This window comes from Streptomyces sp. NPDC056169 (assembly GCF_042268445.1).
Taxonomy (GTDB): domain Bacteria; phylum Actinomycetota; class Actinomycetes; order Streptomycetales; family Streptomycetaceae; genus Streptomyces.
The window spans coordinates 1-111,283 of the sequence record NZ_JBHJUO010000026.1 but is presented as its reverse complement, the minus strand read 5'-3'; the positions used below and the strand labels follow the sequence as shown (position 1 = coordinate 111,283).

The following is a 111,283-nucleotide window of genomic DNA, read 5'->3' as shown; positions in this document are numbered from 1 at the left end:
AGTGGTCGGTGTACTCGCCGACCTCGAAGGCGTCGAGTCCGGGGCCTCCCAGGACGACCCGCACCATGTGCGGAGTGATCCGCTCGGTGCGCACCACACGCGCTTCGGTGGCCTTCGGTGCCTTGCGGGCCGGCTGCTCTGCCACGAGGGGCTCTCCTGACTCGACGAACTTAGGTATGCCTAAGCTAGCATCCCGGTGCGCTGTCGCCCAAGGAATATCCGGGTGATCAGCGTGCGAGCACCGGAAGCAGGCGCCCCACCGCCCCGCCCAGACCCCACCGCTTCACCAGCGCCTCCAGCGCCGCCGGGTCACGCGGCCCCGACGGCAGGGCCGGGTCGAACTCCGGCAGCGGTGCGTCGCCGGCGACCCGCACCACGGTCGGCGCCACGTCCAGGTACGCGGCCGCCTCCACGATCCCGCGCCGCTTGGCCGGCGTCAGCTTCGACGTCCGGTCCTCCGCCGCCGCCCGCACCCCGGCCAGATCCCCGTACTCCGTGATCAGCTGCGCGGCCGTCTTCTCGCCGATGCCCTTCACCCCGGGCAGCCCGTCGCTCGCGTCCCCGCGCAGCGCCGCGAAGTCCGCGTACTGGTCGGGGCGCACGCCGTACTTCGTACGGATCAGCTCCGCGTCCACCAGGTCGCAGTCGCCGACGCCCTTGCGCGGGTACAGCACGCGCACCCCGCGCGCGTCGTCCACCAGCTGGAACAGGTCCCGGTCACCCGTGACGATGTCCACAGGACCGGCGGCGCGCCCCGCCAGCGTCCCGATGACGTCGTCCGCCTCGTACCCCGCGGACCCGACCCGGGCGATCCCGAGCGCCGCGAGGACCTCCTCGATCACCGGCACCTGCGGGGAGAGCGTGTCGGGGATCTCCTCCTCGTCCGGGCCGGTCTCCGTCTCGGCCGCCACCCGGTGCGCCTTGTACGAAGGGATCAGGTCCACCCGCCACTGCGGCCGCCAGTCCTCGTCCCAGCAGGCCACCAGGTCGTCGGGGTGGTGGTCCTGGACGAGCCGGGTGATGAAGTCGAGAAGTCCGCGGACGGCGTTCACCGGAGTGCCGTCGGGTGCCCGGACGGAGTCCGGCACGCCGAAGTAGGCGCGGAAGTAGAGGCTGGCGGTGTCGAGGAGCATCAAACGTCGCGTCACCCGCCTGATTTTAGGGCTCGGTTCGCCTCCGGGGCGCTTCAGCCGTGCTCACAGCCCCGACCGTGCGCGCCTCTTTTTGGGGCTCGGTTCGCCTCCGGGGCGCTCAAGCCGTGCTCACAGACCCGACCGTGCTCGCCCCCTCCTTCGTCGGGGGCTCCGCGCGCTCGGGGCTGTTCCCCCGGCCGCGCCCCTTCGGCTCACTCGCCCGCCCCGCCCGCCCCGCCCGCCCTGCAAGTCCCACACGTCCCACACGTGACCCCCGTCACCTTTGCGTTTGCACCCGGTGAAGCCGGGCAGGCGCGAGCCCGGAGCGGAGCCCGGTACGGGATTCAACAACGGAATCCCCGTACGCGACGGGTCGCGGGCGGATCCCGCGCCGCTCCACGGCCCGGCCGCGCGGGGGTGGCGGGCCGTTCTCATTGCTACCCGTGAGGTCTATGTGTCCAGGCTCCAGGCCGACCACCTGTACAAGGTGTTCGGCAGACGACCCGATGAAGCCGTCCGGCGCCTCGCCGACGGCGCCGACCGCGACGAACTGCGGGCCGAAGGCACGACGGCCGCCGTCGTCGACGCCGGCTTCGTCGTCGAACCCGGTCAGATCTTCGTCGTGATGGGCCTGTCCGGCTCCGGGAAGTCCACCCTCCTGCGCATGCTCAACGGCCTTCTCGAACCCACCGCGGGCCGGGTCCTCTTCGACGGCCGCGACCTCACCGCGCTCTCCCCCCGCGAGCTCCGCGCCGTCCGGGCCACCAAGATCAGCATGGTCTTCCAGCACTTCGCGCTCTTCCCGCACCGAAACGTCCTGGAGAACGCCGCCTACGGCCTGGAGGTCCAGGGCGTCCCGCGCGCCGAGCGCGAGACCCGCGCCGCCGAGGCCCTCGAACTCTGCGGGCTCGCCGGCTGGGAGAAGTCCTGGCCCGACGAGCTCTCCGGTGGCATGCAGCAGCGCGTCGGCCTCGCCCGCGCCCTCGCCACCGACGCCGACCTGCTCCTCATGGACGAGTCCTTCAGCGCGCTCGACCCGCTCATCCGCCGCGACATGCAGGACCAGCTCCTCGTGCTCCAGCAGCGGCTGAACAAGACCATCGTCTTCATCACCCACGACCTCAACGAGGCCATGCGCATCGGCGACCGGATCGCCGTCATGCGGGACGGCCGGATCGTCCAGCTCGGCACCGCCGAGGACATCCTCGTCCGCCCCGCCGACGACTACGTCGCCTCCTTCATCCAGGACGTCGACCGCTCGCGGGTCCTCACCGCCTCCGCCGTCATGACGGCGGGCGCCACCCCGGCCGACTGCCCCGCCGACTGCGCCTGCCGGGCCGTCGGACCCGACACCCTCGTCGCCGACCTGTGCGCCGTCGCCGCCCTGGCCCCGCACCCCGTGACCGTCGAGGACTCCGACGGCACCGTCCTCGGAGTCGTACCGGCCGATCGCCTCCTCGGCGTCATGGGCGGGCTCTCCGCGCAGGACATGCAGAAGAAGGAGGTGACCGCCCGTGCCTAGGCTCCCCCTCGGCGAGTGGGTCGACAGTTCCGTCGACTGGCTCCAGGCCCAGTTCTCCTGGCTCTTCGACGCCGTCAGCACCGGTGTCACCGGCCTCTACGACGGCATCGACGCCGTCCTGTCCGCACCCCAGCCGCTGCTCTTCGCCGGCATCCTCGCCGTGGTCGCCTGGTGGCTGCGCGGCCTCGCCGCCGGTGTCCTCGCCTTCGCGGGCTTCGCGCTCGTCGACTCGGTGGACCTGTGGGACGAGGCGATGGCGACGCTCTCCCTCGTCCTCGTCGCCACCCTCGTCACCCTGGTGATCGCCGTCCCCCTCGGCATCTGGGCGGCGCGCTCGAAGACCGTCAGCGCCGTGCTCCGGCCCGTCCTCGACTTCATGCAGACCATGCCGGCGATGGTCTACCTGATCCCCGGCATCATCTTCTTCGGCGTCGGCGTCGTCCCCGGCATCATCGCCACCATCGTCTTCGCGCTGCCCCCGGGCGTCCGGATGACCGAGCTCGGCATCCGTCAGGTCGACGGCGAACTCGTCGAGGCCGCCGAGGCCTTCGGCACCACCCCGCGCGACACCCTCCTGCGCGTGCAGCTCCCGCTCGCCCTGCCGACGATCATGGCGGGCGTCAACCAGGTCATCATGCTCGGCCTCTCCATGGTCGTCATCGCGGGCATGGTCGGCGGCGGCGGCCTCGGCGGCGCCGTCTACCGCGCCATCGGCAACGTCGACATCGGCCTCGGCTTCGAGGCCGGCGTCTCCATCGTCGTCCTCGCCATGTACCTGGACCGGATGACCGGCGCCCTCGGCCGCCAGGTCTCCCCGCTGGGCCGCCGCGCCGCCGCCAAGGCCCGCGCCGCGAGCGCCAAGCGGCCCGGCGCGAAGCTCTGGGCCCACCGCCCGCAGCCCGTCGCCGCCCTCGTAGGCGTCGTCGTCCTCGCCCTCGTCGCCGGCGGCATGGGCTTCCTCGGCTCCGGCGGCGCGACCTCCACCGCCGCCGCGGGCAAGAACAGCGGCCACGGCAAGAAGATCAGCATCGGCTACATCCCCTGGGACGAGGGCATCGCCTCCACGTACCTGTGGAAGGAACTGCTGGAGCGCCGCGGTTACGAGGTCGACACCAAGCAGCTGGAGGCGGGCGCGCTCTACACCGGCCTCGCCGGCGGGCAGCTCGACTTCCAGACCGACGCCTGGCTCCCCGTCACGCACGAGCAGTACTGGGAGAAGTACAAGAACGAGCTCGAAGACCTCGGCTCCTGGTACGGCCCCACCTCCCTGGAGCTCGCCGTCCCCTCCTACGTGAAGGGCGTCGACTCCCTCGCCGACCTCAAGGGCAAGGCGGGACAGTTCAAGGGCCGCATCGTCGGCATCGAGCCCAGCGCCGGAATGATGGGCATCCTCAAGGACAAGGTGCTCAAGGAGTACGGCCTGGAGGGCGAGTACAAGGTCGTCGACGGCTCCACCCCCGGCATGCTCGCCGAACTGAAGCGCGCGTACGAGCGCAAGGAGCCCGTCGTCGTCACCCTCTGGTCCCCGCACTGGGCCTACTCCGCCCACGACCTGAAGAAGCTCACCGACCCCAAGGGCAGCTGGGGCAAGGGCGACGGCGTCCACACCCTCGCCCGCAAGGGCTTCGCCGCCGAGAACCCCGAGGTCGGCGCCTGGCTGAAGAACTTCGAGCTCACCGAGAAGCAGCTCACGGACCTCGAAGCCGTCATCCAGGAGACCGGCAAGGGCAAGGAGCAGCAGGCCGTCCGCGTCTGGCTGGACCGCAACCCCGGCCTCGCGGAGAAGCTCGCCCCGCAGTAGCACCCGGCGGACCGGGATTCGTTCCTGTCCGGAAAGGGGTGGTCGCCGAACGTGTTCGGCGACCACCCCTTTTCGTCACGACGCGAAACCCGGAGCCAAAGCTGCGTAAGGTTCAGGTAACCGACCGGTACGCGGTCCGAGGGAACGCGACGCGCACGAGGCACACGAGGCACGAGGGAGGGAGCCGACATGGACGAGAAGGAAACACCCCGCGTGGGCGCGGCCGTCAAGAGACGGCGCAGAGCGCTCCACCTCACCCTGGCCGTCGTCGCCTCCCGCAGCGGCCTCTCCGTGCCCTTCCTCAGCCAGGTCGAGAACGAGCGCGCCCGGCCCAGCCGCCGCTCCCTCGAACTCGTCGCCGATGCCCTGGAGACCACCGCCGGCGAGCTCCTCGCCGCCGCCGAGGCCGCCCGCACCGTCGACGTCGTCCGGGCGGAGGAGCGCTCCGCGGCACTGCCCAGCGGCGTCCGCCGGCTCGTCCGCGACCGCCACCAGCTGCACGCCCTGGAGTTCACCGGCGAACAGGACGCGGGCCGCGAATTCCAGCACCGGAACGACGAGTTGCTGTACGTGGCCGACGGTGCCGCCGAGGTCGAGGCCGAGGGCCGCGCCCACCGGCTGGGCCGCGGCGACACGCTCTACCTCTCCGGAGGCGTACGGCACCGCTGGCGCGCCACCGAGCCCGGCACCCGCCTCCTCGTCGTCGCCGTCGCCGAGCACGTCGAGGTCGAGGAGGAGTGAGGGCCGCCGGCGCCGGACCGCGAGTCGTCTCCCTCGTCCCCTCCCTGACGGAGGCCGTCGCCGTCTCCGCGCCCGGCGTCCTCGTCGGCGCGACGGAGTGGTGCAGCCACCCCGCCGACCTCGACGTCGTACGGATCGGCGGCACCAAGAACCCCGACGTCGCCGCGATCACCGCGCTCCGGCCCGACCTCGTCCTCGCCAACGAGGAGGAGAACCGCGCCCCCGACCTCGCCGCCCTGCGGGCCGCCGGGCTCGACGTCCTCGTCACCGAGATCCGCACCCTCGACCAGGGCCTGCGCGAGCTGGAGCGGGTCCTCGCCGCCTGCGGCGCGCCCCGGCGGCCCCGCTGGCTGGAGGAGGCCGAAGCCGCCTGGGAGGCCGTGACCCCCCTGGAGCCCGCGCCGGACGGAACGCCGCTGACCGCCGTCGTGCCGATCTGGCGCCGCCCCTGGATGGTCCTCGGTAGCGACACCTTCGCCGGCGACCTGCTCGGCCGCCTCGGCGTCCGCAACGCGTACGAAGGCCATCCCGAGCGCTATCCGCGGATCCCGATCGACGAGCTCCGCGCCATTGCCCCCGACCTCGTCGTCCTGCCCGACGAGCCCTACCGCTTCACGGCGGACGACGGCCCCGAGGCCTTCCCCGGGACCGCCGCCGCCCTCGTCGACGGACGCCTGCTCACCTGGTACGGGCCGTCGCTGGCACAGGCGCCGCAGGTGCTGTCCCGGGCCCTGCGAGCAGCGCGCCGCTGAGCAGCCCGCGCACCGTGTGGACACCCGCCACCAGCCAGGCCGCCACGAGGAGCACGTACAGACCGACGGCGAGCCACCGGAAGGCGGCCAGACCGGTGTGCTGGGCGAGCCCCTCGGCACCGGTCACACAGGTCCCGACGGGGAAGGTGAACGCCCAGAAGGTCATCGCGAAGCCCATGCCCCGCCGCCGCGCCCGCAGCACCATCGCCCCGGCGAGCGCCAGCCACAGCAGCGCGAACCCCATCACGGGCACCCCGTAGAGGACGGCGAAGGCGGCGAAGCCGTGCGCGTACGGGTCGGGCAGCACGCCGGGGGCCGCGTCGGCGAACTTGTTCGCGGCGGTCGTCGACTGGCCCAGCGGGCCGAGGACCAGGAACAGCGTGGGGGTGAGCGCGAGCGGCAGCGGGCCGCCGGTCACGAGCCGGCCGAAGACCAGCGGCAGCATGACCAGGGTGGCGAGCAGGCTGAGACCGAACATCGCGTAGCAGGCGAGGAGCAGCGTCTGCTGGGCCTGCCCGGCGGGCAGATGGGGCACGAGCAGCGGGCCGAGCGCGGCGGACACCATGGGGGCGACGACCGGGAGCAGCCACACCGGGGACGCGCTCTCGATCCGGTGGTGCACCACCATGAGGTACGGCACGGCCACCGCGGCCGCCAGCCCGATCGCCGTGCCGAGGGTGAAGAGTACGGTGTCGAGCGCCAGGGCCGCGGGGAGCCCGATCCAGTCCCGGCCCACGATCATCGCGCCGCCGCCGACGGCGAGCAGCGCCATCGACAGACAGCCGTAGAACGGCGCCATCGCCGGGTCCATGAGATGGGCGCGGGCCTGGTCGCGGTGGTGGATCCAGTGCAGCGCACGGGCGGAGACGAGGACCAGCAGCATCGCGAGCGACAGGGCCCACACCGCCGCGCAGAGCGTACGGAGACCGGGGACGTCCACCGGGAGGGCCGCGCCCGCGTTGGCGACGATGGCCGTCCCCATGACGGAGGCGTACCAGTTGGGTCCGAGGTGACGGACGGAACGGGCCGGGGAGAGCGGCCGTGCGCCGGGGGTGGTGGCGCGGGGGGCCGGACGGGGGGCCGAGCGGGGTGTTGCGAGGCTTGCCATGACCCCACCGTCGCGCCCTTTCGATGCACCCACCAGGGATCTTGGGACTATGACGTCATAAGCTGGCTTTATGAGCAGTGAGATACCAGAGCGGCACGGCACGCACGGCGGAGAGCCGAGGCCGCACCTCTCCCACCGGGTCCCGGACCTCGGCGCCCTCGAACTGCTCATCGCCGTCGCCCGGCACGGCAGCCTCGGCGCGGCCGCCCGCGAGGTCGGGATCACCCAGCCCGCCGCGAGCAGCCGGATCCGCTCGATGGAGCGCCAGCTCGGGGTCGCCCTCGTCGACCGCTCGCCGCGCGGCTCGCGGCTCACCGACGCGGGCGCGCTCGTGACGGACTGGGCACGGCGGATCGTCGAGGCCGCGGAGGCCTTCGACGCGGGCGCGCAGGCCCTGCGCGGGCGGCGCGACTCGCGGCTGCGGGTCGCCGCGTCCATGACCATCGCCGAGTACCTGCTCCCGGGCTGGCTGATCGCGCTGCGCGCCGAGCGCCCCGACACGGCCGTGTCGCTCCAGGCCGGGAACTCCGCGGCGGTCGCGCAGCGGCTCTTCACGGGCGAGGCCGACGTCGGCTTCGTGGAGGGGCTCGCCGTGCCGGACGGCCTCGACGGGGTCGTCGTCGCGCACGACCGGCTCGCGATCGTCGCCGCGCCCTCGCACCCCTGGGCCCGCCGCCGCGGCGCCCTGGACCCGGCGGAGCTGGCCGCGACCCCGCTGATCCTGCGGGAGCGCGGTTCGGGCACCCGGCAGGTCCTGGACGCGGCGCTCGCCGGCCACGGCGGGCTCGCCGAGCCGCTCCTCGAACTCGCCTCCACGACGGCCGTGAAGGCCGCCGCCGTCAGCGGGGCGGGTCCGGCCGTCCTCAGCGAACTCGCCATCACCGAGGAGCTGGCCTCCCGCCGGCTGGTCGCCATCCCCGTCGAGGGCGTGACGCTCCGCCGTGACCTGCGCGCGGTCTGGCCCGCGGGACACCGCCCGACGGGCCCGGCCCGCGATCTCCTCTCGCTGACCCGCGCCCGCCCGGCGGGCTAGGGGGTGTCCGGCGGACGGGCTAGACCCCCGCCGCCCGGTGGGTGATCCGGCCGTCCAGGACCGTGAGGAGGACCGGCAGGTCCGGCAGCTCGACCGCCGGCGTGGTGACCGGACTGTCCGCGAAGACCGCGAGGTCGGCGCGGTGGCCGAGCGCGAGCCGGCCCGCCTCGTGCTCCTCGCCCGCCGCGTACGCCGGTCCCGTCGTCATGCCCCGCAGCGCCTCCAGCGCCGTCAGCGCCTGCTCGGGCCCGTGCGGGGCCTGCCCGAGGTCGCGGCTCGGGCGGCGGTGCCGGGCCCCGGCCAGCACGCCGAGCGGCGGGAACGGCGCGATGGGCCAGTCGGACCCCAGGACGACGGTCGCCCCGGAGTCCACCAGATCGCGGCAGCGCCAGGCGCGCGAGGCACGCTCCTCGCCGAGGCGCCGCGACCAGTTGTCGGTGTGGTCGGCCCGGGTGAAGTCGCAGCAGTGGGTGGGCTGCATGGACGCGACGACGCCGAGCTCCGCGAAGCGGCGCAGCGTGTCGTCCGGCACCGTCTCGATGTGCTCCACCCGGTGGCGTACCCGGACCGACGCGGAGGCCTGGGCCTTCTCGACGGAGTCGAGGACGTGCCGTACGGCCGCGTCGCCGATCGCGTGCGTCGCGGTGGCCACGCCCGCCCGGTGCAGTTCCCCGACGATGTCGGTGTACGCGGCGGGATCCGGCCAGAACGCGGCCGTGGACTCGCCGTGGCGGTCGGGCCGCTCCAGCCACGCGGTGCCGTTGTCGATGGTCCCGTCCATGAAGAGCTTGACGCCCGCGACCCGCCACAGCGCGCCGCCCGTGCCCTGCTGCGCGATCAGGGCCCGTACCCCGTCCGCGTCGGTGCCGGGCTGGCACCAGGGCGCGACGCGGAGCCGCAGCGGCAGCTCACCTGCGGCGTCGAGCTCCCCGTACAGCGCGAGGCTCTCGCCGTTGGCGTCCATGACGTGCCCGCCGGTCAGACCGGCCGCCGCCATGGACCGCAGGGCGGTCGCGAGCCCCTCCCGGCGCTCCGCGCGCGTCGGCCGCGGGGCGACCCGCTCGACCAGCGCGCAGGCCGCGTCCTCCTGGAGCAGGCCGGTCGGGCGGCCGTCCGCGTCACAGACGACCTCGGCGGAGGCCTGCGCGAAGGTCCGCGGCCCGTCGACCCCGGCGAGTTCGAGCGCCCGGCGGCTGGCCAGCGCCGAGTGGGCGTCGAAGAGCAGCAGGAAGGCGGGCACCCCGTCGAGCACGGCGTCGAAGGGGGCGATGCCGACGGGCCGGTCGCCGAAGACGTTCGGGTCGAGGCCCCAGGCGAACAGCCACTCCCCGCGGCCGGGGCGGCGCACCTCCCGGGCGAGCGCCTCCCGTACGTCGTCGAGGCCGGCGCAGCCCGACAGGTCGAGGCCGCCGGTCAGCTCGGCGCCGGTGACCGGGTGGACGTGGCCGTCGACGAGACCGGGTGTGACGACGGCGCCCTTGAGGTCGACGACGGTGGTGGCGGGCCCGGCGAGGGCGCGGATCTCGCGGTCGTCGCCGAGGGCCGAGATCCGGCCGTCGTCGGAGACGGCGAGCGCGGTCTGCGGCAGGAACGCCCCCGTGCCGGGGTCGAGCAGTCGGGCGGAGAGCAGGACGAGTCGGGTGGTGCGCACGGGGGCTCCAGGGGAGGGCGAAGGGCGGTACGAGGGGTGCTGCGGGTCGCGGTGGTCAGTGGGGAGCGGCCGGGGCGGCGGGCTTCGGGGCCTGGGGCTCCGTCGGTTCCCTGAGAGGTGCCGCCTCGGTCAGGGTGCCGTGCGCCAGGCCGAGTTCCCGCTCCGCCGTGGTGACGGCCATCCGGGTCACGGCCTCCGGCCGGTTGCTGCGGTCGGTGTTGGCGTGGGCGCCGAGGCCGTCGAGGACGACCAGGATCTGGATGGCCGCCGTCCGCGGGTCGTCCGTGCGGAACTCGCCCCGCTCGACGCCCTCGCGGATGAGCCTCTCGAGACGGTCGTCGGAGGCGAGCTCCTGCTCGGCGACCCGGTCGCGCAGGACGGGCCGGTAGCGGCTGAGGTGCCGGGCGTTGATCCAGAGACGGCTGATGTCGTCGTACGCGTCCCCGGCCGAGAGGGCGAAGTAGCGCGCGAGGTACTGCGTGGGGGTCCCGTGCGGCCGGTCCGCGGGCAGCAGGGCGTCGAGCTCACCGGTGGAGGCGACGCTGAAGGCCTCGCCCACCAGATCCTCCGCCGAAGGGAAGTAGTGGCTGATCAGACCGGGCCGGACGGCGAGCTCCTCGGCGATCCGCCGCAGGGTGACGCACTCGAGCCCCTCGGTCAGGGCGACCCGGGCCGCGGTCTGCACGATCTCCGCCCGCCGGGCCTCTGGGGTTTTCCGAACTCGCTTGCGCTGGACGCTTGACGACATACCCGCGATGCTATTGAGTGTGCGACCAATAAGCAATCAGGCGGGCGGCGAACGAGCGCCTGGTGGGCACCGCCAGCATCCGGAGGGCCGCATGGCTTCCACGATCCCCGATCCGATCCCCCGCTCCCAGGGCGACCGGGTCACCCCGTCGGCCGCCGCCGACAGGCCCGGCCGCATCGAGGCCCACGGCATCGATCACATCCCCGACAGCGAACGCCACGGACACCCCCGCGAGCTCTTCTCGGTCTGGGCGGCGGCCAACGTCAACTACCTCAGCCTCGTCATCGGCGGCGCCCTCGTCCTCATGGGCCTGACCCTCTGGCAGGCCGTCGCCGTGATCGTCGTGGGCAACCTCTTCTGGCTGCTCACCGGCCTCCTCGCCACCTCGGGCCCCGCCGCGGGCGCGCCCAGCGAGGTGATCACCCGCGCCGTCTACGGCGTCCTGGGCAACCGCGTGAACAACGCGGTCGGCGGCTGGCTCGTCTCCGTCTGCTACTTCGCCCTCAACCTCGCCGCCGCGGCGACCGCCGCCTTCGCCCTCGTCGAGAAGACCGGCATCACGGCCGGCACCCCCGTCAAGGTGGCCGTGATCGTGGTCATCGCCGCGCTCACCCTGGCCATCAGCGTCTACGGGCACGCCCTGATCATCAAGCTGTACCTGCCGATCACCCTCGCCCTGACCGCGACCTTCGGCGTCGTCGCGTACGCCGTCCTGCGCCACGCCGACTTCTCGTACGCCCCCGCCGAACGGCTCAGCGGCGCCCCGCTCTGGACCCTCCTCGTCGCGGGCACCACGCTGATCGCCTCGGGTCCGCTCTCGTACACGACGAGCGCCGACTTCTCCCGCTACCTGCCCCGCACGGCCTCGAAGAAGGCGATCGTCGCCTGGACCGCCCTCGGCGCCTTCCTGCCCAGCGTCGTCGTCTGCTCGCTCGGCGCGTTCGCCGCGACCGCCGTCGACATGACCGACCCGCAGAACGCGCTCCAGACGATCCTGCCCGGCTGGTTCACCCCCGTCTTCCTGCTCGCGCTGGTCCTCGGCACGATCTCCATCAACGCCCTGACCGCCTACAGCGCCGGCCTCGCCCTCCAGGCCGTCGGCCTCCGCATCCGCCGTACCGTCAGCGTCCTCTTCGACGGCGCCGTCGCCGTGGCCCTGACCCTCTACGGGCTGCTCGTCTCCAACTTCCTCGACACCGTCAGCAACGCCCTCCAGGTGATCGGGGTCCTCATCGGCCCCCTCATGGCGGTCTACGCCACCGACGTCGTGTTGCGCCGCTGCCGCTACGACGGCCCCGCGCTGTCGGACGAGACCCCCGGCGGCCCCTTCTGGTACACGGGCGGCGTCAACCTCGCGGGGGCCCTCGCCGTCGTGGCGGGCGTGGCCTCGGCCGCGCTCTGCGTCAACACCCTCTACACGGGTCCCGTCGCCGGAGCCCTGGGCGGCATGGACCTCTCCCTCCCCGTCGGCATGACGGTCGCCGCGGCCCTCTACGCCCTCCTGATGCGGAACGACTCCACCGTGCTCGCCGCCCGGGCACGCGCGTGAACGGCCGTACGCCCCTCCGGGTCGGCGGGGACGCGGGCAGACGGCGCTACGTTCCGGACACGGCCCGCCAGTGACGCGAGGCCCGGCTCCTCGACGAGGCCCGGCTCCTCAGCGAGGCCCGGCTCCTCACCGCCCGACGGCCGCCGCCGCTTCGACGAGTCCCCGCATCACCCGCAGGTCCTCGCCCATCTCCGGGTGCCACTGCACGCCGAGGGCCCAGACGGGGGCGGCCAGTTCCACCGCCTCCACCGTGCCGTCCTCCGCGTGGGCCGAGACCGTGAGCCCGGCGCCGAGCCGGTCCACGGCCTGATGGTGATAGGTCGGGACCTCGGTCAGCTCGGGCACCAGGGAGGCGTACCGCGTGCCCGGCACCGGCTTGACCGCGTGCCGGCCGATCACCCCGACCGCCTCCACGTGCCCGTCCAGGTGCTGGATCAGCGTCCCGCCGAGCGCGACGTTCAGCAGTTGCATGCCCCGGCAGATCCCGAGCAGCGGGGTGCCGGAGGCCAGCGCCGCGTCGATCAGGGCCAGTTCCCAGGAGTCACGGGCGCGGGCCGGCGGTCCGGTACGGGGGTCGGGCTCGGCCCCGTACCGTACGGGCTCGACGTCCGCCCCGCCCGCGACGACCAGGCCGTCGAGCCGGGCGACGAGCGCCGCCGCGGCGGCCGGCTCGTCCGGCGGCAGCATCACGGCGAGCCCGCCGCTCTCCCGGACGAGTCGCGGGTACGGCGCGGGGAGCAAGGCGGCCTGCATGTCCCACACCCCCCAACGGGCCTGGTCCAGATAGGTGGTCACGCCGATGAGCGGCTGGGACACGTGCTTCCTCCAGGAGCGTCGGTGAGTCGATGCGTCAGTCGCGTGCGAGCTCGGCCTCGGCCGCGGCGAGCGCCGCGAACTCCTCCTCCGGCGCGCCGGCCACCAGGTGGTGCCGACTGTAGAACGCGAAGTAGGCGAGAGCGATCACGTACACCCCGAGTGCCATGAACGCCGCCGTCCGGTCCACCAGGAAGGTCGCGACGAGCGCCGAGAGGGCCAGGACGAAGGCGACGGACGAGGTCACGATCCCGCCGGGCGTCCGGTACGGCCGGTGCAGGCCGGGCTCGCGGCGCCGCAGCACGATGTGGGAGAGCGCCATGAGGGCGTACGAGATGGTGGCGCCGAAGACCGCGATGTTCAGCATCCGCGCCCCGTTCCCGGTCCCGGCGGCGAGCGCGAAGCCGATCGCGCCCGGGATGAGCAGCCCCAGGTACGGCGACTTGCGGCGGCTGGTGAGGGAGAGGAAGCGGGGCAGGTAGCCGGCCCGGGAGAGGGCGAACAGCTGGCGCGATCCGGCGTAGATGAGGGAGAAGAAGGAGGCGACCAGGCCCGCGAGGCCCGCGTAGTTCACGAACCGGCTGAGCGCCGTCGGCTCCCCGTCGCCCTGGAGCGCCACGACGAGCGGGTTGCCCGCCTCCTGGACGGCGGTCGAGCCGCGCGCGCCGGTGGCGGCGAGGAAGGTCACGACGGCGAGTAGCACCAGGATCCCCATGGAGAGGGAGAGGGCCCTCGGCATCGACCGCACCGGGTCCTTCGCCTCCTCGGCGGCGAGCGGCACGCCCTCCACGCCGAGGAAGAACCACATGCCGAAGGGGAACGCGGCCCAGATCCCGAGGAGTCCGAAGGGCAGCCAGGAGTTCGACCCGAAGGCCTCGGCGTCGACCGGGATGTCGTTCAGGCCGTCGACGTGGAAGTCGGTGAAGGCGCCGAGTGCGAAGACGACGAGCGCGGCGACCGCGATCGCCGTCACGATCAGGCTGAAGCGCAGCGCCTCGCCCACGCCCCACAGGTGGATCCCGATGAAGAGCGCGAAGCAGACGAGGTAGACCGGCCAGCCGGACTCCAGGCCGAAGAGGCCGAGGGACTCGACGTAGTCGCCGATGAAGATGGAGATCGCGGCGGGCGCCAGGATGTACTCGATGAGGATCGCGGTGCCGGTGAGGAACCCGCCCCAGGTGCCGAGCGCCCGGCGGGCGAAGCCGTAGCCGCCGCCCGCCGTGGGCAGGATGGCGGAGAGCTCGGCCAGCGCGAAGACCAGACACGCGTACATCGCGCCCATGAGGACGGTGGCGACGGCGAGTCCGCCGAAGCCGCCCTTCGACAGACCGATGTTCCAGCCGGAGAAGTCCCCGGAGACGACGTAGGCGACGCCGAGGCCGGTGAGCAGCAGCCAGCCGGCGCTGCCGCGGCGCAGCGCGCGGCGCTCCAGATAGTCGTCCTTCGGTGGGGTGGTGCCGCCGGAGGTGTTTCCGGTGGTGTCTTCGAGCGTCATGGCAGCGTCAGCTCCCCGCAACGGGCCCAATGGATTGGAGCCATACCTTTGCGGCGCCCGTACGGGATGCGCAACCCCCGTGCGTTACTTTCGGGTTACGCGTACCCCTTCCCTACGTCAGGAACCCCCGCAGCAGCGCGGCCGTGCCCGCGCAGTGCTCCCGCATCACCTCGCGAGCCGCGTCCGCGTCCCCGTCGAGGACCGCCTCCGCCAGTGCGGTGTGCTGGTGCTGGGAGTGCTCCAGATTGCGGACGAGCAGGGGGATGCAGTCCAGCAGGTCGTTCACCGTCGCCCGTACGGCGGCGTACTGGGCGGTCAGCGTCGGCGAGCCGGAGAGCTCGGCGAGCGTGAGGTGGAGCAGGGTGTCCTGGCGCCGGTATTCGGCCAAAGGTGCGTCGTGGGTCGCCGCCACGGCGGCCCGCAGCCGCTCGGCGCCCGCCGCGTCGAGCCCGTGGGCCGCGCAGAGCCCGGCGGCCCCCACCTCCAGCACCTCACGGAAGCGCAGGGTGTCCTCCATGTCGACCGAGGCGATCCGGCGGCGCAGCTCGTCCTCGTCGGCGGTCTGCACGCGGGGCAGGACGAACGTCCCGCCGTACCGGCCGCGCCGGCTCTCGACGAGCCCCTGCTCCTGGAGGACCTTGAGCACCTCGCGCAGGGTCACCCGGCTGATCCCCATCCGGTCGGCCAGCTCCCGCTCGGCGGGCAGCCGCTCCCCGCCCGGCACGAGGCCGAGCCGCACGACCTGGAGGATCTGCTGCAGCGCCTCCTCGAAGCCGTTGCCCGCCCGCACCGGCCGCAGCACGGGCGTCAGCCGGTCCGCCGATTCACTCGTACTGGCCACGTTCCTCGTTTCCCCTTCTCCAGCACTTCCCAAGCAATGGTCTTCGGCAATACCTTATGGCTCCCGGCAGGCCGAAGGAGGAGCAATCCCGTGGCAGACCGCACACCCCCGCTCACCGTCGAGGAGCTGCGCTCCCTCGTCGCGAGCGGCGAGATCGACACCGTCGTCCTGGCCTTCCCCGACATGCAGGGACGGCTCCAGGGCAAGCGGTTCGCCGCGCAGTTCTTCCTGGACGACGTCCTCGGCCACGGCACCGAGGGCTGCAACTATCTTCTGGCCGTCGACACCGAGATGAACACCGTCGAGGGCTACGAGATGTCCTCCTGGGACCGCGGCTACGGCGACTTCGCGATGCACCCCGACCTCACCACCCTCCGCCGCCTCCCCTGGAACGAGGCCACCGCCATGGTGACGGCCGACCTCGCCTGGGCCGACGGCACCCCGGTCGTCGCGGCCCCCCGCCAGATCCTCCGCCGCCAGCTGGAGCGCCTCGCCGAGCACGGCTTCACGGCCCACGTCGGCACCGAGCTCGAGTTCATCGTCTTCCAGGACAGCTACGAGCAGGCCTGGGACGCGAACTACCGCGGCCTCACCCCCGCCAACCAGTACAACATCGACTACTCCGTGCTCGGTACCGGTCGCATCGAACCCCTCCTGCGCCGCATCCGCAACGAGATGACCGCCGCCGGACTCACCGTCGAGTCCGCCAAGGGCGAGTGCAACCCCGGCCAGCACGAGATCGCCTTCAAGTACGACGAGGCCCTCGTCACCTGCGACCAGCACGCCGTCTACAAGACGGGCGCCAAGGAGATCGCCGCCCAGGAGGGCTACTCGCTCACCTTCATGGCGAAGTACAACGAGCGCGAGGGCAACTCCTGCCACATCCACCTCTCCCTCCAGAACGCCGACGGAGAGAACGTGATGGCCGGGGACGACCGGCACGGCATGTCGGAGACCATGCGGCACTTCCTCGCCGGGCAGCTCGCCGCCCTCCGCGACTTCTCCCTCCTCTACGCCCCGAACATCAACTCCTACAAGCGGTTCCAGCCCGGCTCCTTCGCCCCCACCGCGGTCGCCTGGGGCCACGACAACCGCACCTGCTCCCTCCGGGTCGTCGGCCACGGCCGCTCCACCCGCTTCGAGAACCGCCTCCCCGGCGGCGACGTCAACCCCCACCTCGCCGTCGCCGGCCTGGTCGCCGCCGGCCTGTACGGGATCGAGCAGCGCCTCGAACTGCCCGAGCCCTGCACCGGGAACGCCTACACCGCCGAGTACGCGCACGTCCCCACCACCCTGCGCGAGGCCGCCGAACTCTGGGAGACCAGCGAGATCGCCAAGGCCGCCTTCGGCGCCGAGGTCGTCGCCCACTACCGCAACATGGCCCGCGTCGAACTCGACGCCTTCGACGCCGCGGTGACCGACTGGGAACTGCGCCGCTCCTTCGAACGCCTCTGACCGGCACGTGCGACAAGAGAGAAGAACGAGTTGCTCCAGGTACTGAACCCGGCGACGGAGGAGCTGGTCGCCACCGTCCCCGCCGCCACCCCCGCCGACGTCGACGCCGCCGTCGCGCGCGCCACCGCCGCCCAGCGCGGCTGGGCCGCCGCCGCGCCGGCCGACCGCGCCCGGCTGCTCCGCCGCTTCGCCGCCGTCGTCGACGAGCACGTCGAGGAACTCGCCCGCCTGGAGGTCACCGAGGCCGGGCACACCCTCGGCAACGCCCGCTGGGAGGCCGGCAACGTCCGCGACCTGCTCGACTTCGCCGCCGGGGGAGTGGAGCGCCTCAACGGGCGTCAGATCCCGGTGGCCGGCGGCCTCGACGTCACGATCCTCGAACCCCTCGGGGTCGTCGGCGTCATCGCGCCCTGGAACTTCCCCATGCCGATCGCCGCCTGGGCCACCGCACCCGCCCTCGCCGCCGGCAACGCGGTGATCCTGAAGCCCGCCGAGACCACCCCCCTCACCGCGCTCCGCCTCGCCGAACTCGCCCTGGAGGCCGGCCTGCCCGAGGGCCTCTTCCAGGTCCTCCCCGGCACGGGCCCGGTCGCGGGCAACGCCCTCGTCGAGCACCCCGGCATCGCGAAGATCGTCTTCACCGGCTCCACCAGGGTCGGAAAATCGATCATGGCCAAGTGCGCCGACCAGGTGAAGCGGCTCACCCTCGAACTCGGCGGCAAGAGCCCCAACATCGTCTTCGCCGACGCCGACATCGAGGCCGCCGCCGCGGCCGCCCCGATGGCCTTCCTCGACAACAGCGGCCAGGACTGCTGCGCCCGCACCCGCATCCTCGTCGAGCGGAGCGCGTACGACCGCTTCCTGGAGCTCCTCACCCCCGCGATCGAGGAGATCGTCGTCGGCGACCCGCTCGACGAGCGCACCCAGATGGGCCCCCTCATCTCCCGCGCCCAGCTCGACCGCGTCCGCTCGTACGTCACCGAGGACCTCCAGGGCATCCGCGGCAAGGCCCCCGAAGGCCCCGGCTTCTGGTTCCCGCCGACCGTCCTCACCGGCGTACCCGAGGACGCCCCCTGCTCCGTCGAGGAGATCTTCGGCCCGGTCGCCGTCGTCCTGCCCTTCGACGACGAGGCCGACGCGATCCGCCTCGCCAACGCCACCGAGTACGGCCTCTCCGGCTCGATCTGGACCCGGGACGTCGGCCGCGCCCTGCGCGCCTCCCGCGCCGTCCGGGCCGGCAACCTCTCCGTCAACTCCCACTCCAGCGTCCGCTACTGGACTCCGTTCGGCGGCTACCGACAGTCCGGCCTCGGCCGCGAACTGGGCCCCGACGCCCTGACCGCCTTCACCGAAACCAAGAACGTCTTCATCAGCACGGAGGCCTGAGCACCCATGACCAGCACCGAAGAGATCGTCTGCCGCCGCCTGGTCGGCCGTACCGCCGTCATCACCGGAGCCGGCAGCGGCATCGGACTCGCCACCGCCCGGCGGCTCGCCTCCGAGGGCGCGAACGTCGTCTGCGGCGACATCGACGAGACCGCAGGAAAGGCCGCGGCGGAGGAGGTCGGCGGCACCTTCGTCCAGGTCGACGTCACCGACCCCGAGCAGGTCGAGGCGCTCTTCAAGACCGCCTTCGACACGTACGGCTCCGTCGACATCGCCTTCAACAACGCCGGCATCTCGCCGCCCGACGACGACTCCATCCTGGAGACCGGCCTGGAGGCCTGGAAGCGCGTCCAGGACGTCAACCTCACCTCCGTCTTCCTGTGCTGCAAGGCGGCCCTCCCCTACATGCGCCGCCAGGGCAGGGGCTCCATCATCAACACCGCCTCCTTCGTCGCGATCATGGGCGCGGCCACCAGCCAGATCTCGTACACGGCCTCCAAGGGCGGCGTCCTCGCCATGTCCCGCGAACTGGGCGTCCAGTTCGCCCGCGAGGGCATCCGGGTCAACGCCCTCTGCCCCGGGCCGGTCAACACCCCGCTCCTCCGGGAGCTGTTCGCCAAGGACCCCGAGCGGGCCGCGCGCCGCCTCGTGCACATCCCGGTCGGCCGCTTCGCCGAGGCCGACGAGATCGCGGCCGCCGTCGCGTTCCTCGCGAGCGACGACTCGTCGTTCGTCAACGCCAGCGACTTCGTCGTCGACGGCGGCATCTCCGGCGCGTACGTCACTCCGCTCTAGACCCCACCCGCCCCACCTCCCCCCCACCCGGCAGCCGGGCGTCGCAAGGCGCCCGGCTGTTCCGCGTACCGACCTGGAGAGTGACCGTGCAGCACCGACTCCGTACGTCCACGGCCGCCGCCGCCCTCGTCCTCGCGACGACCGGCCTCGTCTCCGCCACCCAGGCCGAGGCGAAGCCCGCGGGCTGCCCCACCCTGAAGATCTCCGAGGGCTGGTACGGCGAGAACAAGGCGCGCGTCGACGCGCTGATCGCCGACCACTGCCACGACAGAGGAAAGAACCCCGTCGCGGTCTTCGACTGGGACAACACCGTCATCAAGAACGACGTCGGCGACGCCACCTTCTACTGGCTCCTCCGCAACGACCGCATCCGCCCGCCCCGGAACGGCGACTGGTCCACCACCAGCCGCCACCTCACCCCCGAGGCCGCGACCGCCCTCGGCGAGGCCTGTCCCACCGGCGTCCGCACCCTCCCCACGGCCACCGACACCCGCTGCGCCGACGAGCTCCTCGCCGTCTACGGCTCGGGCACCACCACCGGCGGGAAGACCGCCTTCGCCGGCTACGACCACCGCCGCATGGAACCCCAGTACGCCTGGCTCGCCCAGCTCCTGCGCGGCTGGACCACCCGCCAGGCCGAGTCCTTCGCCGCCGCGGCCCGCGCCGAGAACCTCGCCGCCCCACAGGGCGCCACCCAGCAGGTCGGCACGGCCCGGGTCACCGGCTGGGTCCGCTACTACGAGCAGCAGCGCGACCTCATCCGCACCCTCCGGGCCGCCGGCTTCGACGTCTGGATCGTCTCCGCCTCACCCGAACCCGTCGTCGACGTCTGGGCGAAGGGCGTCGGCGTCGACCCCTCCCACACCCTCGGCATCCGCAACACCACCGAACACGGCCGCCTCACAGCCCACCTCAAGGGCTGCGGAACGGTCCGGGACGGCGAGGACGAGATGATCACCTACGTCGACGGCAAGCGCTGCTGGATCAACCAGGAGATCCTCGGCGTGCGCGGACCCGCCGCCGAACGCGTCCAGCCGGCCTCCCGGCGCCAGGTGTTCGCCGCCGGGGACTCCGACACGGACATCTCGTTCCTGCGGGACGCGACCGGCCTGCGGCTGGTCCTCAACCGCAACAAGAACGAACTCATGTGCCGGGCTTACGAGAACGGCGACGGCCGCTGGCTCGTCAACCCCATGTTCATCGAGCCCAAGCGACAGAAGGCCACCCCGTACCCCTGCGCCACGACCGGCTACACGGCGGGCGACGGCGCGGCGGAACCGGTCCGCCGCACCGACGGCACGGTGATCCCGGACCAGCGGGACACCGTCTTCTAGACGCTGCCGGCCGCGGGCCAGGGGACGTCGGTCTCGACGGCGGCGGTGTAGTCGACGCCGGGGACGGAGAAACCGTAGAGGCGCCGCACCTCGTCGCCGAACCAGCCGAGGTCGGCGAGCCCGGTGATGGTGTCGCTGGTGGCGGTGGACCAGCGCGCGGCGACGGCGTCCTGCACGGCGGGGTCGAGTTCCCACGTGTCGAGACGGACCCGGCCCTCGTCGTCGAGGTCGAGGGGGCGGGCGCCGGTCAGCCGGTCCCACAGCTCCACCAGCTGACCGATCGGGGCCACCATGCCGTCGCCGAGGACACCGCGCAGCAGCCCCACGTACAGGGCGATGCCGGGGATGGCGGTCGAGGACTGGGTGACGGCTGCGGCGTTGACCGAGGTCACGGCCCGGCCGCCCACGGTCTTGCCGAGGCGCTCGTCCAACGTGCGCGCGGTGGCCTCCAGGTGGGCCTTCGCGGCGCCGATGGTGCCCTGCCGGTAGATCGCCGCGGTGAGCGGCGAACCGATGTAGGACAGGGCGGCGGTGGTGAAGCCGTCGGCGAGCAGGGACCGGTCGGCCAGGAACGTGATCCACCGCTCCCAGTCGGCGCCGCCCATCACGGCCACGGTCTGCTCGATGTCGTCACCCTCGGCCGGCGCGGTCGTGACCTCCTTCACCTCCGGGGCACCGGAGTCGTCGAAGACGAGGGTCTTGGTGGTGTACGGCTCGGCGATCGGCTTGAGCACCGAGGCGTACACGTCGCCGGTGTCCGGGTCGGTGCGGCGCGGGGCGGCCACCGAGTAGATCAGGTAGTCGAGCCGCCCGCCGAACCGCTCGGCCAAGAGGTCGGCGACCTGCTCCTTCATCGCGTCGCCGAACGCGTCGCCGTTGAGGAAGACCATGTCCCGCCCGTGCTGCCGGGCGAGCCGGGCGGTGGCGGCGGTGCGGTACCAGCCGGCCGTGCCGGTGCGCCGCGCGGGCGCCTTCTCGAAGCACACGCCGATGCCGCGGATGCCGACCCGGGCCAGGCCCGCGATCGTGGCGGCCAGGCCGTACCCGGCGGAGGAGCCGATGACCAGAGCCACCGGCCGCTCGGCCTCGGCATCGACCGCGGCGGGGACGGCCTGCCACATCTCGTCCACCAGCCGGGCGCAGCCGTCGGGGTGGGAATCGAGGAACAGGAAGCCCCGGCTCTTGGGCGCGATGACGCGTTCGCTCACGGTGTGGTCCCCCAGGTGTGTCGTCACGACAAGGACGAGGCGGCCGCCTCGGCCACCCCGTCCCGCCAGTCTGCGGCCGTCGGGACACACGTGGTGATCTTGACCGGCACAAGGATCCCCGGCCGGACTTTGGAGGGATTCACCAGCCGCACTCCGCCGCCGGAGAGGCTAGGGGGTGTCTTGTCGATCAGGCCGGATCATGGCCGGGGTCGCGGGGCCTGATTCGCCGGACAGGCCCTAGAGGAAGGTCTGCCCTTCCCCCCGGTAGGTCGGCACGGTGGCCGTGATGCGGTCGCCCTCGACCAGGCTCAGCCGGTCGAACCGCTCGCACAGTTCACCGGCCTTCGCGTGCCGGAACCACACCTTGTCGCCGATCCGCAGGTCGTCGGCCGGCGAGCCGAGCAGCGGGGTCTGGACCTCGCCCGGACCCTCCTGAGGGTCGTAGCGCAGCCCCTCCGGCAGATACGGCACGGGCAGTCGGTCCGGGCCCGCCACCCCGGACGCGGGATAGCCGCCCCCGAGCACGGTCACCACGCCCACGCCGGGGCGCCGGACGACGGGCTGCGCGAAGAGCGCGGCCGGACGCCCGCTGAAGGACGTGTAGTTGTCGAAGAGACGCGGCACGAAGAGCCCCGAACCGGCGGCGATCTCCGTCACCGCGTCCTCGGCGGCCGTGTGCTGGACGCTTCCGGTGCCGCCGCCGTTCACGAACTCCAGGTCCGGCGCCACCGCCCGTACGGCACGGACGACGGCCGCCCGGCGCTCCGCCAGCTCCCGGCGGGCGGCGGACTGCATCAGCCGGATCGCCCGCGAACGCAGCGGCCTGCCCGCGACCGCGTCGCCGACGCCGGCGACGTGCCCCTCGTACGCCATGATCCCGACCAGCCGGAAACCCGGGCGCCGCACCACGGAACGGGCCAGCTCGGCCAGGTCGGCGGGGGTGCGCAGCGGCGAACGCCGAGCCCCGACCCGTACCCGCCCGCCGAAGAGCTCCAGCGCCGTGTCCATCTCCAGACAGACCCGGACCTCCTCCGCCCCACCCGCGCGGGCGGCGTCGATGAGATCGAGCTGCGCGACGTCGTCGACCATCACGGTCACGGCGGCGGCGAGCTTCGGGTCCCGCGCGAGCTCCGCGAAGCCGGCGCGGTCCGCCGACGGATACGCGAGCAGCACGTCCTCGAACCCGGCACGCGCCAGCCACAGCGACTCGTCGAGCGTGAACGACATGATCCCGGCGAACCCGTCCTGCGCGAGCACCCGCTCCAGGAGCGCGCGGCAGCGCACGGACTTGCTCGCGACACGGATCGGCTTGCCGGCGGCCCGGCGGACGAGATCCGCGGCGTTGTCGTCGAAGGCCTCCAGGTCGACGATCGCCACGGGCGCGTCGAGATGAGCGGTGGCACGGTCGTAACGGGCCCGGTCGGCGGCGCGGGGAGTCATGGCCCGAGCTTGCCAGACAGGTATACGGGTGGGTAGCCCCCGGCCGCGGTCCGCCCGGGTTCCCGTACGGCGGGGAACAGCCCGTAGAGTGACGGGCATTGTCGACACGAGCGGGGGACGGGGATGACCAGCGAACACCCGCGCCCCACGTCCCGCATCACCGACGCCCTCCTGCCGACCCCACCCGCACCCCCGGCACCGCCGGGCCCCAAGGCACCGACGACGACGGGCACCCCGGCACCGACACCGCCGGCGACCACCCGCCGCCCGGCCTCCCCGGAGCCCCCCGAGCGCCCCACGGCGAGCAGGGCCCCGGCCCCCGCGCCGCAGGTGGCCCCGCGCCGCCCGGCCTCCCCGGAGACCCCCGCCGCGAGCAGGGCCCCGGCACCCGCGCCCCTTGCGGCGCCGCAGCGCCCGGCCCCTCCGGCCTCCCCGGCCTCTCCGGTGGCCCCCGAGCGCCCCACGGCGAGCAGGGCCCCGGCCCCCGCGTCGCTTCCGGCGCCGGCCGTTCAGGGCGGGTCCGAGCGCCCCACGGCGACCGGTCGCCCACAGCCCATGCCGCGCCCCGCGACGGCAGCGGCGCCGAAGGCGCCCACGGCGACGGGTACCCCGGCGCCCGCGTACCCCCCGACCCCGCCCCGCCCGGCCGCCCCCACGCCCCCCAAGCCGACCGCGGCCCCGCCGCGCCCCCGTACGGGCGCAGGCTCGGCCTCCGCGCCGCTGTCGCCCCGTCAGGCGCCCGCGCCCGCCCGCGACTGGGCGGCGCCGCACGGAGCGGGCGACCTGCCCGAGGTGGAGACCACCACCCGGCTCCGGCCGATCCGTGACACGGCCCGCTCGCCTCACCTGTCGAGGCCCGCGTACGGGAACGGGCTCGCGGGTGCCCTGCCGCCCGAGGCGCCCGTCGAGACGACCACCCGGCTGCGGCCCGTACGCGAGCGCCGCACCGGGCGCGTCCTCGCCGTCACGGCCTGTGTCGTCCTCGGCGTCGGCCTCATCGGCGGGGCCCTCGCCGGGATATGGCTGGCCTCCACCGACCCCGCGGGGCCCGCCGAACCCGCCGGGTACACCGACGCGAAGGACCTCTGGCACAACGCCCCCGTCGACACCCTCTTCCCCCGCACCCTCGCCGGCCCCGGCGCGGGGCCCGGCGCCGCCGACCGCACCTGGACCCGGATCGTCGTCGCCCCGGACACCCGCTGCTCGCCCGCCGTCCTGGCCAAGGGCCTCCTCGCCACCCTCACGCCGCTCGGCTGCGAGCGCGTCCTGCGCGCCACGTACACCGACGCCACCGCCAGCAGCGTGGTCACCGTCGGCCTCGTCTTCACCCGCGCCGACGCCGACGCGCAGCGCACCCTCGGCCAGGGCGGCCTCACCGCTCGTCTCGGCGAGGACGTCCCCCCGGCCCTCTCCGGACCCTCCACCGTCGCGGCCCGCTTCGGCGCTCGGCAGCGCGCGAGCTGGTGGCTGAGCGCCCCCGCCGACCTCCCCGTCGTCGTCACCGCCGTCTCCGGCTTCGCCGACGGCCGGGCCGTCGACCGCCCGCAGCCCGCCGACCGGGCCATGACCCGGGGCCGTACCGACGCCACCGCCCAGTCCGGCCTCGGCCACGAGGCCAAGGGCATCACGGGACGCTTCGAAGCGCTGCTGCGCAAGACCGTCGCCGCGGCGGTCAAGGAGAAGGAGAACGCCCGGTGACCCGCCCCACCCCGGCCCGGGCGACCACTCCCGCCCCGGCGACCACTCCCGCCCCGGCGACCACTCCCGCCCCGGCGACCACTCCCGCGCGGACGGCCACCCCCGCCCGCGCGACCACCGCCGTGCTCCTCGCCGCCGCCTTCTCCGTACTCCCCGCGACCACCGCCCCAGCCCACGCGGACACCATCCGCGCCCGCCAGTGGGGCCTGGAGGCCCTGCACACCACGGACGCCTGGAGCACCACCAAGGGCAAGGGCATCACGGTCGCCGTCCTCGACACGGGCGTCGACGCGAGCCACCCGGACCTCGCCGGCTCCGTCCTCCCCGGCCACGACCTCATCGGCTTCGGCGCCTCCAAGGGCGACCGTGCCTGGGCCCGCCACGGCACCGCCATGGCCGGCATCATCGCCGGACACGGCCACGGCCCCGGTGACGAGAGCGGCGTCCTCGGCATCGCCCCCGACGTCAGGATCCTGCCCGTCCGGGTCATCCTCGAAAGCGCCGACAAGTCCCGCGACAAGGCCCGCAAGACCCGCGGCACCGCCCTCGCCGAGGGCATCCGCTGGGCCGCCGACCACGGCGCCGACGTCATCAACCTCTCCCTCGGCGACGACTCCAAGTCCGCCCACGCCGACGCGGGCGAGGACGCCGCCGTCCAGTACGCCCTCGCCAAGGGCGTCTCCGTCGTCGCCTCCGCCGGCAACGGCGGCGAGAAGGGCGACCACATCTCGTACCCCGCGGCCTACCCCGGCGTCATCGCCGTCACCGCCGTCGACCGCTACGGCACCCACGCCTCGTTCTCCACCCGCCGCTGGTACGCCACGGTCAGCGCCCCCGGCGACGACATCGTCATCGCCGACCCCGACCGCCGCTACTACGAGGGCTGGGGCACCAGCGCCGCCGCCGCGTTCGTCTCCGGCGCCGTCGCCCTCGTCAGGTCCGCCCACCCCGACCTCACCCCGGCCCAGATCAAGCAGCTCCTCATCGACACCGCCCGCAACCGCCCCAAGGGCGGCCGCAGCGACTCCAAGGGGTACGGGACGGTCGACCCGGCCGCCGCCATCGAGGCCGGCGCCGCGCGCAAGGGCGGCGACCCCAAGAACGCCACCACCGGCTACCGGGGCCGGTACTTCGGCCCCGGTCCGACCACCCCCGTCGAGGCGAGCCGCCCCCTCGGCCTGCTCGCCCCCGCCGCCGGTGGACTCGGCGCCCTGCTGCTCCTGACCGCCGTCGCGCTCGGACGCACCCGGCGCACCCGCTGACGTCCCACGCAGACGCCGACGCCGACGCATACGCATACTCATACGCAGTCACAGGCGTCGACGTCGACGTCGAGGACCCGGCGGACGGGACGGCCGCCGCCGACGGTTAGGCTCGGTGCGTGGCGCTCAAGAACATCCCGGACCCCGGTTTCTCCGACGACGACGGCACCGCCGACCCGCGGCTCGCCGCGGCCCTCGCGGCCTGGGCGGAGGACAGGACCGCGCACGGCCCGGTCCTCGACGCGCTCAAGGGCGCGCGGCTGCTCGTCCCCGTGGTCGCCGTCCTCGGCGAGGTCGAGACCGACGAGAACGGCCTGCGCCGCGAGAAGACCAGCGACATGGCGGTCCCCACCCTCACCGCCGGCGACCGCCGGGCCCTGCCCGCGTTCACCTCGATCGCCTCGCTCGCCCTGTGGGACCCGGAGGCCCGGCCCGTGGCCGTCCCGCTCCACCAGGCGCTCCAGGCCGCCGCGCACGAGAAGGCCGACACCGTCGTCCTGGACCTCGCGGGCCCCGTGTCGTACCAGCTGACGGGACCGGCGCTGCTCGCCCTCGCCGAGGGCCGTTCCAGCGCCGACCCGCTCGACGACCCGGCCGTACGGGAGGCCGTACGGGCCGCCGTCGCGGCCGAGCCCGCGGTCCTCCGCGCGCACCTGGGCCCGGGCACCGCCGACGGCACGCTCGCCCTGGTCCTCGACGGCGACACCACCGCGGTGGAGGCCGCCCAGCGCGTCGCCCGCGCCCTGGCCGCCGACGAAACACTGAGGGCCCGCCTGGTGCGGGGCCTCGACCTGGCACTGCTGCCGGCCTCGGCCACGCCTCCGGGCGAGCCCTTCTACGTGAAGCGTTGAAGCGTTGAAGTACTGAAAGCAAGTCCGAGCCGTACACCGGTCCGGTGACTGCTCTCTTCCGGGGGCGACCCCGTACTTCCGGACTAGCCGTACACAGGCCCCGTGTACTTCTCGCCCGGCCCCTGGCCCGGCTCGTCCGGGATCAGGGACGCCTCGCGGAAGGCGAGCTGGAGGGACTTCAGGCCGTCCCGCAGGGGAGCGGCGTGGAAGGAGGAGACCTCCGTCGCGCCGGCGTCCAGCAGGCCCGCGAGCGCGTGCACCAGCTTGCGGGCCTCGTCGAGGTCCTTGTACTTGTCGCCCTCCTCGGTGAGCCCGAGCTTCACCGCGGCGGCGCTCATCAGGTTGACGGCGACCGTCACGATCACCTCGACCGCGGGGACCTCCGCGATGTCGCGGGTCATGGCGTCGAAGTCGGGGGATTCGGGGGAGTCCGCGGACTGGTTCTGGGGCGTCTCGCTCATGCCTCACACGATAAGCCGACCGGCGCGTCTTCCCGTCGCCGCCGTCCCCGTTCGCGTACGGGCTCGGGTCCTGCTAACCTTGTGTAACGACCGGCCGGACACCTATGTGCCCGGCCCACAAGTGGAGGCTCCGTACTCCCACCTGACCACCCTCACGGGTGGCGGGTCACCGGTCAGGTGGTCCCCATCGTTCCGTACGGACGATGGAACCGCCCGAGTTTGCGCCCCGCGGTTGATCGCGACGGTGCTCCGGTATTTCCGTGGAGCCCCGCCTGTGTCCCGTCCGGGGCGTTTTTTATGCGCCGGCTCGGTTGGTCTCACTGAAACAGACGTTGCGCGTCCGTCCGCCAGGCGGTCGCGTGGTGCTACCTAGGAGGATCCATCAGCGCCGAGCCCCGCATCAACGACAGGATTCGCGTTCCCGAGGTGCGACTTGTCGGACCCAGCGGCGAGCAGGTCGGGATTGTTCCGCTTGCCAAGGCCCTGGAGCTCGCACAGGAGTACGACCTCGACCTGGTCGAGGTAGCGGCGACCGCCCGTCCGCCCGTGTGCAAGCTCATGGACTACGGGAAGTTCAAGTACGAGTCGGCCATGAAGGCCCGTGAGGCGCGCAAGAACCAGGCGCACACGGTCATCAAGGAGATGAAGCTCCGGCCGAAGATCGACCCGCACGACTACGACACCAAGAAGGGTCACGTCGTCCGGTTCCTCAAGCAGGGCGACAAGGTCAAGATCACGATCATGTTCCGTGGTCGTGAGCAGTCCCGCCCCGAGCTTGGTTTCCGGCTGCTTCAGCGGCTGGCGTCGGACGTCGAGGAGCTTGGCTTCATCGAGTCCAACCCGAAGCAGGACGGCCGGAACATGATCATGGTTCTCGGCCCGCACAAGAAGAAGACCGAGGCCATGGCCGAGGCGCGTGAGGCCCAGGCCGCACGCAAGGCCGAGCGCCAGGGCGTCGCCGCCGACGAGGCGGCCGACGAGGTCGAGGCGGACGAGGCTCCGGTCGAGGAGGCTCCGGCCACCGACGCTCCGGTCGCCGAGGCTCCGGTCGCCGAGGCTCCGGCCGACGCTCCGGTCGAGAACCCCGAGGCGTGACCCGACGGGCTGCCACCCAGGCAGCCCAGGGACCCGCCCGGAACCACCAAAACTAAGAATTGACGCTCCCGCAGTCCGGTGTCCGCACCGGGGGAGCGCCACTGACGAGGAGATACGGCGCGATGCCGAAGAACAAGACGCACTCCGGTGCCAAGAAGCGCTTCAAGGTCACCGGCACCGGCAAGATCATGCGCGAGCGCGCCGGCAAGCGCCACCTGCTCGAGCACAAGTCGTCCAAGCTGACGCGTCGCCTCACCGGCAACGCCGAGATGGCCCCGGGTGACGCCGCCAAGATCAAGAAGATGCTGGGCATCTGATCTTGATCTCCCGCCCTCGGCGACGGGGGCATCCGGCTCAGACCGGGATCCATTCGTTTTTCGGGTCGTGTGAGGACCACCACGACCCCGCTACAAGGAGTTAACAAGTGGCACGCGTCAAGCGGGCAGTCAACGCCCACAAGAAGCGCCGGGCGATCCTCGAGGCGGCCTCCGGCTACCGCGGTCAGCGTTCGCGCCTGTACCGCAAGGCCAAGGAGCAGGTCACCCACTCCCTGGTCTACAACTACAACGACCGCAAGAAGCGCAAGGGCGACTTCCGCCGTCTGTGGATCCAGCGCATCAACGCCGCTGCCCGTCAGAACGGCATGACGTACAACCGCCTCATCCAGGGTCTGAACGCCGCCAACATCGAGGTGGACCGCAAGATCCTCGCCGAGCTGGCCGTCAACGACATCAACGCGTTCGCCGCGCTGGTCGAGGTCGCGCAGAAGGCTCTGCCGGCCGACGTCAACGCCCCGAAGGCCGCCGCCTGATCTTCCAGGCCGCAGTACCTCTGCCCGGACCCGCAGGCGCGTGCGCCTGCGGGTCCGGGTGCGTCGGCCCCCGAAGTCGCCGTCCCCCTCGAAGAGAGAACCGCCGCACCTCATGGTCACCCCCGAGCTGATCTCCCCGCGTTCCCCGCGCGTCGTCGCCGCCCGGCGGCTCGCCAAGCGCAACTTCCGGGGCAAGGACCGCCTCTTCATCGCCGAGGGCCCGCAGGCCGTCCGTGAGGCCGTCGAGCACCGCGGGGCCGGCGGCGAACCCACCCTCGTCGAGCTCTTCACCACCGTCGAGGCCGCCGAGCGGTACGCCCCGATCATCGAGGCCGCCCTCGCCTCCGGAGCCCGCGTCCACCACGCCTCCGACGCCGTCCTCGCCGAGGTCTCCCAGACCGTCACCCCGCAGGGCATCGTCGGCGTCTGCCGCTTCCTGGACTCGCCCTTCGAGGAGATCGTCGCGGCCAAGCCCAAGCTGGTCGCCGTCCTCGCCCACGTCCGCGACCCCGGGAACGCCGGCACCGTGCTGCGCTGCGCCGACGCCGCCGGAGCCGACGCCGTCGTCCTCACCGACGCCTCCGTCGACCTCTACAACCCCAAGTCCGTCCGGGCCTCCGTCGGCTCGCTCTTCCACCTGCCGGTCGCCGTCGGCGTCCCCGTGGAACAGGCCGTCGCCGGGCTCAAGAGCGCGGGCGTACGGATCCTCGCCGCCGACGGAGCGGGCCAGGACGACCTCGACGACGAACTGGACGCCGGCACCATGGGCGGGCCCACCGCCTGGATCTTCGGCAACGAGGCCTGGGGCCTGCCCGAGGAGACCAGGGCCCTCGCCGACGCCGTCGTCCGCGTCCCCATCCACGGCAAGGCCGAGAGCCTCAACCTCGCCACCGCCGCCGCCGTCTGCCTGTACGCCTCCGCCCGCGCGCAGCGCCCCCGAACCTCCGCCTGAGGGGTCCATTCCGGCATCTGCGCCCAGTAGAGTGACGCACTCGGGGGCCCACTGCGCTACACGGAGAGGTGGGGTACGGGGATGACGCTCGGCACGGACAGTCCCGCACAGGCACGGAGCGACGCGCCGCACGCCCCGGAGCGGCCCGAGGCCGCCCGTACACCCGCCGACGAGCCCCGCGCCACCGGTACCGACTCCGGTCCCCGTACCGCTGTCGCTGTCGCTGTCGCTGTCGCTGTCGATGCCGATGTCGAAGCCGGTTCCGGTTCCGATTCCGCCTTCGCGGGAGTCCACCCCGACGACCTGCCCGACGGCCTCGTCGTCGCCGACGAGACCGGCCGGGTCGTGTGCTTCAACGCCGCGGCCGGCCGCATCACCGCCGTACCCGCCGACCGGGCCCTCGGCCTCCCCCTCGACCAGGCCCTCCCTCTGGAGGACCTCAAGGGGCGCCGCTGGTGGACCCTGACGGACCCGTACGGCGGACTCGCCACCCGCCGCGGCCAGCCCGAGCGCAATCTGCTGCTCCCCGGCGGCCGCGAGGTCCTCGTCTCCGCCCGGTACGTCCGCGAGTACCCCACCGGCCCCGTCCGCCGCGTCGTGGTCTCGCTGCGCGGCACCGACGCCCGCCGCCGCACCGAGCGCAGCCACGCCGAGCTCATCGCCACCGTCGCCCACGAGCTGCGCTCCCCGCTCACCTCCGTCAAGGGCTTCACCGCCACGCTCCTCGACAAGTGGGAGCGGTTCACCGACGAGCAGAAGCGGCTCATGCTGGAGACCGTCGACGCCGACGCGGGCCGCATCAAGCGCCTCATCGCCGAACTCCTCGACATCTCCCGGATCGACTCCGGCCGCCTGGAGGTGCGCCGCCAGCCCGTCGACCTCGCCGCCGCCATCGGCCGCCACATCCAGGTCCACACCACCGGCGGCCAGTCCCCGGACCGCTTCTTCGTACGGATCAGGCCACAGCTGCCCGCGCTCTGGGCCGACCCCGACAAGATCGACCAGATCCTCGGCAACCTCCTGGAAAACGCGGTGCGCCACGGCGAAGGAACCGTCACCATCGAGGTGAGACCCGGTACGGCGGGCGACGACGGAGAAGTGGGGACGGAGGTCACCGTGAGCGACGAGGGCCCCGGCATCCCCGAAGCGTCGATGAGCCGCGTCTTCACCCGCTTCTGGCGGGGCAGCAAACGCGGCGGCACCGGCCTCGGCCTCTACATCGTCAAGGGCATCGTCGAGGCCCACGGCGGCACCATCACCGTCGGACGGGGCCCCCGCGGCGGGGCCGAGTTCCGATTTACCTTGCCCGTCGGCACGCCGGCCCATCTCATCTGACGAGATCAGAGGCCGCCCCGCCTGCCCACGGGCTCATGACCGTCCGAGCGCCCCGTTAGACTCGACCTTTGGCACGTTTGCGCCCTTGTCGTCGAGCGGGGCCGCGCCCAGCCAGCCAAACGGAAGCACGGGAAGAGATGTCGGCACCGAATAAGTCGTACGACCCGGTCGAGGTCGAGGCCTTGAAACCGGAAGAGATCGAGCGCATGCGGGACGAGGCGCTCGCCGCCTTCGCGGCCGCTGGCGACCTCGACGCACTCGCGCACGCGAAGACCGCGCACACCGGCGGCACCTCGCCGCTGGCGCTCGCCAACCGCGAGATCGGCGCCCTGCCCCCGCAGGCCAAGGCCGCCGCCGGAAAGGTCGTGGGCCAGGCCCGCGGCGCCGTCTCCAAGGCGCTCGCGGCCCGCCAGACCGAGCTGGAGGCCGAGCGGGACGCCCGCGTCCTCGTCGAGGAGGCCGTCGACGTCACCCTGCCGTACGACCGTGTCCCGGCCGGCGCCCGGCACCCGCTGACCACGCTCATGGAGCGCGTCGCGGACGTCTTCGTCTCCATGGGGTACGAGGTCGCCGAGGGCCCTGAGGTCGAGGCGGAGTGGTTCAACTTCGACGCCCTCAACTTCGTCCCGGACCACCCGGCGCGCCAGATGCAGGACACGTTCTTCATCCAGGGCCCTGAGGGCACCACGGGTGACGAGTCCGGTGTCGTCCTGCGCACGCACACCTCGCCGGTCCAGGCCCGCACGCTCCTCGACCGGGAGCCCCCGGTCTACGTCGTGTGCCCCGGCCGCGTCTACCGCACCGACGAGCTCGACGCCACGCACACCCCGGTCTTCCACCAGATCGAGCTGCTCGCCGTCGACGAGGGCCTGACCATGGCCGACCTCAAGGGCACCCTGGACCACATGGTCCAGGCGCTCTTCGGCCCGGACATGAAGACCCGGCTCCGCCCGAACTTCTTCCCCTTCACCGAGCCGTCCGCCGAGATGGACATGCTCTGCTACGTCTGCCGCGGCGAGTCCGTCGGCAACCCGGACCGCCCCTGCCGCACCTGCGGCAGCGAGGGCTGGATCGAGCTCGGCGGCTGCGGCATGGTCAACCCGAAGGTGCTCGTCGCCTGCGGTGTGGACCCCGAGAAGTACAGCGGATTCGCCTTCGGGTTCGGCATCGAGCGGATGCTGATGTTCCGCCACAACGTCGACGACATGCGAGACATGGTCGAGGGTGACGTCCGGTTCACCCGACCGTTCGGGATGGAGATCTGATGCGGGTCCCGCTTTCTTGGCTGCGGGAGTACGTCGACCTGCCGGCGACGGAGACCGGCCGAGACGTCCAGGCCAAACTCATTTCGGCAGGCCTCGAGGTCGAGACCGTCGAGCAGCTCGGCACCGGCCTGACCGGTCCCCTGGTGGTCGGCAAGGTCCTCACCATCGAGGAACTGACGGAGTTCAAGAAGCCCATCCGCTTCTGCACCGTCGACGTCGGCCAGGCCAACGGCACCGGCGAGCCCCAGGAGATCATCTGCGGCGCCCGGAACTTCGCCGTCGGCGACAAGGTCGTCGTGGCCCTGCCCGGCGCCGTCCTCCCCGGTGACTTCCGGATCGCCGAGCGCAAGACGTACGGCCGGGTCTCCCGCGGCATGATCTGCTCCGGCGACGAGCTGGGCATGGGCGACGACGGCACGCACGGCATCATCGTGCTCCCGCCGGAGTACGAGATCGGCATCGACGCCACGGTCCTCCTGGAGCTGTACGACGAGGTCCTCGACATCGCCGTCACCCCGGACCGCGGCTACTGCCTTTCGATGCGCGGCGTCGCCCGCGAGACGGCCACCGCGTACGGCCTGCCGCTGCGCGACCCGGCGCTCCTCGACGTGCCCGCGCCGAACGCGTACGGCTACCCGGTCCAGGTCTCCGACCCGATCGGCTGCGACCGCTTCACCGCCCGCACCGTCGTCGGTGTGGCCCCGGAGGCCCGCACCCCGATCTGGATGCAGCGCCGCCTCCAGAAGGCCGGCATGCGCACCGTCTCGCTCGCCGTCGACATCACCAACTACGTGATGATGGAGCTGGGCACCCCGCTGCACGCCTACGACCGCACCCGGCTCGACGGTCCCATCGGGGTCCGCCGTGCCGCCCTCGGAGAGACGATCACCACGCTCGACGGAGTCAAGCGCGTCCTCGACTCCGGGGACCTGCTGATCACCGACAACAGCGGCCCGATCGCGCTGGCCGGCGTGATGGGCGGCGCCCACACGGAGATCGCCGACCCGGTGACCGACCCCGAGACGGGCATCGTCACGGGCACCACCGAGGTCGTCATCGAGGCGGCCCACTTCGATGCGATCACCATCGCCCGGACCTCGCGCCGCCACAAGCTGTCGACCGAGGGTTCCAAGCGCTGGGAGCGTGGCGTGGACCCGAAGGCGCCCAGCGCCGCCGCGCAGCGCTGCGTCGACCTGCTCGTGCTGCTCGCGGGCGGCACCGCCGAGGCCGGCGTCACCGAGATCAGCGCCCCGTCCGCGCCGCGCACGATCACCATGCCGGCGAACCACCCGGACAAGGTCGGGGGCGTCGACTACGGCCGCGAGACCGTCGTCCGCCGCCTCCAGGAGGTCGGCTGCGACGTCTACGGCCAGGACGAGCTCGTCGTCACCGTGCCCTCGTGGCGCCCCGACCTCAACGAGCCGAACGACCTCGCCGAAGAGGTCATCCGCCTGGAGGGCTACGAGAACCTGCCCTCCACGCTGCCGAAGCCCCCGGCCGGCCGCGGGCTCACCGAGCGCCAGCGCACCCACCGCCGCGTGGGCCGCGCCCTGGCAGGCGCCGGTTACGTCGAGGCGCTGAACTACCCGTTCATCGGCGAGCAGGCCCTCGACAACCTCGGCCTCGACGCGGACGACGCCCGTCGCCGGCTCGTGACCCTGGTCAACCCGCTCTCGGACGAGGAGCCCGCGCTCCGTACGACGCTGCTCCCGGGCCTGCTCGGTGCGCTCCGCCGCAACGACAGCCGGGGCAGTCACGACCTGGCGCTCTTCGAGACCGGTCTCGTCTTCCGGCCCGAGGGACAGCCCGGCGTCGCCGTCCGGCTGCCCGTCGACCGCCGTCCCACCGCCGAGGAGGTCGCCGAGGTCAACGCCGCGCTGCCCGCGCAGCCGCGCCGCGCCGCGGTCGTCCTCGCCGGTGCGCGCGAGCAGGCCGGCTGGTGGGGCAAGGGCCGTCCGTCCGACTGGGCCGACGCGGTCGAGGCAGGCCGGAGCGTGGCCGCCGAGGCCGGGGTCGAGCTGATCATCAGCGCCGACCAGCACGCCCCGTGGCACCCGGGCCGCTGCGCCGCGTTCCACGTCGAGGTCGACGGCGAGAAGGTCCTCGTCGGCCACGCCGGCGAGCTCCACCCGCGCGTCGTGAAGGCCTTCGGTCTTCCGGCCCGCAGCTGCGCGATGGAGATCGACCTGGACCTCCTGGAGAAGGCGAACGAGGGCCCCCTGAAGGCCCCTCGTATCTCCTCCTTCCCGGTCGCCACCCAGGACGTCGCCCTGGTCGTCGCCACGGAGGTCCCGTCCGCCGACGTCGAGGCCGCCCTCACCGAGGGCGCGGGTGAACTCCTGGAGTCCATCCGCCTGTTCGACGTCTACACCGGCGACCAGCTCGACGAGGGCACCAAGTCCCTGGCGTACGCCCTGAAGTTCCGCGCCACGGACCGCACCCTCACGGTCGACGAGGCCACCGCGGCCCGCGACGCGGCGGTCGCCCTGGCCGCCGAGCGCACGGGCGCCGTCCTGCGCGGCGCCTGAGCGACACGGCAGAGCAGCACGAGGAGGGCCGCCCCGGGGATTCCCGGGGCGGCCCTCCGCCGTTCTCCGGCTGCCGGGGGCGATGCCTAGCCCGGGGGCTTCGCGCAATAGTGGAAGTAGTAGGAGAAGGCCAGCGCGTCCGTCGAGGTGAACTGGCCGCCCTTGACGAACTCCGCCACCGCGAAGGCCTTCACCTGGATGCCCTGCGCGTACGTGAGCCAACGGACGGCCCTGTCAAGGAATTCGGGATTCCAGCTCGTGGCCAGGTTCGCCCGAGTCTTCTCCCCGATCGTCCCCAGCGCGCTGTCCAGGTGGTCGTGCCCTTCGACGGGTACGCCGAGCCGCTCCTTCTGGTCGTTGGAGAGCAGGGCCCACACCTCGCCGCACGCCACGTCCTCGATCGTTTCTTTCGCCACCCTCCTCATGTCGAGCTGCAGCTGCACCCATGTGCGAAGAGGGGTGCCCTCGACGGGGACGACGGCGGCGTACGCCACGTTGATCGCATCCAGCTCGACCGCCAGCCGCTGTCCTCGGACGACGGCCGCCACGACCGCCTCCGGCGGGTCTGCGGGGACCGCCGACAAGAGTTCGTCCAGTCTCGTCTTCTGCGAGGTCAGCTCGGTCAGCACGGTCGTCTCCCCGGGGCGGTACGTCTCCACGAGTCTCGTGCCCCGGCTGAAGACGTCGTCGAAACTCCTCATCCACGCAACGGGGTTCGGCACGGGCGGGGGCGGGAGGGCGGCGCCGCCCAGAGCGAGCACGCAGAGAACGGCTGCCACGACGACGGCGAGGAAGCGGAGTGAGCGGAACACGAGGCCTCCCTCCGAAGGGCCCCCACGCGCACCGGGTCGCTCTAGGGAGTGAGCGGACCGACCACGATGTGTCCGGAGCGGGACTCGCACGCCCGGAGAATTCCGCCGCACGTGAGGTCGTCCGCCGTGCTGGACGTCCAACTCTGCTCGCCCAGAACGCGACCGGGTGCACTCGTCGGGCTCCAGCCGAAACTGAACACGATCCGGTACGTGCCCTCGCTCGTGGGCGGTTGGATCCAGACCATGGGCAGGGGGATCTCGTTCTCGCCGGGGAGGATCTGACCTCGGTGCATCTGGTGGGCGACATCGACCCATTGAGAGCCGTTCCACCGCTGGAGGTCATAGGCGGCCACGACGTTCTGCGCGTCCGTGGCCGGAACGGCAGCAGAGCGGAACACCCGAGGCACGGCGCCGGCGTGGAACGTGAGTCGCTGGTCCTGCGCGGTGTTGCCGACGTCGGACACCTGGACCTGGGGCAGTACCACCTGACCGGGCTGCCCGGCCGTCGTGTCGGGAGCATAGGCGGAGGCCGGAGCCGCGGTGCCCAGCGATCCGAACACGAACGCGGCGGTGAGCGCGACCGACGTGGCCAGCACACGGGGGGAGTTGAGGAACTTCATCATGAGCGGCCTCACATGTGACGATCACGGGGCCTCTTCAAGACTTCCTCCTTCAGATTATGCCCGCGCTCCTCATCTCGCTCGCTCAGCCGCCCAGCGACCCTCGGGTCGCACGCCGGACGGGTATTCGGCCACGCGTGCGCGTGGCGGAGCCCTGGCGAAAGGCGGCGCGCCGGGGGTGCTCACTCCTTCGGGTGAGATCGCCGGGGGGTGTTCCCCCGTGGCCCGTACGGTCGGCAGAATCGACGCGGCCGCAGGGGCGGACCTGTGGGCCGCAGGGCCTTCGGGCGCTGTCGGGGCTCGGGAAGGGCCGTGCATGATCCGTTCCAGGTCGTTGGTCTCCGCTGGCTCCCGGCTCCGCCGGCTGGCCCCGCTCGCTCTTCCCACCGCCTGGGGTGCGGTGGCCGTGGTGTGGAAGTTCGGCTGTCCGCTGGCCCGGCAGCCGGGGCTGCCCATGCGGATCGCCACCAGCGTCGTCTTCCTCACCGTCGGTACCGGGCTCGTCCTCGGTGTCCGGCGGGGGTTCGTGCGCGAGTTGGCCCGGGTGCGGGCCGTCGCCGATGCCACGCAGCAGGTGCTGCTCAGGCCGCCCCCGGCGCGGCTCGACGGACTGGCGCTCGCCGCCGGGCAGTTGTCGGCCTCGCGGGGCGCGTCCGTCGGCGGGGATCTGTACGAGGCGGTGGCCACCCCGTACGGCGTGCGGATCGTCGTCGGGGACGTGCGGGGCCACGGCCTCGCCGCGCTCGGTGCCGTGGTCGCCGTGCTGGGGAGCGTTCGCGAGGCCGCCCATGACGAAGCGGAACTCGGCGGTGTCCTGCGGCGGTTGGAGCGGGCGCTCGAACGGCATCTGCGGGAGCGGGCGCGTGACGAGCACCCGGCGCGGAGCGGGGTGGAGCCGGAGCATCCGGTGGCCGAGGAGTTCGTGACCCTGCTGCTCCTGGAGGTCGCGGCCGACGGGCGGCTCTCCGTGCTCAACTGCGGTCACCCCGGCCCGTACCGCATCGGAGGGCGGGTGGAGCGGCTGCCGCTCGGCGACCCGCTTCCGCCGCTGGGGGTCCTTCCGCTGCCCGCCGTGCTCGCGCCGTACGCCGGTTCCCGGCTGCTTCCCGGCGAGACGATGGTCCTGTACACCGACGGGGCGGAGGAGGCCCGCGACCATCGCGGCCGGTTCTTCGCGCTCGACGCGGCCCTGGCCGGTGCGGCCGGCGAGACGCCCGCGGCGCTGGTCCGCCGGGTCCACTCGGAGCTCCTCGACCACACGGGCGGCCGGCTCGCGGACGACATCGCGCTCCTCGTCGTCCGCAACGACCGTGTCCGGGTGCCGGCGCAGCCCGCCGAACCCGGGCTGCGCCGCCCCCGGCCCGCCCCCTCCTCCCACTGTTGAGCGGAGGGGCCGGCGCCGGCGTCGCCCGCCCCGCCACGGAGTGTCGGGCAGATCAGCGGAGCGGGCGACGCGGACCGGGCGGCCGCACTGTACGAGGGGGGAGCCGGCGGCCCGGTCTTCGCCTTGCGGCGAGAAGCACAGTCAAGCGGTACGGGTCCGGGCCGGGCAGAGTGCGCGGACCGGAAGAACGGGTACTTCGTTCACACCCCGTGCGAAATCACCCGTAGGGAATCGGCCACGGGCCGGGTCCGGCACCCCCTAGGCTGAGTTCACCGAGCGACCGGAGGGGGCATGCAGCCCAACACCCTGCTCGACGCCCTGCTCGACGAAGCGGGCGTCTCCCACGCCGGGCTCGCCGCCCGCGTGAACCGGGCCGGCCGGGCCCGGGGCATTCCCCTGCGGTACGAACACACCGCCGTGGCCCGCTGGTTGAAGGGGCAGCGGCCGCGCGGCCAGGTGCCCGACCTGATCTGCGAGGTGCTCGCCGCCCGGCTGCACCGGCAGGTGACGCTGGACGACATCGGCCTCGGGGTGCCGGGCGGGCCGCCGCCCGCCTTCGGGACGCCGCTCTCCGGCTTCGTCGAGCGCGCCGCGGCCCTGTGGCGCTCCGACGAGCAGCAGCGCCCGCACATAGTCGGAGCGCAGGCCGTGACGGGTACGCCCGCGGTGATGCCGGTGTGGGAGTGGGAGAACCCGCCGGAGGACGTGGACGTCTCCCGCGACGGCCGGGGCACCACGGTGTCGGCCGCCGACATCGCCGTACTGAGCGCCGCCAGGTCCCACTACGAGCAGATGTACCGGAAGGCCGGGGGCATCGCGACGCGGGCCCGGATCGTCGGCTTCCTCACCACCGAGACCGCGCCGCTGCTGCGGGGCGCGTACAGCGACGCGCTCGGCCGGCGGCTGCACCGGGCCACCGGCGGGCTGGTGGCGGTGGCCGGGATCTGCGCGTACGACGCGGACGCGCACGGTCTCGCCCAGCGCTACTTCCACCAGGCGTTGCGGCTCGCGAAGGCCAGCGGGGACCGGGGGCTCGGCGCCTATGTGATCGCGCTCCTGGTCAACCAGTCGCTGTTCATGGGGGAGTACCGGCAGGCGGTGGCCTTCGCGGAGGCGGCGCTGCGGGCCGCCGGCCGGCAGATCACCCCGGCGCTCGCCGCCGATCTGACGGCGATGCAGGCGAAGGCGTACGCGCATCTGGGCGACGGGGCGGCCGCGCTGGCCTGCATCCGCCGGGCGGAGGCGGAGGCGGAGCGGATCAGTCCGGGGGCGGAACCGGCGGAGACCGGGTACGTCCAGCCGGGGTTCGTCAACGTGCAGGTCGCGGAGGCCCTGCTCAGTCTGGGTGATCTTCCTGCGGCCCACGAGCACGCCTCGGCGGCGGTCCGGACGCCTTCGCACGACCGGGGCCGGGTGCACCGGCTGGCCATGCTGTGCCAGATCGAGCTGCGGCGGGGCGAGGCCGACGGGGCGGCGCGCACGGCGGTGGAGATGACCGAGCGGGCCCGGGGGATGGAGTCGCGGCGGCTGCGGGACCGGCTGCGGCAGGTGCGGGAGCATCTCCTCGCGAGCGGCGGAGTCGACGCCCGGGACGCGGCGGCTCTCATCGACGGAGCGTTGCGCGTTCCCCTGTAGACCGCCAACTGCTGCGATATTGCCACCAAACAAGCACCGACCAGTCGGAAGGTGGCAAGAACGTGCAGTGGACGAAACTGAGCGAACGCTCTGTCTATGAGAATCGCTGGTTCCAGGTGAACCTCGCGGACGTCGAACTCCCGGACGGCCGCCACCTCGACCACTATCTGATCCGGCTCCGCCCGGTCGCCGTCGCGACCGTCGTCAACGAGGCCGACGAAGTCCTGATGCTCTGGCGCCACCGCTTCATCACCGACAGCTGGGGCTGGGAGCTGGCCGCCGGCGTCGTCGAGGACGGGGAGGACATCGAGAAGGCCGCCGCCCGCGAGATGGAGGAGGAGACCGGCTGGCGGCCGGGGCCGCTGCGCCATCTCCTCACCGTCGAGCCGTCGAACGGCCTCACCGATGCCCGCCACCACCTCTACTGGGCGGAACGGGCCACGTACACCGGTCCGCCCGAGGACGCGTTCGAGTCCTCACGGCGGGCGTGGATCCCGCTCAAACAGGTGCCCGACATGATCCGCCGCGGCGAGATCCCGGCCGCCAACATGGCCGCCGGGCTGCTCATGCTCCACCATCTGCGCCTCGGCTGACGCCCGGGGAAGGAGTGTCGCCGTGACATGCCGGACGGCCCGTACCTGTGCGTGTGTACGGGCCGTCCGGTGTTCGGGGGAGATCAGGAGTACGGGTAGAAGCCCGAGCCCGTCTTCCGGCCGAGCCGGCCCGCGTCCACCATGCGCTGGAGCAGCGGGGGAGCGGCGTACAGCGGCTCCTTGAACTCGGCGTACATCGAGTCGGCGATCGAGGCGATCGTGTCCAGACCGATGAGGTCGGAGAGCTTCAGCGGGCCCATCGGGTGGGCGCAGCCGAACTCCATGCCGTTGTCGATGTCGTCGCGGCTCGCGATGCCCGACTCGAACATCCGGATCGCGGAGAGCAGGTACGGCACGAGCAGGGCGTTGACGACGAAGCCGGAGCGGTCCTGCGCGCGGATCGCGTGCTTGCCCAGCGCCTTCTCGGCGAAGGCCTGCGCACGGCTGATCGTGCCCTCGGAGGTGGTGAGGGCCGGGATCAGCTCGACGAGCTTCTGCACCGGGGCCGGGTTGAAGAAGTGGATGCCGATGACATGGTCGGGGCGGGAGGTCGCCACGGCCAGCTTGACCAGCGGGATGGAGGAGGTGTTCGAGGCCAGGATGGCGTCGGGCCGGGTCATCACCTGGTCGAGCACCTGGAAGATCTCGGTCTTGACCTGCTCGTTCTCCACGACCGCCTCGATCACGAGGTCGCGGTCGGCGAACTCGCCCAGGTCGGTGGTGAAGCTGAGGCGCGCGAGCGTCGCGTCCCGCTCCTCCTCGCTGATCTTGCCGCGTTCGGCGGCCTTCGACAACGAGTTGTAGAGCCGTGTGCGGCCGAGCTCCAGCGCTTCGCCGGTGGTCTCGGCGACCTTCACCTCAAGGCCGCTCCGGGCACACACCTCTGCGATGCCCGCGCCCATCTGGCCGCAACCCACCACTCCGACGCGCTCAATGTCGGCCATGGAGTCCGTCACCTCGTGCCTTTCGCTCTTCTCTGGCGGCGGGCCCCCGTGTGATTCCGGTGCGTCCGCCTCGACCCCACGACGTTACCGCTCATTAACCGATGATCGATCGTCCGGGCCGGGCATGCTGTCCGGGTGCGTGTGACGTATCCGACAGAGGAGGGGTACAAGTGCGGCCTATCGGCAGAAGAGGGTTCGTGGCCGGTGCCACCGGGGCGGCGCTCGCGGTGACGGGAGCGACAGCGGGGGAGACGGCGGTGGCGACGGGGGAGACGGCGGTGGCCGCCGCCGCGGCCCCGAGCCGGAAGCGGCCGCACCGGCGGCGCGAGTTCCGCGGCATGTGGGTGGCCACGGTCGCCAACCGCGACTGGCCCTCCCGGTCCGGCCTCACCGCCGGGGAACAGCGCGCCGAGCTCCTCACCCACCTCGACACGGCCGTCGAGCGCCGCCTCAACACGGTGGTCCTCCAGGTCCGGCCGACCGCCGACGCCCTGTGGCCCTCGCCGTACGAGCCGTGGGCACAGTGCCTGACCGGTACGCAGGGCCGCGACCCGGGCTGGGACCCGCTGGGCACGGCCGTCGAGGAGGCCCACGCGCGGGAGCTCGAACTGCACGCCTGGTTCAACCCGTACCGCGTGGCGAATCACACGGATCCGACCCGGCTCGTCGCCGACCACCCGGCCCGGATACATCCCGATTGGGTGCTGCCGTACGGCGGGAAGCTGTACTACAACCCGGGCCTGCCGGAGGTCCGCAGCTTCGTCCAGGACGCGATGCTGGACGCGCTGAGCCGGTACGACATCGACGCCGTGCACTGGGACGACTACTTCTACCCGTACCCGGTGGCCGGGCAGGTCTTCGCCGACGACGAGGCGTACGCGCGGTACGGCGGTGATTTTCCCGACAAGGCGTCCTGGCGGCGGAACAACATCGATCTGCTGGTCTCCGAGATGTCCGCCCGGATCAGGGAGACCAGGAAGCGGAAGCCCGTGGCCTTCGGGATCAGCCCCTTCGGCGTGTGGCGGAACATCGCCACGGACCCGGAGGGCTCGGACACCCGCGCCGGAGTCCAGACGTACGACGACCTGTACGCCGACACCCGCACCTGGATCCGGGAGGGCTGGATCGACCACGTCGTCCCGCAGCTGTACTGGAACATCGGGCTGCCCGCCGCCGACTACGCGAAGCTGCTGCCCTGGTGGGACGCGGTCGTCCGCGGGACAGGCGTCGGCCTGTACATCGGCGAGGCGCTCTACAAGGCGGGCGACCCCGCCCAGCCGCCGCCCTGGCAGGACCCGAAGGAGCTGTCACGCCACCTGGAACTCGCCGCCGGGTACGGGTCGGTCGGCGGGCACTGCTTCTTCGCGGCGAAGGAGGTCGCCACGGACCGGGCCGGGGCGATGGCCGCCGTGGTGGCCGATCACTACCCGACCAGGGTCCGTCCGCCGAAGGAGAGGGCTCAGCGGGCCTCCGCCTCCGGGTGATGGCGTACGACGGTGTCGGGGCCCGGCGACATCAGGGCCTCGTGACCGTCGTCGTCGAATTTCACGCGGTACGGGGGAGTGCCGTTCTCCCCCAGTACCTGCAGAACCTCGGCCGTACGGTCGTGATGACCGACGGTGCGGCCGTGCACCAGCAGCTTGTCGCCCACACTCGCCTGCATCGGGGTGACCTCCTCGCGAACGCGCCAGTCCTACTCGGGGCCTCTGTCTGCCATTGTGACCCGGATCACCCTGATCCGTCGCGTCAGCCCTTCGCCCGCTGGGTGACCGCGATGCAGACGAGCACCCCGACGGCGGCGAGCGGGGCGGCGAGCGGCAGGCTCTCGCCGAGCAGGAAGACCGACCAGATCAGCGTGAGGAGCGGCTGGGCGAGCTGGAGCTGGCTGGCCTTGGGGATGCCGATCTCGGCCATGCCCCGGTACCAGACGTACAGGCCGAAGAACGTGGAGCCGACGGCCACCCACACCAGGCCGATGACGCCGTGGGCGGTGAGGTGGACCGGCTCGACGGACAGCGATACGGCCGAGGCGACCGCCATCAGCGGCAGGCAGAGGACCAGGGCCCAGCCGATGACCTGCCAGCCCGGCATGAGCGAAGCGAGCCGGCCGCCCTCCGTGTAGCCGGCGGCGCACACGAGCAGCGCCCCGAAGAGGTACAGGTCGCCCGTGGACACCGCGCCGCCGCTCTGCTGGAGCGTGAAGGCGATCACCACGACGGCCCCCGAGATCGCGGCGGACCAGAAGGTGCGGGACGGGCGCCGCCCGGTCCGGATCGCGGCGAACGTCGCCGTGGTGAGCGGCAGCAGGCCCACGACGACGGCGGCGTGCGAGGTGGTGGAGGTCTGCAGGGCGAGCGTGGTCAGGAGCGGGAAGCCGATCACGACACCGCCGGCGACGACGGCCAGGCCGGCCCAGTGGCGGCGCTCCGGCAGCGGCACCCGGCCGACGAGGAGGAACGTACCGGCGATGAGCGCGGCGAGCGTGGAGCGCACGGCCACCAGCGACCAGGGGCCGAAGCTCTCCAGGCCCCAGACGGTCGACGGGAAGGTCAGCGAGAAGGAGACCACGCCGAGGAGGGCGAGCAGGGTGCCGCTGCTCCGGGGAGCGAGGGCGGTCCGGCCGGTGACCGCCGCGTCCGGGGCGCCCCCGGCCCGGGGGGAAGTGCATCCCCCGGTGGCCGTGACCGCTATCGTGGTGGTGGCAGTAGCGCTATCCTGTGGTCTCATGCATGAGCGTAGCAGTGTGGCGGAACTGGCAGAATCCCTGAAGACGGAGCTCAACCGCTACTCACCTGGTGGAAAGCTGCCGTCGAGCCGGGCGCTCGTCGAGCGCTACCGCGTCTCCCCGGTCACCGTCACCCGAGCCCTCGCCCAGCTCGCCGCCGAAGGGCTCGTCGTCACCCGCCCCGGCTCCGGCGCCTTCCGTGCCGAGCCGCGCACCACCCCCGTGGCGGGGGACACCTCCTGGCAGGAGCTCGCGCTCAGCGCCGACACCGCCACCGAACTCGTCCCCCGGGCCGTCGACGCCTCCGGCGTCCTCGTCACCCTGTCCGCGCCGCCGCCCGGAGTGATCGAGTTCAACGGCGGCTACCTCCACTCCTCCCTCCAGCCCGAGCGGGCCCTCGCCGCCGCCCTCGCCCGGGCGGGCCGCCGCCCCGGGGCCTGGAGCCGGCCGCCCACCGACGGCCTGCCCGAGCTGCGCGAGTGGTTCGCCCGCGAGATCGGCGGCAGCGTCACCGCCGCCGAGGTGCTGATCACCGCGGGCGGCCAGTCCGCCATCACCACCGCCCTGCGCGCCCTCGCCCCGCCCGGCACCCCCGTGCTCGTCGAGTCGCCCACCTACCCCGGCATGCTCGCCGTCGCCCGCGCCGCCGGACTCCGCCCCGTCCCCGTACCGGCCGACGCCGACGGGGTCCGCCCCGACCTCCTCGAAGCCGCCTTCCGTGCCACCGGCGCCCGGGTCTTCGTCTGCCAGCCGCTCTTCCAGAACCCGACCGGCACCGCGCTCCCACCGGAACGGCGCCGGGAGGTCGTCCGCATCGCCCGCGCCGCAGGCGCCTTCGTCGTCGAGGACGACTTCGCCCGCCGCCTCGTCCACGACGACGCGGGTCCGCTCCCCGCGACGCTCGCCGCCGAGGACCCCGACGGTGTCGTCGTCCACGTCTGCTCGCTCACCAAGCCCACCTCGCCGAGCCTGCGCGTCGGCGCCCTCGCCGCCCGCGGCCCCGTCCTGGAACGCCTGCGCGCCATCCAGGTCGTCGACAGCTTCTTCGTCCCCCGGCCCCTCCAGGAGGCCGCCCTCGAACTCGTCGGCTCCCCGGCCTGGCACCGCCACCTCCGGGCCGTCTCCCAGGAGCTCAGGAACCGCCGGGAGGTCATGACCACCGCCGTCGCCCTCCAGATCCCCGACTTCGCCCTGCCCCGCGTCCCCTCCGGCGGCTACCACCTCTGGCTCCGCCTCCCCGACTCCGTGCCCGAGGCCTCGCTCCTCGCCACCGCCCTGCGCGCCGGCGTCGCCGTCGCCCCCGGCCGCCCCTACTTCTGCGCCGAACCCCCCGCCGGACACATCCGGCTGAGTTTCGCGGGTGTGGCGGGCCCCATCGAGATCGTGGAGGGCGTGCGCCGCCTGCGGGCGGCGGTCGACGAACTCACGGCCTGAGCCGCGGACCCGGTCCGGGCGGAGGCCCGGACCGGCCGCACCGCGCTTCCCCCGCGTGGCAAATTCACCTGACAACTTCCCGCGCCCCCTGCGACGCTGCGGCCATGAACTCCGGCACCGCATCCGCCCCCTCCGACGCCACCGTCATGCACGGGGCGTACGAGATCTCAGCCGACCCCGCCCGGATCGACGCGGCTCGCGTCCACCACTGGCTCTCCACGGACGCCTACTGGGCCCTCGGCCGACCTCGGGAGAAGCAGGACGCGGCCATCGCGGGCTCGCTCAACTTCGGCGCCTACCACCGCGAGAGCGGCGAGATGGCCGCGTACGCGCGCATCGTCACCGACTACGCCACCTTCGCCTGGCTCTGCGACGTCTACGTCGACCCGCAGGCCCGCGGCACCGGCCTCGGCACCGCGCTCGTGGCCGCCGTCCGCGACCACCTCGCACCGCACAGACTGCGCCGCATCCTGCTCGCCACCGCCGACGCGCACGGCGTGTACGAGAAGGTCGGTTTCACGCCACTGCAGAATCCGGACAAGTGGATGGCTCTCGGGCAGGAGTGACCCGGCGCCCCTCCGGTCCCGGGAAATGACCCCTTGACCTGGGAGGCCACCGGCCTCACGATCGCGGCCATGAGTCTTCGGGTCACGCTCGTCGCGGCGGCACGCAGCTCCTCCCTGCTCGCCGAACGCTTCGACGACGACCGGCCGCTCGACGAGGCCGGCTGGTACGAGGTGCAGGTCGCCGCGCCCGCGCTCATCCCGCTCGGCGCGGCCGAACTCCGCTACTGCTCCCCGACCCCGCGCAGCCGCGCCACCGGCACCGCCCTCGGCTACGCGCCGCTCGCCCAGCCCGCGCTGCGCGAGTGCGACATGGGCCGCTGGCGCGGGCTCACCCTCGCCGAGGTCGCCGCCCTCGAACCGGCCGCCGTCGACGCCTGGCTCACCGACGCCCGCGCCGCCCCGCACGGTGGGGAACCGCTCCTCGCCTTCATCACCCGCATAGGGGGCTGGCTCGACACCCGCCCCGCCGAGGACTGCTCCATCGTCGCCGTCGCCGAACCCTCCGTCGTCCGGGCCGCCCTCGTGTACGCCCTGAAGGCCCCGCCCGCCACGTACTGGAACGTCGACGTCCGCCCCCTCTCCACCGTCACCCTCACCGGCCGCCCCGGCCTCTGGCACCTCCACCTCGACGCGGCCCTCCGCTGACCTCCGAGCCGCCCCCTCCGGCGGTCCCGGCCCGGCCGGTCGTGCACCTCCCCAGCCGGCGGACGCCGACTCCATAGGTCCGCACGCGGGGCCGCGACCGGCTAGCCTGAGGGCACGATGAACCGTTTGACCACGTCATGGGGCGCCTTCACGCTGACCCGTCATCCCGAGGACCCGCGCGATCCGCTGCGGGCCTGGGACGCGTCCGACGAGTACCTCCTGGGCCATCTGGCCGAGAGCGGTACCGACCTGTCCGGCACCGTCGCCGTCCTCGGCGACCGCTGGGGAGCCCTCGTCACCGCACTCCAGGCCGCCGGGACCGGCGAGCTCGTCCAGATCTCCGACTCCTACCTCGGTCGGCAGGCCACGCGGGCCAACCTCGCGCGCGCCGGGGCCGCCCCGGACGCCGTCCGGCTGCTGACCACCCAGGACCCGCCGCCCGAGCGGATCGACGTCCTTCTCGTCCGCGTCCCCAAGAGCCTCGCGCTCCTGGAGGACCAGCTGCACCGGCTCGCACCCGCCGTGCACGAGGGCACCGTGATCGTCGGCACCGGCATGGTCAAGGACATCCACACCTCCACCCTCCGCCTCTTCGAGCGGATCCTCGGGACCACCCGCACCTCCCTCGCGGTGAAGAAGGCCCGGCTGATCCACACCACGCCCGAGTCCGGCCTCGTCCCGCGCCCGAACCCCTGGCCGCACCGGTACGCCCTCCCGGCGGACACCCCCGCGCCCGGCCTCCCCGGGCTGACCGTCACCAACCACGCCGGCGTCTTCTGCGCGGACCGCCTCGACATCGGCACCCGCTTCCTGCTCGCGAACCTGCCGGGCGACCTCGGCCGGGCCCGCGTCGCCGACCTCGGCTGCGGCAACGGCGTGGTCGGCCTCGCCATCGCCCTCCACGAACCCGACGCGGAACTGGTCTTCACCGACGAGTCGTACCAGGCGGTCGCCTCGGCCGAGGAGAACTTCCGCACCCACGTGGGCGAAGGACGCAAGGCCGAGTTCCTCGTCGGCGACGGGCTCTCGGACCTGCCCGCCGGCTCGGTCGACCTCGTCCTCAACAACCCGCCGTTCCACAGCCACCAGGCCACCACCGACCGCACGGCCCGCCGCATGTTCACCGAAGCGCGGCGCGCGCTGCGGCCGGGCGGCGAACTGTGGGTCGTCGGCAACCGCCACCTCGGCTACCACGTGACCCTCCGCCGCATCTTCGGCAACAGCGAGCTCGTCGCGAGCGACCCGAAGTTCGTGGTCATCCGGGCCGTCCGCCAGCCCGACCGGGACGACACCGCCTGAGGCGTCAGCCCCAGGTGCGGGAGCAGAGGACGAGCTGGTAGCCGTCGGGGTCGGCGACGGTGACGCCGTACTCGTCCCAGTACGGGTTGTGGGCGGGTATGCGCGTACCGCCCGCCGCGAGCAGCCGCTCTATCTGCTGCTCCTCCACGGGCGCGCCGAGGTAGACGACGAACAGGTCCTCGACGGTCGGGGCCGGCTCCACCGGGTGCTCGGGGTCGCGGGTCAGCTCGAAATGCCAGCCCCCGCCGGCCGGGCCGACCATCAGGAGGTCGTGCTCGCCGGGCTCGCGTGCAGTGGTCCGCCACTGCACGTCGAGCCCGAGCCCGTCGACGTAGAACCGCTCGGCGGCGGCGAGGTCCCGCGAGGGGCGGGCGACCCGTACATGGGTCCGCGCATCGATGATCATGCCTTCAGGCTAGGCGGATCCCGGGCGTCAGTCCCTCCGGGGTCACCCTCCCCGGCCCCGGACTTGACCCTGACGCGCGGGTCAGGGTTTACGGTCCCGGCGACCTGACCGACCCTCCCTCCGGAGCGCCCCATGACCACCCACCGCGAGATCCGGCTGCGCACCCGACCCGGCAGCGGCCTCCCCGGGCCCGAGCACCTCGACCTCGTCCGCACCCCGCTCCCCGAGCCGACCGCTCCGGACGAAGTCCTCGTCAGGAACCGCTGGTTCGTGGTCTCCGCCGCGCTGCGGACCCTCATCGGGGGAGGGGTCCCGGGCGCGCCGTTCCCCGGCATCGACCCGGGTGATCCCCTCTTCGGCGCGGCCGTCGGAGAGGTCGTGTCGGCGGCTCCCGGCACCGGCCTGCGGGCCGGGGACCTCGTCTCCCACTGGCAGGGCTGGCGCGAGTACGCGCGCGTGCCAGCCGCCTCCTGCCCCCCCCTCGGCGACGCGCTGCCCGACCCGGTCGCGCACCTCTCCCAGGGCTGGACGGCGTACGCCGCCCTCACCCGGGGCGTGGAGGTACGCGCAGGGGACACGGTCCTCGTGACCGGCGGCGCCGGTGCCGTCGGGACGATGGCCGGACAGATCGCCCGGCTCCTCGGCGCGGGCCGGGTCATCGGCAGCACCGGGACGCGCGCCAAGGCCGAGCGGCTCGTCGCCGAACTCGGCTACGACGCGGCCGTCGTCCGGGGCACGGACGTCCCCTTCGCCGAGCAGCTCGCCGCGGCCGCGCCCGAAGGCATCGACGTACTCCTCGACAACGTCGGCGGCGAGCAGCTGAGCGCGGCGGTCGACGCCGCCCGCCCCGGTGCCCGGTTCGTGCTCGTCGGCGCGCTCTCCGGCCAGCTCGACCCGCGCGGAACGGGCACCAGCGCGCGCGTGGAGCTCGACGCGTACCCGCTCATCCTCAAGCGGATCACACTGCGCGGCTTCAGCCCGCTCGACCACCCGGAGACGGGGGAGGAGTGGCGGACCCGCTTCGGCGACTGGCTCCGCGCCGGCGAGATCACCTTCCCGCACGTCAGAGTGGCGGGCATGGAACGCGCCGCCGAGGCGTTGCGTGAGGTGATGGAGGGGCGTCATCTCGGCACGGTCGTCGTCGAGTTGCCCTGACGGCGGCCGCGAAGGGGACCAATGTGACGACGGGGGCAGCCGGGATGCGGATCGGTGACGCGGCGGCAGCGGCGGGGACCACACCCCGAGCCCTGCGCTTCTACGAGCAGCGGGGCCTCCTCCCGCCGCCGGACCGCACCGCCACCGGTCAGCGGCGCTACGGTCCGGACGACGTCGCGCGCGTCCGGGTCGTGCGCGAACTCCTCTCCCTCGGGCTGACGGTCGAGGACGTCCGCGCCTGCGTGGACCGCCTGCCGCTGCTCGACGCGGCGACGATCCGCGCCCGGCAGGTCCCGGAGGGCGTCTGCTTCCGGGCGTCCCCGGTCGTCAGCCACCGGATCGCGGCCCTCGACGCGGAGATCGCCCGCCTGACGCGACAGCGCGACGAACTGGCGGCGCGCAGCGCCCCGCAGCCCGGCGCCCCGCAGCCCGGCGCCCTGCCGCCCGGGGCCCTCCCCGTCACGCCAGGGTGACGAGCTCCCGGTACTCCTCGCTCCACAGGTCCTCGTCCGCGTCCGGGAGCAGCAGGACCCGCTCCGGGCGCAGCGCGTCGAGGGCGCCCACGTCGTGCGTGACCATCACGATCGCGCCCGGGTAGGTGCCCAGGGCCGCCAGGACCTCGTCGCGGGACGCGGGGTCCAAGTTGTTCGTCGGCTCGTCGAGGAGCAGCACGTTGGCGCCGGAGTGGACCAGGGCGGCCAGCGCCAGCCGGGTCTTCTCGCCGCCGGAGAGCACCCCGGCCGGTTTGTCGGCGTCGTCGCCCCGGAACAGGAAGGCGCCGAGGACCGCCCGTACCTCACCGTCCGTCAGGTGCGGCGCGGCCGCCGCGAGGTTCTCCCGGACGGTACGGCCCCGGTCCAGCGTCTCGTGCTCCTGGGCGAAGTACCCCAGGCGCAGGCCGTGGCCGCGCACGACCCGTCCCGCGTCGGGCGTCTCCGCCCCGGCGAGGAGCCGCAGCAGCGTCGTCTTCCCGGCTCCGTTGAGCCCGAGGACGACCAGCCGGCTGCCCCGGTCGACCGCCAGGTCCACTCCGTCGACCACGGGACGTCCCCCGTACGCCTTGGTCAGCGAGACCGCACCCAGGGGCATGCGGCCGCAGGGCGCGGGCTCGGGCAGCCGGATGCGGGCGACCCGCTCGGCCTGGCGCGCGGGGTCGAGCCCGGCGAGCATCCGGTCGGCCCGGCGCGCCATGCTGCGCGCCGTCGTCGCCGTCGCGACCCGGGACTTCATGCGCTCCGCCTGCGCGTGCAGGGAGGCCGCCTTCCGCTGGGCGTTGGCCCGCTCGCGCACCCGGCGCCGCTCGTCGGCCTCCCGCTGTGCGAGGTAGGCCCGCCAGCCGGTGTTGTGGACGTCGAGCGCGGCGCGCTGCGGATCGAGGTGGAAGACGCGGTTGACGGTGTCGGCGAGGAGCCGGACGTCGTGGCTGATCAGCACCAGGCCGCCCCGGTGGGCGGTCAGGAAGGCGCGCAGCCAGCCGATCGAGTCGGCGTCCAGGTGGTTGGTCGGCTCGTCGAGGAGCAGGGTGTCCTCCGGGCCGTGACCGGCGAAGAGGATCCTGGCCAGCTCGACCCGGCGCTTCTGCCCGCCGGACAGCCGGCCGACGGGCCGGTCCATCACCTCGGCGGGCAGGCCGAGCCCGGCGGCGACCCGGGCCGCCTCCGCCTCGGCCGCGTACCCGCCACCCGCCTCGAACGCGGCCTCGGCCCGGTCGTAGGCGGCGAGCGCCCGCGCGTCGGACGCCTCGCCGAGCCGGCGGGCCGCCTCCGCGAGGCGCCGGACGGCCCGGTCGAGACCGCGCGCGGAGAGGATCCGGTCGGTGACGGACACGGCCGGGTCGGCGGCCCGCGAGTCCTGCGGGAGATGGCCGACGTTGCCGGTACGGGTGACGGTGCCGGCGGCCGGGGCGTGCAGCCCGGCCAGGGTGTCGAGCAGGGTGGTCTTGCCGGCGCCGTTGCGGCCGACGAGGCCGATCCGGTCGCCGGGGGCGATGTGGCAGGAGACGCCGGACAGCAGGAGCCGGGCGCCGACGCGCACGTCGGCACCACGAACGGTGATCATGGGATAACGCTCCGAAACAGCTGAGGGACACACGGGTGGCGTGGGTGTGGGTCCGCAGCTAGGAGATTCGGGGCGTAGACATCCGTCCAGGCTACGGGAGCGGGCACCTCGCCGCACCGGAATTTCGCCCCGGCGCGGGCCCCGCCCTCTCTCACCCGTCAGGAAAGGCCAGGTCAAGGGCGCGCACACGCTCGTCCCCCGTGGTGATGTCGAGGACGGCAATCCGGTCGTGCCGGAGCGCGAACGCCACCGCGGAGACCGGGACGCCGGCCACGAAGGCGACGAGCCCGACGGACCCGTCGATCAGCGCGGGCCTCGCCACGTCGGCGAGGCGGGCGAAGGCGGCGGCAGCCTCCGCGACGGCCGGGGCGCCGTGGACCGGCCCGCGCTCGGAGAACGCCACGGCATCCGGGGCGAGCAGCGCGGCCAGCGCGCGGGCGTCACGCGCGCGTGCCGCCGCCAGGAACCGCTCCACCACCGCCCGCTGCCGCCCCGGATCGCCGTCGGTACGCGCCGCCCTGCCGCCCCGGATCCGCTCCCGGACGCGCCGGGCACGCCGCGCCGCGTCCACGGGGGAGCCGCCGGTGACCCGCGCGGTCTCGTACGGCGGCAGCCCGAACAGGTCGTGAAGGACGTACGCGAGCCGCTCCTCGGCCCCGAAGGACTCCAGGACCACGAGCAGCGCGAGCCACACAGCGTCCGCCCCGGCAAGGCCACCGAGCGCACGGCCTCCACCCCCGTCCCCGCTCGCGAAGCCCCCGCTCCCGAGGCCCTCGCTCCCGAAGTCCTCGCTCCCGACACCCCCGCTCCCGAAGCCCCCGGGCCCCGTCCGCCCCGCCGCCACCCGCTCCTGGACGCCTCGTACGCATGCCTGCCCCACATGGGCCGCCAGCCAGCTCCGTACGGCCACCGCGCCGTCCCGCCCGAGCTCCGCCCGCACGGCCGCGAGCACGTCCTCGGCCTCGGCCCGCGACCCCGTCATCCGCAGGGCCACGCCCCGCAGCTGCTCCTGATCGGTGTCGAAGCACCTGGTCAGAGCGGTGAGCAATGTGTTGTCGTGCATGGGGCCTCACTCCTCGTCGGTTCCGTCACCGCGTTGACGCGAGGACGCCCCCGGATGTGACACGGCCCCCGCTGCAGGCCCTCCGGCCCCCGCCCCCGCACGGGACGCCGGCCGCCTACCCCCGTACGACCTCCCGGGCGATGACCCGACGGGCGTCCGCGAGCTCCGCGTCGACCTCCGCCGCCCGCGGCGCGTCCAGGACGATCAGGGCCTCGCGCCGCTCGCCGCCGGTGAGCCGGCGGTGGCGCAGATGGGTGGGCGGGTGCGTGGAGTCCACGCTGTGCCCGCGCCGCTCCGCGACCCGGCGCAGACGCTCGTACTCGTGCTCCGGCACCGACGCGGCGTGGGCGGCGAGCCGCTCCCACAGCCCCTCGGCCGGATCGTCCCGGCGTGCGCCGCCGATCCGGGTCCGCGCCGCCACGGCCTCTCGGCGCAGTTCGCCGGTGACGCCGTCGGAGACGAGGAGCCGGTCCATCAGGCCGGCCGCCGCCTCCGTCCCCGCGGCGCGGGCGGCGGTCGAGTCGGCCAGGTACTCGGCGCGCTGCGAGCCGCGCAGGGTCAGCTGGTCCAGGAGGACGACGACGCCCTCGACGAGCAGGCGGGGCAGCGCGGTCACCAGGTTCACGAAGTGCCCCATGAGGCTGTCGGCGGGCTCGGACGCCAGGGCGTAGCGCCAGGTCGACAGCGAACGGAAGGCGTTGCCGACGACCAGGGAGTGGCGGGTGTCCCCGTGGGCGTAGTGCCCGAACTCGTGGCCCAGGAGCGCGATCCGCTCCTGCGGCGACAGCGTCTGCCACAGGCCGAGCCCGAGGTGGAGCACCCGGTGCTGCCGGATGCCGTACGCGCTGACCGAGGCGTTGGTGTCGGCGTCGATCACCACGGCCCGTACGCCGGTGGTTCCGGCGCTCGCAGCGACCTCGTCGAGCAGGGCGAAGAGCTTCGGCGCGTCATCCCGGCGCAGCACGGGCAGCCGGTCCTCGACCTTCGCGAGGCTGTCGAAGCGGGGCCGCAGCACGAACGCCACGAGGAGCAGGAACCCGCCGAGCACGGGCAGGGCGCTCGTGCCCCACCCCGCCACGACCAGCCACACCCCGACCGCGAGCATCGCCAGCGTGACGCCGTGGACGGTGAGCGCGAGCGCCGTGGCGAGCGCCCCGGCCGCCCCGCGCCGCGGCCGCCGCCCGGCTGCCGCACCGTCGGTCCGCCCACCGTCGCCGTCGCCACCGTCATGGCCGTCGCTACCGGTATCGCGGTCGCGATCGCCGTCGCGGTCGGCGGCGCCGAGCTCGTCGAACAGCTGCTCCCCGTAGCGCCGCGCGAGCCCCCGTCGCATCCGCTCGATCCGTCCCGGCGACTCCTCGTCGCGTACCTCGGGATCGACGTTCCACTCGCACGCGGCGCACCAGGCGACGTACCGCCCTCCGCCCGTCACCGGTGTCCCGCACTCGGGGCACTGCGGCTCGGCCCCCTGGGCGACGTCAGTCGTCACCGTCATGTTCTGTTCCTCCCCTGCGGCCCTGGTGGGACCGCCTCTTTCACGGCGGAGAGGGTAACCGGCCACCGCGCGTGGCCGATGACCGTCGTTGCATAAAACTGCGGACGCACGTATAGTCATGCCATCTATGAGGAGGGTTTCGATGAAGGTACGAGCAGCGGTCGCGGGTGCGAGCGGATACGCGGGCGGAGAACTCCTGCGCCTCCTTCTCGCCCACCCCCACGTCGAGATCGGCACCCTGACGGGCCACTCCAACGCGGGCCAGAAGCTCGGCGCCCTTCAGCCCCACCTGCTCCCGCTCGCCGACCGCGTCCTCGCGCCGACCGCCGCCGAGGAGCTCGCCGGGCACGACGTGGTCTTCCTGGCCCTGCCGCACGGACAGTCGGCCGCCGTCGCCGAGCAGCTCGGCCCCGACGTCCTCGTCGTCGACATGGGCGCCGACTTCCGGCTCCAGGACCCCGCCGACTGGGAGACGTACTACGGCTCCCCGCACGCCGGGACCTGGCCCTACGGGCTTCCCGAGCTGCCCGGTGCCCGCGCCGCCCTCGAAGGGTCCAAGCGCATCGCGGTGCCCGGCTGCTACCCCACCGCCGTCTCGCTCGCGCTCTTCCCCGCGTACGAGAACGGTCTCGCCGAGCCCGAGGCCGTGATCGTCGCCGCCTCCGGGACCTCCGGCGCGGGCAAGGCCGCCAAGCCCCACCTCCTCGGCAGCGAGGTCATGGGCAGCATGTCGCCGTACGGCGTCGGCGGCGGCCACCGCCACACCCCCGAGATGATCCAGAACCTCAGTGGTCCGGCGGGGGAGCGGGTCACCGTCTCCTTCACGCCGACCCTGGCCCCGATGCCCCGCGGCATCCTCGCCACCTGCACGGCCGCCGCGAAGCCGGGCGTCACCGCCGAGTCCGTACGGGACGCGTACGAGAAGGCCTTCGCCGACGAGCCCTTCGTCCACCTGCTGCCCGAGGGGCAGTGGCCGGCGACGGCGTCCGTCTACGGTTCCAACGCCGTTCAGGTGCAGGTCACGTACGACGCGGCCGCGAACCGGATCATCGCCATCAGCGCCATCGACAACCTCACCAAGGGCACCGCGGGCGGTGCGGTGCAGAGCATGAACATCGCCCTGGGCCTTCCCGAGGACACCGGACTTTCCACGATTGGAGTTGCGCCGTGAGCGTGACCGCAGCGAAGGGATTCACGGCGGCGGGCATCGCTGCCGGAATCAAGCAGAACGGCAACCCGGACCTGGCCCTCGTGGTCAACACCGGGCCCCGCCGCGCCGCCGCGGGAGTCTTCACCTCCAACCGCGTCAAGGCCGCGCCGGTCCTCTGGTCCCAGCAGGTCCTCGCCGACGGCGAACTGACCGCCGTCGTCCTCAACTCCGGCGGCGCCAACGCCTGCACCGGCCCCCAGGGCTTCCAGGACACCCACGCCACCGCCGAGAAGGTCGCCGAGGTCCTGAGCGCCAAGGGCGCGGAGGTAGGCGCCGGCGACGTCGCCGTCGCCTCCACCGGCCTCATCGGCATCCTGCTCCCCATGGACAAGCTCCTCCCCGGCGTCGAGAAGGCCGCGGGCGAGCTCTCCGAGCACGGCGGCGAGAAGGCCGCCATCGCCATCAAGACCACCGACACCGTCCACAAGACCTCCGTGGTCACCAAGGGCGAATGGACGGTCGGCGGCATGGCCAAGGGCGCCGGCATGCTCGCCCCCGGCCTCGCCACCATGCTCGTCGTCCTCACCACCGACGCCGACGTCGACGCCAAGGGCCTGGACAGCGCCCTCCGGGGCGCCACCCGCGTCACCTTCGACCGGGTCGACTCCGACGGCTGCATGTCCACCAACGACACCGTGCTCCTCCTCGCCTCCGGCGCCTCCGGCGTCGCCCCCGCGCAGGACGAGTTCACCGAGGCCGTACGGGCCGTCTGCGACGACCTCGCCCGCCAGCTCATCGGCGACGCCGAGGGCGCCAGCAAGGACATCCGCATCGAGGTGATCAACGCCGCGACGGAGGACGACGCCGTCGAGGTGGGCCGCTCCATCGCCCGGAACAACCTCCTCAAGTGCGCCATCCACGGCGAGGACCCCAACTGGGGCCGGGTGCTCTCCGCCATCGGCACGACGCGGGCCGCCTTCGACCCGGACCGGCTGAACGTCGCCATCAACGGCGTGTGGGTCTGCAGGAACGGCTCCGTCGGCGAGGGCCGCGAGCTCGTCGACATGCGCTACCGCGAGGTCACCATCACCGCCGACCTCGCCGCCGGCTCCGAGACCGCCGTCATCTGGGCGAACGACCTCACCGCCGACTACGTCCACGAGAACAGCGCGTACTCGTCATGACCAAGGCCGACAACCCCAACACCCCCGCGCGGAAGCACACCGCCCTGCCGAAGGCCCAGATCCTCATCGAGGCCCTGCCCTGGCTCACCCGCCACCACGGCAAGACCGTCGTCATCAAGTTCGGCGGCAACGCCATGATCGACGAGGACCTCAAGGCCGCGTTCGCCCAGGACGTCGTCTTCCTGCGCCACGCCGGCCTCAAGCCGGTCGTCGTGCACGGAGGCGGCCCCCAGATCAGCGCCGCCCTCGACCGGCACGGCATCGTCAGCGAGTTCAAGGCCGGCCTGCGCGTCACCACCGAGGACGCCATGGACGTCGTACGGATGGTCCTCGCCGGCCAGGTCCAGCGCGAGCTCGTCGGCCTGCTCAACCAGCACGGCCCGTTCGCCATCGGCATGACCGGCGAGGACGCGCACACCATCACCGCCACCAAGCACCAGCCGGTCATCGACGGAGAGACGGTCGACATCGGCCGGGTCGGTGAGATCACCGCCATCGACACCGGCGCCATCGAGGCGCTCCTGGAGGACGGCCGGATCCCGGTCATCTCCTCCATCGCCCGCTCCCAGGACGACGGACATGTCTACAACGTCAATGCTGATACGGCGGCTGCGGCACTCGCTGCGGCGCTGGGTGCCGAGACGCTGATGGTCCTGACCGACGTCGAGGGCCTCTACGAGGACTGGCCCCACAGCGACGAGGTCATCAGCAGGCTCACCGCGAGCCAGCTGGAGAAGCTGCTGCCCGAGCTCTCCAGCGGCATGGTCCCCAAGATGGAGGGCTGCCTGCACGCCGTACGGAACGGGGTCACCACGGCCCGCGTGATCGACGGCCGGGTCCAGCACTCGATCCTGCTGGAGATCTTCACCGACGAGGGCATCGGCACGATGGTCGTGCCGGACGGACAGGGGGACCGATGAGCGGCACCGGCAACGAGCAGCTGACCCAGCGGTGGCAGGGCTCCCTCATGAACAACTACGGCACCCCCCAGCTGCCCCTCGTCCGCGGTGAGGGCGCCAAGGTCTGGGACGCCGACGGCAAGGAGTACCTCGACTTCGTCGGCGGCATCGCCGTCAACGCCCTCGGTCACGCGCACCCGGCGATCGTCGAGGCCGTGACCCGGCAGGTCCAGAGCCTCGGCCACGTCTCCAACCTCTTCGTCGCCGAGCCGCCCGTCGCCCTCGCCGAGCGGCTCCTCGGCCTCTTCGGCCGGCCCGGCAAGGTCTTCTTCTGCAACTCGGGCGCCGAGGCCAACGAGGCCGCGTTCAAGATCGGCCGGCTCACCGGCCGGTCCCACATGGTCGCCACCCAGGGCGGCTTCCACGGCCGGACCATGGGCTCCCTCGCGCTCACCGGCCAGCCCGGCAAGCAGACGCCCTTCCTGCCGCTGCCCGGTGACGTCACGCACGTCCCGTACGGTGACGCCGAAGCGCTGCGCGCCTCCGTCACCGAGGACACGGCCCTCGTGATCATCGAGCCGATCCAGGGCGAGAACGGCGTCGTCGTCCCGCCCCCCGGCTACCTCAAGGCCGCCCGGGAGATCACGAGCGCCACCGGCACGCTCCTCGTCCTCGACGAGGTGCAGACCGGGATCGGCCGCTGCGGCCACTGGTTCGAGTACCAGGCCCACGAAGGCGTCCAGCCGGATGTCGTGACCCTCGCCAAGGGCCTCGGCGGCGGCCTCCCGATCGGCGCGACCGTCGCCTTCGGCCCGGCCGCGGAGCTCTTCGGCCCCGGCCACCACGGCACCACCTTCGGCGGGAACCCCATCGCCTGCGCCGCCGGACTCGCCGTCCTGGACACCCTCGGGGCCGACGCGGCCCTCGACCACGTCAAGTCGGTCGGGGAGCGGCTGCGCCAGGGAATCGAGGGTCTCGGCCACCCGCTGGTCTCCCACGTCCGTGGTGCGGGCCTCCTGCTGGGTATCGTGCTCACCGAGCCCCTCGCACCCCAGGTGCAGCAGGCGGCTCAGGACGCCGGCCTCCTGGTGAACGCGCCCGCCCCCGATGTCGTACGGATCATGCCTCCGCTGGTCCTCACCGACGCCGAGGCGGACGCCTTCCTCCGGGCCCTCCCCGGAGTCCTCGACGTGGCGAACGGGCAAGGACGAACCGGAGAATGAGACGACGATGACCGACGCGCAGGAGAACGAGCACGGCGGGCCGTCCGTTCCGCAGACCCGCACCGCACGCCACCGCAGGATCGTCGACATCCTCAACCGGCAGCCGGTGCGCTCGCAGAGCCAGCTCGCCAAGCTCCTCGCGGACGACGGGCTGAGCGTCACTCAGGCGACGCTCTCCCGCGACCTCGACGAGCTCGGCGCGGTGAAGATCCGCAACACCGGTGGAGAGCTGATCTACGCGGTGCCCAGCGAGGGCGGCTTCCGCACCCCGCAGGCCCCGCTCGGCGAGTCCGCCAAGGAGGAGCGCATGCGCCGCCTCTCCGGCGAACTGCTGATCGCCGCCGAGGCCTCCGCCAACCTGGTGGTGCTGCGGACCCCGCCGGGCGCGGCCCAGTTCCTCGCGTCGGCCATCGACCAGGCCGAACTCCACGCGATCCTCGGCACGATCGCGGGCGACGACACCCTCCTGCTGATCAGCCGGGACCCGACGGGCGGCCAGGCACTCGCCGACCACCTGCTGCGCCTGGCGCAGAAGGACCGCTGACCCCGACGCCGGTCAGTACCGCGTGATCGCCGTCGGACCGCTCCGCGTGCCGACGGCGATGTGCGGCCGGCGCGCGGGATCCGCCCAGGCGAGGACCGCGCGCAGGGCGTCCGCCGGTACGGAGACACAACCGGCCGTCGCCCCACGCCCGTTGACGTGCAGAAAGATCCCGGCGCCGCGGCCGCGCACGGGACGGTCGTAGTTGAAGCCGATGACGAGCGCGTGCGCGTACTGCGTGCCGTACGAGACGAGGTGCTCGGCCTCGGCCGCCCGGCAGTCCCGGGGCAGCCCCTCGACCCAGCGGTTGTACGCGCGGGAGCCGTTGTCCTGGCACCACCAGGAGCGCTCGGTGACCCGGGCATAGCGGAAGCGGGTCCCGGCGGGCCGGGCCCGCACACCGAAGGCGTACGGCAACCGGTAGATCCCGGTGGGCGTGGTGTTCGTACCCTGCCGCCGCCCGGCGCCCTCCGCGAGCCCTTTCGCGCCGAAACGCGCGGGCGCGGACCCCGCCTTCACCCACCGCCCGCCCCGCCGGTCCCACCAGGTGAGCGTGCCGGTGGTGGAGTCGGGATCCGCGGCCTCGGCGGTGAGCAGCTGCGAGCCCCCGCCGGTGTCCGCCATCCGCGCGGGCAGCGGCGCGGGTACGGGCGCGGGCACGCCGCCGAGGGAGAGCAGGGCGGCGCCGAGGACGAGAAGGGTGCGCATGGCCGCGACGCTAGGCGGGCACCGCCACCATCGCCCCTGCTGTGCGGCTATTCGGCGGGCAGAAGCGGCGGCAGCGGGAGCGGCAGCGCGGGCAGCCCGTCGAGGCTGGTGGCGACCTTGCGCTCGCAGTACGCGTTGAACTCCTCGTCCGTCTTGCGGTTGAAGTAGTCGGCGTGGAGCTGCCGGTCCTCCTGGTACTCCATCAGCGGGACGGCGAAGCCGCAGGCGTCGCTGACCCGGCGCGCGTGCACCAGGATGATCGCCCGGGCGCTGCCCTGCCCCTCGACGGCCTCGGCGGGGAAGCGGGCGAACAGCTCGCCCCACCGCGGGTCGTCCCGCAGCACCGCCTCGCCGCGCCCGTGGACCCGCACCACGGTCGGCGGCCCCGAGAACGCGGTCCACATGAGCGTGATGCGCCCGTTGCCGGGCTCCCGCAGGTGCGCGATGGTCTCGGCGCCGCTGCCGCCGAAGTCCACATAGGCGACGGTCAGTTCGTCGAGCACGACGAGGGTGCCCTGCCGCCCCTTGGGCGACAGATTGACGTGCCCGTTCCCGGAGAGCGGGGCGGTCGCGGTGAAGAACACCGGCTGCGCCTCGATGAAGTCCCGCAGCCGCCCGTCGATATGTTCGTATGTCTTACCCATGGCGGGCATTCTGCCCGCTCCACCACCGGAGAGCCCCGCCGTCTCAAGCCCCGGTCGCCCACCCCCGCCCCCGGTCGCGCCCCGAGACGGTTCCCGGGCCCGAACCCGTGCGGGACCGGCAGGCGGGACGCCATCGATCCCGTACGGGACCGGCAGGCAGGGCGCCATCGATCCCACACGGGACCGGCAGGCGGGACGCCGTGCCTCGCGTTGACAAAACATACGGTCCATTGCATAGTTATGCCTACTAGAGGGTGCGCGATCGCCGCCCGGCGCGACCTGGCGTGACCCGCACACGTACACCCACCCTCCCGAGGAGTAGTAGCTGTGAGCAGCAACAACGGTGACGTCCGGCTCTGGGGCGGCCGGTTCGCCGACGGCCCCGCCGAGGCCCTCGCGAAGCTGTCCGCGTCGGTCCACTTCGACTGGCGTCTCGCGCCGTACGACATCGCCGGCTCCCGCGCCCACGCGCGCGTGCTGCACAAGGCGGGCCTGCTCACCGAGGACGAGCTGACCCGTATGCTCGCGGGCCTCGACCTGCTGGAGGCGGACGTCGCCGACGGCTCCTTCGTCGGCACCATCGCCGACGAGGACGTCCACACCGCCCTGGAGCGCGGCCTCCTGGAGCGCCTCGGCGCCGACCTCGGCGGCAAGTTGCGCGCCGGCCGGTCCCGGAACGACCAGGTCGCCACCCTCTTCCGGATGTACCTCCGCGACCACGCCCGCGTCATCGGCGGCCTCATCGCCGACCTCCAGGACGCCCTGGTCGGCCTCGCCGAGGCGCATGCGGACGTCGCCATGCCCGGCCGTACGCACCTCCAGCACGCGCAGCCGGTGCTCTTCGCCCACCACGTCCTGGCCCACGCCCAGTCCCTCTCCCGGGACGGCGAGCGGCTGCGCCAGTGGGACACCCGGACGGCCGTCTCCCCGTACGGCTCCGGCGCCCTCGCGGGCTCCTCGCTCGGTCTCGACCCGGAGGCGGTCGCCAAGGACCTCGGCTTCGAGCGCGGCTCGGTCGGCAACTCGATCGACGGCACAGCCTCCCGTGACTTCGTGGCGGAGTTCGCCTTCATCACGGCGATGATCGGTGTGAACCTCTCCCGCATCGCGGAGGAGATCATCATCTGGAACACGAAGGAGTTCTCCTTCGTGACCCTGCACGACGCCTTCTCCACCGGCTCGTCGATCATGCCGCAGAAGAAGAACCCGGACATCGCCGAGCTGGCGCGGGGCAAGTCGGGCCGTCTCATCGGCAACCTGACGGGCCTGCTCGCCACCCTCAAGGCCCTCCCGCTCGCGTACAACCGCGACCTCCAGGAGGACAAGGAGCCGGTCTTCGACTCCTGCGACCAGCTGGAGGTCCTGCTGCCCGCCTTCACCGGCATGATGGCCACGCTCACGGTCCACCGCGAGCGCATGGAGGAGCTGGCCCCCGCCGGCTTCTCGCTCGCCACGGACATCGCGGAGTGGCTGGTCAAGCAGGGCGTGCCGTTCCGGGTGGCGCACGAGGTGGCCGGCGAGTGCGTGAAGGTCGCCGAGTCCGAGGGCAAGGAGCTGGACGAGCTCACGGACGAGCAGTTCGCCAAGATCTCCGAGCACCTCACCCCCGAGGTCCGCACGGTCCTCAACGTCTCCGGCGCCCTCGCCTCCCGCGACGGCCGCGGCGGCACCGCCCCCTCGGCGGTCGCCACCCAGCTCGTCGAGGTCAAGGCGGACCTGGTGATCCAGCACGCCTGGGCCGAGGCCAAGAAGCAGAAGTAGGAACAGGGCGACCACCACGCTCGCGGCGCCGCCGCCCTCCGGACGACCGGAGGGCGGCGGCGCTTTTTCTCGTCCTGCCTCTGCCTCATCCTTAAGAATGAGACATTGATGTCTCATTCGGTGTATGGTCGTCTCATGTCAGTCGATCGCACCCAGGTGCTCCACAGTGCCGCCGCCCTGCTCTCCCGCAAGTCGACCGCCACCATGGACGAGGTCGCGCGGGCCGCCGGGATCGGCCGGGCCACGCTGCACCGGCACTTCGCCGGGCGCGATGCCCTGGTCAGGGCTCTGGAAGAGCTCGGGCTCCAGGAGCTGGAGGCGGCCGTCGATCAGGCCCGCCTCGACGACGGACCCGCCGACGAGGTCGTACGCCGGCTCGTCGCCGGGATGGAGCCGATGGCTCCGCTGCTGTCGTTCCTCGTGACCGAGAACCAGCTCTTCGAGGGCGACCAGCAGAACGACGGCTGGGCCCGCCTCGACGCCCGGGTCTCCGACCTCTTCCGGCGCGGCCAGGAGCAGGGCACCTTCCGGATCGATCTGACCCCCGCCTGGCTGACCGAGGCCCTCTACGGGCTCATCGGTTCCGGCGCCTGGGCCGTACAGGACGGCCGGGTCGCCGCCAAGGACTTTCAGTACATGATCGTCGAGCTGTTGCTCGGCGGAGCGCGCAGGAGCGTGGAGAAGTGAGCATCAGCACCATCAAGCACCCGGACCATATCGAGGGCGTGCGCCGCCCCGGCCGGTGGCTCGCCCTTTCCGTCCTCGTCCTGGCCGTCCTCCTCGTGGCGGTGGACGCCACGGTGCTCGGCCTCGCCACCCCCTTCCTCTCCGAGGACCTCAAGCCCTCCGGCACCCAGCTCCTCTGGATCGGCGACGTCTACTCGTTCGTCATCGCCGGACTCCTGGTCTCCATGGGCAGCCTCGGCGACCGCATCGGCCGCAAGAAGCTGCTGCTCATCGGCGCCACGGCCTTCGGTGCCGTCTCCGTCCTGAACGCCTACGCGACCAGCCCCGAGATGATGATCGTGGCCCGCGCGCTGCTCGGCGTCGCCGGTGCCACCCTGATGCCGTCCACCCTGGCGCTCATCCGGAACCTCTTCCACGACCCGCGCGAGCGCAGCCTCGCCATCGGCATCTGGGGCGCCATGGCCTCGGCCGGTGCCGCCGTCGGACCGGTCGTCGGCGGATTCCTCCTGGAGCACTTCTGGTGGGGCTCGGTCTTCCTCATCAACCTGCCCGTCATGGCCGTCCTCGTCCTCGTCGGCATCAAGATGATCCCCGAGTCGAAGAACCCGAACCCGGGCCCCTGGGACCTCCCCAGCGTCGGCCTCTCCCTCGTCGGTGTGGTCGCCGTCGTGTACGCGATCAAGGAACTGGCCTCCCACGGCCTCTCCCTCGACGCGGGCCTCGCCGCCCTCGCCGGTGCCGCCGCCCTGACCTGGTTCGTCCGCAGGCAGCTCACCCTGCCCGCGCCGCTCCTGGACATGCGCCTCTTCCGCAACCGCGGATTCTCCGGCGCCGTCCTCGCCGACCTGCTGACCATCCTGGGCCTCTCCGGCCTGGTGTTCTTCCTGTCCCAGTTCTTCCAGCTGGTCCAGGGCCGCCAGCCCCTGGAGGCCGGTCTCGCCGAGCTGCCCGCCGCCGTCGGCGCGGTCACGGCCGGTCTCGTCGCCGGTCTCGTCGCCCGACGGTTCTCCGTGCGGTCCGTCGTGGCGGGCGGTCTCGCGGCCGTCGGTCTCTCCCTCGCGGTCCTGACGACGCTCGACCAGTCGACCGCCTACCCGCTGCTCGGCGCGAGCCTGCTCGTCGTCGGCGTGGGCGCCGGCTTCGCGTTCACCGTCACCGCCGACGTGATCCTCTCCAGCGTCCCGAAGGACCAGGCGGGTTCCGCCTCCGCCGTCTCCGAGACCGCGTACGAACTCGGCGCCGCGCTCGGCATCGCCGTACTCGGCTCGATCGTGACCGGCGCCTACCGCGACTTCGCCACCCCGGCCGGTGTCCCCTCCGACATCGCCTCGGCGGCCCACGAGTCGCTCGGCGGCGCCGTGGAGGCCTCGGGTGCCCTCGCCCCGGACGCGGCGACGGCCCTGGTGTCGGCCGCCCAGCTCGCCTTCGTCGACGGACTGCGGATCGCGGCCGGCGTCGGCGCGGCGGTCCTCCTCGCGGCCTCGGTCGCGGCCTGGTTCCTGCTCAGGGGCCAGAAGCTGGAGGACGGCATCGAGCACTGACGCCGTCGGAACCGGACGCCGTCGGAACACGAAGGTGCCCCCGTACAGCCGGGCTGTACGGGGGCACCGTCATCTACGGACCGTCATCTACGGACCGTCATCTACGGACCGTCATCTGCGGACCGGCGTTACGCGGCCTTCGCCTTGGTGGCGTACATGTCCACGTACTCCTGCCCGGACAGCCGCATCACCTCGGCCATCACCGAGTCCGTCACCGCCCGCAGGACATAGCGGTCGCGGTCCATCCCGTCGTACCGGGAGAACTCCATCGGCTCGCCGAAGCGGACCGTCACCTTGCCCGGTCGCGGCAGACCCGCCCCGCCCGGCTGGATCTTGTCGGTGCCGATCATCGCGAACGGCACCACCGGCGCGCCGGTCATCAGGGTGAGGCGCGCGATGCCCGTACGGCCCCGGTAGAGCCGGCCGTCGGGGGAGCGGGTGCCCTCCGGGTAGATCGAGAAGATCTTGCCCTCCTCCAGGATCCGCCGCCCGGTCATCAGCGCCGCGACACCGCCGCGACCGCCGTCCCGGTCCACGGGGATCATGCCGACGCTGGTGAAGAACCAGGCCATCGCCCGGCCCTTGATGCCCTTGCCCGTCACGTACTCGTCCTTGCCGATGAAGAAGACCTGACGGTCCAGGCAGATCGGCATGATCATCGAGTCGATGAAGGTCAGGTGGTTGCCCGCGAGGATGACGGGACCGGTCCCCGGGATGTTCTCGGCGCCCTCCACGCGGGGGCGGAACATCAGGCGCATGGCCGGCCCGAGCACTGCCTTGATGATCGCGAGACGGGACAACGGTTCCTCCGGGGGTGGCGCGGGGTGCGGGCCGGCTGACGGTGCAGCTGGCGACGATACTCGCGGGTCACCGCCGTACGCACATCGGGTTCACCGAGTGGATACGCAGTGTTGACGTGTGTTTCCGCCATGTTCGGCAGAGGTCTGCCGTCCGTAGGGCCGCTGTGCCTAGCGTCGGAGCTCCCCGTTGACAGGTGCGGGACATCACACGAAGAGGAGCCTTCATGACCCAGGGCGAGCACCGGACCCCGGCACGGCGGACCGTTCTCGGAGCGGCCGGAGCCGCGGCCGTACTGGGGGCCTCGACGGCCCTCCCCACGGGCACCGCCCACGCCGAAGAGGCCCGCGCCGACGGCCGGGGCCGAGGCCACGGCTACCGCTCCCTCCCCGTCCCCACCGTCATCGCTCACCGCGGCGCCAGCGGCTACCGCCCCGAGCACACCCTCGGCTCCTACCGGCACGCCCTCGACCTCGGCGCCCACGTCATCGAGCAGGACCTCGTCCCCACCCGGGACGGCCACCTCGTCTGCCGCCACGAGAACGACATCACCGGCACCACCGACGTCGCCGACCACCCCGAGTTCGCCTCCCGGAAGACCACCAAGAGCGTCGACGGCACCTCGCTCACCGGCTGGTTCACCGAGGACTTCACGCTCGCCGAGCTCAAGACCCTGCGGGCCAAGGAGCGCATTCCGGCCGTCCGCCAGGAGAACACCCTCTACGACGGCCGCTGGACGATCCCCACCTTCGAGGAGGTGCTGCGCTGGGCCGAGGAGGAGGGCCGCCGCCGGGGCCGCGACGTCTGGCTGCACGTCGAGACCAAGCACCCCACCTACTTCCGCTCCCTCGGCCTCGGCCTGGAGGAGCGGCTCGCCAAGCTCCTGCGCCGCTACGGACGCCACCGCGCGAACTCCCCGGTCTTCCTCCAGTCCTTCGAACCCAGCAGCATCCAGCGCCTGGCGAAGCTGGTCGACTCCCCGGGAGTGGTCCTGCTCTCCGGCGCGACCAGCCGCCCCTGGGACTTCGTCGAGGCGGGCGACCCGCGCACCGTCGCCGACCTGGTGACGCCCGAGGGCCTGCGCTGGATCGCCTCGTACGCACAGGGCATCGGCCCCACGCTCGACCTGGTCATCCCGAAGGACGCGACCGGACGGCTCGGCACCCCGACCACCCTCGTCCGCGACGCGCACGCCGAGGGCCTCGTCCTCCACCCGTACACCCACCGCAACGAGAACAGCTTCCTGCCCGCCGACTTCCGCCGGGGCACGGACCCGACGGCCTACGGCGACGCCTTCGGGGCCCTGAAGCGGTACCTGGAGACGGGGATCGACGGCATCTTCTCCGACAACCCGGACACCGCGCTGCTCGCCGCTGCGGACTTCACGGCCGCCGCCCGCGACTGACCGAGGGACCCGGGAGGAGGCCGTGCGGCCCGAGGCCGCACGACCTCCTCCCGGGTGGTTTACGCCCCGCACCGCAACCGCGCGCGCACGCCCGGACATCGTGCCGGTCATGACCACCCCCGAGACCACGACGTACGAGGCCCCCGCCCCGGCGACCGTCCGCACCCCCGCCTCCGTCCCCACCCCGACCTCCGTCCCCACCCCGGCTTCCGCACCTGCCGACCCCGGCCACGCCTCCGCCTCCGCCCCCACCCCCGCCTCCACCTCCGCCTCCGCCCCCACCCCCGCCTCCACCTCCGCCTCCGCCCCCGCTTCCGACTCGCCCGCGGACCCCGGCCTCCTCGCCGCCCTCGCCCCGCTGCTCGCCGCCGAGTCGGACGCCGAGGCCCCGGCCGCCGGCGTCGACCCCGGCGACCTCGAACAGGCCGTCTGGCTCCGTCTCCTGGAGCGCCTCCAGGAGACGGGCGCCCCCGAGCGCCCCGCCGACTGGCTGCGCCGCGCCGTCCGTGCCGAGGCCCGCCGCGCCCGCCGGACCACCGACCGGGAGCGCCCCTACGAGGACGAGCCCGCCCCGCCGCCGGACACCGAAGGCCCGCACGGCTCCCCGGAGGCCTCCCTCCTCGTCGCCGAACGGCACCGCACCCTGCGCGCCGCGGTCACGCGGACACCCGGCCGCTGCCCGCGCCTGCTCACCGCGATGCTCGATCCGGAGGACCCGACCTACCGGGAAATCGCAGGAGAGTTGGGTATCTCACAGGGCAGTCTGGGGCCGATGCGTTCCCGTTGCCTGGGATGCCTGCGCAGAATGCTGGCTGCAGAGGTTCCCGCCCCCGGCCGACGGGGAAGGGTGCGATAAACCGACGGCGAACCACATGAGCGGGAGGCGTGCACACATGGGCCTGAGCGTGACCATCTCAGCAGCGGACGCGCAGGACGCGGAGCACATCCTGAAGCTGCAGTACCTCTGCTACCAGAGCGAGGCGGAGCTGTACGGAGACTGGTCCATCGAACCGCTCACCCAGTCGCTCGACGCCCTGCGCGCAGAACTGGACGAGGGGTACGGCCTGGTGGCCCGGCTCGGCGACGAGGTCGTCGCCTCGGTGCGGGCCCGCCTCGACGAGGACGGCACGGTGCGGATCGCCAAGCTGATCGTCCACCCGCGCATGCAGCGCCACGGCCTCGGCGGCCGCCTCCTCGACGGCATCGAGCGCCACTTCGGCGCCGACGCCGCACCGGCGGAGCCCTCCGCCAAGCGCTTCCAGCTCTTCACCGGCCATCGCAGCGAGGGCAATCTGCGGCTCTACCGCAGCAAGGGGTACGCGCAGGTGGCGGCCCGTGAACTGGGCCCGAAGCTCACCCTGGTGACCCTGGAGAAGGCCGCCGCCTGACACAGGCGGCAGCCTTCGGGTGTAGACGCAGGCTCAGACGGCAGTCGCAGTCGCGGTACGCGACCGGCGGAGCCACCAGATTCCGGTCAGCGGCAGCAGGACCGGAATGAAGAGGTAGCCGTAGCCGTAGTCCGACCAGACCGTCGCGTCGGGGAAGGCGGACGGCTCCACCAGCGTCCACGTCCCCACGATCAGGACGCCCGCGAGCTCGGCGGCGCAGCAGACCAGCGCCGCCCTGCGGGCCGTCTCCCCACCCCGTACCAGCGTGTAGGTGATGAAGGCGTAGACCACGGCCGCCACCGCCGACAGACCGTACGCGAGCGGCGCCCGGTCGAACTCGGTCGCGATCTGGTAGATCGAGCGGGAGACCGCGCCGACCGACATGACGCCGTACAGCCAGACGAGCAGGATGCCGGGGCCAGAGACGAGACGGTTCCTCGCGCCCCGCGCGGTCTTCTCCTGTGTCTCGGTCATGGTCAGCCCACCGTCCAGATGTCGTAGAGACGCACTTCGAGTACGGCGAGGACGACCGCACCGGCGGCCACCGTCGCCGAGCCCCACCGGCTGCGCTCCGCGAGCGACATGAACCCGGCGATCGGCACCGCGCACAGGGCGCCCAGCAGATAGGCGACGAAGATCGTCGTGCCCTCCTCGGCCTTGTCGCCGCGCACGAGCTGCACGATGCCGACGATCAGCTGGGCCAGGACCAGGAAGGTCACCACGGCCATGCCGATGAAGTGCCAGTCCTTGGTCGGCTGGTCCCGGAAGGCGGCGAAGCCGCACCAGGCGGCGAGGGCGAGCGCGGCCACGGAGACCGTGACCGTCAGGGCGTCGAGCATGCGCCCGAGGGTATTACGGTCCGAAAGGCCCGATGCGCTCGCCCCCCGTGCGCGCCCGCCCCCACCTCTTCGCACGGACCGTGGCCTTGGCCACACCGCCGTCCGCTCCCACCCCGCCGGACGCCGCCGCCGACACCCGCCGGCCGGGCCCGTCCCCGCAGGCCACACACGGAAGGAAGAGGACCGCGCGGGCCCCGCCGAGTGTCCGTATGGCATCTCAGGGGCGTCCGCTATGCGGACACCCCCCTTTCGTTCGCGACTGCGCATGCTTTACTTGCAGACATGACCACGACGAGCAGCCGCACCCTTGCGACCGAGGCGATCACGACGCCCGGTGCTCGTTGTATGTGTCGAATGTGCGCCTTCTGAGGGCCCCCGCCAGAGTCTCGCGCCCCGAAGCGAGACCCGACGGCCAGCCGATCCTCCCGCCCACCGGCGGTGGACCGTGCCTGCCCCGCGCACACGCTGCCTCCGGCCGTTCGCCGGACCGGCCTCCGTGCGCCTGACTGTCCGAACGACGTATGCCCCGTGCCCGGCGGACCCCGCGCCGCGCACTCGACAGTGACGGAAACCCTGTGATCACCACTTCGGGCCTGACCAAGGTCTACGAGTCGCGCGGCCGCCAGGTCACCGCTCTGGACGGCGTCGACCTGCACGTCCGTGAGGGCGAGGTCTTCGGCGTGATCGGCCAGAGCGGCGCCGGCAAGTCCTCGCTCATCCGCTGCGTCAACCTCCTGGAGCGCCCCACCTCCGGCACCGTGACCGTCGACGGAGTCGACCTCACCGCCCTCGCCGGAAAGAGCCGCCGCGCCGGGAAGGACCTGCGCCGGGCGCGCAGCAGCATCGGCATGGTCTTCCAGCACTTCAACCTGCTGTCCTCCCGCACGGTCAAGGACAACATCGAGCTCCCCCTGGAGATCCTCGGCGTCTCCGGCGCCGAACGCTCCCGCCGTGCCCTCGAACTCCTCGACCTCGTCGGCCTCGCCGACAAGGCCAAGTCCTACCCGGGCCAGCTCTCGGGCGGCCAGAAGCAGCGCGTCGGCATCGCCCGCGCCCTCGCCGGCAAGCCCAAGGTCCTCCTCTCCGACGAGGCCACCAGCGCCCTCGACCCGGAGACCACCCGCTCCATCCTCCAACTCCTGCGCGACCTCAACCAGCAGCTCGGCCTCACCGTCCTGCTCATCACGCACGAGATGGACGTCGTCAAGACGATCTGCGACTCCGCCGCCCTGATGCAGCACGGCCGCGTCATCGAATCCGGCACCGTCACCGGACTGCTCGCCACCCCCGGCTCCCAGCTGGCGGCCGAGCTCTTCCCGGTCAGCGGCGCCCCCACCGGCCCCGACCGCACGGTCGTCGACGTCACCTTCCACGGCGAGTCCGCGACCCAGCCGGTCATCTCCCAGCTCTCCCGCACCTACAACATCGACATCTCGATCCTCGGGGCGGCGATGGACACCGTGAGCGGGAAGCAGATCGGCCGGATGCGGATCGAGCTCCCCGGACGGTACGAGGACAACGTCGTCCCGGTCGGCTTCCTGCGCGAGCAGGGCCTCCAGGTCGAACGCGTCGACCTCGATGAAGCCGACGCAGCCGCCGCGGCGGACGCCGCGCCGGCCGACACCGTGCCCGTACTGGCCAAGGAAGGTGCCAAGTGACCTGGTCCGAGATGCAGCCCCTGCTGGTGCAGGGCACCGTCGACACGCTCTACATGGTCCTCTGGGCCACCGTCGTCACCGTGCTCGGCGGCCTGCCGCTCGGCATCCTCCTCGTCCTCACGGACAAGGGCGGACTGCTGCAGAACCGGCCGGTGAACAAGGTCGTCGGTGCGATCGTGAACATCGGGCGTTCGCTGCCCTTCATCATCCTGCTGATCGCGCTGATCCCCTTCACCACCTTCGTCGTCGGCACCTTCATCGGTCCCACCGCGATGATCGTGCCGCTCGCCATCGGCGCCATCCCCTTCTTCGCGCGACTCGTCGAGACGGCGATCCGCGAGGTCGACCACGGGCTCGTCGAGGCCGTCCAGGCCATGGGCGGCGGCATCCCCACCATCGTCCGCAAGGTGCTGCTCCCGCAGTCCCTGCCCTCGCTCGTCTCGGGCGTCACCACCACGGTGATCGTGCTCATCGGCTACTCGGCGATGGCCGGCGCGGTCGGCGGCGAGGGCCTCGGCTCCAAGGCCGTCACCTACGGATACCAGCGCTTCGACACCACGTTCATGCTCGTCACCGTCGTCGTCCTGGTCCTCATCGTGACCGTCATCCAGCTCATCGGCGACGGAGCCGTCCGGCTCCTCGCCCGCCGGGGCCGCACGGCCTGAGCCGTACGCCCCACCCCCAAGGCTTCGTTTCTTCGAAGAACAGCCCGGACTTGTTGTCCAGGCGTCCACCGCACCACCGGAAAGAGGCACTCTTCGTGCGTAAGAACATCAAGCTCACCGCCGGTATCGCCGCCACCGCCGCCCTCGCCCTCGGCCTCACCGCCTGCGGCACCTCCTCGGACCCGTCCTCCACCAAGGACTCGGCCGGCTCCGGCGACACCTCCAAGCCGCTCGTCGTCGCCGCGTCCCCGACGCCGCACGCCGACATCCTCAACTACGTCAAGGACAACCTGGCCGAGAAGGCCGGCCTGAAGCTGGAGGTGAAGGAGTTCACGGACTACGTCCTGCCGAACACCGCCACCCAGTCCGGCCAGGTCGACGCCAACTTCTTCCAGCACAAGCCGTACCTCGACGACTTCAACCAGAAGAACAAGACCACCATCGTCCCCGTGGTCAACGTCCACCTGGAGCCGCTGGGCCTCTACTCCAAGAGCCTCAAGTCGGTGAAGGACATCAAGCCGGGCCAGACCATCGCGGTCCCCAACGACACCACCAACGGCGGCCGCGCGCTCCAGCTGCTCGCCGAGAACGGCCTGATCACCGTCAAGCCGGGCGTCGGAACCAACGCCAAGATCTCCGACATCACCGACAAGAAGGGCCTGGAGTTCAAGGAGCTGGAGGCCGCCACCGTGCCCCGCGCCCTGAACGACGTCGACGCCGCCGTCATCAACGGCAACTACGCCATCGAGGCCAAGCTCTCCCCGGCGAAGGACGCCCTCGTCCTGGAGAAGGCCGAAGGCAACCCGTACGCCAACTTCCTCGCCGTCAAGGAGGGCAACGAGAAGGACGCCCGCGTGCAGAAGCTCGCCAAGCTCCTCAACTCGCCCGAGGTGAAGAAGTACATCGAGGACACCTACAAGGGCTCGGTCATCCCGGCCTTCGGCGCCGTCGCCAAGTAGGGCCCGGTATCCGAGGAACCGTCAGACCGGTTCCCCCGTACAGTCCTTGTGCCGAAGGCCCCCGCATCCCGTCCGATGCGCGGGGCCTTCGTCGCGTTCCCCCGCACACCCCACCCGGCCATGCGCACCGACGGCCGCATGCTGCATGCTGTGCGTTCACGGTCGATTCGGACGGTCCACGGCATGGAGCTGAGCATGACTACCACCTTTCCGGACATCTCCATCAACACGGACCGGTTGGTGCTGCGCGCGCTCGAAGAGGCCGACGCCCCGGCCCTGGCCGAGATGATGAACGACGAGATGGTCGGCGCCTGGACGGCCGTCCCCCAGCCGTACACCGAGGACGCCGCCCGCCGCTGGATCACCGAGTACGCCCCCACCGAACGCGCCGCCGGCCGCGGACTCGACCTCGCCGTCACCGAGTTCCTCACCCAGCGACTCGTGGGCATCGTCCAACTGGGCAACACCAACTGGCGTGTCCGCTCCACCGAGCTCTCCTACATCATCGCCCCCTGGGCCCGCGGCGAGGGATACGCCTCCGAAGCCGCCCTCGCCACCGCCCAGTGGCTCTTCGGCGACCAGAAGTTCGAACGCCTCGAACTGCGCACCGCGGCGGACAACACCGCCTCCCAGCAGGTCGCCCAGAAGATCGGCTGCATCAGCGAAGGCGTCCTCCGCAACGCCTGCATAGCCCGCACCCGCACCGAGGACGGCAGCTGGACCGAGCTGCGCACCGACTTCATCCTCTGGGGCCTCCTCCCCGAGGACCTCGACGGCCTCGCCGACCAGATGGCCGAAGCCGGATACTCCTCGTACACCGACTGGAGCTGAGCCCCGGAGGCCGACCCGGGGTACGCTCGGCACGCCCCCGACCTGCGACAACACCACAGGAGACAGACGACGATGGCCGACCGGGTCACGGTGATCGGCTGGGACGGCTCGCCCCTCACCTCGGCGGCCCGGTCCGCGCTGTCCGCCGCCACCCTCGTGGCCGGCGCCGCCCACCACCTGGCGCTGCCCGAGGTGCCCCCCGCCGCCGAACGCATCCGCCTCGGCAGCGTCGACCTCGCCGCCCGCCGCATCGCGGGCCACCGCGGCACCGCCGTCGTCCTCGCCGACGGCGACCCGGGCTTCTTCGGCGTCGTCCGCGTCCTGCGCGCCCCCGAGCACGGCCTCGAAGTCGAGGTCGTCCCCGCCGTCTCCTCCGTCGCCGCCGCCTTCGCCCGCGCCGGAATGCCCTGGGAGGACGCCCGGATCGTCGTCGCCCACCAGCGCACCCTGCGCCGCGCCGTGAACGTCTGCCGCGCCCACCCCAAGGTCGCCGTCCTCACCTCGCCGGGCGCGGGACCGGCCGAACTCGCCCTCCTCCTCGACGGGGTCCACCGCACCTTCGTCGTCTGCGAGGAGCTCGGCACCGACCGCGAACAGGTCTCCGTCCTCACCTCCGACAGGGCCGCCGACCACGCCTGGCGCGACCCCAACGTCGTCCTCGTCATCGGGGGAGTGGGCGCAGGGGGCACCGGCACCCCGACCGTCCCCTGGCTGATGGGCCAGGACCCGGCCGTGCGGTCGGTACGCGGCTGGGGCCTGCCGGCCGAGGAATACGCCCCCGAGGGGTACGGCCCCCGGGGGTACGCCCCAGGCGCCCCCGATACGACCCCGCCGACCCGGCCCGGAGCCGGCGAGGACCCGGCCCTGCGCGCCGCCCAGCTGGCCCGCCTCGGCCCCCGCGTCGGCGACCTCGTCTGGGACATCGGCTGCGCGGGCGGCGCCTTCGCCGTCGAGGCCGCCCGCTTCGGCGCCGCCGTCATCGCGGTGGACACCGACCCGGCCGCCTGTGCCCGCACCGAGGCGGCCGCCCGCCGCCACGGCGTACCGCTCCAGACCGTCCCGGGCCGCGCCCCGCACGTCCTGGAGAACCTGCCCGAACCCGATGTCGTCCGCATCGCGGCCGGCGGCGTCCCCGTCGTCACCGCCTGCACCGACCGGCGCCCCGAGCGCATCGTCGCCCACGCCTCCACCCGCGACGAGGCCGAGGCCATCGGCACCGCGCTCGCCGACGGCGGTTACGCCGTCGAGAGCGTCCTCCTCCAGACCGTCGGACTCGACCCGGCCGACTGGTCGGAGCGCGAGCGTTCGGTGGTCTTCCTGCTGGCCGGACGCAGGAGCGACGGCGCCCCGTGACCCTGCCGCTCCACTGAGCCAGGTAGGCTGGCCGATTGTTGTACCGCACCGGGGCGTTCGGCATTTCGCTCGTGATGTCTCGAATCGGCGGCCCTTTCGGCCCGCCGATGTGGTACGCAGCAAAGGGGGGACCGCGCGACGTGGCGCAGTCCACAGAACGCCGTGGCGGATCTGCCTGCCACGACGGCCGAGGGCCGCGACAATGAGTGGGTGTCCGCGCGTCCTTCGTGCCGCGCGGCGCGCGCGCTCGTTGTTCACGACGGGCGCAGGTCTGAAGGAAGTACAAGCGATGGGCGAGGGGTACGCATGACGGACACCGGCCAGGTCTCGGGCGAGGGACTGCCGGAGAACGCAGGCATGGTCGAGCAGCCGGGCATCCCCGCACCGGGCGCGTACACCTTCCTGGACCCCTCCGAGCACGCAGCCGAGGACGACGAGATCCTCCTCATGCCGGGCGCCCAGGGCGCCTGGAGCGAGCACCCGCCGGGCGTCGCGCCCGCGCCGCCGGTCGCCGTACCGGCGCCGCAGGTGCCCCCCGTCGTCCCGCACCAGGGCATGCAGCCCGTGCCCGTCGCTCCGCAGGCGGCCCCGATGGGCGACCCGCTCACCGACCCGCTCCCGGAGCCCTTCGTCCTCGCGGACGTCCTGACCGCCCCCCAGGGCCAGACCCCGCAGCAGGCCCAGCCCGTCGGCACTCCGGCGCACGGGACGCCGATGCACGGCACTCCGGCGCACGGCACTCCGGCGCACGGCACCCCGGCACACGGCACTCCCGCCCAGGGCACCCCGGCGCAGGGCACTCCCGTCCAGGGCACCCCGGCGCACGGCGTCCCCGTCGCCGCGCAGGAGCCCGTCCTCGCCGACCACGGCTACGAGCCCGGCATCCTCGACACCGGCGCCCACGAGGCCGCGGGCCGCGACACCGGTTCGGTCGACCTCGGCGGCGTCCGCGTACCGCAGCCCGCCGGCGCTCCGACCCCGCCGCCCGCCCGGCGCCCGCTGCACATGGGCCCGCCCGTGCCCGACGCCACCGGTGGCGTCGTGCTCTCGCTCGCCGACCGCGGCCCGGCCGCCGCGCCCGCCCCGGCCCCGCAGCCCACGCCGGTCGTGGCCACCGGACCCGCGCCGATGCCCGTACGCAACCCGGGACCGCCGACGACGGGCCCCGAGTACTTCGACATCCCGCAGGACCAGCAGCTCGCGCCGCAGGGCGCCGAGCCGTGGGCCGCGCAGCCGCAGGAGGCCCTGGCACCCCAGCCGGTCCTCCCCGCAGAAACGGTCGTCCCGCCGACGGGACAGTTCGTCCAGGTCGAGGGTTCCGTCCCGACGGCCCCGCACCTCGCCCCGACCCCGGTCGCCGAGACCGAGGAACCGGCCGAGGCCCCGGTGGCCGTCGCTCCCGAGCTGCCCGAGGAGCCGACCGGGCCCGCGGCCCCGGAGCTCGCCGAGGCCGAGCCCCAGGCCACCGTGCCCGCGCCGCGCGAGGCCGAGCCCGCCGCCGAGGTCCCCGCCCCCGTCCCCGTCCCCGCGCCCGAGGCCGAGCAGGCGCCGGAGCCCGAGGCGGACGCCCTGCCGGAGCCCGTCGCCGAGGCGCCGGCGGAGCAGGTCCTCGTCGAGGCCGCCCCCGTCGAGGAGATCCTCGTCGTGGCGGAGGCCACCCCCGAGCCCCTGCCCGAGCAGGCCCCCGAGCCGGAGGCGGTGGCGGAAGCCCCGGCCGAGGCCGTGACGACCGAACAGCCGCAGCAGCCCGCCCCGACCGAGCCCGCGGACGCGCCGGCGGCGCAGCCCGAGGCCGTCACCGAGGTGGAGGCGCCGATCGAGGCCGCCGTAGCCCCGGAGACCGAGCCCGTGGCGACGCCCGAGGCCGAAGGCTTCGTGGACGCCACGGAGCTGGTGGAAGCCGACGAGCTCACCGACGCAGAGCAGCCCACGGCCGCCGACGCCGAACAGCTCAAGGCCGCCGAAGAGCTCACCGTCACCGACGAACTCACCGAGGCCGAAGAGCAGCCGGCCCAGGCCCCCGAGGCCCAGGCGCTCGACGTGGCAACCGCCGACGTCACAGCCCCCGACGCCCAGCTCGCCGACGCCCCGGCCTCCGAGGCCCAGCTCGCCGACGCCCCGGCCTCCGACGTCGCACCCTCCGACATCCCGGCCTCCGAGGCCCAGCCGTCCGAGGTCAACCCCTCCCACTCCTCCGACGCGCCGGCCCCCGGCTACGCGGACGCCGAGCGCGAGGCCGTCCTCCGCGTGATGCGGGAGCGCCGCGACATCCGCAACGGCTTCCGCTCCGACCCGATCCCGCACGAGGTGCTGCTCCGCGTCCTGGAGGCCGCCCACACGGCCCCCAGCGTCGGCCACTCGCAGCCCTGGGACTTCGTGGTCATCCGTTCCGCCGAGACCCGGCAGACGATGCACGAGCTGGCCCAGCGGCAGCGCGACGCCTACGCCAAGTCGCTGCCGAAGGCCCGGGCGAAGCAGTTCAAGGAACTGAAGATCGAGGCCATCCTCGACACCCCGGTCAACATCGTCGTGACCGCCGACCCGACCCGGGGCGGCCGCCACACCCTGGGCCGCTACACGCAGCCGCAGATGGCCCCGTACTCCTCCGCGCTGGCCGTCGAGAACCTCTGGCTCGCCGCCCGCGCCGAGGGCCTCGGCGTCGGCTGGGTCAGCTTCTTCGACGAGCGCGAGATGGTCCGTACGCTCGGCCTGCCCGAGCACCTCGAAGTCGTCGCGTACCTCTGCGTGGGATACGTCGACGAGTTCCCGGAGGAGCCCGAGCTGATGCAGGCGGGCTGGTCCAAGCGCCGCCCGCTGGCCTGGGTCGTCCACGAGGAGACGTACGGCCGCCGCGCCCTGCCCGGCGAGGAGCCGCACGACCTGCTCCAGGAGACCGTGGCCAACATCCGCCCGCTGGACGCCAAGGCGCTCGGCGAGGCGTGGGAGCGCCAGAAGCGCATGACCAAGCCCGCAGGGGCCCTGGGCATGCTGGAGATCATCTCGGCACAGCTCTCCGGCCTCTCCCGCATCTGCCCTCCTCCGATCCCGGAGCCGGCGGCGGTCGCGATCTTCGCGGGCGACCACGGTGTCCACGCCCAGGGCGTCACGCCCTGGCCGCAGGAGGTCACGGGCCAGATGGTGGCCAACTTCCTCGGCGGGGGAGCGGTCTGCAACGCGTTCGCCAACCAGGTCGGCGCCGAGGTCTGCGTCATCGACGTGGGCGTGGCCTCCGAACTTCCGGCGACCCCCGGCCTCCTTCCCCGCAAGGTCCGCCCGGGCACGGGCGACTTCACCACGGGCCTCGCGATGACCCGCGAAGAGGTCCTGGCCGCGATCGAGGTGGGCATCGAGACGGCCCGCGACCTGGTCGCCGCCGGCAACAAGGCGATCCTCACCGGCGAGATGGGCATCGCGAACACCACCGCGTCCGCCGCGCTCATCTCGGTCTACACCGGGGTCGACGCCGCCGAGGTCACCGGTCGCGGCACCGGCATCAACGACGAGACGCACGCCCGCAAGGTGGACGTGGTCCGCCGCGCCCTCGACCTGCACAAGCCGGACCCGGCGGACCCGATCGGCGTCCTGTCGGCGATCGGCGGCCTGGAGCACGCGGCCCTCGTCGGCCTGATCCTGGGCGCGGCCTCGCTCCGTACCCCGGTCATCCTCGACGGCGTCTCCACCGGAGCGGCGGCCCTCGTGGCCCGCGCGATCGCCCCGGAGTCGCTGGCGGCCTGCATCGCCGGCCACCGCAGCGCGGAGCCGGGCCACGTGGCGGCCCTGAACAAGCTGGGCCTGCGCCCCCTGGTCGACCTGGACCTCCGCCTCGGCGAAGGCACGGGAGCCCTGCTCGCCCTGCCCCTGGTCCAGAGCGCGGCCCGTGCGATGCACGAGGTGGCCACGTTCGACTCGGCGGGCGTCACCGAGAAGTAGCACCACCGGCGCGTCCCCCACCCACGCACGGGAGTGGGGGACGCGCAGGGGCCGTGTGTTCGGGACGTAGAGCGTGTTTTGTGGCGCATCAGAGCCTCCGGCCCTCATGCGCCCGAAGGCGCCGTAGAACACGCAGTCCCGAGCACGGCCCCTGCGCGGCCCCCGCGCACGGACGCACCGACCGGGAGATCCGTCACAGCGTGACGGCCACGCACCCCCGATATCGTGAGCCCCAGGCAACGCCACCAGCCCCACCAGCCGCTCCACCGCAGCAGCGGCCCCGCACCCTCACAGCCTCTCCGAGGAGCCGCCCACCCATGGCCGAGCACACCGAGATCGCGGCGCACCCCGCCTACCCCGTCGGTCTGCGTCTAGCGGGCCGACGCGTCGTCGTCCTGGGCGGCGGCCAGGTCGCCCAGCGCCGGCTGCCCGCGCTGATCGCCGCGGGCGCCGAGATCACGCTGATCTCCCCGTCCGCGACCCCCTCCGTGGACGCGATGGCGGAGGCCGGCGAGATCACCTGGGTGAAGCGGCGGTACGAGGACGGTGACCTCGCCGACACCTGGTACGCACTCGTGGCCACCACCGACGCGGCGGCCAACGCCGCGGCCTCCGCCGAGGCCGAGCGGACCCGCACCTGGTGCGTGCGCGCCGACGACGCCGAGGCGGCCACCGCCTGGACCCCGGCGACCGGCCGCGACGCGGGCGTCACGGTCGCGGTGCTCACCGGCCACGACCCCCGCCGCTCCGCCGCCGTGCGCGACGCGATCGTCGAGGGCCTCCGCGACGGCTCGCTCGCCGCACCCGCGCACCGCTCCCGTACCCCCTTCGTCGCCCTGGTCGGCGGCGGCCCGGGCGACCCGGACCTGATCACCGTCCGCGGCCGCCGGCTGCTCGCCGAGGCGGACGTGGTCATCGCCGACCGGCTGGGCCCGCGCGACCTCCTCGACGAGCTGCCCCCGCACGTCGAGGTGATCGACGCGGCCAAGATCCCGTACGGCCGTTTCATGGCCCAGGAGGCCATCAACAACGCGCTCATCGAGCACGCGAAGGCCGGGAAGTCGGTCGTCCGCCTCAAGGGCGGCGACCCCTTCGTCTTCGGCCGGGGCATGGAAGAGGCCCAGGCGCTCGCCGTCGAAGGCATCGCCTGCACGGTGGTCCCCGGCATCTCCAGCTCGATCTCGGTCCCGGGCGCGGCCGGCATCCCGGTCACGCACCGCGGGGTGGCCCACGAGTTCACGGTGGTGAGCGGGCACGTCGCTCCCGACGACCCGCGCTCGCTCGTCGACTGGGCGTCCCTCGCGAAGCTCACCGGCACCCTCGTCATCCTCATGGGCGTCGACAAGATCGGAAAGATCGCCGAGGCGCTCATCGCGCACGGCAAGAGCCCGGAGACCCCGCTGGCGCTGGTCCAGGAGGGCACCACGGCGACCCAGCGCCGGGTGGACGCCACGCTCGCGACGGTCGCCGAGACCGTCAAGGCCGAGGAGGTCCGCCCGCCGGCCGTCATCGTCATCGGAGACGTCGTCACCGAGGGCCCGGACAAACTGGTGAAGTGACCCGGGCCGGTACCGAGAGGTAACCCGACCCGGTCGCACACCGTCGCACACATTGGCACGACACCCCGGACAAGGCAGTATCACCCCGTGGCCGAACTCATCACGATCGACGACCCCGACGACCCGCGCCTGCGCGACTACACCGGCCTGACCGACGTCGAACTCCGGCGCAGACGCGAGCCCGCCGAAGGCCTGTTCATCGCGGAGGGCGAGAAGGTCATCCGCCGGGCCAGGCAGGCCGGGTACGAGATGCGGTCGATGCTGCTCTCCGCCAAGTGGGTCGACGTCATGCGCGACGTCATCGACGAGGTCCCGGCGCCGGTGTACGCGGTCCAGCCGGACCTCGCCGAGCGGGTCACCGGGTACCACGTGCACCGCGGCGCCCTCGCCTCCATGCAGCGCAAGCCGCTTCCGGACGCGACGGAGCTGCTCGCCGGCGCCCGCCGGGTGGTGATCATGGAGTCGGTCAACGACCACACCAACATCGGCGCCATCTTCCGCAGCGCGGCCGCGCTGGGCATGGACGCCGTCCTGCTCTCCCCGGACTGCGCGGACCCGCTCTACCGGCGCTCGGTCAAGGTGTCGATGGGCGCGGTCTTCTCCGTCCCGTACGCCCGCCTGGACACCTGGCCCCGCGGCCTGGAGGCGGTACGGGAGGCGGGCTTCAAGCTCCTCGCGCTCACTCCGGCGGAGAAGGCGACGTCGATCGACGAGGCGGCCCCGCACCGGCTGGAGCGGGTGGCGCTGATGCTCGGCGCGGAGGGCGACGGCCTGTCGACGCAGGCGCTGCGCGCGGCAGACGAGTGGGTCCGGATCCCGATGGCGCACGGCGTCGACTCGCTCAACGTGGGCGCGGCGGCGGCGGTGGCGTTCTACGCGGTGGCAACGGGCCGCCCGGAGTCCTGAAAGACAACCACCCACCACCCACCACCAAGCCGACGGGAAGGTCCCACGACCTCCCGGTCGGCTTGTGGTCGTTCGAGGAAGGCCTCAGCCCTGCAAGGCCTGCGCGGCGGCGATACCCAGGGCGACGACCAGCGTCACGACCACGAAGACGAAGAGGCGCTGCCGCAGCAGGCGGGGGTTGGCGGGACGGCGGCCGGTCGACGTCGAGCGGCCGCCCGGCCGGGTGCCGGGACGGGACTGGGGAGCGCGCGAGCCGCCGGTCCGGGGCCCTGCCGAGGGCCGTGAGGCCGGTGCGGCGCCCCGCGCCTGCCCCCGCTGCTCGCGCTCCGCGTCCCGCTCGGGGCCCTGGCCGCGGGTGTCCCGCTCCGTGTAGCGCTCGGTGGGCCGGACGACGTTCCGCTCCTCGGCGCGCTCGCGCTGGACGGGCGGACGGGAGGCGGGCAGGCCCTGTGCCTCGCGGGCGGCGATCTCCTTGAGCCGCATCGACAGCTGGAGGGTGCTGGGACGCTCCTCGGGGTCCTTCGCCAGGCAGGCCCGGATGAGCGGGGCCAGGGCGTCGGGGACTCCGTGGAGCTGTGGTTCCTCGTGCACGACCCGGTAGAGCATGACCTCGGAACTGCCGTGCCCGAAGGGCGAGTCGGCCATCGCCGCGTACGCCAGCGTGGCACCGAGCGAGAACACGTCGGTGGCGGGGGTGACGGCCGCGCCGCGCACCTGCTCGGGGGCGAGGAAGCCGGGGGAGCCGACGGCCGTACCGACATGGGTCAGGGTGCTGGCCCCGGTGGCCCAGGCGATGCCGAAGTCGATGATCCGGGGGCCCTTGGGGGAGAGCAGGATGTTCGAGGGCTTCAGGTCGCGGTGGACGACGCCGGCCTCGTGGACGGCGACCAGGCCCTCAGAGAGCGCGGCCCCGATCGAGGCGACGTCGGCGGCGCGCAGCCCGCCCTCCTCGGCGACCCGGTCGTGCAGCGAGGGGCCGGGCACGTACTGCGTGGCGAACCAGGGGCGCTCGGCCTCCAGGTCGGCGGCGACGAGCCGGGCCGTGCAGCCGCCGCGGATCCGCCGGGCCGCGGACACCTCGCGGGCGAAGCGCGACCGGAACTCCTGGTCCTCGGCCAGGTCCGGCCGGATCACCTTGAGCGCCACGCGCTGACCGCGCCGGTCGGACCCGAGGTACACGACCCCCATCCCGCCGGCCCCCAGCCTGCGGTGGAGCCGGAACGACCCGACGATCCGCGGATCCTCGCGCCGGAGCCGCATCATCGCCATGTCCGTCCCCTCGTCCGTTCGACGTGGCACAGCTTACGTAGTGGCGCCCGAACGTGCTCATAGGCCGCGCCCTCGCACCGGGATCGATTGTCAGTGCTGAGGGGGAAGGGAAGAAGCCGAGCAGAGCCGGACCCGGCCCAACCCCCCTTCTCCACAGATCACTTGACGAAGGGTCGACAAGGGCACGACAAGCCCCTGCGGACGGCTTCCCGGGCCTCGGGGGCCCGAGACGAGGAGAAGGCCCGGTGAAGTGAGCGATGTCACGCCCGGTGACCTGCCCGGACGGGCGGACCCCTCCGGGAACACCCCCACTTCCGGACCGTCGTCTCCACCCAGGGGAGTACGTCGCGCGGCCGGGCGTCATCCTCCGGGAGGCCCGGAAGTCGGTACGCGGGCATGACGTCCCGGCGCCGCCCGATCCCTAGTGTTGTTGTCAGCGGCGGGTGCAGCACTCGTCCCCCGAGGTCACGCACCCGCCGCGCCAGACACGACAGGAGAGGAACCATGGCGTACACGGCACCGCGGTCGACCACCAGCCCTTCGGGCCGTCGTCACCCCTTGGTGGCCACGGCCATGGTCCTCCCTCTCGCGGCCCTGCTGGTGGTCGTCTTCGGCGGCTGGGAAGCAGTGGTCACACAGGCGTCGTCCGTGGGCGTGATGTTGGGGCGCTGAACAGCGCCCGGACCTGGGAGAGCGGCCCGGGTCGGGGACATCCGGCCATCAACCCCGTGGGGACGGGGGTGTGACGGACGGCAGCGTGAGGCCGGTCAGCTGGGGAGCTGACCGGCCTTCGCGCTTCCCGGAACGGGGTCCCTCCACCCGGTCGTCGCCGACCGCCGCGTACGCTCCCCGCGTGGACCCCGCCGCCAGGCCCTCACAGGCCACCCCAACCCCAACACCACCACCGCCGGCCCGGCTCGACCGCCTCGCTGCCGTGGCACGCGCGGCGGCTCACCGCCCCGGCGAGCCCTGCCACTGCGCGAGCGGCCTGATCGGCGTGCTCGCCGACCGGGAGGACGGGACGGTCGTGCGCCACGGGGCCCTGGTGGCCAAGGCGCACGCCCCCGACACCGACCCCGAGGCGCACCGTGCCCGCCTGGCCCTCGCCGCCCACCCCGACGTCGACGGCGTGCTCCTCCCGCCGCTCCCGCTCCCGGTCCCGAGGCAGACAGGGACCGAGGCCGGGTCCGAGGCCGACGGCCGCACCGTCACGGTCTGGCCGTACGGATCGCCCGTCGCCCCGGACGACCCCGACGCCGCTCCCTGGGAGGACGCGGCACGGCTCCTGGCGCTGCTCCACCGCACGGCGCCCCCGCCGGCCCTCGCGGCGCGGCTCCCGGCGATGCGGGCCCCGCTCAAGGTGTCGCTCGCGGTGGACCGCATGCGCAGGACGGCGCCGGACCACCCGGCCGCCGCCACCGTGCTGAGCGCCTGGCGGACGACCCCCGACGCCGGCGCGTCCGGTCCCCGGCTGCTCTGTCACGGCGACTTCCACCTCGGTCAACTGGTGCGCGAGCCCCGGCCGGTCGGCGACGGCCCCTGGCGGCTCATCGACATCGACGACCTCGGCCTCGGCGATCCCGCGTGGGATCTGGCCCGCCCCGCGGCCTGGTTCGCGGCCGGCATCCTGCCGCCGGAGGTGTGGTCCCGTTTCCTCGGCGCGTACCAGGAGGCGGGCGGCCCGGCCGTCGGCGCCGATCCATGGGTCCAACTCGACGTCCCGGCCCGGGCGCTGACGGTCCAGACGGCGGCCCTGGCCGTCGCCAAGTCCACGGCCGAGCGCCGGCCGCTCGACGAGGTCGAGGGCGTGATGATCGACACCTGTGCCCGTATCGCCGGGTACCGAACCGAATCGGCCCCTTCGGCGTCCACGTAAGGTGAAGCCACCATTCGAACGGCAATGTCAGGGAGTTGAGCCGAGCATGCAGTGTCCCAAGTGCCATGCGGCCATGCACACGTACAACCGCAACGGCGTCCAGATCGAGCAGTGCAGCGGCTGCCGCGGGATATTCCTGGACTTCGGCGAGCTGGAGGCCCTGACCCGCCTGGAGTCCCAGTGGTCCCAGCAGGCCCCGCCCGCCCCGCCGGCGGCCTACCCGGCGCAGCCCGCCCCCGCGGCCCCCGCCTGGGGTGCCCCGCACCAGGGCGGCCACCACGGCGGTCACTACCGCCAGCGCGGCTTCGGCCGGATGCTCTTCTCCTCCTGAGGATCCCGAGCACGAAGAAGCCCCCGGCCGCGGCCGGGGGCTTCTTCAGGTGGTGCGCGATACTGGGATTGAACCAGTGACCTCTTCCGTGTCAGGGAAGCGCTCTCCCGCTGAGCTAATCGCGCGGGGTTGTGCACACGTCGTATCCGAAGATACTCCATACTGCGTGCGCGATACTGGGATTGAACCAGTGACCTCTTCCGTGTCAGGGAAGCGCTCTCCCGCTGAGCTAATCGCGCGGGTGGTGGACACGTCGTGAACGACGGTGCCGGGTGCTGTGTGCGCGATACTGGGATTGAACCAGTGACCTCTTCCGTGTCAGGGAAGCGCTCTCCCGCTGAGCTAATCGCGCGGGGGATCCGGAGATCCAGGATCCGAAGATCCAGTGGACGATACTGGGATTGAACCAGTGACCCCTTCCGTGTCAGGGAAGTGCTCTCCCGCTGAGCTAATCGTCCTTGGAGGTGGAGACGGGATTTGAACCCGTGTAGACGGCTTTGCAGGCCGTTGCCTCGCCTCTCGGCCACTCCACCAGGAGTGATAACAGGGGTTCGGGAAGATCCCCCACATCGAGCGGACGACGAGATTCGAACTCGCGACCCTCACCTTGGCAAGGTGATGCTCTACCAACTGAGCCACGTCCGCTTGTCGTTTCCGTTCCGCTTGCGCGTCCCGGCGACGTGTTGAACTCTAGCGGATTCCTGGGCCAGTACAAAAACGCGTTTCCGCAGCGTGCTGACCTGCGGGCCGATCGGGGTGCCCGGCCGGACGCCCCGGAGGGTTCGCGCGGCGTTCACTCGCCGTGTTCCCCGGGTGGCACGGAGCCCCGGCGCACACGCCCCGCGCACACGACCCGGGGACCCGCTCCACCCGACCTAGACTCGATGCGTGCACGACTTTGCTCCCCTGGCCCGCTTCGGCGGCCTCGTCGCGACCGATCTCCGGGACGTCACCCATGACCCCGAGGCCCTGGACTCCACCGGCTTCTGGGCCGTCTGCGCGGACTTCGAAGGCCGTCTGACCTGCGCCCGCTTCGGCGATGTGCGGGCCGACCCGGTTCCCGCGCCCGTGCCGGGCGCCTGGCGGGGCCCCGGGACCGGTGACTGGACGTCCTCGCTCGACCGCGCCGCGTACACCGCGGGCGTCCGGCGCGTGCGCGAGCACATCGCGCGGGGCGAGGTCTACCAGGCGAACCTCTGCCGGGTGCTGACCGCGCCGCTGCCGGACCCGGCCGCCGCCGACGTCGACGCGCTGACCGCGCTGCTCGCGCGGGGCAACCCGGCTCCCTATGCCGGAACGATTCGGCTGCCCGCCCACGGCGTGGAGATCGCCACCGCCTCCCCGGAGCTCTACCTCCGCCGCGAAGGGGCCCTGATCACCTCGGGTCCCATCAAGGGCACCGGCCGCACCGCGGCCGACCTGCTCCCCAAGGACCACGCCGAGAACGTGATGATCGTCGACCTGGTCCGCAACGACCTGGGACGCGTCAGCGAGACCGGCTCCGTCGCCGTCCCCGCCCTCTGCGCGATCGAGGAGCACCCCGGCCTCGTCCACCTCGTCTCCACGGTCACCGGCCTCCTGCGCGAGGACGCCGGCTGGCCCGCGCTCCTCGACGCGACCTTCCCGCCCGGCTCCGTCACCGGCGCGCCCAAGTCCAGCGCCCTGCGGATCATCGAGGCCCTGGAGACCGCCCCCCGCGGCCCGTACTGCGGAGGCATCGGCTGGGTCGACGCCGACGCGGGCACCGCCGAGCTGGCCGTCGGCATACGCACCTTCTGGATCGACCGCCCCGAGGGCGTGCTCCGCTTCGGCACCGGCGCCGGGATCACCTGGGGCTCCGACCCGGAGCGCGAGTGGGAGGAGACCGAGCTGAAGGCGTCCCGGCTGGTCGCGATAGCGTCGGGCGCCTACGAGTCAGGCGCCTACGAGGCGAGCGGAAAGGCCATCTCTCGATGAAACTCTGGGTCAACGGCGGACTGCACGACGCGGAGGCCGCCCTGGTCTCCGTACTGGACCACGGGCTGACCGTCGGCGACGGCGTCTTCGAGACCGTCAAGGCCGAGCGTGGCGAAACGTTTGCTCTCACCCTCCACCTGGAGCGCCTCACCCGCTCCGCCCGCGGTCTCGGCCTGCCCGAACCGGACCTCGACGAGGTCCGCCGCGCCTGCGCCGCCGTCCTCGCCGCCAACCCGATGGAGCTCGGCCGGCTGCGGATCACGTACACCGGCGGTCTCTCCCCGCTCGGCTCGGAGCGCGGCGACGCCGGCGGCAGCCTCGTCGTCGGACTCGGCGAGACCGTCCGCCGCGCCGACTCCACCGCCGTGATCACCGTGCCCTGGACCCGCAACGAGCGCAGCGCCCTCGCGGGTCTGAAGACCACCTCGTACGCGGAGAACGTCGTCGCCCTCGCCAGGGCGCGCGAGCAGGGGGCCTCCGAGGCGCTCTTCGGCAACACCGTGGGGCAGCTCTGCGAGGGCACCGGCTCCAACGTCTTCGTCGTGCTCGACGGCACGCTCCACACCCCGCCCGTCGCCTCCGGCTGCCTCGCGGGCATCACCCGCGCCCTCGCCGTGGAGTGGACCGGTGCCGAGGAGACCGACCTGCCGCTGGACGTACTGGAGACGGCCGACGAGATCTTCCTGACCTCGACGCTCCGCGACGTCCAGGCCGTGCACCGCGTCGACGGGCGCACGCTCACCGGCGCTCCCGGACCGGTCACCGCCAAGGCCATGCGGATCTTCGACGAGCGCGCGGCCCAGGACCGGGACCCGCGCCTGGCGTGAACGGCCCGGCGTGAACGGCCGCGCCTGAACGGCCGCGCCTGAACGGCCGCGCCTGAACGGCCCCATTGACAGGCCCCCGGTGAACCGTCGCGCGTAAATCCGGATGACGGACCGCCCGAGGGTGGGTAGAACACCCATGATGACCACCACCCTGCGGCCGGCCGAGCCGCTTCAGCAGACGCCCGACGGCGGCCGTTCCCGTACCTACGACGTGTGCGTGAACAGCCGCCGCGTCGGTTCCGTCCATCTTTCGACCGATCCGGGCTTCGGTGCCGCCTCGGGGGTGATCCGGGGACTCCGGGTCGACGAGCCGGACCGGCGGCGGGGCCGGGGCACGGTCGCCGCGCTCGCCTCCGAGGAGGTGCTGCGGGGCTGGGGCTGTGTCGAGGTGCAGATATCGGTGCCCGCCGACGCGGAGGCGGGGCTGCGGATGGCCCGGGCGCTCGGCTACACCGAGCGCAGCCGGAACATGGTCAAGGAACTGGCCGCCGAGCCGCCGGCCCTGCCGGAGGGCGTCGAGGTCCGGCCCATGACCGGCAGCGAGTTCACGGAATGGGAGGCGCGGGCCAAGGAGGCCTTCGCGCAGAGCTGGATCGACCGCGGCGTCCCCGCGGACCAGGCCCGCGCCAAGGCCGACGACAGCCACCGCCGGTACCTCCCGCAGGGCCTGGCCACCCCCGGCATCGCGATCCACGTGGTCGTCCGGGACGGGCGGCCCGCCGGCTTCCTGTGGACCGGCCGCATCGAGCTCGAACCGGGACGGTGGACCGCCTTCGTGTACGACATCGAGGTCGCGGAGGAGCAGCGCGGCCGCGGCTACGGCCGGGCCCTCATGCTGCTCGCCGAGCGGGTCGCGCGGGAGACCGGGGACGAACTGCTCGGACTCCACGTCTTCGCGGGCAACACCCCGGCCATCCGGCTCTACGAGTCCCTCGGCTACCGGACCACCTACGTGAACAGCGCCAAGGACCTTCTGTAGGGGGTCGGTCAGCCCTTCAGGAGGCGGTCGGCGATCTCCGCGATCCGCTGCCGCAGGCCGTCCTGGCTCTGGCCGCCGTCGAGGCGCTCGCCGTCGATCACATAGGTCGGGGTGCCGGTGACCTTGATCGCCTTGCCCTCGGCCTCGTCCGCGTCGACGGTCAGCAGGTGGCGCCCGTCGATGAGGGCGGTGTCGAACTCCTCGGCGTCAAGACCCAGTTCGGTCGCCACCTCCAGGAGCACCGGCTCGCCCCGGTCGCCGAGCTCGGCGGTCCTGGCGAGCAGCGCCTCCACGTACGGCCAGCCCTTGCCCTGCTCGAAGGCCTCCTCGGCGGCCTGGGCGGCGGCGTACGCGTGCTTGTGCTTCGCCAGCGGGAAGTGGCGCAGCTGTACGTCGAGGCGGTCGCCGTACGTCTCGCGCAGGGCGCGGACGTCGTCGAGGGCCACGAAGCAGTCGGGGCACTGGAGGTCGAACCAGGCCTCCAGGACGACGGGGGAGGCGGGTGCGGTGGTGGAGTCGTTCATGCCAGCAGTGTCCCTCACCGGGCCCTGGGGAGGAGATCCGGCCGTGGCGACCCCGAGATCTCCCTGAGAAGGGCCCCGGGACGTGGCCCCGGGTGCCCTCGGCGGTGCAGGATGGAAGGGACGTATCACCCGGACCAGGAGGATCGCATGCTCGCCGAGACCATTTGCTCCGCGGCGGCCGTGGCGGGCCTGGGCATCGCCGGGATCACGGCGTACCGGAAGCGCTACCTGTCCGCCGCCCGGATCGCCGCCTACGCCCTGGTGCCGCTGGGTCTCGTGATGACCGGCGCCGTGGCCTGGATCGCCGACACGGCCTTCAGCCCCGTGGCCTGGGCCGGGTTCGGCGTGCTCGGTGGCGCCTGGCTGCTCCTCTCGTCCACGCGGGCCGTCGAGCGGCGCAGGGGCGGCCGCAAGGAGACCACCGGGGGAGCGGAGCGGCCCGCCGTGGCCCCGGCCGCTTCCTCGCCCTCGCGCGCCGTGGGGCCGAAGCCTCAGCCCGGCCAGGCCCGCCAGGCCGGCCAGCCTGCCGGCGAGGACTTCAGCGACATCGAGGCGATTCTGAAGAAGCACGGAATCTGATCACTTCTGGCGGTTCCCGTTCCCGTGATCCACGGGAACGGGTGAAGACCTTGCCATGGGGCGTGTTTCGGGATTTCCCGGGCGGGGTGTGCGTCATCATCCCCCCGAGATGCTGGATACCTCGCGGGAACCCGTCCCCGCCGCCCCCGATGCCGCCGGCGCTGCCGACCTCCCCGTGGAAGAGCCGCGCGGCTGTCTGTTCGCGCTCTCCCAGCCACCGCTGATGATCTTCCTCGCGGTGATCGGCTGTCTGCTGCTCACGGCCGCCGTGCACGACCTCTTCATGCTGTGAGCGGGCCGAGGGGGCGCCTCGGCCGTCAGCCCGCGGCTTCCTTGCGGCGCGCCCGGTACGCGGCCACGTGCAGGCGGTTTCCGCAGGTGCGGCTGTCGCAGTAGCGGCGCGAGCGGTTACGGGACAGATCGACGAAGGCCCGGCCGCAGTCCGGCGCCTCGCAGCGCCGCAGCCGCTCCTGCTCGCCCGCCACGACGATGAACGCGAGGGCCATGCCGCAGTCCGCGCTGAGATGGTCCGCCACCGAGGCGCCCGGCGCGAAGTAGTGCACGTGCAGGTCGTAGCCGTCGTGGTCGGTGAGCTGCGGAGTGGTGCCCGCCGCCGCCACGAGCTGGTTGATCAGCGGGGCCGCGATGCGGGGTTCGGGGGCCGAGAAGACCGCGGCGAACTTCTCGCGCACCTCGCGCACGGCCCGCAGGTCGTCGGCGCCGAGCACGCCCACGTCGCTGATCTTGTGGGCGTGGACGAAGGTCCGCAGCCCTTCGAGGTCCGCGAGCTCGTCGGGGCGGTCGCCCTGGGGGGACGTGTTCATCAGATCGACGACGGTGTCGAGGGCGATCCGGGTGTCGTGGGGGATCAGCACGATTCGCTCCCTGGCCGGCCGCGGGCGGGCGCCCGCGGAATGGCGCTGACTCTAGCGCGGCCGGGAAAGGGACAACGGCGCCCACCACCGCGCCGGCTGCGCGGTGGGGAACGCCGTCGTCGTGCCTATGTGACTGCCCACGCGGCGCCGTCGCCCCGAGTCGGACGGCGTCGTGCGGCTCTCGGCCTGGCTCAGCTGTCCGCCAGGATGTGGGAGAGCTCCGTATCGAGATCGAAGTGCCGGTGCTCGGTGCCCGGTGGCACGGCGGCGTCGGTCCTCTTCAGGAACGACTCCAGAGCCCGCGCCGGGGCCTCGAGCAGGGCTTCTCCCTCGGGTGAGCTCAACGCGATGCAGACGACTCCCTGGCCGTGACTACGGGATGGCCAGACGCGGACGTCGCCCGTGCCGGTGGGCCGGTGCAGCCCCTCGGCAAGAAGGTCGCGGGCGAAGACCCACTCGACCGTCTCTTCGGCTCCGGTGTGGAAGGTGGCGTGCACGGCATACGGATCGGCCGTGTCATACCGCAGGCCCGCGGGTACAGGCAGTGAGGACTCGCTCGACACAACGAGGCGCAGGTGCAGCTCGCAGCTGACCGTGGTGTTCATAAGCGCCAGGGCCTTTCGCTCAGTGTGCGCTCGGGGATTCGCACGTCGGCGAAATCGACATGCCACCTCCAGTGCCGTTGTAAACCCCTCTGTCGGTTTTGTGATCGTTCAGGTAGCTCGGATGGCGGTATGTAACTTTGGGTAATACCGCCATACCGGTTGGCCCCTCGCGTCCGGTAAGTTGGGGGGTATGCATGCGGAGAGTGACGAGCGCACAGGGGATTCCGCAGCCGGCCAGGAAGCCGAATTGGGATCCCGCGCACCGGAGTTCATCAAGTCCCGACGAGGCCTGCACCTGAGCTGGCAGGTCGGTGTCTTCATCGTCGGACTGGCCGTGGTCGGCGCGGGCATCGTGATGCTGCCGCTGCCCGGGCCCGGCTGGCTGGTCATCTTCGGCGGCATGGCGATCTGGGCGACCGAGTTCGTCTGGGCACAGCTCGTGCTCCGCTGGACCAAGCGGAAGGTCACCGAGGCCGCCCAGCGCGCCCTCGATCCCAAGGTCCGCCGCAGGAACATCATCCTCACCACCATCGGCCTGGTGATCATCGCCGCCGTGCTCGCCGTCTACCTCTGGAAGTTCGGCTTCGTCATGCCGTGGAAGATCGACGAGTGACCTTCCGATGGTTCGGGAGCCCCGCTGACATGGGGTAATGTTTGCGGTGCGCCCGGGCGATTAGCTCAGTGGGAGAGCACTTCGTTCACACCGAAGGGGTCACTGGTTCGAACCCAGTATCGCCCACCACCCGGCCCGAAGGCCCGGAGACGGACACCGTCTCCGGGCCTTCGGCGTTCCCGGTGCGTCACCGCATCCGCGCCAGCCGCTCCCGCAGCCGCCGGGCGTCCCGCAGCCGCTGCTCGTAGGTGGCGCCCACCGCGAGCAGCAGGAGCCCGGCGAGGGCCGGCGGCAGCCAGCGGGGCAGCGCGCCCACCGCCTGCACGACGTACGGGGCCAGCTCGTGCAGCCCGTCCAGGGCCAGCGCCGCGCCGCCCAGCACGAGCAGCGCCTGGAGCCGGAACCGCGCGCCGACGAGCGTCACCACGAGCGCCGCGACCCCCAGGAGCAGCGGGCGCACCCAGTCCGGGTCCACCCAGGCCGCGAGCAGGCCCGGCAGCAGCGTCGCCGCGAGACCGGGGCCGTACGCCGTCCAGGACGAGGCCTCCGGGTCCCGGCGCCGCCGCAGGAAGCCGACGACCAGCGCGGGCACCGTCACCGGCAGCGTGTACGCCTCCGGGGTCGTCACGTCCGAGACCGCGAGCCGCACCCAGGTGGCGAGGAGGAACAGGACCGCCGCCGTCCACGAGGCGAACCGACGCCGCTCCGGCCGGACCGCCGTCGCCGCCGCGATCACTCCGCCGAGGGCGAGGGCGAGCGCGAGGAACGCGGGCCGGGACGCGGCGATCCCCAGGGCGAGCAGCCCCACGGAGGCGCCGGAGATCTCGGCCGCCAGGGCCACCGGGCCCGTACGCGTCCGGGAGCCCAGCGCGGCGGTGGCCGCCGGGACCAGGAGCAGGGCGAGCGCCGTCCAGTGGTCCTCGAACCCGGCGGCGGCCGCCACCGCGAACACGATGCCCGTCGCCGCGAACACGGCGACGCAGGCGGACACCACCCGGCGCGCGCCCTCCCCGAGCACGGCGACACCTGCGAAGAGGCCGAGCAGCACCCCCAGCGAGGCGAAGGTGGCCCCGCGGACGTCCAGGGCGAGCGCGACCGCGCTCACGGCGGACGCGAGCCCGCCGGCGTACCCGCACCAGCCGAGCACGGCACGGGGCTCCAGGACGGCCGCCCGCGTCCGGGGCTGCCGGGGCGCCCAGGTGCCCCACGGGGACCCGGGGCCGGGGAGCGGCGGCACGGCGGGCCCGGAGGGCTGTCCGGCCGCCGCGTCCGGCGCCTCGCTCTGCCGCAGTCCACGCAGGAGCGGGCCGGGGCGGACGGCGAGCGTGAGCGCGGCCGCCGTGGTGAGGAGCTGGAGGACTAGCGTCGGCGCGTACGGCAGCTCCAGGGAGACCGGCAGGGCCGTCAGGAGCGACCAGACCGCCGCGAGCGCGCCGCAGCGGGCCCACAGCCGGGGGACGGCCGCGAGCGCGAGAGCGGTCACGAGGAGGACCAGGGCGGCGGTCGCCGGGTACGAGGTCAGGGCGCGCTCGGCGTGCTCGCCGGACCACACGTCTGTCGTGCGGCCCACCGGCCCCAGCAGACCCGCGGCGGCGGGCGGCAGCGCCCACAGGGCACCGAGCGCCACGACCCCGGCCCCGGCGGCGGCCAGCCCGAGCCGGACGCCGCGCGGCAGCCGCGCGGCCGCACCGGCCTCCGGGCGAGGGTGACGTGCGTCAGCGGGAGCACCGGGCTCCGGCGAGGCGGCACCCCCGGTCGCCGGCGGGGTCGGTGCCGGACCCGCGGCCGTCCGGTCCGCGGCGCCGGACGTCCCCGCGCGCCACACCGACGCCAGGACGAGACCGCACAGCACGTACCCCGGGACCGCCCAGTCCGCCGGGAGCGCCGCGCGGAGGAGGCCGCCGAGGGCCGCCACCACCGACAGGCCCGCGAGCGCCGAGGCCGCCGGCGCGAGCGGGGGCCGGCGGCAGGCCACGTACAAGGTCAGCGCCGTACCCGCCAGGAGGAGCGGCGCGCCGCTCCACGGGGAGGTCAGGGAGAGCCACGCGCCCGTCAGGAGCGACCAGGCGCCCAGCGCCGTCGCCCCGGTGGTCGCCGTGATCCGGACCGCCGCCGGGCGGGTGGTCCACAGTGCCAGCGCGACGTCCGCCGCGACCGTGACCAGTGCCGCCCAGGCGAAGGCCGTCGGTCCGCCCCCGGCCGCGAGCACGCCGAGCGGCAGCGGCAGCTGGGCCGCGACCACGGCCACCGGGAGCGGGATCCGCAGCCGGGGGAGCGCCGAGCCGTACGCCGTCCACGCGCCCGCGAGGACCGCGGACGCGACCGCCGCGTAGCCCAGGCCGTCGGTGCCGGCCAGCGCCACCCGGTGCAGCGCGTACGCGTCGAGGACCATCAGGACGAGGCCCAGGGCCCCCACCGACTCGGCCGTCGAGACCAGACCCCTCCGCAGCAGCACCACCGGCGCGGCCAGGGCCGCCGAGGTCACCACGAGCAGCACCGCCGCGCGGCCGCCGATGCCCATCGAGCCCCAGCTCACCAGCGTGAAGGCGACCGCGGCGATCGTCAGGAGCGTTCCGCCGAGCGTCAGCAGCACGTTCTGCGCGCTCCGCGGGGTCGAGTCCGCGACCGCCCTGGTCGCCGGCCACAGCGGCGGCGCCGCCGTGGCCGGCGCGTACAGCGCCCGGATCAGCCAGGCCCGGCGGGCCAGCAACTGGGTCCGGCGCGCGTCGAGTTGCGCCAGCTCGCGGTCGACGAGCACCAGCTCGTCCGCGGGCGGCAGGGAAGTGTCCATACCCGGAGTGTGGCCCCGGCCACAGGTGACGGGAATGCGTCGCCGTACTCAGATCCGGGCCTGAGTACCCCAGACTGGGGGCATGGACTGGTGCCGGTACCGCTTCCGGAGTGTCTGGCGGCTCGCCGCCCCGCCCGACGCCGTCTACGCCGTGCTCGAACGCGGCGCGGAGTACCCGCTCTGGTGGCCCCAGGTCCGCGAGGTCGTCCCCCTCGACGACACCACCGGCACCGCCCGCTTCCGCTCCTTCCTCCCGTACGAGCTCGTCGTCACCGTCCGCGCCCTGCGCAGCGACCCCGGCGCCCGGATCCTGGAGGTCGGCCTCGGTGGGGACCTGGAGGGGTGGGTCCGCTGGACGCTCACGGCGGAAGGGGCCGGTACCCGTGCCGTGTACGAGCAGGAAGTGGAGGTCCACGCCCGGCTCCTGCGGGTCCTCGCCGTCCCCGGACGGCCCGTCTTCCGGGCCAACCACGCGCTGATGATGCGGAGCGGCCGACGCGGACTCGCCGCCCGTATGAAGGGGTCTCTCGAAGAGCGCCGATGAGGGGCGGTGGTCGGCGGTGGTCGGGCGACGGGCGGGCGGTTTGAAGGAAACCCGCGCGGGCCTGTATGGTTCAACCCGTTCCCGGGCGATTAGCTCAGCGGGAGAGCACTTCGTTCACACCGAAGGGGTCACTGGTTCGATCCCAGTATCGCCCACCGGGAAAGGCCGGTCCGTCGAAAGACGGACCGGCCTTTGTCATGCGGCCCTTTGCCGTGCGGAAGCCGCGTCGGCCCGCCCCATGTGTCAGGCCGCCGTGCGCAGTTCCGGCCGCAGCGGCCATGCCGGGTCCACCGTCTCCGGCGTCCCCTGCCGCGTGAACCACGCCTGGAGCCCGCGCGCCTGGGCCGCGTGCCACACCGCCTGGAGCGTGTGGAGCTCCGCCGGGGTCAGCCGTTCGAGCCGGGACGAGAATCGCCGCGCCACCGCCCGTACGACCTCCAGCGACGCCGTCGCGTCGGCCGCCGCGTCGTGCGCCCCGGCCAGCTCCACCTCGTAGTGCGCGCAGAGGTCGGTGAGCGTGCGGCGGCCCTTGCGGTACCGGTCCAGGTGCTTGTCCAGGACCCGCGGGTCGAGCACGCACAGCGGCGAACTCCCCAGGTAGGTCCCCAGCGACGACGCCCGGTGCCGGCGCAGCTCCCGGTCCAGCATCGTCAGGTCGAACGGTGCGTTCATCACCACGAGCGGCCGCCCCGCGGCGGTCTGGTCGGCGAGCGCCCGTGCCAGCTCCTCCATCACCGGAGCCGGCCACCGGCCGTTCCGCTGGAGGTGATCGTCCGTCAGGCCGTGGATCGCGGTGGCCTGCTCGGGCACGGCTATGCCCGGATTGACCAGCCAGCGCGTCACCCGCGGACGCGCCCCTGACGTGTCCTGCACGACGAGGGCGGCCGAAACGATCCGGTCCTCCTCGACGTCGACTCCCGTGGTCTCCGTGTCGAAAGCGGCCAAGGGCCCTTCGTACCAGTGCGTTGTCATCCCCGAACTCCTCGCACCCCAGCGGCAGATGGCCAACCCCCTGCCCGAAACGGTGATACCCGCACTGTTTGCGCCGTACGCGGACCGGTGACAACACCAGGGACGGGGAAGGAAATCGACATGGCGCTCGCCCAGCCCGAGTCGGGAGGGCTGCCGCCCCAGCGGGCAGCATCGACGCGCGGCTCACTCGCCACCACCGCCTGCATGGAGACCCTCCAGGTGGGCTACCTCCACGCGGTCGCCGCGGCGGCCGGCTGTTCGCTGTCCCAGCCGTTTCCGGACAACGGCATCGACTGGCACGTCAGCCACGGCTCTCCCGCACACACCGTCGACGACGAAGTGACCATCAAGGTGCAGCTCAAGTGCACCTACCAGATACCGCCGCACCCGCCGGGAAACGCGTTCTCGTTCACCCTGGACAACGACCACCTCGTGAAGCTCGCCAGGACGCCGGTGTCCGTCCACAAGATCCTGGTCGTGATGCTCGTCCCGAGGACGCAGGAGGACTGGCTCAGGGCGAGCCACGACCGGCTCGACCTGCGGCACTGCTGCTACTGGATCAACCTGGCCGGACACCCGGTCACGGGACGCCGCCGGACCACGGTGCGCATCCCGACGGCGCGGATCTTCGACGACCGGGCGCTCTGCGAGATCATGACCCGGGTCGGCGTGGGAGGGAGACCTTGATGCACCGACCGATCGACGACCCCGACGGCGGGTACGGAGCCGGTGGCGGGTACGGAACCGGTGGCGGGTACGGAACCGGTGGCGAGGGCGGCGGGCGCGGTTCCGGCTCCGTACCGCCGCCCTACCGGCCCCACCCGGCGCCCGGCGACACCCCCGGGCCCTGGACCGGGATCCCCGCACCGCCCGCGGGACCCTGGGCCGACACACAGGGCCCGCCCGACCCCGGGCGGGTCGACCCGCGCGTCCTCGGCGCACTCCTCGCCCGCCACGGCTGGCGGCGGCGCGGCGGGGCGGCCGGACGCTACAGCCGCTGGACGCCGCCCGGCGGCCCGGGCGGCGGCACGGGAAGCGGCGGCACCAGCCTGCTCGTCCCGGAGAGCCGGGCCTTCCCGGACTGCGAGGACCTGCTGGGCGAGGCGCTCGCCGCCCTCGCCCACAGCGGCACGCCGTCCGCGCGCGAGGTCCTCACCGGCCTCACCGTCCCCAGCGACGAGATCCGCTGGTGGCGCGACGTACCGCCGGGCCCGGCCGGCACGGTCCCCTGGACGGTGCAGGAACAGCTCAGGTCGGCGGCCCGCCAACTGCTCCTCGCGGGCGCCCTCGCCGTGCGCGGCCGGGCCGGATACCACGGCGCCCGCCACCGCAGGCCCGCCCAGGCCTCCCTGGAGACCGTCGTCGTGGGCGCGGCGCCCGGCGGGCGCGGCCTGACCGCCTTCCTGCCCGTCGAACCGGGCCGGCCGATCGCCGTCCGGCTCTACCACGCGCTGTACGCGGCCCGGGAGGCCACCGACTACCAGCGGGCCACCGGCGGCATGGAGGCCTTCGACGCCGCCGTCGAGGCGGGCGTCAGCCGCGAGCTCACCGAGGCCCTCGTCGCCCTGGTCCGGGGCACCGAGGGCGCCAGGATCGCCCTCGAATGGGCCCCGGCGGCCGGAGCGCCCGAGGGGTGCGCCGCCCGCCCCGAACCCGTCGAGTTCTCGCCGGGCGACCTGCCCGCGCTGCGCGAGGCGAGCGCCCGCTACCTGACGGACGAGCCCTCCGTACCGGTACGCATCACGGGGGCCGTCGTCCGCATGCGGCGCTCGGGGCCGCGCGGCGACGGCACCGTCCGGCTGCGGGTGCTCGGCGGGGCGGAGGTCCCGCACGTCCGCGTCACCCTCGGCGAGGAGGCGTACCGCACCGCCGTCCACGCCCATCTCGTCGGGCTCCCCATCAGGGTCGTCGGCCGTCTGGAGAGCCGGGGCGGCTTCCGGCGCCTCACCGACGCCTCCGGGGTCGTCCCCGTGCAGGTGGACGAGGCGGAACGGGACCGGCTGATGAAGTCGCTCCACGAGAACCTCGACTTCTTCGAGGAGGCGTGCGGCCCGGACGAGGGGTGACGGAGCTGATGGGTGGTGCGACGGGTGGGTCGCGGGGCGGGAGAAATGGTTGCGCGGGCGGGCCGGTCGGCTCGGTAAGATCGGCGTGATGCGGCACCTCGTCTCTGTCGCACATCGTCGGCGCCGGCACCTCGTGCCTGCCTGCGCCCCAAGGGAAGAAGAACACCAGTGTCTGAAGTCCGTGTGACCGTCCAGTCCGCCTCGGAAGCAGAGGAGAGGGCGGTGAGCGCGGGCACCACCGCCGGTGCCCTCTTCGCCGACGACCGCACCGTCATCGCCGCCCGCGTCGGCGGCGAGCTGAAGGACCTCTCGTACGAGCTCGCCGAGGGCGATGTCGTCGAGGGCGTCGAGATCTCCTCCCCGGACGGTCTCGACATCCTGCGCCACTCCACCGCCCACGTCATGGCCCAGGCCGTGCAGGAGCTCTTCCCCGAGGCCAAGCTGGGCATCGGCCCGCCGGTCCGGGACGGCTTCTACTACGACTTCGACGTCGAGAAGCCCTTCACTCCCGAGGACCTCAAGGTCATCGAGAAGAAGATGCAGGAGATCCAGAAGCGCGGCCAGCGCTTCTCCCGCCGCGTGGTGACCGACGAGGCCGCCCGCGAGGAGCTCGCGGACGAGCCGTACAAGCTGGAGCTCATCGGCATCAAGGGCGCCGCCTCCACCGACGACGGCGCGAACGTCGAGGTGGGCGGCGGCGAGCTGAGCATCTACGACAACCTCGACGCCAAGACCGGCGAGCTCTGTTGGAAGGACCTCTGCCGCGGTCCGCACCTGCCGACCACCCGGAACATCCCGGCGTTCAAGCTCATGCGCAACGCGGCCGCCTACTGGCGCGGCAGCGAGAAGAACCCGATGCTCCAGCGCATCTACGGCACCGCCTGGCCGTCGAAGGACGAGCTGAAGGCGCACCTCGACTTCCTCGCCGAGGCCGAGAAGCGCGACCACCGCAAGCTCGGCAACGAGCTCGACCTCTTCTCCGTCCCGGACGAGATCGGCTCCGGCCTCGCGGTCTTCCACCCCAAGGGCGGCATCATCCGCCGGGTCATGGAGGACTACTCGCGCAAGCGCCACGAGGAGGAGGGCTACGAGTTCGTCTACTCGCCGCACGCCACCAAGGGCAAGCTGTTCGAGAAGTCGGGCCACCTGGACTGGTACGCCGAGGGCATGTACCCGCCCATGCAGCTCGACGAGGGCGTGGACTACTACCTCAAGCCCATGAACTGCCCGATGCACAACCTGATCTTCGACGCGCGCGGGCGCTCCTACCGGGAGCTGCCGCTGCGCCTGTTCGAGTTCGGCACCGTGTACCGGTACGAGAAGTCCGGCGTCGTCCACGGCCTGACCCGGGCGCGCGGCTTCACCCAGGACGACGCGCACATCTACTGCACCCGCGAGCAGATGGCGGACGAGCTGGACAAGACCCTCACCTTCGTCCTGAACCTGCTCCGCGACTACGGTCTGAACGACTTCTACCTGGAACTGTCCACCAAGGACCCGGAGAAGTTCGTCGGCTCGGACGAGGTGTGGGAGGAGGCCACCGCGGTCCTCCAGCAGGTCGCCGAGAAGCAGGGCCTCCCGCTGACCCCCGACCCGGGCGGCGCCGCGTTCTACGGCCCGAAGATCTCGGTGCAGGCGCGGGACGCCATCGGCCGTACCTGGCAGATGTCGACCGTGCAGCTCGACTTCAACCTGCCGGAGCGCTTCGACCTGGAGTACACCTCCCCGGACGGCACCAAGCAGCGGCCGGTCATGATCCACCGTGCGCTCTTCGGTTCGATCGAGCGGTTCTTCGCGGTGCTCCTGGAGCACTACGCGGGTGCGATGCCGCCGTGGCTGGCGCCGGTGCAGGCGACCGGTATCCCGATCGGCGACGCCCACATCGACTACCTCCAGGAGTTCGCCGCCAAGGCGAAGAAGCAGGGTCTGCGGGTCGAGGTCGACTCCTCCTCGGACCGGATGCAGAAGAAGATCCGGAACGCGCAGAAGCAGAAGGTCCCGTTCATGATCATCGCTGGTGACGAGGACATGGCCGCCGGTGCCGTCTCCTTCCGTTACCGCGACGGTTCGCAGGAGAACGGCATCCCCGTCGACGAGGCCATCGCCAAGATCGCCAAGATCGTCGAGGACCGCGTCCAGGTCTGACGGCCTCACGTGTGATCAGGCCTCATGCGTGATCAGGCCCCCGGGGAATCCCCCGGGGGCCTCTTCTCGTCCTCCCGCGTGAACGCCTGGATCAGCCAGGACGAGAACGAACCCGTCACCGCGCCGAGCAGCGCGAGCCCGCAGGCCATCACGCCCACCGCCGTCACCCGGCCCATGGTGGTCACCGGGGTCACGTCCCCGTACCCCACCGTCGCGAGCGTGGCGCAGGCCCACCACACCGCGTCGCCGAAGGTGACGATCGTGGCGCCGGGGGCGTCCACCTCGTACTTGTAGACGGTGAGGGCTCCGGCGAAGCCCAGCAGGCTCGTGGTGAGGCCGGCGTAGACCATCACGCGCGCGTAGAGACCGAGTCGTGGTTTGTCGTGGCGGCGCTGCACCCGGTCGTAGATGCTCACCATCCGCACCGGACGCAGCAGAGGTATCACCAGCACCACCGTGTCGAGGAGATGGGTGCGGACGAAGCGGAGCGGGCCGAGGCGGCTGAGGCGGAGGCGTACCGCGTAGTCCGCGATGAAGACGGCCCAGGAGGCGAGGGTGACGGCGAGGCAGAGGTCGAGCCAGGCCTGGGGGAGACCGCGGTGACCGAGGACCCGGATCGCATAGCCCGTCAGATAGGCGAGGGAGGCCACGGCGAGCGGGGTCTCCATGCGGCGGTCCCAGCGTTCCTGTCGGGGCGGTTTCGGTGGCCTTTCGCTCATCGGATCAGCATGGCGGCTGCATGGATCTTCCGCCCCGGCGACACGTTCCGAACGGGCGACGCAATATGCTGCACAGCATGACGACTGAGCCGGAGCAGCAGATCGGAGTCGGGACGCGGGACGCGTTCCAGCGCCTGTGGACGCCTCACCGGATGGCGTACATCCAGGGCGAGAACAAGCCGACCGGGCCGGGGGCCGACGACGGCTGTCCGTTCTGCTCGATTCCGGCGAAGTCCGACGAGGACGGTCTGGTGATCGCCCGCGGCGAGAGCGTGTACACGGTCCTCAACCTGTACCCGTACAACGGCGGTCACCTCATGGTCGTCCCGTACCGGCACGTCGCGGACTACACGGACCTGGACGTCGCGGAGACGGCCGAGCTCGCCGACTTCACCAAGCGCGCGATGGTCGCGCTGCGGGCGGCGTCGGGTGCGCACGGCTTCAACATCGGCATGAACCAGGGCGCCGTCGCGGGCGCCGGGATCGCCGCGCACCTGCACCAGCACGTGGTGCCGCGCTGGGGCGGCGACACCAACTTCATGCCGGTCGTCGGGCACACCAAGGTGCTGCCGCAGCTGCTCGCCGACACCCGGAAGATGCTGGCCGACGCCTGGCCGACCGGCGTCTGAGCGGTCCGATCCGTACGCGGACGACGGCCCGGGTCACTCGACCCGGGCCGTCGTCCGTCGTGCGTGACCGGTCAGGCGTCGTAGACGTCGGCCTTCTTGGGGCCCGGGTCCTGGACGCCGCCGCCGAGGAGCAGCGAGCGGTTGGTGAAGCGCTCGGTGTCGACACCGTGGTCGTCGAGCATCTTGACCGTCGCGGAGTGGACGGCCCGCAGCACCGGCGTGGCCATGCGGATGGCGTCGTCGGCCATGAAGCGGTTCTTCCAGAGCGGGCCCGCCCAGGCGTGGCGGAGGCCGAAGGGCTCGGGCAGGACCAGCTTGCCGCCGAGGAAGTCCAGGAGCGGCGGGTACCAGGAGAGCGGGGCGCGGACCGCGAGACGGACCACCTCGTCGGTCTCCATCAGCGGCTGCTGGATCTCCCGCGTCTCCCAGAAGCGGACGGCCTTCGAGACCTCCTTGGTCTTCGCCTTGGGCTTCGCGGTGAAGAGGGAGTGCACGGGGCCCAGGGCGTGGCCGGTGACCTCGACCCGCAGGGTGTGGTGGAGCGAGGTGACGGTGACCAGCATCGTGAGGACCAGGTTTCCGTCCCACAGGGTGAACTGCACGCCGAGGTAGTGGCGGTTGCCGGCGCCGAACTGCTGGTCGTTGCAGATGCGCTGTATCTCGTGCGGCTTGACCTGGAAGTGGACGATGCTGTCCCCCTCGGGACGGGTCACCTCGTCGGCGCCCTCGCCCACCGGCGAGACGATCCAGTGCTTGACGGTCGGCTTGGGGAAGCCCGTCTTCAGGGAGCCGCGCTCCAGGAGCGTGAGCTGGTCGTGGATCTTCCGTATGACGTCCCAGGCGCGGAAGTCGTGGATCTCCCGACCGGGCTGCGGGACGAGCTCCTCGGCGAGGGTCCAGCTGCCCCAGCGGGTGCCCATGCCGAGGATGCCCTTCGTGCCCGCGTAGAACACGATGTTGGACTGCTGCTCGGCGGTGAGCTTCTCCAGGTTCAGCCGGAGGGCCTCGGCGGCCTTCTCGCCCGGATCCTGGGGCACGGCCTCGGGGATCTTCGGGCCGGCGCCGCCGCCGCTGAGCAGGGACGTCCACTGGGCGCGCAGGTCGACGGCGGTCTTCTCGCAGATCCGGCGCGCGAAGAACCAGCCGGCGACCGGAGCCACGATCATGGCGCGCAGATAGTTCGGCAGGATCCCGTCGAAGGGCAGCTTGATCAGCACGAGCAGGGCGAAGAGGCCCGCCGCGACGAGGAGCGCGGTGCCGACGGTGCTCGTGCGCCTGCTCGCGGAGCCGGCGGCGATCCGGCGGAGCTGGATGACGCCGAGCCAGAGGAGCAGGCCGGGCAGGAAGAGCACGCCGCAGAAGAACGTGACGAGGGTCAGCCTGCTGTCGCGCTGCCGGCGGATCCGGGAGGCGGCGAGGCAGTGCTCGACGACCGGCTGGGGTTCGGCGCCGAAGGACTGGACGAGGGCCTTGCGGCCGCCGCCGAGCATGCGGACCTGCACCGCGCGGGAGAAGGCCTCGCCGAGGTCGGGATGGAAGAGCTTGTTCCACCTCCCTTCCTTGACCGTCGACTTGTGCAGGTCGTTGTTGGCGTCCAGGATCGCCTCGACCGGGCTGTCGCGGTACGCGACGGAGGCCAGGGCATGGGTCGCCGCCGTGCGTCCGTCCGACCCCTGGAGAGGAATCTGTGCCCCGGGTCCGAATCCGTCGAAAGCCACTGCCGCCCCCATCGCCGCGAGTACTTGTGCGGGCTGTTCCCAACTGCCGCGCCCGGCACACCTTCTGAGCTGGGCACCACAGCGTAACCGGGTACTGGCTGATGCGTCACGGCCTGTGGATATCGACGGCCGAATGCTGTCCGCCCGGTGCGCGCCGGGCGGACGTTCACCGCTGTCGCTCCGTCAACTACGCACCTTTTTCGGCCTGTTCGCGGATCCTGTCCGCGAGGTGCGGGGGCATCGGCTCGTGCCGGGCGTACACGCGGTCGAACCGGCCCGCGCCGTGCGAGACGGAGCGCAGGTCGATCGCGTACCGGCTGATCTCGAGCTCCGGCACCTCCGCCCTGACCAGCGTCCGCCCAGGACCGGCCTGCTCGGTGCCGACGACCCGGCCGCGCCGCCCCGACAGATCGCTCATGACCGGGCCGACGTACTCGTCGGGGACGAGGACGCTGACCTCGGCGACCGGCTCCAGGAGGTGGACGGGGACGTCGGCGGCCGCCTCGCGCAGCGCGAGCGCGCCGGCCGTCTGGAAGGCGGCGTCCGAGGAGTCGACCGAGTGGGCCTTGCCGTCCCGCAGGGTGACCCGGACGTCCACGAGCGGGTAGCCGGCGGCGACGCCCCGGGCGGCCTGGGCCCGGACGCCCTTCTCGACGGAGGTGACGAACTGGCGCGGGACCGCTCCGCCGACGACCTTGTCGACGAACTCGATGCCGCTGCCCGCCGGCAGGGGCTCCACGTCGATCTCGCAGATCGCGTACTGGCCGTGGCCGCCGGACTGCTTGACGTGCCGCCCCCGGCCCCCCGAGGCGCCGCCGAAGGTCTCGCGCAGCGACACCTTGTACGGCACGGCGTCGACCTGGACCCCGTACCGGCCCCGGAGCCGTTCGAGGACGACGTCCTGGTGGGCCTCGCCCAGGCACCACAGCACCACCTGGCGGGTGTCCTGGTTCTGTTCGAGGCGCATGGTCGGGTCCTCGGCGACCAGCCGGGCGAGGCCCTGCGAGAGCCGGTCCTCGTCGGCCTTGCTGTGCGCCTCGACGGCGAGCGGCAGCAGGGGCTCCGGCATGCTCCACGGCTCCATCAGGAGCGGGTCGTCCTTGGCGGAGATCGTGTCGCCGGTCTCGGCGCGGCCGAGCCGGGCGACACAGGCGAGGTCCCCGGCGATGCAGTGCGGCAGGGGGCGCTGCTGCTTGCCGAACGGCGAGCTGAGGCCGCCGATCCGCTCGTCGACGTCGTGGTCCTCGTGGCCACGGTCGGTCAGGCCGTGCCCGGAGACGTGCACGGTCTCGTCGGGGCGGAGGGTGCCGGAGAAGACCCGTACCAGGGAGATCCGGCCGACATAGGGGTCGGCGGCGGTCTTGACGACCTCGGCGACCAGCGGGCCGTCGGGGTCGCAGGCGATCGGCGGCCGGGGCTGCCCGTCGGGCGTGGTGACGGCCGGCGGCACGTGCTCCAGCGGGGAGGGGAAGCCGCCGGTGATCAGTTCCAGGAGTTCGAGGGTGCCGAGGCCCTGCGTCCCGCCGTCGGCGGCGGGGGCGGCCGCGAGGACCGGGTGGAAGCTGCCCCGGGCGACGGCCTTCTCCAGGTCGTCGACGAGCGTCTTCACGTCGATCTCCTCGCCGCCGAGGTAGCGGTCCATGAGGGTCTCGTCCTCGCTCTCGGCGATGATCCCCTCGATGAGCCGGGCGCGGGCCTCCGCGATCAGCTCCCGCTGGCCCTCGTCGGGCTCCTCCTCGCGTCGTACGCCCGTCGAGTAGTCGAGGATCCGCTCCGAGAGCAGACCGACGAGCCCCGTGGCGGGCGCGTGCCCGTCAGCCCCCTCGGAGCCGCGCACGGGCAGGTAGAGGGGGAGGACGGCGTCCGGGTCGTCGCGCCCGAAGAGGTCGGCGCAGACGGCGGTGAGCTCGGTGAAGTCGGTGCGGGCGGTGTCGAGGTGGGTGACGACGATGGCGCGGGGCATGCCGACGGCGGCGCACTCTTCCCAGACCATGCGGGTGGAGGCGGCGACGGCATCGGCCTCCTGCGCGGCCGAGACGACGAAGAGGGCCGCGTCCGCCGCCCGCAGACCGGCCCTCAGCTCCCCGACGAAGTCGGCGTACCCGGGGGTGTCGAGGAGGTTGATCTTGAACCCGTCCCAGCCGACCGGGACGAGGGAGAGCTGTACGGAGCGATGCTGGCGGTGCTCGATCTCGTCGTAGTCGGAGACCGTCCCGCCGTCCTCGACGCGGCCGGCCCGGTTGACCGCCCCGGCGGTCTGGGCGAGCGCCTCGACGAGGGTCGTCTTGCCCGATCCACTGTGGCCGACCAGCACCACGTTCCGTACGGACGCGGGCCGGTCGGCCGTCAAAGCCCTGCCGGCGGCTCCGGCGGCCGTGTTCGCCTTGTCACCCATGATGTGTTCCTCCCGACTGCTCGCACGGTGCGGCGGGACGCGGGCGCGGGGGAGTGGCGTGTCGCGGTGCGGCTCCTGCGGGTGCCCGCGGTGGTCCTTCGAGCTTTGCACCGGCTTCGGGACGCGTCCATACGTCGTACACGGACGGGGCCGCGGGGGGACGGCGACGCGGCGGTGAAGGGTGCCCGCCGCGTCGGCGGCACGCGCGTGGCTACGATGGGTGAGCCGGTGGTCGTAGGGGCCGCGCGGCCCACCGAACCTCGGGAAGGCCATGCTGAACAAGTACGCGCGTGCCTTTTTTACGCGTGTCCTCACACCGTTCGCCGCGTTTCTGCTCCGCCGGGGCGTCAGCCCCGACGCGGTCACGCTCATCGGCACGGCGGGAGTGATGGCCGGTGCGCTGGTCTTCTTCCCCCGGGGAGAGTTCTTCTGGGGCACGATCGTCATCACCCTCTTCGTCTTCTCCGACCTCGTCGACGGCAACATGGCGCGGCAGGCGGGGATCTCCAGCCGGTGGGGGGCGTTCCTCGACTCGACGCTCGACCGGGTCGCGGACGGCGCGATCTTCGGCGGCTTCGCGCTCTGGTACGCGGGCAAGGGCGACGACAACGTGATGTGCGCCGTGGCGATCTTCTGCCTCGCGAGCGGCCAGGTCGTCTCGTACACCAAGGCCCGTGGCGAATCGATTGGCCTGCCGGTCGCCGTCAACGGGCTGATCGAGCGCGCCGAGCGCCTCGTCATCTCGCTGGTCGCCGCCGGTCTCGCCGGACTGCACGCCTTCGGCGTGCCCGGCGTCCAGGTGCTGCTCCCGATCGCCCTGTGGATCGTGGCGGTCGGCAGCGCGGTGACCCTGGGGCAGCGCGTCGTGACCGTACGGCGCGAGTCGGCCGAGGCGGACGCCGCGGCCAGGGGGAGCGAGGCGACGTCGTGAGCGCACTCAAGGACCGGTTGACCGACGGGCTGTACGGCCTCGGCTGGTCGACCGTGAAGAAACTGCCGGAGCCGGTCGCGACCGGCCTCGGCCGCCGGATCGCCGACTTCACGTGGAAGCGGCGCGGCAAGAGCGTCCTGCGGCTGGAGTCCAACCTCGCGCGCGTGGTGCCGGACGCCACGCCCGAGCGGCTCGCCGAACTCTCCCAGGCCGGCATGCGCTCGTACATGCGGTACTGGATGGAGTCCTTCCGGCTGCCGACGTGGAGCAAGGAGCGGGTCGACAGCGACGTCGACATCAAGGACGCCCACTACCTGCTCGAAGGGGTCGCCTCCGGGCGGGGCGTCATCATCGCGCTGCCGCACCTCGCCAACTGGGACCTCGCGGGTGTGTGGGTGACCCGCTCGCTCGGTCTGCCGTTCACGACGGTCGCGGAGCGGCTCAAGCCGGAGAGCTTGTACGACCGCTTCGTCGCCTACCGCGAGTCCCTCGGCATGGAGGTCCTCCCGCACACCGGGGGCTCCGCCTTCGGGACGCTCGCGCGGCGGCTGCGGGCCGGCGGGCTGGTCTGCCTGGTCGCCGACCGCGACCTGTCGGCGTCCGGCATCGAGGTCACGTTCTTCGGCGACACGGCGCGGATGCCGGCCGGCCCGGCGATCCTCGCGCAGCAGACGGGCGCGCTGCTGCTGCCGGTGACGCTCTGGTACGACGACACGTCGGTCATGCGGGGACGGATCCACCCGCCCGTCGACGTACCGGAGTCCGGTACGCGGGCCGAGAGGACGGCCGTGACGACACAGGCGCTGGCCGACGCCTTCGCCGCCGGCATCGCGGACCACCCGGAGGACTGGCACATGCTGCAACGACTGTGGCTCGCCGACCTGGAAGAACGCCCGGAGGACGCGGCAGGCAAGGAGGGCCCGGCACGCCCGGAGACCCCGGCACGCCCGGAGACCCCGGCGCGCCCCGAGGCCCCGGCGCGGGACGGGGAGCGCGGCGCGTGAGGATCGGCATCGTCTGCCCGTACTCCTGGGACGTGCCGGGCGGCGTCCAGTTCCACATCCGCGACCTCGCCGAGCACCTCATCCGGCTCGGACACGAGGTCTCCGTCCTCGCGCCCGCCGACGAGGACACGCCGCTCCCGCCGTACGTGGTCTCGGCCGGCCGGGCCGTACCCGTCCCGTACAACGGCTCGGTGGCCCGGCTGAACTTCGGCTTCCTCTCCCACGCCCGGGTACGACGCTGGCTCCACGACGGCACCTTCGACGTCGTCCACATCCACGAGCCGACCTCGCCGTCGCTGGGACTGCTCACCTGCTGGGCGGCGCAGGGGCCGATCGTGGCGACCTTCCACACCTCCAACCCGCGGTCGCGGGCGATGATCGCCGCGTACCCGATCCTCCAGCCCGCCCTGGAGAAGATCAGCGCCCGGATCGCGGTGAGCGAGTACGCGCGACGGACCCTCGTCGAGCACCTCGGCGGCGACGCCGTGCTCATCCCCAACGGCGTCGACGTGGACTTCTTCGCCCGCGCCGAACCGAAGAAGGAGTGGCAGGGCGAGACGCTCGGCTTCATCGGACGGATCGACGAGCCGCGCAAGGGCCTGCCCGTCCTCATGCGCGCCCTCCCCAGGATCCTGACGGAGCGGCCGGGGGCCCGGCTGCTCGTCGCCGGCCGGGGTGACGAGGAGGAGGCCGTGGCCTCGCTGCCGCCCGCGATGCGTTCCCGGGTGGAGTTCCTCGGCATGGTCAGCGACGAGGACAAGGCGCGGCTGCTGCGCAGCGTCGACGTGTACGTGGCGCCCAACACCGGCGGCGAGAGCTTCGGCATCATCCTCGTCGAGGCGATGTCGGCCGGCGCGCCGGTCCTCGCCGCCGACCTCGACGCCTTCGCCCAGGTCCTCGACCAGGGCGGCGCGGGCGAGCTCTTCGCCAACGAGGACGCGGACGCGCTCGCGGACGCGGCGATCCGGCTCCTGGGCGACGAGACGCGGCGCGCGGAGCTGAGCGCCCGGGGCTCGTCGCACGTGCGGCGCTTCGACTGGAGCACGGTCGGCGCGGACATCCTCGCCGTCTACGAGACGGTCACGGACGGGGCGGCGGCGGTGGACACGGACGAACGCGTCGGCCTCCGCGCGCGACTGGGCCTGTAGGGAGGCCCCGCCCGCCTCCACTCCCACCCCGTGTGGGCACCCGTCCCGCCCCCGCGGGACGCATGCCCACAACGGGGTGGGGGGCCGTCCCGGTAGCCTGTGCGCCCGTGACCGAAACCCTGATCTGGACCGTCGTCGCGCTGATTCTCATCGGCGTCTATCTCAGCTGGACCGCCGGGCGGCTCGACCGGCTGCACTCCCGCATCGACGCCGCCCGCGCCGCCCTGGACGCCCAGCTCCTGCGCCGGGCCTCGGTCACCCAGGAGCTGGCCACCTCCGGCGTCCTCGACCCCGCCGCCTCGATCGTGCTGTACGAGGCCGCGCACGCCGCCCGGCAGGCCGAGGAGGACCAGCGCGAGGTCGCCGAGAGCGAGCTCAGCCAGGCCCTGCGGGCCGTCTTCGGCGAGCCCGAGCAGGTGGAGCTCGTACGGGAGGCGCCCGGCGGCCCGGAGGCCGCGGAGGAGCTGGCCGCGGCCGTGCGCCGGGTGCCGATGGCGCGCCGCTTCCACAACGACGCCGTACGGGCCGCCCGCGCCCTGCGCCGCCACCGCAAGGTCCGCTGGTTCCGCCTCGCAGGCCACGCGCCCTTCCCGCTGGCCTTCGAAATGGACGACGAGCCGCCGGTGGCCCTTGCCGATCGCCCGGCCTGAACCCTCGTCACCTGGGAAAACGATCCACCGGGTCCACATTGGCCCTTGATGTGGACCCCTTGTGGCCTGTTTCCTCATCTTGTCGTCAACCCCTGTTGTCACGAGTGAGGTACCTGTGTCCACCACGCCTTCCACCACCTTCCAGTCCCCCGAGACCGGCACCGCGCGCGTCAAGCGCGGCATGGCCGAGCAGCTCAAGGGCGGCGTGATCATGGACGTGGTCAACGCCGAGCAGGCGAAGATCGCCGAGGACGCCGGCGCCGTGGCCGTCATGGCCCTGGAGCGGGTCCCCGCGGACATCCGCAAGGACGGCGGCGTGGCCCGTATGTCCGACCCGAACATGATCGAAGAGATCATCGGCGCGGTCTCCATCCCGGTCATGGCCAAGTCCCGCATCGGCCACTTCGTCGAGGCCCAGGTCCTGCAGTCCCTCGGCGTCGACTACATCGACGAGTCCGAGGTCCTGACCCCGGCCGACGAGGTCAACCACTCCGACAAGTGGGCCTTCACGACCCCCTTCGTCTGTGGTGCCACCAACCTGGGCGAGGCCCTGCGCCGCATCGCCGAGGGCGCGGCCATGATCCGCTCCAAGGGCGAGGCCGGCACCGGCAATGTCGTCGAGGCCGTCCGCCACCTGCGCCAGATCAAGAACGAGATCGCCAAGCTGCGCGGCTTCGACAACAACGAGCTGTTCGCCGCCGCCAAGGAGCTGCGCGCCCCGTACGAGCTCGTCAAGGAGGTCGCCGAGCTCGGCAAGCTGCCGGTCGTGCTGTTCTCCGCCGGTGGTGTCGCCACCCCCGCCGACGCCGCGCTCATGCGCCAGCTCGGCGCCGAGGGCGTCTTCGTCGGCTCCGGCATCTTCAAGTCGGGCGACCCGGCCAAGCGCGCCGCCGCCATCGTGAAGGCCACCACCTTCTACGACGACCCGAAGATCATCGCGGACGCCTCCCGCAACCTGGGCGAGGCCATGGTCGGCATCAACTGCGACACGCTCCCCGAGTCCGAGCGCTACGCCAACCGGGGCTGGTAACCACCGATGAACCCCTCTCCCGTCATTGGTGTCCTGGCCCTCCAGGGCGACGTACGGGAGCACCTGATCGCCCTGGCCGCGGCTGACGCCGTGGCCAGGCCGGTCCGGCGCCCCGAGGAGCTCGCCGAGGTCGACGGCCTGGTCATTCCCGGTGGCGAGTCCACCACCATCTCCAAGCTGGCCGTGCTCTTCGGCCTCATGGAGCCGCTCCGCGAGCGCATCGCCGCGGGGCTGCCGGTCTACGGCACCTGCGCCGGGCTGATCATGCTCGCCGACAAGATCCTCGACCCGCGCTCGGGCCAGGAGACCTTCGGCGGCATCGACATGATCGTCCGCCGCAACGCCTTCGGGCGGCAGAACGAGTCCTTCGAGGCCGGAGTCACCGTCACGGGCGTCGAGGACGGCCCCGTCGAGGGCGTCTTCATCCGGGCCCCGTGGGTCGAGTCCGTCGGCGCGCAGGTCGAGGTCCTGGCCGAGCACGGCGGCCACATCGTGGCCGTGCGGCAGGGGAACATCCTGGCGACCTCGTTCCACCCCGAGCTCACGGGGGATCACCGAATCCACGGCCTGTTCGTCGACATGGTGCGCGCCGCGAGCTGATCCGATCCCGGTAGGATCTCTCGGGTTCGTTCAGTAAAGGGTTACGCGAAGGAGACAGGCAGATGTCCGGCCACTCTAAATGGGCTACGACGAAGCACAAGAAGGCCGTGATCGATGCCAAGCGCGGCAAGCTCTTCGCGAAGCTGATCAAGAACATCGAGGTCGCGGCCCGCACCGGCGGTGCCGACCCGGACGGCAACCCGACGCTCTACGACGCCATCCAGAAGGCGAAGAAGAGCTCGGTCCCGAACAAGAACATCGACTCCGCGGTCAAGCGCGGCGGCGGCCTCGAGGCCGGCGGCGTCGACTACGCCACGATCATGTACGAGGGCTACGGCCCGAACGGTGTCGCGGTGCTCATCGAGTGCCTCACCGACAACCGCAACCGCGCCGCCTCCGACGTACGCGTCGCCATGACCCGCAACGGCGGTTCCATGGCCGACCCGGGCTCGGTCTCGTACCTGTTCAACCGCAAGGGCGTCGTCGTTCTCCCCAAGGGCGAGCTGTCCGAGGACGACGTCCTGGAGTCGGTCCTCGAAGCCGGCGCCGAGGAGGTCAACGACCTCGGTGAGTCCTTCGAGATCATCAGCGAGGCCACCGACCTGGTCGCGGTCCGTACCGCTCTCCAGGCGGCCGGCATCGACTACGACTCGGCCGAGTCCAGCTTCGTCCCGACCATGCAGGTCGAGCTCGACGAGGACGGCGCGCGCAAGATGTTCAAGCTGATCGACGCGCTGGAGGACAGCGACGACGTGCAGAACGTCTTCGCCAACTTCGACGTAAGCGACGAGGTCATGGAGAAGGTCGACGCCTGATCGCGTCCGACCGCCTGAGCACGGCCGATCGTGGCTGAGCACGGCTGTACCGCAGCGGGGGGGGGGGGGGGGCCCCCCCCCCCCCCCCCCGGGGGGGGGGGGGGGGGGGGGGCCCGTCGGCAAAAAGATTAGGCAGAGCGGGCGCGGGGGGGGCCCGGGGGCGGGA

Annotated in this window: 104 protein-coding genes and 8 tRNA genes (1 of these 112 cut by a window edge); 72 read left to right on the top strand and 40 right to left on the bottom strand. The window is 72.8% G+C overall.

Annotated features, from left to right (window positions below; translation table 11 throughout):
- Both ACFC0G_RS34875 and ACFC0G_RS34870 read right to left on the bottom strand, forming a co-directional pair.
- Window positions 1-145, bottom strand: partial view of a siderophore-interacting protein gene (locus tag ACFC0G_RS34875; protein WP_376411482.1) — the start only. It extends 692 nt beyond the left edge of the window; the window shows 145 of its 837 coding nt (coding positions 1-145); its start codon is at window positions 143-145; the stop codon falls past the left edge of the window.
- 82 nt (window positions 146-227) lie between these two features.
- The gene (locus ACFC0G_RS34870) at window positions 228-1,133 is read right to left on the bottom strand and encodes a 5'-3' exonuclease H3TH domain-containing protein (protein ID WP_376411497.1); all 906 of its coding nucleotides are present in this window, start codon (window positions 1,131-1,133) and stop codon (window positions 228-230) included.
- A 454-nt stretch (window positions 1,134-1,587) separates the two neighbouring features.
- Between ACFC0G_RS34870 and ACFC0G_RS34865 the strand changes: the two genes are divergently transcribed.
- The 4 genes from ACFC0G_RS34865 to ACFC0G_RS34850 all read left to right on the top strand — a co-directional run bounded on the left by ACFC0G_RS34865 (window position 1,588) and on the right by ACFC0G_RS34850 (window position 5,949).
- Window positions 1,588-2,655 carry a glycine betaine/L-proline ABC transporter ATP-binding protein gene (locus ACFC0G_RS34865; protein WP_376411479.1) on the top strand — a complete coding sequence of 356 codons (1,068 nt, stop codon included), beginning with the start codon at window positions 1,588-1,590 and terminating at the stop codon, window positions 2,653-2,655.
- Window positions 2,648-4,456: an ABC transporter permease/substrate binding protein gene (locus tag ACFC0G_RS34860; protein ID WP_376411476.1), complete on the top strand. Its 1,809-nt coding sequence runs from the start codon at window positions 2,648-2,650 to the stop codon at window positions 4,454-4,456. The genes ACFC0G_RS34865 and ACFC0G_RS34860 overlap by 8 nt, the downstream gene beginning before the upstream one ends.
- A gap of 189 nt (window positions 4,457-4,645) precedes the next feature.
- Window positions 4,646-5,197, top strand: a complete 552-nt coding sequence (locus ACFC0G_RS34855) for a helix-turn-helix domain-containing protein (protein ID WP_376411473.1) — start codon at window positions 4,646-4,648, stop codon at window positions 5,195-5,197.
- Window positions 5,194-5,949, top strand: a complete 756-nt coding sequence (locus tag ACFC0G_RS34850; RefSeq protein ID WP_376411470.1) for a helical backbone metal receptor — start codon at window positions 5,194-5,196, stop codon at window positions 5,947-5,949. The genes ACFC0G_RS34855 and ACFC0G_RS34850 overlap by 4 nt, the downstream gene beginning before the upstream one ends.
- Here the strand turns inward: ACFC0G_RS34850 and ACFC0G_RS34845 are convergent.
- Window positions 5,876-7,057: a TDT family transporter gene (locus ACFC0G_RS34845; RefSeq protein WP_376411467.1), complete on the bottom strand. Its 1,182-nt coding sequence runs from the start codon at window positions 7,055-7,057 to the stop codon at window positions 5,876-5,878. The genes ACFC0G_RS34850 and ACFC0G_RS34845 overlap by 74 nt on opposite strands.
- Window positions 7,058-7,127: 70 nt before the next feature.
- On the opposite strand from ACFC0G_RS34845, the gene ACFC0G_RS34840 reads away from it, so the two are divergent.
- Complete coding sequence (locus ACFC0G_RS34840) at window positions 7,128-8,090, top strand: LysR family transcriptional regulator (protein ID WP_376411464.1); 963 nt, start codon at window positions 7,128-7,130, stop codon at window positions 8,088-8,090.
- Between the two features lie 19 nt (window positions 8,091-8,109).
- Here ACFC0G_RS34840 and ACFC0G_RS34835 read toward each other — a convergent pair whose 3' ends face one another.
- Both ACFC0G_RS34835 and ACFC0G_RS34830 read right to left on the bottom strand, forming a co-directional pair.
- The gene (locus ACFC0G_RS34835; protein WP_376411461.1) at window positions 8,110-9,741 is read right to left on the bottom strand and encodes an amidohydrolase; all 1,632 of its coding nucleotides are present in this window, start codon (window positions 9,739-9,741) and stop codon (window positions 8,110-8,112) included.
- Window positions 9,742-9,796: 55 nt separating this feature from the next.
- Complete coding sequence (locus tag ACFC0G_RS34830) at window positions 9,797-10,489, bottom strand: TetR/AcrR family transcriptional regulator (protein WP_376411459.1); 693 nt, start codon at window positions 10,487-10,489, stop codon at window positions 9,797-9,799.
- A gap of 91 nt (window positions 10,490-10,580) precedes the next feature.
- Between ACFC0G_RS34830 and ACFC0G_RS34825 the strand changes: the two genes are divergently transcribed.
- Window positions 10,581-12,038, top strand: a complete 1,458-nt coding sequence (locus ACFC0G_RS34825) for a purine-cytosine permease family protein (protein ID WP_376411456.1) — start codon at window positions 10,581-10,583, stop codon at window positions 12,036-12,038.
- A 126-nt stretch (window positions 12,039-12,164) separates the two neighbouring features.
- Here the strand turns inward: ACFC0G_RS34825 and ACFC0G_RS34820 are convergent, their stop codons facing one another.
- The 3 genes from ACFC0G_RS34820 to ACFC0G_RS34810 all read right to left on the bottom strand — a co-directional run bounded on the left by ACFC0G_RS34820 (window position 12,165) and on the right by ACFC0G_RS34810 (window position 15,187).
- Window positions 12,165-12,854, bottom strand: a complete 690-nt coding sequence (locus tag ACFC0G_RS34820) for a gamma-glutamyl-gamma-aminobutyrate hydrolase family protein (protein WP_376411454.1) — start codon at window positions 12,852-12,854, stop codon at window positions 12,165-12,167.
- A 34-nt stretch (window positions 12,855-12,888) separates the two neighbouring features.
- Window positions 12,889-14,346: an ethanolamine permease gene (gene eat, locus ACFC0G_RS34815; RefSeq protein WP_376411451.1), complete on the bottom strand. Its 1,458-nt coding sequence runs from the start codon at window positions 14,344-14,346 to the stop codon at window positions 12,889-12,891.
- A gap of 112 nt (window positions 14,347-14,458) precedes the next feature.
- Window positions 14,459-15,187 (bottom strand): FadR/GntR family transcriptional regulator, encoded by a 729-nt coding sequence (locus ACFC0G_RS34810; RefSeq protein WP_024755443.1) that lies wholly within the window; start codon window positions 15,185-15,187, stop codon window positions 14,459-14,461.
- A gap of 90 nt (window positions 15,188-15,277) precedes the next feature.
- On the opposite strand from ACFC0G_RS34810, the gene ACFC0G_RS34805 reads away from it, so the two are divergent.
- The 4 genes from ACFC0G_RS34805 to ACFC0G_RS34790 all read left to right on the top strand — a co-directional run bounded on the left by ACFC0G_RS34805 (window position 15,278) and on the right by ACFC0G_RS34790 (window position 20,157).
- Window positions 15,278-16,642, top strand: a complete 1,365-nt coding sequence (locus tag ACFC0G_RS34805) for a glutamine synthetase family protein (protein ID WP_376411448.1) — start codon at window positions 15,278-15,280, stop codon at window positions 16,640-16,642.
- Window positions 16,643-16,672: 30 nt separating this feature from the next.
- Complete coding sequence (locus ACFC0G_RS34800; protein WP_376411445.1) at window positions 16,673-18,028, top strand: aldehyde dehydrogenase family protein; 1,356 nt, start codon at window positions 16,673-16,675, stop codon at window positions 18,026-18,028.
- A 6-nt stretch (window positions 18,029-18,034) separates the two neighbouring features.
- Window positions 18,035-18,823: a 3-oxoacyl-ACP reductase gene (locus tag ACFC0G_RS34795; RefSeq protein ID WP_376411442.1), complete on the top strand. Its 789-nt coding sequence runs from the start codon at window positions 18,035-18,037 to the stop codon at window positions 18,821-18,823.
- A gap of 86 nt (window positions 18,824-18,909) precedes the next feature.
- Window positions 18,910-20,157, top strand: coding sequence for an HAD family hydrolase (locus tag ACFC0G_RS34790; protein WP_376411439.1), 1,248 nt, complete (start codon window positions 18,910-18,912; stop codon window positions 20,155-20,157).
- On the opposite strand, the gene fabV is transcribed toward ACFC0G_RS34790, so the two are convergent.
- Window positions 20,154-21,365: an enoyl-[acyl-carrier-protein] reductase FabV gene (fabV, locus tag ACFC0G_RS34785; protein ID WP_376411436.1), complete on the bottom strand. Its 1,212-nt coding sequence runs from the start codon at window positions 21,363-21,365 to the stop codon at window positions 20,154-20,156. The genes ACFC0G_RS34790 and fabV overlap by 4 nt on opposite strands.
- Window positions 21,366-21,602: 237 nt before the next feature.
- Window positions 21,603-22,805 (bottom strand): amino acid deaminase/aldolase, encoded by a 1,203-nt coding sequence (locus tag ACFC0G_RS34780; RefSeq protein WP_376411433.1) that lies wholly within the window; start codon window positions 22,803-22,805, stop codon window positions 21,603-21,605.
- A 123-nt stretch (window positions 22,806-22,928) separates the two neighbouring features.
- Here ACFC0G_RS34780 and ACFC0G_RS34775 point away from each other — a divergent pair, with 123 nt between their 5' ends.
- The 3 genes from ACFC0G_RS34775 to ACFC0G_RS34765 all read left to right on the top strand — a co-directional run bounded on the left by ACFC0G_RS34775 (window position 22,929) and on the right by ACFC0G_RS34765 (window position 26,616).
- Window positions 22,929-24,503 (top strand): hypothetical protein, encoded by a 1,575-nt coding sequence (locus tag ACFC0G_RS34775; RefSeq protein ID WP_376411430.1) that lies wholly within the window; start codon window positions 22,929-22,931, stop codon window positions 24,501-24,503.
- Window positions 24,504-24,625: 122 nt separating this feature from the next.
- Window positions 24,626-25,765, top strand: coding sequence for a type VII secretion-associated serine protease mycosin (gene mycP / locus ACFC0G_RS34770; RefSeq protein WP_376411494.1), 1,140 nt, complete (start codon window positions 24,626-24,628; stop codon window positions 25,763-25,765).
- Between the two features lie 119 nt (window positions 25,766-25,884).
- Window positions 25,885-26,616: an SseB family protein gene (locus ACFC0G_RS34765; RefSeq protein ID WP_376411428.1), complete on the top strand. Its 732-nt coding sequence runs from the start codon at window positions 25,885-25,887 to the stop codon at window positions 26,614-26,616.
- An 83-nt stretch (window positions 26,617-26,699) separates the two neighbouring features.
- Here the strand turns inward: ACFC0G_RS34765 and ACFC0G_RS34760 are convergent, their stop codons facing one another.
- The gene (locus ACFC0G_RS34760; protein ID WP_376411425.1) at window positions 26,700-27,077 is read right to left on the bottom strand and encodes a DUF1844 domain-containing protein; all 378 of its coding nucleotides are present in this window, start codon (window positions 27,075-27,077) and stop codon (window positions 26,700-26,702) included.
- A 381-nt stretch (window positions 27,078-27,458) separates the two neighbouring features.
- On the opposite strand from ACFC0G_RS34760, the gene infC reads away from it, so the two are divergent.
- The 7 genes from infC (at window position 27,459) to pheT (ending at window position 35,063) form a co-directional block, all read left to right on the top strand.
- Complete coding sequence (gene infC, locus ACFC0G_RS34755; RefSeq protein WP_376411491.1) at window positions 27,459-28,172, top strand: translation initiation factor IF-3; 714 nt, start codon at window positions 27,459-27,461, stop codon at window positions 28,170-28,172.
- Window positions 28,173-28,294: 122 nt separating this feature from the next.
- Window positions 28,295-28,489, top strand: coding sequence for a 50S ribosomal protein L35 (rpmI, locus tag ACFC0G_RS34750; RefSeq protein WP_024760685.1), 195 nt, complete (start codon window positions 28,295-28,297; stop codon window positions 28,487-28,489).
- 107 nt (window positions 28,490-28,596) lie between these two features.
- Entirely contained in the window at window positions 28,597-28,983 is a 387-nt protein-coding gene (rplT, locus tag ACFC0G_RS34745; protein ID WP_024760684.1) for a 50S ribosomal protein L20, read from the top strand.
- 112 nt (window positions 28,984-29,095) lie between these two features.
- Window positions 29,096-29,935, top strand: coding sequence for a TrmH family RNA methyltransferase (locus tag ACFC0G_RS34740; protein ID WP_376411421.1), 840 nt, complete (start codon window positions 29,096-29,098; stop codon window positions 29,933-29,935).
- An 81-nt stretch (window positions 29,936-30,016) separates the two neighbouring features.
- Window positions 30,017-31,270, top strand: a complete 1,254-nt coding sequence (locus ACFC0G_RS34735) for an ATP-binding protein (RefSeq protein ID WP_376411418.1) — start codon at window positions 30,017-30,019, stop codon at window positions 31,268-31,270.
- A 137-nt stretch (window positions 31,271-31,407) separates the two neighbouring features.
- Entirely contained in the window at window positions 31,408-32,535 is a 1,128-nt protein-coding gene (gene pheS, locus ACFC0G_RS34730; protein WP_317593859.1) for a phenylalanine--tRNA ligase subunit alpha, read from the top strand.
- On the top strand, window positions 32,535-35,063 hold the full coding sequence (pheT, locus tag ACFC0G_RS34725) for a phenylalanine--tRNA ligase subunit beta (RefSeq protein ID WP_376411415.1): 2,529 nt from the start codon (window positions 32,535-32,537) through the stop codon (window positions 35,061-35,063). Before pheS ends, pheT begins: the two co-directional genes overlap by 1 nt.
- Before the next feature lie 86 nt (window positions 35,064-35,149).
- Here pheT and ACFC0G_RS34720 read toward each other — a convergent pair whose 3' ends face one another.
- Both ACFC0G_RS34720 and ACFC0G_RS34715 read right to left on the bottom strand, forming a co-directional pair.
- Window positions 35,150-35,875, bottom strand: a complete 726-nt coding sequence (locus tag ACFC0G_RS34720; RefSeq protein WP_376411413.1) for a hypothetical protein — start codon at window positions 35,873-35,875, stop codon at window positions 35,150-35,152.
- A 41-nt stretch (window positions 35,876-35,916) separates the two neighbouring features.
- Window positions 35,917-36,498: a hypothetical protein gene (locus tag ACFC0G_RS34715; RefSeq protein ID WP_376411411.1), complete on the bottom strand. Its 582-nt coding sequence runs from the start codon at window positions 36,496-36,498 to the stop codon at window positions 35,917-35,919.
- A 313-nt stretch (window positions 36,499-36,811) separates the two neighbouring features.
- Here ACFC0G_RS34715 and ACFC0G_RS34710 point away from each other — a divergent pair, with 313 nt between their 5' ends.
- The 3 genes from ACFC0G_RS34710 (at window position 36,812) to ACFC0G_RS34700 (ending at window position 40,107) form a co-directional block, all read left to right on the top strand.
- Window positions 36,812-37,879 carry a PP2C family protein-serine/threonine phosphatase gene (locus tag ACFC0G_RS34710; RefSeq protein WP_376411408.1) on the top strand — a complete coding sequence of 356 codons (1,068 nt, stop codon included), beginning with the start codon at window positions 36,812-36,814 and terminating at the stop codon, window positions 37,877-37,879.
- A 291-nt stretch (window positions 37,880-38,170) separates the two neighbouring features.
- Window positions 38,171-39,514, top strand: a complete 1,344-nt coding sequence (locus ACFC0G_RS34705; protein WP_376411405.1) for a transcriptional regulator — start codon at window positions 38,171-38,173, stop codon at window positions 39,512-39,514.
- Window positions 39,515-39,576: 62 nt separating this feature from the next.
- The gene (locus ACFC0G_RS34700; RefSeq protein ID WP_376411403.1) at window positions 39,577-40,107 is read left to right on the top strand and encodes an NUDIX hydrolase; all 531 of its coding nucleotides are present in this window, start codon (window positions 39,577-39,579) and stop codon (window positions 40,105-40,107) included.
- A gap of 83 nt (window positions 40,108-40,190) precedes the next feature.
- On the opposite strand, the gene ACFC0G_RS34695 is transcribed toward ACFC0G_RS34700, so the two are convergent.
- Window positions 40,191-41,051, bottom strand: coding sequence for a 3-hydroxybutyryl-CoA dehydrogenase (locus ACFC0G_RS34695; RefSeq protein WP_376411400.1), 861 nt, complete (start codon window positions 41,049-41,051; stop codon window positions 40,191-40,193).
- A gap of 197 nt (window positions 41,052-41,248) precedes the next feature.
- On the opposite strand from ACFC0G_RS34695, the gene ACFC0G_RS34690 reads away from it, so the two are divergent.
- Complete coding sequence (locus ACFC0G_RS34690; RefSeq protein WP_376411397.1) at window positions 41,249-42,535, top strand: glycoside hydrolase family 10 protein; 1,287 nt, start codon at window positions 41,249-41,251, stop codon at window positions 42,533-42,535.
- On the opposite strand, the gene ACFC0G_RS34685 is transcribed toward ACFC0G_RS34690, so the two are convergent.
- Entirely contained in the window at window positions 42,511-42,714 is a 204-nt protein-coding gene (locus ACFC0G_RS34685) for a DUF1918 domain-containing protein (RefSeq protein WP_376411394.1), read from the bottom strand. The genes ACFC0G_RS34690 and ACFC0G_RS34685 overlap by 25 nt on opposite strands.
- An 83-nt stretch (window positions 42,715-42,797) precedes the next feature.
- Entirely contained in the window at window positions 42,798-43,778 is a 981-nt protein-coding gene (locus tag ACFC0G_RS34680; protein ID WP_376411391.1) for a DMT family transporter, read from the bottom strand.
- On the opposite strand from ACFC0G_RS34680, the gene ACFC0G_RS34675 reads away from it, so the two are divergent.
- The 4 genes from ACFC0G_RS34675 (at window position 43,777) to ACFC0G_RS34660 (ending at window position 47,720) form a co-directional block, all read left to right on the top strand.
- The gene (locus tag ACFC0G_RS34675; protein WP_376411388.1) at window positions 43,777-45,210 is read left to right on the top strand and encodes a PLP-dependent aminotransferase family protein; all 1,434 of its coding nucleotides are present in this window, start codon (window positions 43,777-43,779) and stop codon (window positions 45,208-45,210) included. The two genes, ACFC0G_RS34680 and ACFC0G_RS34675, sit on opposite strands and share 2 nt — an antisense overlap.
- 104 nt (window positions 45,211-45,314) lie before the next feature.
- On the top strand, window positions 45,315-45,776 hold the full coding sequence (locus ACFC0G_RS34670; RefSeq protein ID WP_376411385.1) for a GNAT family N-acetyltransferase: 462 nt from the start codon (window positions 45,315-45,317) through the stop codon (window positions 45,774-45,776).
- A gap of 69 nt (window positions 45,777-45,845) precedes the next feature.
- Window positions 45,846-46,421: a histidine phosphatase family protein gene (locus ACFC0G_RS34665; protein ID WP_376411382.1), complete on the top strand. Its 576-nt coding sequence runs from the start codon at window positions 45,846-45,848 to the stop codon at window positions 46,419-46,421.
- A gap of 117 nt (window positions 46,422-46,538) precedes the next feature.
- The gene (locus ACFC0G_RS34660; RefSeq protein WP_376411379.1) at window positions 46,539-47,720 is read left to right on the top strand and encodes a methyltransferase; all 1,182 of its coding nucleotides are present in this window, start codon (window positions 46,539-46,541) and stop codon (window positions 47,718-47,720) included.
- A 4-nt stretch (window positions 47,721-47,724) separates the two neighbouring features.
- On the opposite strand, the gene ACFC0G_RS34655 is transcribed toward ACFC0G_RS34660, so the two are convergent.
- Complete coding sequence (locus ACFC0G_RS34655; protein ID WP_376411376.1) at window positions 47,725-48,126, bottom strand: VOC family protein; 402 nt, start codon at window positions 48,124-48,126, stop codon at window positions 47,725-47,727.
- A gap of 132 nt (window positions 48,127-48,258) precedes the next feature.
- On the opposite strand from ACFC0G_RS34655, the gene ACFC0G_RS34650 reads away from it, so the two are divergent.
- Complete coding sequence (locus ACFC0G_RS34650) at window positions 48,259-49,281, top strand: MDR family NADP-dependent oxidoreductase (RefSeq protein WP_376411374.1); 1,023 nt, start codon at window positions 48,259-48,261, stop codon at window positions 49,279-49,281.
- A gap of 44 nt (window positions 49,282-49,325) precedes the next feature.
- Window positions 49,326-49,754 (top strand): MerR family transcriptional regulator, encoded by a 429-nt coding sequence (locus tag ACFC0G_RS34645; protein ID WP_376411488.1) that lies wholly within the window; start codon window positions 49,326-49,328, stop codon window positions 49,752-49,754.
- Here ACFC0G_RS34645 and ACFC0G_RS34640 read toward each other — a convergent pair.
- The 3 genes from ACFC0G_RS34640 to ACFC0G_RS34630 all read right to left on the bottom strand — a co-directional run bounded on the left by ACFC0G_RS34640 (window position 49,741) and on the right by ACFC0G_RS34630 (window position 53,897).
- Window positions 49,741-51,339, bottom strand: a complete 1,599-nt coding sequence (locus ACFC0G_RS34640; RefSeq protein WP_376411371.1) for an ABC-F family ATP-binding cassette domain-containing protein — start codon at window positions 51,337-51,339, stop codon at window positions 49,741-49,743. The genes ACFC0G_RS34645 and ACFC0G_RS34640 overlap by 14 nt on opposite strands.
- A 151-nt stretch (window positions 51,340-51,490) precedes the next feature.
- Window positions 51,491-52,402 (bottom strand): DUF4440 domain-containing protein, encoded by a 912-nt coding sequence (locus ACFC0G_RS34635; RefSeq protein WP_376411368.1) that lies wholly within the window; start codon window positions 52,400-52,402, stop codon window positions 51,491-51,493.
- 115 nt (window positions 52,403-52,517) lie between these two features.
- Window positions 52,518-53,897 (bottom strand): M48 family metallopeptidase, encoded by a 1,380-nt coding sequence (locus tag ACFC0G_RS34630; RefSeq protein ID WP_376411366.1) that lies wholly within the window; start codon window positions 53,895-53,897, stop codon window positions 52,518-52,520.
- Window positions 53,898-54,039: 142 nt separating this feature from the next.
- Here ACFC0G_RS34630 and argC point away from each other — a divergent pair, with 142 nt between their 5' ends.
- The 5 genes from argC to ACFC0G_RS34605 are packed head-to-tail and all read left to right on the top strand — an operon-like array spanning window position 54,040 to window position 58,897.
- The gene (argC, locus tag ACFC0G_RS34625) at window positions 54,040-55,068 is read left to right on the top strand and encodes an N-acetyl-gamma-glutamyl-phosphate reductase (RefSeq protein WP_376411363.1); all 1,029 of its coding nucleotides are present in this window, start codon (window positions 54,040-54,042) and stop codon (window positions 55,066-55,068) included.
- On the top strand, window positions 55,065-56,231 hold the full coding sequence (gene argJ, locus ACFC0G_RS34620) for a bifunctional glutamate N-acetyltransferase/amino-acid acetyltransferase ArgJ (RefSeq protein WP_376411360.1): 1,167 nt from the start codon (window positions 55,065-55,067) through the stop codon (window positions 56,229-56,231). Before argC ends, argJ begins: the two co-directional genes overlap by 4 nt.
- A complete protein-coding gene (gene argB / locus ACFC0G_RS34615) occupies window positions 56,228-57,151 on the top strand; it encodes an acetylglutamate kinase (protein ID WP_376411358.1) in 924 nt (307 codons plus the stop codon). Before argJ ends, argB begins: the two co-directional genes overlap by 4 nt.
- Window positions 57,148-58,353: an acetylornithine transaminase gene (locus tag ACFC0G_RS34610; protein WP_376411355.1), complete on the top strand. Its 1,206-nt coding sequence runs from the start codon at window positions 57,148-57,150 to the stop codon at window positions 58,351-58,353. The genes argB and ACFC0G_RS34610 overlap by 4 nt, the downstream gene beginning before the upstream one ends.
- Before the next feature lie 7 nt (window positions 58,354-58,360).
- The gene (locus ACFC0G_RS34605; RefSeq protein WP_024760660.1) at window positions 58,361-58,897 is read left to right on the top strand and encodes an arginine repressor; all 537 of its coding nucleotides are present in this window, start codon (window positions 58,361-58,363) and stop codon (window positions 58,895-58,897) included.
- Window positions 58,898-58,909: 12 nt separating this feature from the next.
- Here the strand turns inward: ACFC0G_RS34605 and ACFC0G_RS34600 are convergent, their stop codons facing one another.
- Window positions 58,910-59,602 carry a L,D-transpeptidase gene (locus ACFC0G_RS34600; RefSeq protein ID WP_376411351.1) on the bottom strand — a complete coding sequence of 231 codons (693 nt, stop codon included), beginning with the start codon at window positions 59,600-59,602 and terminating at the stop codon, window positions 58,910-58,912.
- A 47-nt stretch (window positions 59,603-59,649) separates the two neighbouring features.
- Window positions 59,650-60,246 (bottom strand): pyridoxamine 5'-phosphate oxidase family protein, encoded by a 597-nt coding sequence (locus ACFC0G_RS34595; RefSeq protein ID WP_376411349.1) that lies wholly within the window; start codon window positions 60,244-60,246, stop codon window positions 59,650-59,652.
- Between the two features lie 327 nt (window positions 60,247-60,573).
- Here ACFC0G_RS34595 and argH point away from each other — a divergent pair, with 327 nt between their 5' ends.
- The 3 genes from argH to ACFC0G_RS34580 all read left to right on the top strand — a co-directional run bounded on the left by argH (window position 60,574) and on the right by ACFC0G_RS34580 (window position 64,235).
- Complete coding sequence (gene argH / locus ACFC0G_RS34590; protein ID WP_376411346.1) at window positions 60,574-62,007, top strand: argininosuccinate lyase; 1,434 nt, start codon at window positions 60,574-60,576, stop codon at window positions 62,005-62,007.
- A gap of 135 nt (window positions 62,008-62,142) precedes the next feature.
- Entirely contained in the window at window positions 62,143-62,694 is a 552-nt protein-coding gene (locus ACFC0G_RS34585) for a TetR/AcrR family transcriptional regulator (protein ID WP_376411343.1), read from the top strand.
- The gene (locus tag ACFC0G_RS34580) at window positions 62,691-64,235 is read left to right on the top strand and encodes an MFS transporter (RefSeq protein WP_376411340.1); all 1,545 of its coding nucleotides are present in this window, start codon (window positions 62,691-62,693) and stop codon (window positions 64,233-64,235) included. The genes ACFC0G_RS34585 and ACFC0G_RS34580 overlap by 4 nt, the downstream gene beginning before the upstream one ends.
- Window positions 64,236-64,363: 128 nt before the next feature.
- Here the strand turns inward: ACFC0G_RS34580 and ACFC0G_RS34575 are convergent, their stop codons facing one another.
- On the bottom strand, window positions 64,364-65,035 hold the full coding sequence (locus ACFC0G_RS34575; RefSeq protein ID WP_376411338.1) for a lysophospholipid acyltransferase family protein: 672 nt from the start codon (window positions 65,033-65,035) through the stop codon (window positions 64,364-64,366).
- A gap of 224 nt (window positions 65,036-65,259) precedes the next feature.
- On the opposite strand from ACFC0G_RS34575, the gene ACFC0G_RS34570 reads away from it, so the two are divergent.
- The 3 genes from ACFC0G_RS34570 (at window position 65,260) to ACFC0G_RS34560 (ending at window position 67,826) form a co-directional block, all read left to right on the top strand.
- Window positions 65,260-66,438, top strand: coding sequence for a glycerophosphodiester phosphodiesterase (locus ACFC0G_RS34570; RefSeq protein ID WP_376411335.1), 1,179 nt, complete (start codon window positions 65,260-65,262; stop codon window positions 66,436-66,438).
- A gap of 358 nt (window positions 66,439-66,796) precedes the next feature.
- Window positions 66,797-67,294 carry a sigma-70 family RNA polymerase sigma factor gene (locus tag ACFC0G_RS34565; RefSeq protein ID WP_376411485.1) on the top strand — a complete coding sequence of 166 codons (498 nt, stop codon included), beginning with the start codon at window positions 66,797-66,799 and terminating at the stop codon, window positions 67,292-67,294.
- A gap of 37 nt (window positions 67,295-67,331) precedes the next feature.
- On the top strand, window positions 67,332-67,826 hold the full coding sequence (locus ACFC0G_RS34560) for a GNAT family N-acetyltransferase (RefSeq protein WP_376411332.1): 495 nt from the start codon (window positions 67,332-67,334) through the stop codon (window positions 67,824-67,826).
- Between the two features lie 33 nt (window positions 67,827-67,859).
- Here ACFC0G_RS34560 and ACFC0G_RS34555 read toward each other — a convergent pair whose 3' ends face one another.
- Both ACFC0G_RS34555 and ACFC0G_RS34550 read right to left on the bottom strand, forming a co-directional pair.
- Window positions 67,860-68,300, bottom strand: a complete 441-nt coding sequence (locus ACFC0G_RS34555) for a hypothetical protein (protein WP_376411329.1) — start codon at window positions 68,298-68,300, stop codon at window positions 67,860-67,862.
- A gap of 2 nt (window positions 68,301-68,302) precedes the next feature.
- On the bottom strand, window positions 68,303-68,665 hold the full coding sequence (locus ACFC0G_RS34550) for a hypothetical protein (protein ID WP_376411327.1): 363 nt from the start codon (window positions 68,663-68,665) through the stop codon (window positions 68,303-68,305).
- Between the two features lie 575 nt (window positions 68,666-69,240).
- Between ACFC0G_RS34550 and ACFC0G_RS34545 the strand changes: the two genes are divergently transcribed.
- The 8 genes from ACFC0G_RS34545 (at window position 69,241) to ACFC0G_RS34510 (ending at window position 80,526) form a co-directional block, all read left to right on the top strand.
- Entirely contained in the window at window positions 69,241-70,323 is a 1,083-nt protein-coding gene (locus ACFC0G_RS34545) for a methionine ABC transporter ATP-binding protein (protein ID WP_376411323.1), read from the top strand.
- Window positions 70,320-70,988, top strand: coding sequence for a methionine ABC transporter permease (locus tag ACFC0G_RS34540; protein WP_376411320.1), 669 nt, complete (start codon window positions 70,320-70,322; stop codon window positions 70,986-70,988). The genes ACFC0G_RS34545 and ACFC0G_RS34540 overlap by 4 nt, the downstream gene beginning before the upstream one ends.
- 95 nt (window positions 70,989-71,083) lie before the next feature.
- Entirely contained in the window at window positions 71,084-71,947 is an 864-nt protein-coding gene (locus tag ACFC0G_RS34535; RefSeq protein WP_376411317.1) for a MetQ/NlpA family ABC transporter substrate-binding protein, read from the top strand.
- A gap of 195 nt (window positions 71,948-72,142) precedes the next feature.
- Window positions 72,143-72,778 (top strand): GNAT family N-acetyltransferase, encoded by a 636-nt coding sequence (locus ACFC0G_RS34530; protein WP_376411314.1) that lies wholly within the window; start codon window positions 72,143-72,145, stop codon window positions 72,776-72,778.
- A 72-nt stretch (window positions 72,779-72,850) separates the two neighbouring features.
- On the top strand, window positions 72,851-74,131 hold the full coding sequence (cbiE, locus tag ACFC0G_RS34525) for a precorrin-6y C5,15-methyltransferase (decarboxylating) subunit CbiE (RefSeq protein ID WP_376411311.1): 1,281 nt from the start codon (window positions 72,851-72,853) through the stop codon (window positions 74,129-74,131).
- A gap of 306 nt (window positions 74,132-74,437) precedes the next feature.
- Window positions 74,438-78,061: a nicotinate-nucleotide--dimethylbenzimidazole phosphoribosyltransferase gene (gene cobT / locus ACFC0G_RS34520; protein WP_376411309.1), complete on the top strand. Its 3,624-nt coding sequence runs from the start codon at window positions 74,438-74,440 to the stop codon at window positions 78,059-78,061.
- Between the two features lie 317 nt (window positions 78,062-78,378).
- Window positions 78,379-79,620 carry a uroporphyrinogen-III C-methyltransferase gene (gene cobA / locus ACFC0G_RS34515; RefSeq protein WP_376411305.1) on the top strand — a complete coding sequence of 414 codons (1,242 nt, stop codon included), beginning with the start codon at window positions 78,379-78,381 and terminating at the stop codon, window positions 79,618-79,620.
- Window positions 79,621-79,707: 87 nt separating this feature from the next.
- Complete coding sequence (locus ACFC0G_RS34510; protein ID WP_317593825.1) at window positions 79,708-80,526, top strand: RNA methyltransferase; 819 nt, start codon at window positions 79,708-79,710, stop codon at window positions 80,524-80,526.
- 84 nt (window positions 80,527-80,610) lie between these two features.
- Here the strand turns inward: ACFC0G_RS34510 and ACFC0G_RS34505 are convergent, their stop codons facing one another.
- Window positions 80,611-81,795, bottom strand: coding sequence for a serine/threonine-protein kinase (locus tag ACFC0G_RS34505; protein WP_376411301.1), 1,185 nt, complete (start codon window positions 81,793-81,795; stop codon window positions 80,611-80,613).
- A gap of 504 nt (window positions 81,796-82,299) precedes the next feature.
- Here ACFC0G_RS34505 and ACFC0G_RS34500 point away from each other — a divergent pair.
- From ACFC0G_RS34500 to ACFC0G_RS34490, 3 genes are all read left to right on the top strand, one after another.
- Complete coding sequence (locus ACFC0G_RS34500) at window positions 82,300-82,467, top strand: hypothetical protein (RefSeq protein ID WP_024758747.1); 168 nt, start codon at window positions 82,300-82,302, stop codon at window positions 82,465-82,467.
- A gap of 262 nt (window positions 82,468-82,729) precedes the next feature.
- Window positions 82,730-83,671, top strand: a complete 942-nt coding sequence (locus tag ACFC0G_RS34495) for a phosphotransferase (protein ID WP_376411298.1) — start codon at window positions 82,730-82,732, stop codon at window positions 83,669-83,671.
- Window positions 83,672-83,717: 46 nt separating this feature from the next.
- The gene (locus ACFC0G_RS34490) at window positions 83,718-84,002 is read left to right on the top strand and encodes a zf-TFIIB domain-containing protein (protein WP_376411295.1); all 285 of its coding nucleotides are present in this window, start codon (window positions 83,718-83,720) and stop codon (window positions 84,000-84,002) included.
- Between the two features lie 50 nt (window positions 84,003-84,052).
- On the opposite strand, the gene ACFC0G_RS34485 is transcribed toward ACFC0G_RS34490, so the two are convergent.
- The 6 genes from ACFC0G_RS34485 to ACFC0G_RS34460 all read right to left on the bottom strand — a co-directional run bounded on the left by ACFC0G_RS34485 (window position 84,053) and on the right by ACFC0G_RS34460 (window position 84,647).
- Window positions 84,053-84,127: transfer RNA gene (locus ACFC0G_RS34485), tRNA-Val, on the bottom strand.
- Between the two features lie 42 nt (window positions 84,128-84,169).
- Window positions 84,170-84,241 (bottom strand) — tRNA-Val (locus ACFC0G_RS34480).
- Between the two features lie 41 nt (window positions 84,242-84,282).
- Window positions 84,283-84,354 (bottom strand) — tRNA-Val (locus tag ACFC0G_RS34475).
- A 34-nt stretch (window positions 84,355-84,388) separates the two neighbouring features.
- Window positions 84,389-84,460, bottom strand: a tRNA-Val gene (locus tag ACFC0G_RS34470).
- 1 nt (window position 84,461) lies between these two features.
- Window positions 84,462-84,535 (bottom strand) — tRNA-Cys (locus tag ACFC0G_RS34465).
- A 39-nt stretch (window positions 84,536-84,574) separates the two neighbouring features.
- Window positions 84,575-84,647, bottom strand: a tRNA-Gly gene (locus ACFC0G_RS34460).
- Window positions 84,648-84,890: 243 nt separating this feature from the next.
- On the opposite strand from ACFC0G_RS34460, the gene ACFC0G_RS34455 reads away from it, so the two are divergent.
- The 3 genes from ACFC0G_RS34455 (at window position 84,891) to ACFC0G_RS34445 (ending at window position 87,764) form a co-directional block, all read left to right on the top strand.
- The gene (locus tag ACFC0G_RS34455) at window positions 84,891-85,958 is read left to right on the top strand and encodes a chorismate-binding protein (protein ID WP_376411292.1); all 1,068 of its coding nucleotides are present in this window, start codon (window positions 84,891-84,893) and stop codon (window positions 85,956-85,958) included.
- Window positions 85,955-86,785, top strand: a complete 831-nt coding sequence (locus ACFC0G_RS34450) for an aminotransferase class IV (protein WP_376411289.1) — start codon at window positions 85,955-85,957, stop codon at window positions 86,783-86,785. The genes ACFC0G_RS34455 and ACFC0G_RS34450 overlap by 4 nt, the downstream gene beginning before the upstream one ends.
- Window positions 86,786-86,924: 139 nt before the next feature.
- Window positions 86,925-87,764, top strand: coding sequence for a GNAT family N-acetyltransferase (locus tag ACFC0G_RS34445; protein ID WP_376411285.1), 840 nt, complete (start codon window positions 86,925-86,927; stop codon window positions 87,762-87,764).
- 8 nt (window positions 87,765-87,772) lie between these two features.
- Here the strand turns inward: ACFC0G_RS34445 and ACFC0G_RS34440 are convergent, their stop codons facing one another.
- Window positions 87,773-88,288 (bottom strand): DsbA family protein, encoded by a 516-nt coding sequence (locus ACFC0G_RS34440; protein ID WP_376411282.1) that lies wholly within the window; start codon window positions 88,286-88,288, stop codon window positions 87,773-87,775.
- Window positions 88,289-88,435: 147 nt separating this feature from the next.
- Between ACFC0G_RS34440 and ACFC0G_RS34435 the strand changes: the two genes are divergently transcribed.
- Both ACFC0G_RS34435 and ACFC0G_RS34430 read left to right on the top strand, forming a co-directional pair.
- The gene (locus ACFC0G_RS34435; RefSeq protein ID WP_376411279.1) at window positions 88,436-88,867 is read left to right on the top strand and encodes a hypothetical protein; all 432 of its coding nucleotides are present in this window, start codon (window positions 88,436-88,438) and stop codon (window positions 88,865-88,867) included.
- Between the two features lie 109 nt (window positions 88,868-88,976).
- A complete protein-coding gene (locus tag ACFC0G_RS34430) occupies window positions 88,977-89,159 on the top strand; it encodes a hypothetical protein (RefSeq protein ID WP_376411277.1) in 183 nt (60 codons plus the stop codon).
- Window positions 89,160-89,184: 25 nt separating this feature from the next.
- Here the strand turns inward: ACFC0G_RS34430 and ACFC0G_RS34425 are convergent, their stop codons facing one another.
- Both ACFC0G_RS34425 and ACFC0G_RS34420 read right to left on the bottom strand, forming a co-directional pair.
- Entirely contained in the window at window positions 89,185-89,742 is a 558-nt protein-coding gene (locus ACFC0G_RS34425) for a CGNR zinc finger domain-containing protein (protein ID WP_376411274.1), read from the bottom strand.
- Between the two features lie 191 nt (window positions 89,743-89,933).
- Window positions 89,934-90,347, bottom strand: a complete 414-nt coding sequence (locus tag ACFC0G_RS34420) for an SsgA family sporulation/cell division regulator (RefSeq protein ID WP_015032345.1) — start codon at window positions 90,345-90,347, stop codon at window positions 89,934-89,936.
- Window positions 90,348-90,537: 190 nt separating this feature from the next.
- Here ACFC0G_RS34420 and ACFC0G_RS34415 point away from each other — a divergent pair, with 190 nt between their 5' ends.
- Entirely contained in the window at window positions 90,538-90,960 is a 423-nt protein-coding gene (locus ACFC0G_RS34415) for a TIGR02611 family protein (protein WP_376411271.1), read from the top strand.
- Window positions 90,961-91,014: 54 nt separating this feature from the next.
- Window positions 91,015-91,089, top strand: a tRNA-Val gene (locus ACFC0G_RS34410).
- 58 nt (window positions 91,090-91,147) lie between these two features.
- Here the strand turns inward: ACFC0G_RS34410 and ACFC0G_RS34405 are convergent.
- Window positions 91,148-93,751 carry an SCO7613 C-terminal domain-containing membrane protein gene (locus ACFC0G_RS34405; RefSeq protein WP_376411268.1) on the bottom strand — a complete coding sequence of 868 codons (2,604 nt, stop codon included), beginning with the start codon at window positions 93,749-93,751 and terminating at the stop codon, window positions 91,148-91,150.
- Window positions 93,752-93,833: 82 nt separating this feature from the next.
- Between ACFC0G_RS34405 and ACFC0G_RS34400 the strand changes: the two genes are divergently transcribed.
- Both ACFC0G_RS34400 and ACFC0G_RS34395 read left to right on the top strand, forming a co-directional pair.
- Window positions 93,834-94,295: an SRPBCC family protein gene (locus ACFC0G_RS34400; protein WP_376411265.1), complete on the top strand. Its 462-nt coding sequence runs from the start codon at window positions 93,834-93,836 to the stop codon at window positions 94,293-94,295.
- Between the two features lie 83 nt (window positions 94,296-94,378).
- Window positions 94,379-94,450 (top strand) — tRNA-Val (locus ACFC0G_RS34395).
- Window positions 94,451-94,538: 88 nt separating this feature from the next.
- Here ACFC0G_RS34395 and ACFC0G_RS34390 read toward each other — a convergent pair.
- Window positions 94,539-95,267 (bottom strand): 3'-5' exonuclease, encoded by a 729-nt coding sequence (locus ACFC0G_RS34390; RefSeq protein ID WP_376411262.1) that lies wholly within the window; start codon window positions 95,265-95,267, stop codon window positions 94,539-94,541.
- Between the two features lie 120 nt (window positions 95,268-95,387).
- Here ACFC0G_RS34390 and ACFC0G_RS34385 point away from each other — a divergent pair, with 120 nt between their 5' ends.
- The 3 genes from ACFC0G_RS34385 (at window position 95,388) to thrS (ending at window position 99,478) form a co-directional block, all read left to right on the top strand.
- Window positions 95,388-95,954, top strand: coding sequence for a DUF4365 domain-containing protein (locus tag ACFC0G_RS34385; protein WP_376411259.1), 567 nt, complete (start codon window positions 95,388-95,390; stop codon window positions 95,952-95,954).
- Window positions 95,954-97,333, top strand: coding sequence for a hypothetical protein (locus tag ACFC0G_RS34380; protein WP_376411257.1), 1,380 nt, complete (start codon window positions 95,954-95,956; stop codon window positions 97,331-97,333). The genes ACFC0G_RS34385 and ACFC0G_RS34380 overlap by 1 nt, the downstream gene beginning before the upstream one ends.
- 168 nt (window positions 97,334-97,501) lie before the next feature.
- Window positions 97,502-99,478 (top strand): threonine--tRNA ligase, encoded by a 1,977-nt coding sequence (gene thrS / locus ACFC0G_RS34375; protein ID WP_376411254.1) that lies wholly within the window; start codon window positions 97,502-97,504, stop codon window positions 99,476-99,478.
- A 32-nt stretch (window positions 99,479-99,510) separates the two neighbouring features.
- On the opposite strand, the gene ACFC0G_RS34370 is transcribed toward thrS, so the two are convergent.
- Window positions 99,511-100,197 (bottom strand): potassium channel family protein, encoded by a 687-nt coding sequence (locus ACFC0G_RS34370; protein ID WP_376411251.1) that lies wholly within the window; start codon window positions 100,195-100,197, stop codon window positions 99,511-99,513.
- 65 nt (window positions 100,198-100,262) lie between these two features.
- Between ACFC0G_RS34370 and ACFC0G_RS34365 the strand changes: the two genes are divergently transcribed.
- Entirely contained in the window at window positions 100,263-100,826 is a 564-nt protein-coding gene (locus ACFC0G_RS34365) for an HIT domain-containing protein (protein ID WP_376411249.1), read from the top strand.
- Window positions 100,827-100,897: 71 nt separating this feature from the next.
- On the opposite strand, the gene ACFC0G_RS34360 is transcribed toward ACFC0G_RS34365, so the two are convergent.
- Together ACFC0G_RS34360 and ACFC0G_RS34355 are read right to left on the bottom strand one after the other, a co-directional pair.
- A complete protein-coding gene (locus ACFC0G_RS34360) occupies window positions 100,898-102,556 on the bottom strand; it encodes a hypothetical protein (protein WP_376411246.1) in 1,659 nt (552 codons plus the stop codon).
- Between the two features lie 175 nt (window positions 102,557-102,731).
- The gene (locus ACFC0G_RS34355; protein ID WP_376411243.1) at window positions 102,732-104,939 is read right to left on the bottom strand and encodes an elongation factor G-like protein EF-G2; all 2,208 of its coding nucleotides are present in this window, start codon (window positions 104,937-104,939) and stop codon (window positions 102,732-102,734) included.
- Window positions 104,940-105,210: 271 nt separating this feature from the next.
- Between ACFC0G_RS34355 and pgsA the strand changes: the two genes are divergently transcribed.
- The 7 genes from pgsA to ACFC0G_RS34320 all read left to right on the top strand — a co-directional run bounded on the left by pgsA (window position 105,211) and on the right by ACFC0G_RS34320 (window position 111,117).
- Window positions 105,211-105,870 (top strand): phosphatidylinositol phosphate synthase, encoded by a 660-nt coding sequence (pgsA, locus tag ACFC0G_RS34350; protein ID WP_056650007.1) that lies wholly within the window; start codon window positions 105,211-105,213, stop codon window positions 105,868-105,870.
- On the top strand, window positions 105,867-106,874 hold the full coding sequence (locus tag ACFC0G_RS34345; protein WP_376411239.1) for a phosphatidylinositol mannoside acyltransferase: 1,008 nt from the start codon (window positions 105,867-105,869) through the stop codon (window positions 106,872-106,874). The genes pgsA and ACFC0G_RS34345 overlap by 4 nt, the downstream gene beginning before the upstream one ends.
- Window positions 106,871-108,022, top strand: coding sequence for a glycosyltransferase family 4 protein (locus tag ACFC0G_RS34340; protein ID WP_376411236.1), 1,152 nt, complete (start codon window positions 106,871-106,873; stop codon window positions 108,020-108,022). The genes ACFC0G_RS34345 and ACFC0G_RS34340 overlap by 4 nt, the downstream gene beginning before the upstream one ends.
- A gap of 107 nt (window positions 108,023-108,129) precedes the next feature.
- The gene (locus tag ACFC0G_RS34335; protein ID WP_376411233.1) at window positions 108,130-108,672 is read left to right on the top strand and encodes a hypothetical protein; all 543 of its coding nucleotides are present in this window, start codon (window positions 108,130-108,132) and stop codon (window positions 108,670-108,672) included.
- A 115-nt stretch (window positions 108,673-108,787) separates the two neighbouring features.
- A complete protein-coding gene (gene pdxS, locus ACFC0G_RS34330; RefSeq protein ID WP_056649994.1) occupies window positions 108,788-109,702 on the top strand; it encodes a pyridoxal 5'-phosphate synthase lyase subunit PdxS in 915 nt (304 codons plus the stop codon).
- A 6-nt stretch (window positions 109,703-109,708) separates the two neighbouring features.
- Window positions 109,709-110,302, top strand: a complete 594-nt coding sequence (gene pdxT, locus ACFC0G_RS34325; protein ID WP_376411229.1) for a pyridoxal 5'-phosphate synthase glutaminase subunit PdxT — start codon at window positions 109,709-109,711, stop codon at window positions 110,300-110,302.
- A 62-nt stretch (window positions 110,303-110,364) separates the two neighbouring features.
- Window positions 110,365-111,117: a YebC/PmpR family DNA-binding transcriptional regulator gene (locus ACFC0G_RS34320; protein ID WP_376411226.1), complete on the top strand. Its 753-nt coding sequence runs from the start codon at window positions 110,365-110,367 to the stop codon at window positions 111,115-111,117.
- Window positions 111,118-111,283 lie beyond the last annotated feature (166 nt).

What these genes read in the sequence shown, in the direction of transcription:
- ACFC0G_RS34645 (WP_376411488.1), top strand. Translation starts at nt 49,326, where the DNA reads ATGCGGATCGGTGACGCGGCGGCAGCGGCGGGGACCACACCCCGAGCC.
- ACFC0G_RS34445 (WP_376411285.1), top strand. Translation starts at nt 86,925, where the DNA reads ATGACCACCACCCTGCGGCCGGCCGAGCCGCTTCAGCAGACGCCCGAC.
- ACFC0G_RS34825 (WP_376411456.1), top strand. Translation starts at nt 10,581, where the DNA reads ATGGCTTCCACGATCCCCGATCCGATCCCCCGCTCCCAGGGCGACCGG.
- ACFC0G_RS34760 (WP_376411425.1), bottom strand. Translation starts at nt 27,077, where the DNA reads ATGAGCGAGACGCCCCAGAACCAGTCCGCGGACTCCCCCGAATCCCCC.
- ACFC0G_RS34360 (WP_376411246.1), bottom strand. Translation starts at nt 102,556, where the DNA reads ATGGGGGCGGCAGTGGCTTTCGACGGATTCGGACCCGGGGCACAGATT.
- ACFC0G_RS34710 (WP_376411408.1), top strand. Translation starts at nt 36,812, where the DNA reads ATGATCCGTTCCAGGTCGTTGGTCTCCGCTGGCTCCCGGCTCCGCCGG.
- ACFC0G_RS34845 (WP_376411467.1), bottom strand. Translation starts at nt 7,057, where the DNA reads ATGGCAAGCCTCGCAACACCCCGCTCGGCCCCCCGTCCGGCCCCCCGC.
- argC (WP_376411363.1), top strand. Translation starts at nt 54,040, where the DNA reads ATGAAGGTACGAGCAGCGGTCGCGGGTGCGAGCGGATACGCGGGCGGA.
- ACFC0G_RS34570 (WP_376411335.1), top strand. Translation starts at nt 65,260, where the DNA reads ATGACCCAGGGCGAGCACCGGACCCCGGCACGGCGGACCGTTCTCGGA.
- ACFC0G_RS34670 (WP_376411385.1), top strand. Translation starts at nt 45,315, where the DNA reads ATGAACTCCGGCACCGCATCCGCCCCCTCCGACGCCACCGTCATGCAC.
- ACFC0G_RS34635 (WP_376411368.1), bottom strand. Translation starts at nt 52,402, where the DNA reads ATGCACGACAACACATTGCTCACCGCTCTGACCAGGTGCTTCGACACC.
- ACFC0G_RS34505 (WP_376411301.1), bottom strand. Translation starts at nt 81,795, where the DNA reads ATGGCGATGATGCGGCTCCGGCGCGAGGATCCGCGGATCGTCGGGTCG.
- ACFC0G_RS34530 (WP_376411314.1), top strand. Translation starts at nt 72,143, where the DNA reads ATGACTACCACCTTTCCGGACATCTCCATCAACACGGACCGGTTGGTG.
- cobT (WP_376411309.1), top strand. Translation starts at nt 74,438, where the DNA reads ATGACGGACACCGGCCAGGTCTCGGGCGAGGGACTGCCGGAGAACGCA.
- rpmI (WP_024760685.1), top strand. Translation starts at nt 28,295, where the DNA reads ATGCCGAAGAACAAGACGCACTCCGGTGCCAAGAAGCGCTTCAAGGTC.
- ACFC0G_RS34415 (WP_376411271.1), top strand. Translation starts at nt 90,538, where the DNA reads ATGCATGCGGAGAGTGACGAGCGCACAGGGGATTCCGCAGCCGGCCAG.
- ACFC0G_RS34795 (WP_376411442.1), top strand. Translation starts at nt 18,035, where the DNA reads ATGACCAGCACCGAAGAGATCGTCTGCCGCCGCCTGGTCGGCCGTACC.
- pgsA (WP_056650007.1), top strand. Translation starts at nt 105,211, where the DNA reads ATGCTGAACAAGTACGCGCGTGCCTTTTTTACGCGTGTCCTCACACCG.
- pheT (WP_376411415.1), top strand. Translation starts at nt 32,535, where the DNA reads ATGCGGGTCCCGCTTTCTTGGCTGCGGGAGTACGTCGACCTGCCGGCG.
- ACFC0G_RS34560 (WP_376411332.1), top strand. Translation starts at nt 67,332, where the DNA reads ATGGGCCTGAGCGTGACCATCTCAGCAGCGGACGCGCAGGACGCGGAG.
- ACFC0G_RS34420 (WP_015032345.1), bottom strand. Translation starts at nt 90,347, where the DNA reads ATGAACACCACGGTCAGCTGCGAGCTGCACCTGCGCCTCGTTGTGTCG.
- ACFC0G_RS34435 (WP_376411279.1), top strand. Translation starts at nt 88,436, where the DNA reads ATGCTCGCCGAGACCATTTGCTCCGCGGCGGCCGTGGCGGGCCTGGGC.
- ACFC0G_RS34610 (WP_376411355.1), top strand. Translation starts at nt 57,148, where the DNA reads ATGAGCGGCACCGGCAACGAGCAGCTGACCCAGCGGTGGCAGGGCTCC.
- ACFC0G_RS34715 (WP_376411411.1), bottom strand. Translation starts at nt 36,498, where the DNA reads ATGATGAAGTTCCTCAACTCCCCCCGTGTGCTGGCCACGTCGGTCGCG.
- ACFC0G_RS34640 (WP_376411371.1), bottom strand. Translation starts at nt 51,339, where the DNA reads ATGATCACCGTTCGTGGTGCCGACGTGCGCGTCGGCGCCCGGCTCCTG.
- ACFC0G_RS34685 (WP_376411394.1), bottom strand. Translation starts at nt 42,714, where the DNA reads ATGCAGGCGAGTGTGGGCGACAAGCTGCTGGTGCACGGCCGCACCGTC.
- ACFC0G_RS34385 (WP_376411259.1), top strand. Translation starts at nt 95,388, where the DNA reads ATGGCGCTCGCCCAGCCCGAGTCGGGAGGGCTGCCGCCCCAGCGGGCA.
- ACFC0G_RS34655 (WP_376411376.1), bottom strand. Translation starts at nt 48,126, where the DNA reads ATGATCATCGATGCGCGGACCCATGTACGGGTCGCCCGCCCCTCGCGG.
- ACFC0G_RS34605 (WP_024760660.1), top strand. Translation starts at nt 58,361, where the DNA reads ATGACCGACGCGCAGGAGAACGAGCACGGCGGGCCGTCCGTTCCGCAG.
- ACFC0G_RS34490 (WP_376411295.1), top strand. Translation starts at nt 83,718, where the DNA reads ATGCAGTGTCCCAAGTGCCATGCGGCCATGCACACGTACAACCGCAAC.
- ACFC0G_RS34650 (WP_376411374.1), top strand. Translation starts at nt 48,259, where the DNA reads ATGACCACCCACCGCGAGATCCGGCTGCGCACCCGACCCGGCAGCGGC.
- ACFC0G_RS34695 (WP_376411400.1), bottom strand. Translation starts at nt 41,051, where the DNA reads ATGGCCGACATTGAGCGCGTCGGAGTGGTGGGTTGCGGCCAGATGGGC.
- ACFC0G_RS34870 (WP_376411497.1), bottom strand. Translation starts at nt 1,133, where the DNA reads ATGCTCCTCGACACCGCCAGCCTCTACTTCCGCGCCTACTTCGGCGTG.
- ACFC0G_RS34500 (WP_024758747.1), top strand. Translation starts at nt 82,300, where the DNA reads ATGGCGTACACGGCACCGCGGTCGACCACCAGCCCTTCGGGCCGTCGT.
- ACFC0G_RS34405 (WP_376411268.1), bottom strand. Translation starts at nt 93,751, where the DNA reads ATGGACACTTCCCTGCCGCCCGCGGACGAGCTGGTGCTCGTCGACCGC.
- ACFC0G_RS34595 (WP_376411349.1), bottom strand. Translation starts at nt 60,246, where the DNA reads ATGGGTAAGACATACGAACATATCGACGGGCGGCTGCGGGACTTCATC.
- pdxT (WP_376411229.1), top strand. Translation starts at nt 109,709, where the DNA reads ATGAACCCCTCTCCCGTCATTGGTGTCCTGGCCCTCCAGGGCGACGTA.
- ACFC0G_RS34855 (WP_376411473.1), top strand. Translation starts at nt 4,646, where the DNA reads ATGGACGAGAAGGAAACACCCCGCGTGGGCGCGGCCGTCAAGAGACGG.
- ACFC0G_RS34780 (WP_376411433.1), bottom strand. Translation starts at nt 22,805, where the DNA reads ATGACTCCCCGCGCCGCCGACCGGGCCCGTTACGACCGTGCCACCGCT.
- ACFC0G_RS34555 (WP_376411329.1), bottom strand. Translation starts at nt 68,300, where the DNA reads ATGACCGAGACACAGGAGAAGACCGCGCGGGGCGCGAGGAACCGTCTC.
- ACFC0G_RS34440 (WP_376411282.1), bottom strand. Translation starts at nt 88,288, where the DNA reads ATGAACGACTCCACCACCGCACCCGCCTCCCCCGTCGTCCTGGAGGCC.
- ACFC0G_RS34585 (WP_376411343.1), top strand. Translation starts at nt 62,143, where the DNA reads ATGTCAGTCGATCGCACCCAGGTGCTCCACAGTGCCGCCGCCCTGCTC.
- ACFC0G_RS34675 (WP_376411388.1), top strand. Translation starts at nt 43,777, where the DNA reads ATGCATGAGCGTAGCAGTGTGGCGGAACTGGCAGAATCCCTGAAGACG.
- ACFC0G_RS34660 (WP_376411379.1), top strand. Translation starts at nt 46,539, where the DNA reads ATGAACCGTTTGACCACGTCATGGGGCGCCTTCACGCTGACCCGTCAT.
- ACFC0G_RS34735 (WP_376411418.1), top strand. Translation starts at nt 30,017, where the DNA reads ATGACGCTCGGCACGGACAGTCCCGCACAGGCACGGAGCGACGCGCCG.
- ACFC0G_RS34320 (WP_376411226.1), top strand. Translation starts at nt 110,365, where the DNA reads ATGTCCGGCCACTCTAAATGGGCTACGACGAAGCACAAGAAGGCCGTG.
- ACFC0G_RS34680 (WP_376411391.1), bottom strand. Translation starts at nt 43,778, where the DNA reads ATGAGACCACAGGATAGCGCTACTGCCACCACCACGATAGCGGTCACG.
- ACFC0G_RS34370 (WP_376411251.1), bottom strand. Translation starts at nt 100,197, where the DNA reads ATGAGCGAAAGGCCACCGAAACCGCCCCGACAGGAACGCTGGGACCGC.
- ACFC0G_RS34830 (WP_376411459.1), bottom strand. Translation starts at nt 10,489, where the DNA reads ATGTCGTCAAGCGTCCAGCGCAAGCGAGTTCGGAAAACCCCAGAGGCC.
- ACFC0G_RS34705 (WP_376411405.1), top strand. Translation starts at nt 38,171, where the DNA reads ATGCAGCCCAACACCCTGCTCGACGCCCTGCTCGACGAAGCGGGCGTC.
- eat (WP_376411451.1), bottom strand. Translation starts at nt 14,346, where the DNA reads ATGACGCTCGAAGACACCACCGGAAACACCTCCGGCGGCACCACCCCA.
- ACFC0G_RS34355 (WP_376411243.1), bottom strand. Translation starts at nt 104,939, where the DNA reads ATGGGTGACAAGGCGAACACGGCCGCCGGAGCCGCCGGCAGGGCTTTG.
- ACFC0G_RS34630 (WP_376411366.1), bottom strand. Translation starts at nt 53,897, where the DNA reads ATGACGGTGACGACTGACGTCGCCCAGGGGGCCGAGCCGCAGTGCCCC.
- ACFC0G_RS34365 (WP_376411249.1), top strand. Translation starts at nt 100,263, where the DNA reads ATGCTGCACAGCATGACGACTGAGCCGGAGCAGCAGATCGGAGTCGGG.
- ACFC0G_RS34380 (WP_376411257.1), top strand. Translation starts at nt 95,954, where the DNA reads ATGCACCGACCGATCGACGACCCCGACGGCGGGTACGGAGCCGGTGGC.
- pheS (WP_317593859.1), top strand. Translation starts at nt 31,408, where the DNA reads ATGTCGGCACCGAATAAGTCGTACGACCCGGTCGAGGTCGAGGCCTTG.
- ACFC0G_RS34740 (WP_376411421.1), top strand. Translation starts at nt 29,096, where the DNA reads ATGGTCACCCCCGAGCTGATCTCCCCGCGTTCCCCGCGCGTCGTCGCC.
- ACFC0G_RS34430 (WP_376411277.1), top strand. Translation starts at nt 88,977, where the DNA reads ATGCTGGATACCTCGCGGGAACCCGTCCCCGCCGCCCCCGATGCCGCC.
- ACFC0G_RS34840 (WP_376411464.1), top strand. Translation starts at nt 7,128, where the DNA reads ATGAGCAGTGAGATACCAGAGCGGCACGGCACGCACGGCGGAGAGCCG.
- argB (WP_376411358.1), top strand. Translation starts at nt 56,228, where the DNA reads ATGACCAAGGCCGACAACCCCAACACCCCCGCGCGGAAGCACACCGCC.
- ACFC0G_RS34400 (WP_376411265.1), top strand. Translation starts at nt 93,834, where the DNA reads ATGGACTGGTGCCGGTACCGCTTCCGGAGTGTCTGGCGGCTCGCCGCC.
- cbiE (WP_376411311.1), top strand. Translation starts at nt 72,851, where the DNA reads ATGGCCGACCGGGTCACGGTGATCGGCTGGGACGGCTCGCCCCTCACC.
- ACFC0G_RS34450 (WP_376411289.1), top strand. Translation starts at nt 85,955, where the DNA reads ATGAAACTCTGGGTCAACGGCGGACTGCACGACGCGGAGGCCGCCCTG.
- ACFC0G_RS34390 (WP_376411262.1), bottom strand. Translation starts at nt 95,267, where the DNA reads ATGACAACGCACTGGTACGAAGGGCCCTTGGCCGCTTTCGACACGGAG.
- ACFC0G_RS34600 (WP_376411351.1), bottom strand. Translation starts at nt 59,602, where the DNA reads ATGCGCACCCTTCTCGTCCTCGGCGCCGCCCTGCTCTCCCTCGGCGGC.
- ACFC0G_RS34550 (WP_376411327.1), bottom strand. Translation starts at nt 68,665, where the DNA reads ATGCTCGACGCCCTGACGGTCACGGTCTCCGTGGCCGCGCTCGCCCTC.
- cobA (WP_376411305.1), top strand. Translation starts at nt 78,379, where the DNA reads ATGGCCGAGCACACCGAGATCGCGGCGCACCCCGCCTACCCCGTCGGT.
- ACFC0G_RS34665 (WP_376411382.1), top strand. Translation starts at nt 45,846, where the DNA reads ATGAGTCTTCGGGTCACGCTCGTCGCGGCGGCACGCAGCTCCTCCCTG.
- ACFC0G_RS34775 (WP_376411430.1), top strand. Translation starts at nt 22,929, where the DNA reads ATGACCAGCGAACACCCGCGCCCCACGTCCCGCATCACCGACGCCCTC.